This is a genomic window from Phyllobacterium bourgognense (genome assembly GCF_003337575.1).
In the GTDB taxonomy this organism is placed as follows: domain Bacteria; phylum Pseudomonadota; class Alphaproteobacteria; order Rhizobiales; family Rhizobiaceae; genus Phyllobacterium; species Phyllobacterium bourgognense.
Genome location: NZ_QPJM01000015.1, coordinates 1 through 114305 on the forward strand (window position 1 = coordinate 1; position 114305 = coordinate 114305).

General features: G+C 55.1%; 113 protein-coding genes and 8 pseudogenes (1 of these 121 running past the window's edge). 67 read left to right on the forward strand and 54 right to left on the reverse strand.

Annotated elements, in window-relative coordinates; all coding sequences use genetic code 11:
* Nucleotides 1–121 precede the first annotated feature (121 nt).
* The 6 genes from C7476_RS20895 to C7476_RS20920 all read right to left on the reverse strand — a co-directional run bounded on the left by C7476_RS20895 (nucleotide 122) and on the right by C7476_RS20920 (nucleotide 5013).
* On the reverse strand, nucleotides 122–433 hold the full coding sequence (locus C7476_RS20895) for a DUF982 domain-containing protein (protein ID WP_114431795.1): 312 nt from the start codon (nucleotides 431–433) through the stop codon (nucleotides 122–124).
* A 150-nt stretch (nucleotides 434–583) separates the two neighbouring features.
* Nucleotides 584–1924 carry a Do family serine endopeptidase gene (locus C7476_RS20900; protein WP_114431796.1) on the reverse strand — a complete coding sequence of 447 codons (1341 nt, stop codon included), beginning with the start codon at nucleotides 1922–1924 and terminating at the stop codon, nucleotides 584–586.
* A 184-nt stretch (nucleotides 1925–2108) separates the two neighbouring features.
* A complete protein-coding gene (groL, locus tag C7476_RS20905; protein ID WP_114431797.1) occupies nucleotides 2109–3737 on the reverse strand; it encodes a chaperonin GroEL in 1629 nt (542 codons plus the stop codon).
* A 58-nt stretch (nucleotides 3738–3795) separates the two neighbouring features.
* On the reverse strand, nucleotides 3796–4110 hold the full coding sequence (locus C7476_RS20910) for a co-chaperone GroES (protein WP_114431798.1): 315 nt from the start codon (nucleotides 4108–4110) through the stop codon (nucleotides 3796–3798).
* Nucleotides 4111–4406: 296 nt separating this feature from the next.
* The gene (locus tag C7476_RS27880) at nucleotides 4407–4613 is read right to left on the reverse strand and encodes a hypothetical protein (RefSeq protein ID WP_147274696.1); all 207 of its coding nucleotides are present in this window, start codon (nucleotides 4611–4613) and stop codon (nucleotides 4407–4409) included.
* 166 nt (nucleotides 4614–4779) lie between these two features.
* On the reverse strand, nucleotides 4780–5013 hold the full coding sequence (locus tag C7476_RS20920) for a hypothetical protein (protein ID WP_114431800.1): 234 nt from the start codon (nucleotides 5011–5013) through the stop codon (nucleotides 4780–4782).
* Between the two features lie 430 nt (nucleotides 5014–5443).
* Between C7476_RS20920 and C7476_RS20925 the strand changes: the two genes are divergently transcribed.
* Nucleotides 5444–5953 (forward strand): ferritin-like domain-containing protein, encoded by a 510-nt coding sequence (locus tag C7476_RS20925; protein WP_114431801.1) that lies wholly within the window; start codon nucleotides 5444–5446, stop codon nucleotides 5951–5953.
* Between the two features lie 211 nt (nucleotides 5954–6164).
* Here C7476_RS20925 and C7476_RS28535 read toward each other — a convergent pair.
* A pseudogene (locus C7476_RS28535) lies at nucleotides 6165–6286 on the reverse strand (cytochrome ubiquinol oxidase subunit I); the annotation flags it as partial.
* A gap of 493 nt (nucleotides 6287–6779) precedes the next feature.
* On the opposite strand from C7476_RS28535, the gene C7476_RS28285 reads away from it, so the two are divergent.
* Entirely contained in the window at nucleotides 6780–6950 is a 171-nt protein-coding gene (locus C7476_RS28285) for a hypothetical protein (protein ID WP_181872540.1), read from the forward strand.
* Between the two features lie 373 nt (nucleotides 6951–7323).
* Nucleotides 7324–9669 carry a UDP-galactopyranose mutase gene (glf, locus tag C7476_RS20930; RefSeq protein WP_425374016.1) on the forward strand — a complete coding sequence of 782 codons (2346 nt, stop codon included), beginning with the start codon at nucleotides 7324–7326 and terminating at the stop codon, nucleotides 9667–9669.
* 74 nt (nucleotides 9670–9743) lie between these two features.
* Here glf and C7476_RS20935 read toward each other — a convergent pair whose 3' ends face one another.
* Nucleotides 9744–10679 carry an IS110 family RNA-guided transposase gene (locus tag C7476_RS20935; protein WP_114431802.1) on the reverse strand — a complete coding sequence of 312 codons (936 nt, stop codon included), beginning with the start codon at nucleotides 10677–10679 and terminating at the stop codon, nucleotides 9744–9746.
* A gap of 340 nt (nucleotides 10680–11019) precedes the next feature.
* Here C7476_RS20935 and C7476_RS20940 point away from each other — a divergent pair, with 340 nt between their 5' ends.
* On the forward strand, nucleotides 11020–12081 hold the full coding sequence (locus C7476_RS20940; protein WP_147274697.1) for a glycoside hydrolase family protein: 1062 nt from the start codon (nucleotides 11020–11022) through the stop codon (nucleotides 12079–12081).
* A gap of 124 nt (nucleotides 12082–12205) precedes the next feature.
* On the opposite strand, the gene C7476_RS20945 is transcribed toward C7476_RS20940, so the two are convergent.
* Complete coding sequence (locus C7476_RS20945; protein WP_114431804.1) at nucleotides 12206–12808, reverse strand: DUF4142 domain-containing protein; 603 nt, start codon at nucleotides 12806–12808, stop codon at nucleotides 12206–12208.
* 29 nt (nucleotides 12809–12837) lie between these two features.
* On the reverse strand, nucleotides 12838–14235 hold the full coding sequence (locus C7476_RS20950; RefSeq protein WP_114431805.1) for a cytochrome B6: 1398 nt from the start codon (nucleotides 14233–14235) through the stop codon (nucleotides 12838–12840).
* 215 nt (nucleotides 14236–14450) lie between these two features.
* Here C7476_RS20950 and C7476_RS29520 point away from each other — a divergent pair, with 215 nt between their 5' ends.
* From C7476_RS29520 to katE, 3 genes are all read left to right on the forward strand, one after another.
* The gene (locus C7476_RS29520) at nucleotides 14451–14705 is read left to right on the forward strand and encodes a DUF982 domain-containing protein (protein ID WP_181872541.1); all 255 of its coding nucleotides are present in this window, start codon (nucleotides 14451–14453) and stop codon (nucleotides 14703–14705) included.
* A gap of 171 nt (nucleotides 14706–14876) precedes the next feature.
* Nucleotides 14877–15371, forward strand: a complete 495-nt coding sequence (locus tag C7476_RS20960; protein ID WP_114431807.1) for a YciE/YciF ferroxidase family protein — start codon at nucleotides 14877–14879, stop codon at nucleotides 15369–15371.
* Between the two features lie 47 nt (nucleotides 15372–15418).
* Nucleotides 15419–17530 carry a catalase gene (katE, locus tag C7476_RS20965; protein WP_114431808.1) on the forward strand — a complete coding sequence of 704 codons (2112 nt, stop codon included), beginning with the start codon at nucleotides 15419–15421 and terminating at the stop codon, nucleotides 17528–17530.
* Nucleotides 17531–18048: 518 nt separating this feature from the next.
* On the opposite strand, the gene C7476_RS20975 is transcribed toward katE, so the two are convergent.
* The 3 genes and pseudogenes from C7476_RS20975 to C7476_RS20985 all read right to left on the reverse strand — a co-directional run bounded on the left by C7476_RS20975 (nucleotide 18049) and on the right by C7476_RS20985 (nucleotide 19337).
* On the reverse strand, nucleotides 18049–18285 hold the full coding sequence (locus C7476_RS20975; protein WP_114431810.1) for a DUF7662 domain-containing protein: 237 nt from the start codon (nucleotides 18283–18285) through the stop codon (nucleotides 18049–18051).
* 326 nt (nucleotides 18286–18611) lie between these two features.
* Nucleotides 18612–18728: pseudogene (locus tag C7476_RS29525) on the reverse strand (IS630 family transposase); the annotation flags it as partial.
* Between the two features lie 27 nt (nucleotides 18729–18755).
* On the reverse strand, nucleotides 18756–19337 hold the full coding sequence (locus tag C7476_RS20985) for a helix-turn-helix domain-containing protein (RefSeq protein WP_114431811.1): 582 nt from the start codon (nucleotides 19335–19337) through the stop codon (nucleotides 18756–18758).
* A gap of 176 nt (nucleotides 19338–19513) precedes the next feature.
* Between C7476_RS20985 and C7476_RS20990 the strand changes: the two genes are divergently transcribed.
* From C7476_RS20990 to C7476_RS21010, 5 genes are all read left to right on the forward strand, one after another.
* Nucleotides 19514–19996: a fasciclin domain-containing protein gene (locus tag C7476_RS20990; RefSeq protein WP_425374017.1), complete on the forward strand. Its 483-nt coding sequence runs from the start codon at nucleotides 19514–19516 to the stop codon at nucleotides 19994–19996.
* Between the two features lie 68 nt (nucleotides 19997–20064).
* Entirely contained in the window at nucleotides 20065–20289 is a 225-nt protein-coding gene (locus C7476_RS20995) for a DUF378 domain-containing protein (RefSeq protein WP_114431813.1), read from the forward strand.
* 66 nt (nucleotides 20290–20355) lie between these two features.
* Nucleotides 20356–20838 (forward strand): TspO/MBR family protein, encoded by a 483-nt coding sequence (locus C7476_RS21000; RefSeq protein ID WP_114431814.1) that lies wholly within the window; start codon nucleotides 20356–20358, stop codon nucleotides 20836–20838.
* Nucleotides 20839–20888: 50 nt separating this feature from the next.
* Nucleotides 20889–21365, forward strand: a complete 477-nt coding sequence (locus C7476_RS21005; protein WP_425374018.1) for a hypothetical protein — start codon at nucleotides 20889–20891, stop codon at nucleotides 21363–21365.
* Between the two features lie 572 nt (nucleotides 21366–21937).
* Nucleotides 21938–22540 (forward strand): general stress protein, encoded by a 603-nt coding sequence (locus C7476_RS21010; protein ID WP_114431816.1) that lies wholly within the window; start codon nucleotides 21938–21940, stop codon nucleotides 22538–22540.
* A 234-nt stretch (nucleotides 22541–22774) separates the two neighbouring features.
* Here C7476_RS21010 and C7476_RS21015 read toward each other — a convergent pair whose 3' ends face one another.
* Complete coding sequence (locus C7476_RS21015) at nucleotides 22775–23398, reverse strand: DUF6766 family protein (protein WP_114431817.1); 624 nt, start codon at nucleotides 23396–23398, stop codon at nucleotides 22775–22777.
* Nucleotides 23399–23612: 214 nt separating this feature from the next.
* On the opposite strand from C7476_RS21015, the gene C7476_RS29530 reads away from it, so the two are divergent.
* The 5 genes from C7476_RS29530 to C7476_RS21040 all read left to right on the forward strand — a co-directional run bounded on the left by C7476_RS29530 (nucleotide 23613) and on the right by C7476_RS21040 (nucleotide 27631).
* Complete coding sequence (locus C7476_RS29530) at nucleotides 23613–23942, forward strand: PLP-dependent transferase (RefSeq protein ID WP_210207808.1); 330 nt, start codon at nucleotides 23613–23615, stop codon at nucleotides 23940–23942.
* 507 nt (nucleotides 23943–24449) lie between these two features.
* A complete protein-coding gene (locus C7476_RS21025; RefSeq protein WP_114431818.1) occupies nucleotides 24450–25241 on the forward strand; it encodes an alpha/beta fold hydrolase in 792 nt (263 codons plus the stop codon).
* On the forward strand, nucleotides 25234–26418 hold the full coding sequence (locus C7476_RS21030; RefSeq protein WP_245426447.1) for a PAS domain-containing sensor histidine kinase: 1185 nt from the start codon (nucleotides 25234–25236) through the stop codon (nucleotides 26416–26418). The genes C7476_RS21025 and C7476_RS21030 overlap by 8 nt, the downstream gene beginning before the upstream one ends.
* A gap of 203 nt (nucleotides 26419–26621) precedes the next feature.
* Nucleotides 26622–26858 carry a non-homologous end-joining DNA ligase LigD gene (gene ligD, locus C7476_RS27890; protein ID WP_147274698.1) on the forward strand — a complete coding sequence of 79 codons (237 nt, stop codon included), beginning with the start codon at nucleotides 26622–26624 and terminating at the stop codon, nucleotides 26856–26858.
* A 236-nt stretch (nucleotides 26859–27094) separates the two neighbouring features.
* Complete coding sequence (locus tag C7476_RS21040; protein WP_114431820.1) at nucleotides 27095–27631, forward strand: DUF2243 domain-containing protein; 537 nt, start codon at nucleotides 27095–27097, stop codon at nucleotides 27629–27631.
* Nucleotides 27632–27948: 317 nt separating this feature from the next.
* Here the strand turns inward: C7476_RS21040 and C7476_RS21045 are convergent, their stop codons facing one another.
* From C7476_RS21045 to C7476_RS21070, 6 genes and pseudogenes are all read right to left on the reverse strand, one after another.
* The gene (locus C7476_RS21045) at nucleotides 27949–28851 is read right to left on the reverse strand and encodes a DUF72 domain-containing protein (RefSeq protein WP_114431821.1); all 903 of its coding nucleotides are present in this window, start codon (nucleotides 28849–28851) and stop codon (nucleotides 27949–27951) included.
* A gap of 99 nt (nucleotides 28852–28950) precedes the next feature.
* Nucleotides 28951–29124, reverse strand: coding sequence for a hypothetical protein (locus tag C7476_RS28290; protein ID WP_181872542.1), 174 nt, complete (start codon nucleotides 29122–29124; stop codon nucleotides 28951–28953).
* A 6-nt stretch (nucleotides 29125–29130) separates the two neighbouring features.
* A pseudogene (locus C7476_RS21050) lies at nucleotides 29131–29879 on the reverse strand (SDR family NAD(P)-dependent oxidoreductase).
* Nucleotides 29880–29893: 14 nt separating this feature from the next.
* Complete coding sequence (locus tag C7476_RS21055) at nucleotides 29894–31063, reverse strand: zinc-dependent alcohol dehydrogenase (RefSeq protein WP_114431822.1); 1170 nt, start codon at nucleotides 31061–31063, stop codon at nucleotides 29894–29896.
* Between the two features lie 326 nt (nucleotides 31064–31389).
* The gene (gene lov / locus C7476_RS21060; RefSeq protein WP_114431823.1) at nucleotides 31390–32439 is read right to left on the reverse strand and encodes a blue-light-activated histidine kinase; all 1050 of its coding nucleotides are present in this window, start codon (nucleotides 32437–32439) and stop codon (nucleotides 31390–31392) included.
* Between the two features lie 559 nt (nucleotides 32440–32998).
* A complete protein-coding gene (locus C7476_RS21070) occupies nucleotides 32999–33334 on the reverse strand; it encodes a hypothetical protein (protein WP_245426451.1) in 336 nt (111 codons plus the stop codon).
* 437 nt (nucleotides 33335–33771) lie between these two features.
* Here C7476_RS21070 and C7476_RS21075 point away from each other — a divergent pair.
* The 3 genes and pseudogenes from C7476_RS21075 (at nucleotide 33772) to C7476_RS21085 (ending at nucleotide 34612) form a co-directional block, all read left to right on the forward strand.
* Nucleotides 33772–34064, forward strand: a pseudogene (locus C7476_RS21075) (DUF4142 domain-containing protein).
* Nucleotides 34065–34101: 37 nt separating this feature from the next.
* Nucleotides 34102–34308 carry a hypothetical protein gene (locus C7476_RS21080; RefSeq protein ID WP_114431825.1) on the forward strand — a complete coding sequence of 69 codons (207 nt, stop codon included), beginning with the start codon at nucleotides 34102–34104 and terminating at the stop codon, nucleotides 34306–34308.
* Nucleotides 34309–34345: 37 nt separating this feature from the next.
* Complete coding sequence (locus tag C7476_RS21085) at nucleotides 34346–34612, forward strand: hypothetical protein (protein ID WP_114431826.1); 267 nt, start codon at nucleotides 34346–34348, stop codon at nucleotides 34610–34612.
* Between the two features lie 99 nt (nucleotides 34613–34711).
* Here C7476_RS21085 and C7476_RS21090 read toward each other — a convergent pair whose 3' ends face one another.
* Nucleotides 34712–35098, reverse strand: coding sequence for a hypothetical protein (locus tag C7476_RS21090; protein ID WP_147274699.1), 387 nt, complete (start codon nucleotides 35096–35098; stop codon nucleotides 34712–34714).
* A gap of 302 nt (nucleotides 35099–35400) precedes the next feature.
* Between C7476_RS21090 and C7476_RS21095 the strand changes: the two genes are divergently transcribed.
* The 6 genes and pseudogenes from C7476_RS21095 (at nucleotide 35401) to C7476_RS21120 (ending at nucleotide 38664) form a co-directional block, all read left to right on the forward strand.
* Nucleotides 35401–35970, forward strand: a complete 570-nt coding sequence (locus tag C7476_RS21095; RefSeq protein WP_114431828.1) for a nutrient deprivation-induced protein — start codon at nucleotides 35401–35403, stop codon at nucleotides 35968–35970.
* Nucleotides 35963–36382, forward strand: coding sequence for a phage holin family protein (locus tag C7476_RS21100; protein ID WP_114431829.1), 420 nt, complete (start codon nucleotides 35963–35965; stop codon nucleotides 36380–36382). Before C7476_RS21095 ends, C7476_RS21100 begins: the two co-directional genes overlap by 8 nt.
* Nucleotides 36379–37359, forward strand: coding sequence for a DUF3618 domain-containing protein (locus C7476_RS21105; RefSeq protein ID WP_114431830.1), 981 nt, complete (start codon nucleotides 36379–36381; stop codon nucleotides 37357–37359). The genes C7476_RS21100 and C7476_RS21105 overlap by 4 nt, the downstream gene beginning before the upstream one ends.
* A 14-nt stretch (nucleotides 37360–37373) precedes the next feature.
* Nucleotides 37374–37541: pseudogene (locus C7476_RS28805) on the forward strand (NAD(P)-dependent oxidoreductase); the annotation flags it as partial.
* Nucleotides 37542–37786: 245 nt separating this feature from the next.
* Nucleotides 37787–37978, forward strand: a complete 192-nt coding sequence (locus C7476_RS21115; protein WP_114431831.1) for a hypothetical protein — start codon at nucleotides 37787–37789, stop codon at nucleotides 37976–37978.
* A 479-nt stretch (nucleotides 37979–38457) separates the two neighbouring features.
* A complete protein-coding gene (locus C7476_RS21120; RefSeq protein WP_114431832.1) occupies nucleotides 38458–38664 on the forward strand; it encodes a CsbD family protein in 207 nt (68 codons plus the stop codon).
* A 197-nt stretch (nucleotides 38665–38861) separates the two neighbouring features.
* Here C7476_RS21120 and C7476_RS21125 read toward each other — a convergent pair whose 3' ends face one another.
* Together C7476_RS21125 and C7476_RS21130 are read right to left on the reverse strand one after the other, a co-directional pair.
* Complete coding sequence (locus C7476_RS21125; RefSeq protein ID WP_425374019.1) at nucleotides 38862–39587, reverse strand: ribonuclease activity regulator RraA; 726 nt, start codon at nucleotides 39585–39587, stop codon at nucleotides 38862–38864.
* Between the two features lie 26 nt (nucleotides 39588–39613).
* The gene (locus C7476_RS21130; RefSeq protein WP_114431834.1) at nucleotides 39614–40861 is read right to left on the reverse strand and encodes a glucarate dehydratase family protein; all 1248 of its coding nucleotides are present in this window, start codon (nucleotides 40859–40861) and stop codon (nucleotides 39614–39616) included.
* An 88-nt stretch (nucleotides 40862–40949) separates the two neighbouring features.
* Between C7476_RS21130 and C7476_RS21135 the strand changes: the two genes are divergently transcribed.
* From C7476_RS21135 to C7476_RS21175, 9 genes are all read left to right on the forward strand, one after another.
* Complete coding sequence (locus C7476_RS21135; protein WP_114431835.1) at nucleotides 40950–41711, forward strand: GntR family transcriptional regulator; 762 nt, start codon at nucleotides 40950–40952, stop codon at nucleotides 41709–41711.
* Nucleotides 41712–41737: 26 nt separating this feature from the next.
* Nucleotides 41738–42484: an SDR family NAD(P)-dependent oxidoreductase gene (locus C7476_RS21140; protein WP_210207809.1), complete on the forward strand. Its 747-nt coding sequence runs from the start codon at nucleotides 41738–41740 to the stop codon at nucleotides 42482–42484.
* 26 nt (nucleotides 42485–42510) lie between these two features.
* Complete coding sequence (locus C7476_RS21145; protein WP_181872544.1) at nucleotides 42511–44112, forward strand: ABC transporter substrate-binding protein; 1602 nt, start codon at nucleotides 42511–42513, stop codon at nucleotides 44110–44112.
* 13 nt (nucleotides 44113–44125) lie between these two features.
* Entirely contained in the window at nucleotides 44126–45187 is a 1062-nt protein-coding gene (locus C7476_RS21150) for an ABC transporter permease (protein ID WP_210207810.1), read from the forward strand.
* On the forward strand, nucleotides 45184–46077 hold the full coding sequence (locus C7476_RS21155; protein ID WP_114431838.1) for an ABC transporter permease: 894 nt from the start codon (nucleotides 45184–45186) through the stop codon (nucleotides 46075–46077). The genes C7476_RS21150 and C7476_RS21155 overlap by 4 nt, the downstream gene beginning before the upstream one ends.
* A 2-nt stretch (nucleotides 46078–46079) precedes the next feature.
* Nucleotides 46080–46961 carry an ABC transporter ATP-binding protein gene (locus tag C7476_RS21160; protein ID WP_114431839.1) on the forward strand — a complete coding sequence of 294 codons (882 nt, stop codon included), beginning with the start codon at nucleotides 46080–46082 and terminating at the stop codon, nucleotides 46959–46961.
* Entirely contained in the window at nucleotides 46958–47710 is a 753-nt protein-coding gene (locus C7476_RS21165) for an ABC transporter ATP-binding protein (RefSeq protein ID WP_114431840.1), read from the forward strand. Before C7476_RS21160 ends, C7476_RS21165 begins: the two co-directional genes overlap by 4 nt.
* 204 nt (nucleotides 47711–47914) lie before the next feature.
* The gene (locus tag C7476_RS21170) at nucleotides 47915–48595 is read left to right on the forward strand and encodes a winged helix-turn-helix transcriptional regulator (protein ID WP_114431841.1); all 681 of its coding nucleotides are present in this window, start codon (nucleotides 47915–47917) and stop codon (nucleotides 48593–48595) included.
* 231 nt (nucleotides 48596–48826) lie between these two features.
* The gene (locus tag C7476_RS21175; RefSeq protein WP_114431842.1) at nucleotides 48827–50251 is read left to right on the forward strand and encodes an FAD-binding oxidoreductase; all 1425 of its coding nucleotides are present in this window, start codon (nucleotides 48827–48829) and stop codon (nucleotides 50249–50251) included.
* A 592-nt stretch (nucleotides 50252–50843) separates the two neighbouring features.
* Here the strand turns inward: C7476_RS21175 and C7476_RS29535 are convergent.
* Nucleotides 50844–51176, reverse strand: a complete 333-nt coding sequence (locus C7476_RS29535) for a con-10 family general stress protein (protein WP_114431843.1) — start codon at nucleotides 51174–51176, stop codon at nucleotides 50844–50846.
* 245 nt (nucleotides 51177–51421) lie between these two features.
* Between C7476_RS29535 and C7476_RS27895 the strand changes: the two genes are divergently transcribed.
* Nucleotides 51422–51826, forward strand: coding sequence for a hypothetical protein (locus C7476_RS27895; RefSeq protein ID WP_147274700.1), 405 nt, complete (start codon nucleotides 51422–51424; stop codon nucleotides 51824–51826).
* Between the two features lie 279 nt (nucleotides 51827–52105).
* Here C7476_RS27895 and C7476_RS21185 read toward each other — a convergent pair whose 3' ends face one another.
* Together C7476_RS21185 and C7476_RS21190 are read right to left on the reverse strand one after the other, a co-directional pair.
* Complete coding sequence (locus tag C7476_RS21185; RefSeq protein WP_114431844.1) at nucleotides 52106–52624, reverse strand: cupin domain-containing protein; 519 nt, start codon at nucleotides 52622–52624, stop codon at nucleotides 52106–52108.
* Between the two features lie 25 nt (nucleotides 52625–52649).
* Nucleotides 52650–52963 (reverse strand): annotated as a pseudogene (locus C7476_RS21190) (plasmid stabilization protein).
* A gap of 434 nt (nucleotides 52964–53397) precedes the next feature.
* Here C7476_RS21190 and C7476_RS21200 point away from each other — a divergent pair.
* The 6 genes and pseudogenes from C7476_RS21200 to C7476_RS21230 all read left to right on the forward strand — a co-directional run bounded on the left by C7476_RS21200 (nucleotide 53398) and on the right by C7476_RS21230 (nucleotide 58131).
* Nucleotides 53398–54117 carry a Crp/Fnr family transcriptional regulator gene (locus tag C7476_RS21200; RefSeq protein ID WP_114431846.1) on the forward strand — a complete coding sequence of 240 codons (720 nt, stop codon included), beginning with the start codon at nucleotides 53398–53400 and terminating at the stop codon, nucleotides 54115–54117.
* 301 nt (nucleotides 54118–54418) lie between these two features.
* Complete coding sequence (locus C7476_RS21210) at nucleotides 54419–54916, forward strand: YciE/YciF ferroxidase family protein (RefSeq protein ID WP_114431848.1); 498 nt, start codon at nucleotides 54419–54421, stop codon at nucleotides 54914–54916.
* 59 nt (nucleotides 54917–54975) lie between these two features.
* Nucleotides 54976–55230, forward strand: a complete 255-nt coding sequence (locus tag C7476_RS21215) for a DUF6894 family protein (RefSeq protein WP_114431849.1) — start codon at nucleotides 54976–54978, stop codon at nucleotides 55228–55230.
* A gap of 520 nt (nucleotides 55231–55750) precedes the next feature.
* The gene (locus C7476_RS21220; protein ID WP_114431850.1) at nucleotides 55751–56338 is read left to right on the forward strand and encodes a sigma-70 family RNA polymerase sigma factor; all 588 of its coding nucleotides are present in this window, start codon (nucleotides 55751–55753) and stop codon (nucleotides 56336–56338) included.
* A gap of 105 nt (nucleotides 56339–56443) precedes the next feature.
* Nucleotides 56444–57397, forward strand: a complete 954-nt coding sequence (locus C7476_RS21225) for a YihY/virulence factor BrkB family protein (protein ID WP_281032738.1) — start codon at nucleotides 56444–56446, stop codon at nucleotides 57395–57397.
* Nucleotides 57398–57929: 532 nt separating this feature from the next.
* Nucleotides 57930–58131 (forward strand): annotated as a pseudogene (locus C7476_RS21230) (cold-shock protein).
* Nucleotides 58132–58345: 214 nt separating this feature from the next.
* Here the strand turns inward: C7476_RS21230 and C7476_RS21235 are convergent.
* From C7476_RS21235 to C7476_RS21255, 5 genes are all read right to left on the reverse strand, one after another.
* Entirely contained in the window at nucleotides 58346–59560 is a 1215-nt protein-coding gene (locus tag C7476_RS21235; RefSeq protein WP_342633356.1) for a cation:proton antiporter, read from the reverse strand.
* A 105-nt stretch (nucleotides 59561–59665) separates the two neighbouring features.
* Nucleotides 59666–60610, reverse strand: coding sequence for an adenylate/guanylate cyclase domain-containing protein (locus C7476_RS21240; RefSeq protein WP_114431852.1), 945 nt, complete (start codon nucleotides 60608–60610; stop codon nucleotides 59666–59668).
* A gap of 4 nt (nucleotides 60611–60614) precedes the next feature.
* A complete protein-coding gene (locus C7476_RS21245; protein WP_114431853.1) occupies nucleotides 60615–60965 on the reverse strand; it encodes a hypothetical protein in 351 nt (116 codons plus the stop codon).
* Nucleotides 60966–61065: 100 nt separating this feature from the next.
* Nucleotides 61066–61329, reverse strand: a complete 264-nt coding sequence (locus C7476_RS21250; protein WP_114431854.1) for a GlsB/YeaQ/YmgE family stress response membrane protein — start codon at nucleotides 61327–61329, stop codon at nucleotides 61066–61068.
* Between the two features lie 340 nt (nucleotides 61330–61669).
* Complete coding sequence (locus tag C7476_RS21255; RefSeq protein ID WP_114431855.1) at nucleotides 61670–62752, reverse strand: zinc-binding metallopeptidase family protein; 1083 nt, start codon at nucleotides 62750–62752, stop codon at nucleotides 61670–61672.
* A gap of 276 nt (nucleotides 62753–63028) precedes the next feature.
* On the opposite strand from C7476_RS21255, the gene C7476_RS21260 reads away from it, so the two are divergent.
* From C7476_RS21260 to C7476_RS21280, 5 genes are all read left to right on the forward strand, one after another.
* Nucleotides 63029–63349, forward strand: a complete 321-nt coding sequence (locus C7476_RS21260) for a PepSY domain-containing protein (RefSeq protein ID WP_114431856.1) — start codon at nucleotides 63029–63031, stop codon at nucleotides 63347–63349.
* Nucleotides 63350–63377: 28 nt separating this feature from the next.
* Entirely contained in the window at nucleotides 63378–63977 is a 600-nt protein-coding gene (locus C7476_RS21265) for a general stress protein (RefSeq protein WP_114431857.1), read from the forward strand.
* 547 nt (nucleotides 63978–64524) lie between these two features.
* Nucleotides 64525–65610, forward strand: coding sequence for an extracellular catalytic domain type 1 short-chain-length polyhydroxyalkanoate depolymerase (locus C7476_RS21270; protein WP_114431858.1), 1086 nt, complete (start codon nucleotides 64525–64527; stop codon nucleotides 65608–65610).
* Between the two features lie 1344 nt (nucleotides 65611–66954).
* Nucleotides 66955–67875, forward strand: a complete 921-nt coding sequence (locus C7476_RS21275) for a DUF3991 and toprim domain-containing protein (RefSeq protein ID WP_114431908.1) — start codon at nucleotides 66955–66957, stop codon at nucleotides 67873–67875.
* Nucleotides 67823–68215: a hypothetical protein gene (locus tag C7476_RS21280; RefSeq protein WP_147274701.1), complete on the forward strand. Its 393-nt coding sequence runs from the start codon at nucleotides 67823–67825 to the stop codon at nucleotides 68213–68215. The genes C7476_RS21275 and C7476_RS21280 overlap by 53 nt, the downstream gene beginning before the upstream one ends.
* On the opposite strand, the gene C7476_RS21285 is transcribed toward C7476_RS21280, so the two are convergent.
* On the reverse strand, nucleotides 68201–68410 hold the full coding sequence (locus C7476_RS21285; protein WP_147274702.1) for a hypothetical protein: 210 nt from the start codon (nucleotides 68408–68410) through the stop codon (nucleotides 68201–68203). The genes C7476_RS21280 and C7476_RS21285 overlap by 15 nt on opposite strands.
* A gap of 70 nt (nucleotides 68411–68480) precedes the next feature.
* Here C7476_RS21285 and C7476_RS27900 point away from each other — a divergent pair, with 70 nt between their 5' ends.
* The 5 genes from C7476_RS27900 (at nucleotide 68481) to C7476_RS21305 (ending at nucleotide 71633) form a co-directional block, all read left to right on the forward strand.
* Complete coding sequence (locus tag C7476_RS27900; RefSeq protein WP_147274703.1) at nucleotides 68481–68798, forward strand: hypothetical protein; 318 nt, start codon at nucleotides 68481–68483, stop codon at nucleotides 68796–68798.
* Nucleotides 68795–69376 (forward strand): hypothetical protein, encoded by a 582-nt coding sequence (locus C7476_RS21290; RefSeq protein WP_114431861.1) that lies wholly within the window; start codon nucleotides 68795–68797, stop codon nucleotides 69374–69376. Before C7476_RS27900 ends, C7476_RS21290 begins: the two co-directional genes overlap by 4 nt.
* Nucleotides 69377–69669: 293 nt before the next feature.
* Nucleotides 69670–70599: an ArdC family protein gene (locus tag C7476_RS21295; protein WP_114431862.1), complete on the forward strand. Its 930-nt coding sequence runs from the start codon at nucleotides 69670–69672 to the stop codon at nucleotides 70597–70599.
* A gap of 44 nt (nucleotides 70600–70643) precedes the next feature.
* Complete coding sequence (locus C7476_RS21300) at nucleotides 70644–70919, forward strand: hypothetical protein (RefSeq protein ID WP_245426455.1); 276 nt, start codon at nucleotides 70644–70646, stop codon at nucleotides 70917–70919.
* A 402-nt stretch (nucleotides 70920–71321) separates the two neighbouring features.
* A complete protein-coding gene (locus tag C7476_RS21305; RefSeq protein ID WP_114431863.1) occupies nucleotides 71322–71633 on the forward strand; it encodes a DUF736 domain-containing protein in 312 nt (103 codons plus the stop codon).
* A gap of 38 nt (nucleotides 71634–71671) precedes the next feature.
* Here C7476_RS21305 and C7476_RS28825 read toward each other — a convergent pair.
* From C7476_RS28825 to C7476_RS21330, 4 genes and pseudogenes are all read right to left on the reverse strand, one after another.
* Nucleotides 71672–71838, reverse strand: a pseudogene (locus tag C7476_RS28825) (HU family DNA-binding protein); the annotation flags it as partial.
* 14 nt (nucleotides 71839–71852) lie between these two features.
* Nucleotides 71853–73055, reverse strand: a complete 1203-nt coding sequence (locus C7476_RS21315; RefSeq protein ID WP_181872545.1) for a DUF1173 domain-containing protein — start codon at nucleotides 73053–73055, stop codon at nucleotides 71853–71855.
* A gap of 444 nt (nucleotides 73056–73499) precedes the next feature.
* A complete protein-coding gene (locus C7476_RS28830; protein WP_245426456.1) occupies nucleotides 73500–73880 on the reverse strand; it encodes a hypothetical protein in 381 nt (126 codons plus the stop codon).
* The gene (locus C7476_RS21330; protein ID WP_114431911.1) at nucleotides 73877–74587 is read right to left on the reverse strand and encodes a ParA family protein; all 711 of its coding nucleotides are present in this window, start codon (nucleotides 74585–74587) and stop codon (nucleotides 73877–73879) included. The genes C7476_RS28830 and C7476_RS21330 overlap by 4 nt, the downstream gene beginning before the upstream one ends.
* Nucleotides 74588–75076: 489 nt before the next feature.
* Between C7476_RS21330 and C7476_RS21335 the strand changes: the two genes are divergently transcribed.
* The 3 genes from C7476_RS21335 to C7476_RS28300 are packed head-to-tail and all read left to right on the forward strand — an operon-like array spanning nucleotide 75077 to nucleotide 78020.
* Nucleotides 75077–75475 (forward strand): plasmid mobilization protein, encoded by a 399-nt coding sequence (locus C7476_RS21335; RefSeq protein ID WP_114431865.1) that lies wholly within the window; start codon nucleotides 75077–75079, stop codon nucleotides 75473–75475.
* Entirely contained in the window at nucleotides 75475–77847 is a 2373-nt protein-coding gene (locus tag C7476_RS21340) for a relaxase/mobilization nuclease domain-containing protein (RefSeq protein WP_114431866.1), read from the forward strand. The genes C7476_RS21335 and C7476_RS21340 overlap by 1 nt, the downstream gene beginning before the upstream one ends.
* A gap of 11 nt (nucleotides 77848–77858) precedes the next feature.
* Entirely contained in the window at nucleotides 77859–78020 is a 162-nt protein-coding gene (locus C7476_RS28300; RefSeq protein ID WP_181872546.1) for a hypothetical protein, read from the forward strand.
* 547 nt (nucleotides 78021–78567) lie between these two features.
* Here C7476_RS28300 and C7476_RS21345 read toward each other — a convergent pair.
* The 13 genes from C7476_RS21345 to C7476_RS28840 are packed head-to-tail and all read right to left on the reverse strand — an operon-like array spanning nucleotide 78568 to nucleotide 90970.
* Nucleotides 78568–80586 carry a type IV secretory system conjugative DNA transfer family protein gene (locus tag C7476_RS21345; RefSeq protein ID WP_114431867.1) on the reverse strand — a complete coding sequence of 673 codons (2019 nt, stop codon included), beginning with the start codon at nucleotides 80584–80586 and terminating at the stop codon, nucleotides 78568–78570.
* Nucleotides 80583–81611, reverse strand: coding sequence for a P-type DNA transfer ATPase VirB11 (gene virB11, locus C7476_RS21350; RefSeq protein WP_114431868.1), 1029 nt, complete (start codon nucleotides 81609–81611; stop codon nucleotides 80583–80585). The genes C7476_RS21345 and virB11 overlap by 4 nt, the downstream gene beginning before the upstream one ends.
* Nucleotides 81577–82833 carry a type IV secretion system protein VirB10 gene (gene virB10, locus C7476_RS21355; RefSeq protein ID WP_114431869.1) on the reverse strand — a complete coding sequence of 419 codons (1257 nt, stop codon included), beginning with the start codon at nucleotides 82831–82833 and terminating at the stop codon, nucleotides 81577–81579. Before virB10 ends, virB11 begins: the two co-directional genes overlap by 35 nt.
* Nucleotides 82833–83645, reverse strand: a complete 813-nt coding sequence (locus C7476_RS21360) for a TrbG/VirB9 family P-type conjugative transfer protein (RefSeq protein ID WP_114431870.1) — start codon at nucleotides 83643–83645, stop codon at nucleotides 82833–82835. Before C7476_RS21360 ends, virB10 begins: the two co-directional genes overlap by 1 nt.
* On the reverse strand, nucleotides 83645–84337 hold the full coding sequence (locus tag C7476_RS21365; protein WP_114431871.1) for a VirB8 family type IV secretion system protein: 693 nt from the start codon (nucleotides 84335–84337) through the stop codon (nucleotides 83645–83647). The genes C7476_RS21360 and C7476_RS21365 overlap by 1 nt, the downstream gene beginning before the upstream one ends.
* Nucleotides 84338–84367: 30 nt before the next feature.
* Nucleotides 84368–85381: a TrbL/VirB6 family protein gene (locus C7476_RS21370; RefSeq protein WP_114431872.1), complete on the reverse strand. Its 1014-nt coding sequence runs from the start codon at nucleotides 85379–85381 to the stop codon at nucleotides 84368–84370.
* A 9-nt stretch (nucleotides 85382–85390) separates the two neighbouring features.
* The gene (locus C7476_RS28835; RefSeq protein WP_114431873.1) at nucleotides 85391–85603 is read right to left on the reverse strand and encodes a hypothetical protein; all 213 of its coding nucleotides are present in this window, start codon (nucleotides 85601–85603) and stop codon (nucleotides 85391–85393) included.
* Nucleotides 85590–86294, reverse strand: a complete 705-nt coding sequence (locus tag C7476_RS21380; protein WP_114431874.1) for a type IV secretion system protein — start codon at nucleotides 86292–86294, stop codon at nucleotides 85590–85592. Before C7476_RS21380 ends, C7476_RS28835 begins: the two co-directional genes overlap by 14 nt.
* 9 nt (nucleotides 86295–86303) lie before the next feature.
* Nucleotides 86304–87383 (reverse strand): lytic transglycosylase domain-containing protein, encoded by a 1080-nt coding sequence (locus C7476_RS21385; RefSeq protein ID WP_245426457.1) that lies wholly within the window; start codon nucleotides 87381–87383, stop codon nucleotides 86304–86306.
* The gene (locus C7476_RS21390; protein ID WP_114431912.1) at nucleotides 87380–89794 is read right to left on the reverse strand and encodes a VirB4 family type IV secretion/conjugal transfer ATPase; all 2415 of its coding nucleotides are present in this window, start codon (nucleotides 89792–89794) and stop codon (nucleotides 87380–87382) included. The genes C7476_RS21385 and C7476_RS21390 overlap by 4 nt, the downstream gene beginning before the upstream one ends.
* 5 nt (nucleotides 89795–89799) lie before the next feature.
* Nucleotides 89800–90099 carry a VirB3 family type IV secretion system protein gene (locus C7476_RS21395; RefSeq protein WP_114431876.1) on the reverse strand — a complete coding sequence of 100 codons (300 nt, stop codon included), beginning with the start codon at nucleotides 90097–90099 and terminating at the stop codon, nucleotides 89800–89802.
* 3 nt (nucleotides 90100–90102) lie between these two features.
* Nucleotides 90103–90441, reverse strand: coding sequence for a TrbC/VirB2 family type IV secretion system protein (locus tag C7476_RS21400; RefSeq protein ID WP_114431877.1), 339 nt, complete (start codon nucleotides 90439–90441; stop codon nucleotides 90103–90105).
* Nucleotides 90442–90457: 16 nt separating this feature from the next.
* Nucleotides 90458–90970 (reverse strand): lytic transglycosylase domain-containing protein, encoded by a 513-nt coding sequence (locus C7476_RS28840; protein ID WP_245426458.1) that lies wholly within the window; start codon nucleotides 90968–90970, stop codon nucleotides 90458–90460.
* A 564-nt stretch (nucleotides 90971–91534) separates the two neighbouring features.
* Here C7476_RS28840 and C7476_RS21410 point away from each other — a divergent pair.
* From C7476_RS21410 to C7476_RS21425, 3 genes are all read left to right on the forward strand, one after another.
* Complete coding sequence (locus tag C7476_RS21410; RefSeq protein ID WP_114431913.1) at nucleotides 91535–92134, forward strand: hypothetical protein; 600 nt, start codon at nucleotides 91535–91537, stop codon at nucleotides 92132–92134.
* A gap of 247 nt (nucleotides 92135–92381) precedes the next feature.
* Complete coding sequence (locus tag C7476_RS21415) at nucleotides 92382–93044, forward strand: thermonuclease family protein (protein ID WP_245426460.1); 663 nt, start codon at nucleotides 92382–92384, stop codon at nucleotides 93042–93044.
* Between the two features lie 707 nt (nucleotides 93045–93751).
* Nucleotides 93752–94225: a helix-turn-helix domain-containing protein gene (locus C7476_RS21425; protein ID WP_114431879.1), complete on the forward strand. Its 474-nt coding sequence runs from the start codon at nucleotides 93752–93754 to the stop codon at nucleotides 94223–94225.
* A 431-nt stretch (nucleotides 94226–94656) separates the two neighbouring features.
* On the opposite strand, the gene C7476_RS21435 is transcribed toward C7476_RS21425, so the two are convergent.
* A complete protein-coding gene (locus tag C7476_RS21435; RefSeq protein WP_114431881.1) occupies nucleotides 94657–95640 on the reverse strand; it encodes a class I SAM-dependent methyltransferase in 984 nt (327 codons plus the stop codon).
* Between the two features lie 261 nt (nucleotides 95641–95901).
* Between C7476_RS21435 and C7476_RS21440 the strand changes: the two genes are divergently transcribed.
* The 4 genes from C7476_RS21440 (at nucleotide 95902) to C7476_RS21455 (ending at nucleotide 101503) form a co-directional block, all read left to right on the forward strand.
* Nucleotides 95902–96783: an AraC family transcriptional regulator gene (locus C7476_RS21440; RefSeq protein WP_245426464.1), complete on the forward strand. Its 882-nt coding sequence runs from the start codon at nucleotides 95902–95904 to the stop codon at nucleotides 96781–96783.
* Between the two features lie 110 nt (nucleotides 96784–96893).
* Nucleotides 96894–98081 (forward strand): MFS transporter, encoded by a 1188-nt coding sequence (locus C7476_RS21445; protein WP_114431882.1) that lies wholly within the window; start codon nucleotides 96894–96896, stop codon nucleotides 98079–98081.
* A 309-nt stretch (nucleotides 98082–98390) separates the two neighbouring features.
* Nucleotides 98391–100502 (forward strand): sulfatase-like hydrolase/transferase, encoded by a 2112-nt coding sequence (locus tag C7476_RS21450; RefSeq protein ID WP_114431883.1) that lies wholly within the window; start codon nucleotides 98391–98393, stop codon nucleotides 100500–100502.
* Nucleotides 100503–100576: 74 nt separating this feature from the next.
* Entirely contained in the window at nucleotides 100577–101503 is a 927-nt protein-coding gene (locus tag C7476_RS21455) for a class I SAM-dependent methyltransferase (RefSeq protein ID WP_245426466.1), read from the forward strand.
* Nucleotides 101504–101748: 245 nt separating this feature from the next.
* On the opposite strand, the gene C7476_RS21460 is transcribed toward C7476_RS21455, so the two are convergent.
* From C7476_RS21460 to C7476_RS21470, 3 genes are read right to left on the reverse strand one after another with little or no spacing between them, the layout of a single operon-like run.
* Nucleotides 101749–103647 carry a methyltransferase domain-containing protein gene (locus C7476_RS21460; RefSeq protein WP_114431884.1) on the reverse strand — a complete coding sequence of 633 codons (1899 nt, stop codon included), beginning with the start codon at nucleotides 103645–103647 and terminating at the stop codon, nucleotides 101749–101751.
* Nucleotides 103644–104534, reverse strand: a complete 891-nt coding sequence (locus C7476_RS21465; protein WP_114431885.1) for a glycosyltransferase family protein — start codon at nucleotides 104532–104534, stop codon at nucleotides 103644–103646. Before C7476_RS21465 ends, C7476_RS21460 begins: the two co-directional genes overlap by 4 nt.
* A gap of 47 nt (nucleotides 104535–104581) precedes the next feature.
* Nucleotides 104582–105673, reverse strand: a complete 1092-nt coding sequence (locus C7476_RS21470) for an acyltransferase family protein (RefSeq protein WP_114431886.1) — start codon at nucleotides 105671–105673, stop codon at nucleotides 104582–104584.
* A 212-nt stretch (nucleotides 105674–105885) separates the two neighbouring features.
* Here C7476_RS21470 and C7476_RS21475 point away from each other — a divergent pair, with 212 nt between their 5' ends.
* The 5 genes from C7476_RS21475 (at nucleotide 105886) to C7476_RS21500 (ending at nucleotide 113590) form a co-directional block, all read left to right on the forward strand.
* Nucleotides 105886–106113 (forward strand): hypothetical protein, encoded by a 228-nt coding sequence (locus C7476_RS21475; protein WP_114431887.1) that lies wholly within the window; start codon nucleotides 105886–105888, stop codon nucleotides 106111–106113.
* Nucleotide 106114: 1 nt separating this feature from the next.
* Nucleotides 106115–107515: a 50S ribosomal protein L11 methyltransferase gene (locus tag C7476_RS21480; protein ID WP_114431888.1), complete on the forward strand. Its 1401-nt coding sequence runs from the start codon at nucleotides 106115–106117 to the stop codon at nucleotides 107513–107515.
* Between the two features lie 15 nt (nucleotides 107516–107530).
* Complete coding sequence (locus C7476_RS21485; protein ID WP_114431889.1) at nucleotides 107531–109369, forward strand: sulfatase-like hydrolase/transferase; 1839 nt, start codon at nucleotides 107531–107533, stop codon at nucleotides 109367–109369.
* A 166-nt stretch (nucleotides 109370–109535) separates the two neighbouring features.
* Nucleotides 109536–110387 carry an NAD-dependent epimerase/dehydratase family protein gene (locus tag C7476_RS21490; RefSeq protein WP_181872547.1) on the forward strand — a complete coding sequence of 284 codons (852 nt, stop codon included), beginning with the start codon at nucleotides 109536–109538 and terminating at the stop codon, nucleotides 110385–110387.
* Nucleotides 110388–111343: 956 nt separating this feature from the next.
* Entirely contained in the window at nucleotides 111344–113590 is a 2247-nt protein-coding gene (locus tag C7476_RS21500) for a rhamnosyltransferase WsaF family glycosyltransferase (RefSeq protein ID WP_114431892.1), read from the forward strand.
* On the opposite strand, the gene C7476_RS21505 is transcribed toward C7476_RS21500, so the two are convergent.
* A protein-coding gene (locus C7476_RS21505; protein WP_147274704.1) for a class I SAM-dependent methyltransferase crosses the window boundary here: on the reverse strand, nucleotides 113587–114305 show its 3' portion. Its footprint extends 49 nt past the window's final position; only the last 719 of its 768 coding nucleotides appear in the window; its start codon lies beyond the right edge, outside the window — the gene reads right to left on this strand; it ends in the stop codon at nucleotides 113587–113589. The genes C7476_RS21500 and C7476_RS21505 overlap by 4 nt on opposite strands.

A 114305-nucleotide genomic window follows, 5' to 3' on the forward strand; every position in this document is an offset into this window, starting at 1 on the left:
TGCAGTTTTCACGCGCTTCGTCGGCGACAGCGCAGCGCTCAGTGCCACCTTTGCGAAAAGCATTGGCCGACCATGATCAATGCGGCGATAAAGGCAATCAGCTCGGTCATTTGTAAATCCATTATATCGGCCTCCTGTCATTCACGACTGGTGCTGGCGTCAACTCAGCTGGACCAGGGACGTGTGCGAAGTCAGGCGCCAAGGCATCGTGCTTGCGAGCAAAAGCAACCAACAAGCCTCGGGCGGTCTCCGCTTCTACATCACCGCATAGCGCTGCCTTGCACGCCTTGAGCGCCATCGCATGAGCCGGATCCTTTTTTGACAGAGGCCATTCGTTAAGCAATGCATAGGCTTCTGCTACCGTCCTGACCTCGGTTGGAAAACCAAGTCCGACAATGATCGTGACGGGGGTGTTGAACATATTGTATTGCATAGGCTCCTCCTTGCTTCGTCTATAGTTGACCAGCTGGTGTTGATGGTGCGCGCAATCGCCGCTGTGATCGTCGTCCGGCGGCTCCTCTCCTTCGATCTGCTTTCCTCATCGTTTTCTCCCAGTTGCTTTTCTTACAATCGACACGGTGTCCTAGCGGATCACGAGAAAAAGCTTCGTCCCGCCGCGAATGAGATCGAGCGCAATTGTGCGCGTTGCATCTCGCAATGCCGTCGTCAGATCTGAAAGCGACGAGACCGGGCGGCGGTTGACGGCGACAATTACATCGCCGACGCGCAAGCCTGACCGCGCCGCAGTGCTGCCTTCCCCGATATGTTTGACGACAACGGTACCTCCCGCATCCCGAAACTCCGCGCCCTCGAGGCGATCGACCTGCGCTTCGGTTTCATCGATCGCGCCGGCAACTTCGATGCGTATAGTGACGGATTTGCGCGTTCCGTTGCGCATATAGTCGATTTCAATTTCCGAGCCGGCCGGGGCGAGTCCGACCCGGTTGCGCAGGTCAGCCGAGCTGGAGATGCGATGTTTATCGACGCTCATGATGACATCTCCAGCCTGAAGGCCGGCGCCTGCGGCGGGAGAACCTTGTTCGACGCTGCTGACCACCACGCCGGAACTTTCGGTAAGACCGAGCGCCTGCGCCAGATCGGGGGTCACATCCTGAATAACGACGCCAATACGGCCACGGCGCACCTCGCCATGTTCGATGAGCTGCTGCATCACGGTGGACGCCATGGCGATCGGCACCGCAAACCCGATACCGACATTGCCGCCGGCCGGGGCGATAATCGCCGTGTTGATACCGACCAACTTGCCGTCTGCCGTCACCAGGGCGCCGCCGGAATTGCCGGGATTGATTGAGGCATCGGTCTGGATGAAGTCTTCATAGCCTTCGATATTGATGCCGCTGCGGCCGAGCGCACTGACAATGCCCGAGGTTACCGTCTGGCCGAGGCCGAATGGATTGCCGATCGCCACGACCGTGTCACCAACCCGAAGCGCATCGGAGTCGCCAAACGGCAAGGCCTGCAATTGTGGAGCTTTGATCTTGACGAGCGCGATATCGGTTGCCTTGTCGCTGCCGACGAGCGCGGCAACAAAGCGGCGGCGATCCTTCAGGGTTACCGAGATTTCACCCGCCTCGGCCACAACATGGTGATTGGTGAGGATATAGCCTTTGCCGGCATCGACGATAACGCCGGACCCGGCGCTCATTTTCTGCTGCGTTTCCGGCAGATCGAAATAGCGCCGGAAGAACGGATCATTGTAGAGAGGATTGGTTTCAGAGGGCGAGGCAGATTTGACCGCGATGTTGACGACAGCGGGCGTCACCTCCTCCAGCACATCGGCGAGCGGGCGCGTGACCGCACCAATGGCAAGCTGTTGTGGCTGTGCACTAGCCACAGACAACGGTTCAGGACACAGTATGAGAACAAGTGCGGCGCAAAGACATCCGGATGAACGCGTCTTCATATTGCCCTCCAATCTTTTCAATCCTCCTCCTGGGCCCGCTGGCCATCGGGTGAAGCGGGCTCGATTCCCTTGCGTCAATGGGCTCCGCTACATCGGTTGAATGTTCGCAGCGCCCAACAGCGTTCCTGGCGTCAGCTCGCGACAAGCGGCTGTGCCCCCCCGGGCACGGGCACAGCCTTGCGCATCAGAAGTCCATGCCGCCTGCCGGCATGGCAGGTACAGCGGCCTCCTTCTTCGGCTTCTCGGCAACCATCGCCTCGGTGGTCACCAGCAGGCCGGCAACCGAAGCCGCGTCCTGCAGGGCGGTGCGCACCACTTTGGCCGGGTCGATCACACCCTGGCTGTAGAGATCACCGAACTCGTTGGTCTGGGCGTTCCAGCCGAAGCCGAATTCGCTGTTCTCACGCAGCTTGCCGACGATGATGGATCCTTCGGCACCCGCGTTCTCGGCGATCTGGCGCACCGGCGCCTCGATGGCGCGGCGCACAATCTCTATCCCGGTTCTCTGGTCGGTGTTGTCGGTCACCAGCTTGTCGAGCGCTTTGGCTGCGCGCAGCAGGGCCACGCCGCCGCCCGGCAACACACCTTCCTCGACGGCAGCCCGGGTTGCGTGCATGGCGTCGTCGACCCGGTCCTTGCGCTCCTTGACCTCGACCTCGGTCGAGCCGCCGACGCGAATGACAGCAACGCCGCCAGCAAGCTTCGCCAGGCGTTCCTGCAGTTTTTCGCGGTCGTAATCCGAAGTTGTTTCCTCGATCTGCATCTTGATCTGGGCGATGCGGCCGTCAATCTCGTTCTTCGAACCAGCGCCGTCGACGATCGTGGTGGTCTCTTTCTCGATCACCACTTTCTTGGCACGGCCGAGCATCGCAAGCGCGACATTTTCGAGCTTGATGCCGAGGTCTTCCGAGACAGCTGTGCCACCGGTGAGAATGGCTATGTCTTCCAGCATCGCCTTGCGGCGGTCGCCGAAACCGGGCGCCTTGACGGCTGCGACCCTCAAACCGCCGCGCAGTTTGTTGACGACCAGCGTCGCGAGCGCCTCGCCTTCAACGTCCTCAGCGATGATGAGCAAGGGCTTGCCCGACTGCACCACGGCTTCGAGCACCGGGAGTAACGCCTGCAGGTTAGAGAGCTTCTTTTCGTGGATGAGCACATAGGGCTCTTCGAACTCGACGCGCATCTTTTCCTGGTTGGTCACAAAGTAAGGGGAAAGATAACCGCGATCGAACTGCATGCCTTCCACCACTTCGAGCTCGGTCTCGGCCGTCTTGGCCTCTTCCACGGTGATGACGCCTTCATTGCCGACCTTCTCCATTGCTTCGGCGAGGAAGCGTCCGATCTCGGCATCGCCATTGGCAGAAATGGTACCAACCTGGGCGATCTCGCCGTTCTGCGTCACCTTGCGTGCATTGTTCTTCAGTTCCTCGACGACCGCTTCAACTGCCTTGTCGATACCGCGCTTCAGGTCCATCGGGTTCATGCCCGAAGCGACAGCCTTGGCACCTTCCTTGACGATCGCCTGGGCAAGTACCGTCGCCGTCGTGGTGCCGTCGCCGGCGATATCGCTGGTCTTGGAGGCCACTTCCCGCACCATCTGCGCGCCCATGTTCTCGAACTTGTCTTCAAGCTCGATTTCCTTGGCAACGGTGACACCGTCCTTGGTTATGCGTGGTGCGCCGAACGATTTATCGATGACGACATTGCGGCCCTTGGGACCGAGTGTGACTTTCACCGCGTTTGCGAGAATATCGACGCCGCGCAGCATCTTTTCGCGGGCGTCGGCATGGAATTTCACTTCTTTCGCAGCCATTTTTTTCTACTCCTTCAGATCGGCGGCGTTGCATTGTTCGTGTTTTAAATCGGCATCGTCAGGCTGCCCTTTTCGCCACGTTCTCGGCCTCAATTACCCCCATGACATCGGATTCCTTCATGATCAGGAGCTCCTCGCTCTTGAGCCTGATCTCGGTGCCGGACCATTTGCCGAACAAAATGCGGTCGCCAACCTTGACGTCGAGCGGCTGCAATTGGCCGCTTTCGTCGCGCGCGCCGGGCCCGGTGGCAATGACCTCGCCCTCCTGCGGCTTTTCCTTGGCGGTATCGGGGATGATGATGCCGCCGGCTGTTTTTTCGTCAGCCTCGATCCGGCGCACCAGAATACGGTCATGCAATGGACGGAACGTCATGTCGTTCTCCTCTTAAGACAAACAAATTTTTGAAGTTCCTCCGCGCCGCATCCGGACCGGCGCGGATCGCGCGATCCTTTGAAGGCATCGCGCGCACAACGAATTGGTTTCACACATTTAGCATTTCAAGAGGGTGATGAAAAAAATTTAGCACTCGCCCCTATAGAGTGCTAATGCCATGGATTCATACAACGAATCCTTTCTTCCGCGATTGCCGGGCTGTGGGATTGTGATCGAATTGGGCCTGAGAACGAACCGTCGCCTGACGTTTATCACGCCGAAAAGATGAGGCCTCTTCAGATCTTTTGACCTATATGGCCGTACGGGAGGCCGCGTCTTTCGGCTTCTTTGACAATCGTCGCAACAATGTCATTGAACGGAATGCGGACAAACCGTCCAGCATAGAACCTAGCGACGGCCTCGACGTCGATACGTCCACAGCCTTTCGGCAATGCTTCCATGTCAGCCGCCACCTGTTGCTCTAGTTTGCCTCTGTCATCCAATGGCCGCATCTCCCACGAGATATGGTGCAACACCCTCTTGCAAGCAGCATGTAGCGTCCGGCGCACATCGATTCCGGGACCGCTGTCTTCGCTTAGTTCGATGCGGTGATCAATGACCCCAACACCATTGCGTGCTGCCAACACACGAGACCGCAGGCGGCGCCGTTCATTCAACCGGTGGGATCTCGCTTATTTCCTCAGCCTCAAGAAGATCGATCAGGGCCGCGATCCGGCTTCCAGGGAGAGGGCGACTTTCTCCCATCAACACTTCGTCGTTGTTCAGCCATATCAGGGCTTGTCGCAATTCATCAAGCGATGCCCCCGTCGAAATGATTTCCGCAATTGTCATCTCGTCTGCCGGACCTAGCACCGAAGTCACGTCCTTACGCGTCATAACCATCGTTCCTTCTCCCCGGTTACTCTATCGCATCATGCTTGCCGTCGCCGGCTTTACCGACGAGGAGCTGACGATCACGTATGAACGCAATCTCTCGTGATCAATGCGCAAAGGCGAAAGACGAGGAGATGCAAACCCCGACGGAAAATCGGCGGTGAAAAAAGCAACTTGCCGTTGCTGCCGGACTGCGGGTCCATACCGACCGTGCGCTTAAGTTACGATAGCCCGCATCAACGATCGTCTTGCCCCGGTTCACTTGCCCGCCTCCAACACGCCGGGATTGCACCCAGAGTCTAAAGCTCCGCGCCTGCCAATCCCGCGGATCTGTCCAAAAATCGAAAAAGTTGGGAGAAATTCGTTCAAGCGACGCGGTGCTGGAACGATTCGCTCGCAAGGTTGTTGGGAGGGCAAAAATTACCAGGAGGAACTAAAGATGGCCACCGCCGATACTACATTGAACGACTGGCTTCGGGACGCTCATGCGATGGAACAACAAGCGCTCACCATGCTGAAAGGCCAAGAGAGCCGGCTGAACAGCTATCCCGATCTGCGCCAACGCATTTCGCAGCATATCCGCGAGACCGAACGACACGCGGAATTGATTCGGGCTTGCCTTGAACGGCGCAACACGGACACTTCTGGACTTAAAGATGCTGGCGCGAAGCTCACGGCACTTGGGCAATCGCTCAGTGGAATTTTTGTCAGCGACGAAGTGGTGAAATGCTCGCTTGCCAACTACACATTTGAGCATATGGAGATCGCAAGCTATAAAATGCTGATGGAAGCTGCCAACGTCGTCGGCGACTCCGAGACCGAGCGCGTGTGTGAAGAAATTTTAGCAGAAGAGGAGGCCATGGCTAGCTGGCTCGCAGATCATGCTGGAGACGTGATACGTACATTCCTGCAGCGTTCGGCAACTGACGCAGAGTCAGCCAAACGCTAGCGGGAGGCAAACGCAACGACTTTGCAATTGCTTGGACCCTCGACTTTGAACGTTGGGAAACCGACCAACGTAATTTGATGGGTTACGACCAATCGAACAGCCGTTTCGGAACATTCTTTTTCTGACGTGAAACAAAAGGAAATTCCGACGTAGGTCTCGTGCGTTGCGGGGCTAACCAATCTGCCGAACAGCCTCCGACTACCGCGTGCCCCAGACCTTCAAGAACGGCGAGGTAGCTCGCAAGACGATCGTGATTGCAGGAAAAATAATGTGAAAGGAAATCGTAAAACCAAACTGAATTCGGGCCAGCTCTAGCGCAGAGAATCCGAGCATGGAATTCGTCCCTGTGTTTGTATCAATCCGTCCCGATCGCGAATGCCAGCGGCTAAGGCGATGCAGCCGTTTACAAACCGTCCCAGTGGGTGTGCCTTTTCAGGCTTATCAATGTAATTTGCCAGCTTCTTCCTTGGCCGCCTCGATAAGTCCAAACCGTGCGGCACCGGATGAAAGGATTCCCCTTCAAGGCAGGATTGCAAAGCGTGTTGGCGGCAGTTGAGACTTGGCCAATCCGTTAAAATCGCTCTCGGGCTGGGAGCGTAGATGTGACAACGCGCATCCGCCCGGATGGCTGGTCATGACGGGCATTTCTTAGAAATAGCGTTCTCCTATCAGAAAGATTCAGTTGCCGAAACGGGCGGGAGTGCGTCGCTCTCAAGCACCGGCAGCCAATTTGATCTCTGGTGACCTCGCAATTGTTCTCCAACGCGTGAGAGCAGTTTCGGAACAATGGATGTAGCACTTGTTAAGCTCCTAATCGACGAACAGTATGAGCGACGATGAAAAGCCAAAGCGTAATAATGTAGTGCACTGGCAACTTAGACGGCCGGAATATGGAGATGCGCTTCGCTCGCGTCACCTTCCTCTACCAAATGATGCGACTTTCGTGGAATTGCTGCGGCGCTTGGATGAGGCGGAAACCAACCAGACAAAAAAATGATTGTTGGCCTAGGCACGTCGCCAAGCCTTAGCCTTACCGGGTTTGGTCATATCCTGGTTTACTTAAACGGTGCCTCTTCCATCGCGATCGTGCTCGCGACTTCGAGCAAAAACGGGCCCATTAGAGCGCGAGATAGCGCGCCAATCGGGTGGCGTCTTCAGCGGTTTCGAACTGATCGGATCGCAAGCAGGAACAAGCTTTCCATTGTCCGCTCGGCTCGTCGGCCGCATCACGGGCCAGATGGAACGCGGCTCGACACCATATCCAAATCGTGAGGGCAAAATTATTGTGCGGTATCGCACACTTAGCCGTGTTTAAGGAACCTAGTTGGCAGCCAGCGGTTCGAAGGACAAACCTACCATTAGGAGTCCTGATGAACATACGCGAAAACTCCACGATATTTCAGCACAACAACGTCGACGAGCACGGCCCACTTATATGTTTTTCTCACCTCAGATGGGATTTTGTCTATCAGCGCCCCCAGCATCTCATGGAGCGGTTTGCAATCAATAGGCGCGTATTCTTCTTTGAAGAAATGATTCGTACCGATCACCACGCGGCCTACCTCGAATTCCACGCGTTTAAGGGGTCCGGTGTCAAATGCATCCGCCCCCGCATTCCCCACAGCTTTTCCGATACCCGCACCCGGGATGCGTTGAAGGACCTGGTGCGTCAATTGATTGACTTGAGCGGGGGCCGAAAGCCAACCTTCTGGTTTTACACGCCGATGATGTACGATTTCGCAGGGGGGATCGACGCTGAACTCGTGATTTATGACTGCATGGACGAATTGGCGAATTTTCTAGGCGCGCCGGCGCGTCTTGATTCATTGGAAACTGAATTAATAAGAAGGGCAGATGTCGTATTCACAGGTGGATACAGTTTGTTCGAAGCAAAGCGGCTGCTTCACGATAACATCCATCCTTTTCCTTCGGGCGTTGACATCGAGCACTTTCGCATTGCCCGCAGCGGACTTTGTGAACCTGTTGGCGCGACAACCATAGGCCGTCCTACATTGGGCTACTATGGAGTTATCGACGAACGCCTGGATTTGGCGTTGATCGCGGCGACGGCGGCGGCTCGGCCGGAATGGTCTATTGTATTGATTGGGCCAGTTGTGAAAATCTCCCTAAGTGATCTGCCGCGTGCCCCCAATATCCACTACGTCGGCCAGGTCCCCTATGCGGACCTTCCCGCCCATCTCGCCGGGTGGGACGTGGCGATTATGCCTTTTGCATTGAACGACGCGACGCGTTTTATAAGCCCAACAAAAACGCCTGAGTACCTTGCCTCGGGGCGACCCGTAGTCTCGACGCCAGTTAAGGACGTGGTTCGTCATTATGGCGGAGTCAAAGGGGTATTCATCGCCGACGATAGTCAGGAATTTATCGAGCTCTGTGAGAGGGCGCTTTCACTCAAAAAATCGGATGGTTCTTGGTTGGCAGGCGTTGATGAAATCCTCGCGTCCTGCACTTGGGATGAAACCTTCAACCGTATGAACGGCCATCTCGACGCTGCGATGGTTCGCAGAGCGGAATCTGCACGAAATCTTTCGCATCCACCACTCCGTCGGCAAACTCACACAGGCCAGAGGTATGATTATCTCATCGTCGGCGCTGGCTTTGCCGGCTCAGTGCTGGCGGAGCGACTGGCCTCCGATGGTGGTAAACGCGTGCTCCTGTGCGATCGTCGCCCCCACGTAGGCGGCAATGCTTACGATTTCCACGATGCGAGTGGCATCCTTGTCCACAAATACGGTCCGCACATCTTTCATACGAACAGCGACGCAATTTTTTCTTATCTATCCAGGTTCACCGCTTGGCGGGCTTACGAACACCGCGTCCTGGCTGGTGTGGCGGGAGCGCTGCTGCCGATCCCAATCAATCGCACAACGCTCAACGGACTTTATGGGCTCGACCTTCGAAATGACGGACAAGCCGCGGCTTTTCTGACCAGCCGTGCGGAAAACTTAGAGGCGATCGTTTCTTCAAAGGATGTGGTTGTCGCGGCCGTCGGTCGTGATCTTTACCGCACTTTTTTCGAGGGTTACACACGCAAGCAATGGGGCCTCGACCCCTCCGAGCTCGATAAGTCCGTCACTGCCCGGATTCCCACTCGCACAAACACGGACGATCGCTATTTTCAGGACAGTATCCAGGCCATGCCCCTAAATGGCTATTCTCACATGTTTGAGAATATGCTTGACCATGACAATATAGATATCCTGCTGGAAGCAGATTTTTCTGATGTGCGCAAGGACTATGAGGCAGCTCATACGATTTTTACCGGGCCAATCGATGAATATTACGGTCATAGGTTTGGAGCGCTGCCCTATCGAAGCTTGCAGTTTAAGCATGAAACGCACGATAGACGACGCGTCCAACCTGTGGGCGTGATAAACTATCCATCAGAAGAAATTCCTTATACCCGCATTACAGAGTATAAACACCTCACCGGGCAGGTTCACCCGAAAACCAGCGTGAGCTATGAATTTGCTTGCGCACAGGGAGACCCGTACTATCCGATCCCACGTGCGGAAAATCAGGCTCTTTTCAAGCGGTACGAGCAACTTGCCAAGGCAAGTCGTAATGTCACTTTCGTCGGCCGTCTGGCCACATATAAATACTACAATATGGATCAGGTTGTCGGCCAGGCCTTGGCTGCCTATAGGCGCTTGCGTACCTTGACGAGTGGTGAAAAGTTGGCTTCGCGATCATGAGCAAGCATCTCAAACTTATTCTCCAGGCGCTGAGTAGCTCGCATTGTCGCTTGGGAGAGCGACTGTCTTGCCGGTCAAGCTTTTTTTTCGTTCCATGGTTGGTTATCCCTGATGATTGCGTTGAGGATGGTGATGAGTTTACGGGCAACGGCGACGATGGCGACGAGCTTGGGCTTTCCCGCTTTGACGAGCTTGTCGAAGAATGCCTTGAGCACCGGATTATGCTTTTTGGCAACCATGGCCCCGACAAACAGGCAAGCCCGGACCGCGGCTCTTCCACCGCCGATGAAGCTTTTGCCGCGCCACTTTCCCGATTGGCGAGTGAAGGGGGCCAGCCCGGCGAGCGCGGCGATCTGCTTGCCGGAAAGCCTGCCAAGTTCGGGCAACTCGGCCAGCAGGGTGCGCGAAATCACCGGCCCGACGCCTGGAACCGATTGCAGCAGATCCTCCTGCAACCGCCATGCCGGGGAGCCGCGCACGGCCCCGTCAATATCCGCATCCACGCTGTTCAGTTCCTTCTCCAGGGCCTTGAGCAAGCGGCGGATGCTTTTGGCAATGCTCGCCGGCACGCGTTTTTCCCTTTGCCGTTCGGCACCGATCATGGCGACGATCTGGCGGCGTCTTGCCACCATATCGGCCAGCAATTGCGTGGTTTCATCCGGCATAGGGCGCACATCCGGCTGCGTTGCCTCGGCGAAATGCGCAATCACCATGGCATCGACGGGGTCGGTCTTGGCCCGTTTGCCAAGCGCATTGGCAAACGAACGCACCTGGGCCGGATTGACGACAACCACAGGCAAGCCTTGCGCCGTCAGGCTGGCGGCGACGACCGTTTCAAAACCACCCGTGGCTTCAAGCGCAATCAGAGCGACGCAAAGGCTTTTCAACTTTGCTGCCAGTTCGGAGAGCCCTTCCGCGTTGCGGGCAACGGCAAAAGCTTCACCAGTCGGGCGTATATGCACGTCCAGACGATCCTTCGATACATCGATACCAATGATTTTCGCGTTCATCCTGTCCCATCCTTGCACAATCGGGCTTCGTTCGTGGCGGCCCAAGCGACTGTTCGGGTTCGATGAAACGGCAGGCAAAGGTCCATGCTCTCTTGCGGGCTTATGCGCCCAAGGGGATTGCGGACTCTCGCCTGCCTCCGCAAGCGCCAATCTGGCACAAAACGGCAAATCAAAGTTACAAGGGGATTGTTTCTTGCCAATACCCGAGCCTCATGCAGCAGCGGATATGATGGCGGCAGCAGGTCTATTCCAGTCCTTCTTTCAAGGCGGGTTTGAATGCTCCACCCATCAATTGGCCTCTGGACGCCGCCTCGACATAATCGCCTCAACGAAACACGATATGTCTACAGCAGCCGATTATTCGCAATTGAGCGAGCATTCCATATCGACGGTTCGCGATGGTATTCGCTGGCACTTGATCGACCGTGGTACCGGGAACTACCACTGGGATAGTTTCGTCCCGATGCTGCAAGCCGCCCGGGAGACTGGAACCCAGGTCATTTGGGACTTGTTGCATTACGGTTGGCCCTGCGGCCTCGATATCTGGACACCGGAATTCGTTACCCGGTTTGCCTCTTTCGCCGCTGCGGCTGCCAGAACAGTCAAAGAGCATAGTGACGACATCCCTTTTTACGCTCCGATAAACGAAATTTCCTTCATGGCGTGGGGCGGCGGCGACGTTGGCTATTTAAATCCTTTTGCCCACGGCCGAGGTTTTGAACTGAAGGTCCAACTGGTGCGATCGTCGATTGCGGCCATGCATGCCATTCTCGACGTTGATCCGCGCGCCCGTTTTGTCCATTGCGATCCAATCATCAACGTTGTGGTGGATCCCGCTCGGCCATGGCAACGCGATGCTGCCGAAGGCCACCGTCGGGCACAGTTCGAAGCCTGGGACATGATATGTGGGACCTCTTGGCCCCAACTTGGCGGCCAGCAAAACCTTCTCGATATTATTGGGGTGAATTACTATCGCCACAATCAGTGGGTTTTCGAAGGCGATCCTCTCACCTCGGATGACCCACGATACAGACCCTTGAGCGCAATGTTGATGGATACATTCACTCGGTATGGAAAGCCGATTTTTATCGCAGAAACCGGCATCGAGGACGAAGCGCGTCCGGCGTGGTTGCGTTATGTCTGCTCGGAAGCCCGCATTGCTATGTCAGCTGGTGTGCCTCTGGAAGGTATTTGCCTTTATCCGATCCTTGAACACCTCGGCTGGGATGATAATCGCCTGTGCCGAAACGGTCTTCTGTCAGCAGTTCCGGATGAAGGCCGCCGCGGGGAGCATGTTCCCCTCGCGCAGGAGTTGAGACGTCAAAAGCGTCTGTTCGGTATCAGAGACATTGGCGATGATCGCGATGAACGTCATCCCGTTTTGATCGCCCGAACGAAATAATGCGATGGGAACAAAGAGAGAATGGCGGCGTTCGCCGGCCAGCAGGTCAGAGAAAACACTGGCAACATTATTCCATGAAACCCGATGGGCTCGGGCAAGGATCGCTGAAAAACATTTGATACCGTCAATTATGCTTTGCAGCAACGATTTCGCGGGACGCTTGTCCAGTGAGCGCGGACGCGATATTTTGCGCCATCCGCAGATGTTTCATAACAGTCGGCAAGCTTGCTGCCGAATATTGTTGCAATTGCGCGTCCTCGCCGGACCCGATCTCCCATGCCAGCAATTGCGCGGTTTTTTGGTGATCGATGATCTGCGAACGGATATAGGCAACGTCAAATGCTCGTCCCTTGGCCGCGTCCAGCTTCTGCCTTAGTGCCTTATGGTCGGCGTCCAACGTCTCGGGCAAAGATATCTTGGCCGCATCGGCCAACGCCTTCAATTTGGCGTTGGCATCGGAATGATCATGAACCATTGCCTGAGCGAATTCCCGAACGCTGGCATCGGCTGCCTTTGTTGCGGCAAGCTTTCCGAGATCAATTTCGGCCAGTCCACCCGCCGCCGCAAGCTGAGCGAAAAGCCGATCCTGATTGTTCGTTTGATGCGCTGCGGGTACGCCCGGTTCCTGCATCCGTGTGTCCGGTGCAAACCCCGCGGGATTGCCCATCTGGGCGACTGCCGGCGTGGTAATGATCGTCATAAGAACAATCGGCAGAAAATCGCGCATATCACGTCTCCTTATAGTGTCGGTAGCAATCAGAGCGTCAGCATGTAGGCAACCAGTGAATCCTTCTCGTCCTGGGTCAGCTTCACACCGAGGACAAGATTGAAGTATTCCACCGTGTCGGCCAAGGTGAGCAGGCGTCCATCGTGCAGATAGGGCGGCGAATCCTTGATGCCACGTAAGGTAAATGTCTTGATCGGACCGTCCGGAATGGCGACCTGATCATTGGCGGTGTAACCGATGTTATAAAAACGTTCGAGCTTAAGATCATGCATATTGTTGTCGAGGAATGCGGTTTGCGGCAGGTGGCATTCGCCGCAGCGGCCCTTGCCCATGAAGACACGCTCGCCCGCCAATTCCTGCTCGCTCGCTTTCGCGGGGTCGAGTTTACCCATCGGATCGAGTTTGGGCGCGGGGGGGAAATCAATGATATTCTGCATTTGTGCCATCATGGCAACTTGATTGGGTCTGTCGGGCAGGTTGACCCCCTTGCGGGTGGCGCTGACATGGTCGCCATTAAAATAAGCCGTGCGCTGTTCGAATTCGGTGAAATCCTCGATTGAACGCAGCGAGCGTTTCGATCCATGGATTTGTTGGTTGAACATGCCGCGCAGGCTGGTGCTGTCGAGGCGGAAACGTGAGGCTTGCGGCCGGACATCCGGTGTGAGGTGGAAGGCTCCGTTGGTGTGAAAATTGGAGTGACAGTCGAGGCAGGCAACGCCCATGCTCTGCTGCGCAACCTTGCGGTCTTCTGTCTGGTTGAATTCCTCTTGGGGAAATGGTGTCAGGAGAAGTCTTAGCCCCTCCATCTGGACCGGCGTAATGATGCCGTTCATATATTCATGGAAATTTTTGATCGTCAGAAGTTCTCCCCGCGACACGTCGCCCAGTTCGGGATGAGTGGTCAAAAAAATCGGAGGGGGAAACTCTGGCGTCAAATGATCGGGAAGATCAAAATCGACATCAAAGCGTTTGAGGTCGCGGCTTTCCTGTTTGCCGATCTCGTCAATTTCCTTTTGCGGGAAGACCTGTCCGCCAGTTGCCTGCTTCACATGTGGCAAAGGCCTGAAGCCCTCGGGAAGCAGGTTTTTCTCGCGGATCTCGTCCGGGCTCAATTTTGCCAAAGCCTCCCAGGTCATCCCGTCGGAAAGCTTGACCCGCACACCCTCCTGCACTTTTTTGAGGCCACCGGACATGCTGATGTCAGGCATGGGTTTATTCACGAGGTCATACCGCTTGTTGAGCAGGCTTTGCTGGCGTTGCATGACTTTTGGTTTCTGCGCCTCGTCATTGGCCCTGACACTTGAGAGAGGCTGCGTCGGTAGCGGACGGTAGGTCAAATCCGGGGGCAGGGGATCCGAAAACGCAGCAAGGCTTGCCGCGCTCGCACTTATAACACAGGCAAGAGCAAGCAATCTTAATGGTGACATGGCCCATCTCCGGAACGCTCGTGAACAACGTACCGAACTTGCAAGGACAGGATTGGTTCCCCAGTTGCGGCACTTGCCGCTGGAGGTGGGAAAACCTCGTCTGCAGCTGAGATTGCTTTCTGCCGCCGTTGTATCATCCACGGAACAAAGTAAGGCGCCGGTGGTTGGAGTGGCCACCCACAAGGAGGAAAGGATGGCACAGGGCGGCGACGACATTGGTCAACAAAGCGAATAATTTATTCTGGCAAATCCCAGTAACTGTTCGCACGTCGGGCGGCGTTGGCTGCAATATTGACGGCCCTCTGGAAGCATTGTTCTGGATGCTTAACCACTGGCCCGACAAAGGTGGGCGGGAGTACGAAGATGCCATGGCTATTTGTTATGCGTCACTTGAACGGCCTTCAATGCTCGAACATTCGCGCGCCGCATTCTGTGCTGCGGCTCAAGAGGCAATGATACTGCTACATTAGATGACATCCGCCGCGAGCTGAACGGGCAAACTCTGTCCCGGCCAGATTCATCTTACCGCAATTAAGCGGCCCGGGGAGCTCATCACTTGAAAATCACGCTAAATCAGGACGACAGGGGAACATCTTCGGCGGCGGCAAGTTAAGGTTGCACTTTTGACAAGGAGCATCCTCATGCAGATCAGAACTGTTGAAGACCTCTTCTATGACGGTCTGAAAGATATTTACTACGGTGAGAACAAGATCGTTGCCGCTTTGCCAAAAATGACGGCGGTTGCGAAGGCGGCAAGTCTAAAGGGCGCTTTCGAAAAGCATCTCGAACAGACTAAGACACACATTCAACGTTTGGAACAAGTGTTCGATGCCTTGGGGAAACCGGCAAAGGGCAAGACGTGCCCCGCCATAGATGCCATCATCGAAGAGGGTGAGCAAATCATCGCGGAGTACGCGGATAGTCCGGCACTTGACCTTGGTCTGATCGCCGGTGCCCAGGCGGTCGAGCATTACGAGATCGTCAAATACAGAGCACTCAAGAAGCTGGCAACGTCGCTGGGGCTAACTGACGCCGTCGGCTTGCTCGATGCCACCTTGCAGGAAGAAATGCAGACCGATGCTGATCTCGACGGCATCTCCGATTCCGCTGGAGGGGCTAAGAACAAGAAGAGATAACCCGCTTGGATCACCCGTATATGCACGCTTCCTTAGAGGACCAGACCATGTCTAAAACACCAAGAAAACTTGCTGATGAAGCAACAATGCACGATCAGAAGTTGCGCCGCGGCAATGGTGGCGAACTGCATCAGGTTGCTGAAGGCACCACACCGATATTAACGACCGCTCAGGGCGGGCCCGTTGCCGATGATCAAAACTCGTTGAAGATCGGCGAAAGGGGGCCCACGGTTCTTGAAGATTTCCATTTCCGCGAAAAGATATTCCACTTCGACCACGAAAGAATTCCGGAACGGGTGGTGCATGCCCGCGGCTACGGAGCCCATGGCTTTTTCGAGACATACGAATCCCTGGCCAAATATACGAGGGCCGACCTGTTCCAAAAAGCGGGTCAGCGCACCCCGGCATTTGTGCGGTTTTCAACAGTTGCCGGAAACAAAGGATCGTTCGATCTGGCACGCGACGTCAGAGGATTCGCTGTCAAGCTCTACACTCAGGAGGGGAACTGGGACCTCGTCGGCAACAATATCCCGGTGTTCTTCATTCAGGACGCCATAAAGTTTCCAGACATAATCCATGCTGTCAAACAGGAGCCGGACCGGGCTTTTCCGCAGGCGCAATCGGCACATGACAACTTTTGGGACTTCATCAGCCTGACCCCGGAAAGCATGCACATGATCATGTGGGTCATGTCGGATCGGGCAATCCCGCGCTCGTTTCGCTTCATGGAAGGTTTCGGCGTTCACACGTTTCGCTTCGTCAATGAACAGGATCAATCCACTTTTGTAAAATTCCACTGGAAGCCCAAACTCGGACTCCAGTCAGTCGTGTGGAACGAAGCGGTCAAGATCAATGGCGCTGATCCGGATTTCCATCGCCGCGACCTGTGGGACTCGATCAAATCCGGCGCATTTCCCGAATGGGAGTTGCAGGTCCAATTGTTCGATCAAGAATTTGCCGACAATTTCGACTTCGACATCCTGGACGCAACAAAGATCATCCCCGAAGAAATCTTGCCGCCGATCCCTGTCGGACGGCTTGTCCTCGACCGCATGCCTGACAATTTCTTCGCCGAGACGGAGCAGGTCGCGTTCATGACCCAGAACGTGCCGCCGGGCATCGATTTTTCCAACGACCCGCTGCTTCAGGGCCGTAATTTCTCGTATCTCGACACGCAGCTGAAACGGCTCGGAGGGCCGAATTTCACCCATATCCCCATCAATGCGCCCAAATGCCCCTTCGCCAATTTCCAGCAGGATGGACATATGGCCATGCGCAACCCTATCGGCCGGGTGAACTACCAGCCCAATTCATGGGGAGAAGGACCGAGGGAATCGCCGGACCAGGGCTTCCGAGCATTTGCCGATGCAGAATCTGGTCAAAAAGTTCGGCTGCGGGCTGAATCCTTTGCAGATCATTACAGCCAGGCCCGCCAGTTTTACATCTCCCAGACGTTGCCGGAACAAAAGCATATCGCCGCAGCACTGACGTTTGAGCTGAGTAAAGTCAAAACGCCGGTAATTCGCGAACGCATGGTTTCGCATCTTTTGAACATTGACGATACCTTGGCGGCGAAAGTTGCGCGCGGTCTGGGCCTGAAAGTCTTGCCGTCGCCGGCTGACGCCGCTGTTTCTGCAAGGCATGACCTTGCTCCATCACCCGCACTCAGCATAATCAAGAAAGGTCCGCAGCGCTTTGAGGGCAGGAAGCTTGGCATTTTGTTGACGGATGGGTTTGATGCCAAACTGGTCATGGCACTTCAAAAGGCCTTGCTCGCAGAAGAAGCGATTTTCGAGATTATTACCCCGACGGTCGGCGGTGCTCAAGCGTCAGACGGCTCGTTCATCGAAGGGCACCAGATGATCGATGGTGGTCCTTCTGTGCTTTATGATGCAGTTGCCGTTCTACCCTCGGAAAGCGGCATGATAGACCTGCTGAAAGAGTCGACGGCACGGGATTTTGTGGCGGACGCTTTTGCTCACTGCAAGTACATCGGGTACACCGCAGCTGCCCTGCCGTTATTTGAAAAGGCGGGCATTTCCAAAGGCCTCGATGATGGGGTTATCCTGCTTGCCGGGCCAAAGGATGTTGCTACGTTTATCGAGCTTCTCGGAAATTTGCGAATTTGGTCGCGTGAGCCTAACGTCAAAATGAAATGAGGAAAGGGCCCCCGTCGATCGGGCCCTTCTTCTTGGTCCCACGACGAGAAGCCATATGGGGGCTGAGAAATCGGCCGCCATCTTCTATGAGGCACCGATTTCGTCATGGCTGGCGTCAAGTCCTTTAGACTCGAGCGAACCCGCCTAACGCGGCCGGCGCTTGGTCGTTCCCGACGTCAGCGATCCCCCTTCGACCAGCCTGCAGAACTGCTTTTGTGTCCTCAAGTGCCAAACCGTGGTTTCGTCCACGATATGTCTGGCCCAACACAAAGTGTTTGCCGAGCTTCTTCGTTTTTTGCACGTTGATCTCCAATTGCCCGCCCGGATCAGCCGTGCAATCCATTTAGGGCTCTCCCAACGTTTTGCTGGCAGGAGAGCGGAACTTTCGCACCTCAGTACAGAACTTTGCTCTCCTAACACCACACTCATGACTGCTACCCGGAAGAATTGGACGGCGATATGCTCTCGACAGAGACAAGTATGTTTTTTGTCGACCCTCATGGGCGCTCGCAAAAAACTTAACTGCGAATGAAGCGCACCTTGTCGTTCCCATGTACGAGATATGTCTTATAACCAGCTCTTTGTGATGCTTTGTGCCCCGCGCACATCTTCGCCGCGTCTTCCCAATATTGGGACTGCTCTGCCGATTTCGGAAGGTATCCGTTGATGATGGCAGCAATCTCATCGAATGTCAGAGTAAGTTCACCTTCCGTCCTACGTTTAAGATAGTCGGTGAGGCCCGCGTATTTGGTCATATTCGGCATCCCCTCAAAGCCCGTCGATATGCGACACAATCTGGCAGGACGCAACTACCCAATAGAGATGCAGACGTGGATTAACTCGGGTACCTCGAATTTAGAGGGGCTCCCTGGTTTATTGCGCGACCAGTTCGCAGTTTGAAGTATGAATGTCGATGGGCGGCCGAGCCTGACGCGAAACAATCGTCGTGCTCCCCGGCTTACAGGCTTCAGCCATTAGAATATACGCTAGTGGATTGATTCCAACACTTGGTGCCCACGTGTGACGGCGGCAATGATTTCGTCGGGATCTGCCTTCCAGACGAATGGACGCGGTTCTTGGTTGTGCTCTTTGATGCGCGGCCCTTATTTAACGGGAGTCCCGGCTGTGTCCGGTCCAGAGCCTGGATCTGGCTCTTTTCGTCGACGGACAGGACAATGGCATGGGCGGGAGGCGAGACTGTCTTCAGGCGCCGGAATAAGATGGTCTATTCAGGGATCGTCACCACGATTGCCGTGCAGGCGCTCTCGCCCTCCCGGCGATAGCTGTGCGGCAGACTTGAATCGAAATGCATGGCATCCCCTTCGTTCAGGGATGTCTCTTCGCCGTCGACATTCACGGTCAGCCTGCCGCTGATGACGTAGATGAACTCCGCGCTGCCATGCCGGTGCGGTTGCGAAGACTGCGTGTTGGCGGGAAACTCCGCGAAGTAGGCGTCCATGCGGCGTTCGGCGATCGGATAGTTCAAGCTTTCGAAAAGATAGAAGGGGGTCGCCTCGTCTGGCGGGCTTGGAAGCCGCAGACGCTCATCCCTTCTGGTCACGGCAACCAGCGGCCCTTCCTTGTTGAAGAAGTAATCGAGATCGACGCCGAAGACCATCGCGATCCGCAACAGGGTGGGCAAGGTCGGAAACAGCTGACCGCGCTCGATCTTCGACAGCATGCCGGGCGACAGGTCCGTATGGGCGCCAAGTTGCACCAAGCCCATCTTCTTCTTAAGCCGCAGCGTCTTTATGCGCGGCCCAATCCTGTAGCGCTCGAGTTCGCTAGCGAGCGTGTCGGACAGCATTTTATCAACTCCTTTTCGTGGGGCGACAAGATCTCACGCCGAATTTTCGTGTCAATAGAAAATATATTCCCGTCACGAAAAAATTACTGGCGAGAAAAGACTTTTTCCTCGCATGATAGTTCATTCGTCTCGGCTTGAGGCGCGTTTTTGTTAAACAGAGGAGCATGACCATGAGGATGAACCGCGTATTGGCAGCCGCTGTGGCTGCCATTGCAGCCGTCGGCTTCCAGGCGCAAGCTGCCGAAAAGGACATCGTCGATACGGCAGTGGAGGCGGGCCAGTTCAGGACGCTTGCCACGGCGCTCGATGCTGCCGGGCTCGTATCCACCCTGAAGGAACCCGGACCTTTCACCGTTTTTGCGCCGACCGATGCCGCCTTTGCCAAGCTGCCCGCCGGCACGGTGGAGGATTTGCTGAAGCCCGAGAACAAGGAGCAGCTCATCGATATCCTCACCTACCACGTCATTCGCGGAAAGGTGATGGCCGCCGACGTCGTCGGCGTCGACGAAGCGAAAGCGGTCAACGGCAAGATGATCGACGTCGAGGTGGAAGGCAGTTCGGTCAAGGTCAATGACGCGAACGTCACCGGGACCGACATCGCTGCTTCCAACGGCGTCATTCACGTCATCGACCGGGTGATCCTGCCGCCGAAGCGCTGATCGCCTTTTCCCTTGGCGCCCGGCCAGAGGCGCCATCGCTCACCCGACAGACAACCATGGAGAATGACATGAAGTTCTTGAATATTCTGACGCTCGCCCTCGTAATTGTCGGCGGTCTCAACTGGGGCCTTGTTGGCCTGTTCGGCTTCGACCTGGTCGCCGCAATCTTTGGGGCCGGTTCGGCTCTTGCCCGCATCGTCTACACGCTGGTCGGGCTGTCGGCGGCATGGCAGCTCATGCCGTTGGTCTCCGCAATCGGCGCGGGGGAAGCTGCTGCGCAACGTGGCCGGTAGATCTGAAACGAGAGACCGCTCGATATGACGAGCGGCCTCTCGACATCGTACTGCGATACGGTTCCAATGGATATGATTTCCCTCCTCATGCTTCTGGGTTTCGCGCTAGCCACGTTCGGCGCCGGTGCCACCGGCGCGATCTTTCGTCCGGGAGAATGGTATAAGCGGTTGGATAAGCCGGCGTGGCGCCCGCCGGATCGGCTCTTCGCGCCCGTGTGGGCGCTTATTTACGCGACAATCGCCCTGTCCGGATGGCTGGTCTGGCGCGAAGGCGGATTGTCCGACGCCGCTTTGCCACTCACCGTCTACACGCTTCAACTGATGCTGAACGCAGCTTGGTCGCCGATCTTCTTTGGTCTTCATCGGGCGGACCTGGCCTTCTTCGAGATCATTCTGGTCTGGCTCTCGATCGCGGCGACCATCTTGCTGTTCTACCCGATCAGCGCTGGGGCAGCAGTGCTGCTCCTGCCCTATCTGGCATGGGTAAGCTTCGCCTCGGTGCTCAACTTCGCGATCTGGCGGCGTAACCCATCGCCGGTGCGTGTTTAGGAGGGGGAGTGCATTCATTGGGCGTCAGATGGATCGAGGTGAACGACCGCATGCAGCAGGGCTACCGCTACGCCCTTACGGCACCCATGGGAGGCAAGTTCCATGCGGAATTCCGGCCGGGCCTTACGCCGCCGGACCTGCTGACGCTTGGGGTCTTCGCAGGCAAATACATGACCGACTGCCGGCACGAATTCCCTGAAAGTTGGTTCGAGGAAGCTCGCCTGGCGCCGGCTGCGCGCGATCCCTTGCTCAACTACTTCGGTGTTGACGCCAGTCAGCCGCTCAGCGTCTGGCGAGCAAGGGGATGGATCCATCCGGACGATCCGCGAGGCTGGTTTCAGTGGTATTGCCGCTATTTCCTCGGCCGCAGGATGCCCGGCGAGGACGAGCGTCAAGTCGTCCGCTGGAAGGCCATGCGGCGACACATCGCCCAGATCAGGCACCATTGCGAGCCCTGCGACCCTTGGTGCCGCCGGCGCCAGCGGCAGGCGCTGCTTCACTGGGCCTATGACAGCCGGATACTGTAATGGGAGCGTCACTCTCCGCATCAAGGTTTCCATGTCGTCCGCCGGGCCTGGGACGGCATTATTGGCATGGCGCTGTCCCATTTGTTCGCAATCATTTAACTGGCATCGGCTCAAGCAACCGCCCTCCCTCCCAGGAGTTTCGAGGTATCGTTCACAGAGCGTCTATCGAGCGGACAATCCAGTGGCGTAGCAGTTAGAATCCATCACGAGGAGACATTGATATGGGTGATCCAATACCTACCGCAGAGCCAGAACCGAGCCCGCCCCTGCCGGACGATCCGCCTATCCCAATCCTGAGCCAGGACCAGTTCCACCGTTAAGGTAGGAGCGACCAATTCAATATGAGATGCGTAGTCGTTCGATTTATGGTGTCGCGAAGACTATCTTTCCCCTTTCTCCGCGGCGTCCTTTTTGTCCATTCGATTAAGAGTTTAGCCAAAGGGCGCCCCAATGCAGTCCGCCGTTCCTCGGACAACGGCAAATGCTCCAGTACTGGTTGGCTGGAACCTTCACCTGAGCAAACGGTTATCTACTTCCAAATAGTTGGGTGAGAAAATTAAGGGAGATGGAAAATGCAAACAGTAACAGGGCTTTACGATAATCATGCCGATGCCCGCGCCGTCGTTCGCGCACTCGAAGATGCCGGCATTTCTTCAGACAGCATTAGTATTGTTGGTCGCGACGGCGACGAGCGCGAGAGCAAGGCCGGGGAGGGTGCTGCGGCCGGTGCTGGAATCGGTGCTGCGGTTGGCGGCACCGGAGGGCTCCTTGCCGGACTCGGGTTGCTCGCCATTCCGGGTATCGGTCCCGTGGTGGCCGCAGGTTGGCTCGCCGCCACCGCGGCAGGTGCGGTAGCTGGCGCAGTCGCCGGTGGCGCAGCAGGCGGCATTATAGGGTCTCTGACAGATGAGGGCGTTGATGAAGAAGACGCACACGTTTATGCCGAGGGCGTTCGCCGTGGCAGCACCCTGGTTTCTGCACGAGTTGAAGACAGTGAGGCCGAAGTTGCTCAGGCCATCATTAAGGACCATGCACCTGTTGATCTTGACGCACGCCGCGCCTCGTATCGTGAAGCCGGGTGGGAGAGGTTCGATGCATCCTTGCCCGAATACACAGAAGAAGATGTGCTAAAAGAACGCGATCGTTTGCGTCAGACCAGTCAGATGATGCCATAAGTCTCAGCTTGGCCACTCGGGACGAGGCTCCCGGGTGGTTATTTTCAGCCGCGAAACAACGTCCTTCGCGTCAGAGAGTTTAGATCCCGCGTTGTGAAGCGAGAAGAAAAAAGTTAGTCGAGATTGTCGTCCAGGGTGTGTGGCGATGTCCCTTTGCGCGACGTATTCTCAATATGCCGAATGGTTCTTCGGCTGCCTTTCGGTCGTGACGGCCGAGATCTTTATAAGGCCAAGTTAATTTCCGGTCTGATTATCGGGTGCTTCAACCGGCTTTGATTCAGGCGATCCGCGATAGCGCAGAAAGATGGAGAACACGATGAGCGTGGCCGTCGAAAAAAATTCCGATTGCCAGTTTTGGAAGGATTCAAACCAGAACCGTGCATTGCCAAGATAAGCAAGCGCGGATTGCACAGTCTCACCATGGGCGGCTGCATCGGAGTTGTACGCAGAATGGCTCGCAAAGAAATGGCCCAGAAACGACAAAACGAAAAGCAAACCTAACGCCAGTCCGAGAGAATGCTCGTAAATCCAGCTGTGGGATCGCGGCGGTGGCTCCTTGTCCGTGGAGCCCGTGGAGTTATCGTCGGGGTCGTGCGACTCCGACGATCCTCTTTGAAAAAGATATGCGGTGAGGACCACATAAGTCGCCATCTGCAGCCACTCACTTTCCCAGTTTTCAAATAACGCCGAAAAGAAATTTTCGCTTGTGATGTATGCAACAAATCCGATGGCAGGGAGATGATGCCTGGTCAATTCATGATTTTCGTGGCCCCACCCTGAGTAAGCCATACCGGTCATACTTGCGAAGAAGGCGAGCAATAGGGCAATGGTTAGACCGTTGTCTCGGAGGAAACGCATCGGAGAATGCTCTCTTTTTTGGTGGACACTTTCGCCGGGCAGCAAATTTAGAAGCGTGGGTTGAAAACGAATAAGCCTTCTCTTCACCGAGTTGGCGCGCGCCATAGGAAACAGCGGACTTGGAACATCGTTCCGCTTCGGAACATTTCTGGTCCAAAAATGATTTGGGATGGGTCAAGTGGTTCACAGCAGCATCATCTCCTGAGGATACCGAATGCATTGGCGAACCAGGCTCTTGAACCCGCAACAGAAAGCAGTCGGCGAATTTCAGGCGCTTGCCACTCCGACCTATTCGGGGTCGACAGTGGTCTTTGACAGGGTGGGAACTGCTCACAACGATTGGCGTCAGATCGAGGTCGGTTACAATTATGGACTTTATGGAACGCCTACTGTTCTGAATTTGGGTGCACGGATTGCTGAACTGGAGGGTGCTCGTGCACACGTTCGTGCTCCCAGGGGGCAGTACGCAATCGCCTCGGTTACCTCGCCGTCTACAAGGCCGGCAGCCATGCACCGGTACCGCCAACGCGAGTTGGCTTGCTGAACAATCGGCCATTCAACGTGCTTCATCCGGCTCTGCCATCGTCGCCAGGTCACGAGACATGGAAACGGACTTCACTGGGTCGGCGAGTGTCCTCGATTGTGTTTGAGGAAATATTTGCCCCCCACGACGTCGACAACTTCGTCGATCGACTAACACTGTTTAGAGCTGGTTACAGTTAGGGAAGGGTCGCCTCCCACGCCATGACTCATCCCCAACTTGCGCAAGGTGGCGAAGATTTCAGCGGGGGAACCGTGAGGTGAATATCGGATTGGAAGAACCCGACGATCTTATAGCTGATCTTCACCAACCACTCCGGATAATGGTAGATCAAATCAAAAAAACGAGATCTGTTGTGACGTGAAGACAATCTGGGGCGAACGAAGCATTGCGCAAGCGAGAAGACCTCACGAAAAAAACGGCGATCTGTTCTGATCGGCACTTATGTTGGATCAAGCGGTTGATCTCATCAAGGTATCTCGCCGCACAAATTGGTGGTAGCTAACGTCCATGACATCAATTCTAAGGCGCAACAACGTTAAAATCTCAGGCACCGGGGAGCGGACAATCGTGTTCGCCCACGGTTTTGGCTGCGATCAAAACATGTGGCGTTTCGTGTCGCCCGCATTTGAAGATGAGTTCAGGACAGTTCTATTTGATCATGTTGGTGCTGGCGGATCAGACCTGGCCGCATATGATACGACCAAGTATTCCACGCTTGCAGGCTACGCCGACGATCTGGCGGAGATCGGAATTGAGCTCGGCTTGAAGGATGCTGTATTTGTCGGGCATTCAGTGAGTTCGATGATCGGGGTGATGGCTTCCATCAAGGTTCCCGAGATGTTTGAGAGCCTTGTTTTGGTGGGACCCTCCGCGCGATACCTCGATGAGGGCGAGTACATCGGCGGCTTCAGTCATGCACAAATTGAAGAATTGCTCGAATCCCTTGCCGACAATCACCTTGGATGGTCCGCAGCCATGGCTCCCGCCATAATGGGCAATCCGGATCGGCCCGAGCTCGGAGAGGAACTGACCAACAGTTTCTGCAGGACCGATCCCGACATCGCCAAGGCATTTGCCCGCGTGACCTTCATGTCGGACAATCGCGATGACCTCAGCAAAGTCACCGCCCGGACACTGATTCTCCAATGTCGGGAGGATATCATTGCTTCGGAGCAGGTAGGCGCATATGTTCAACAGCATATTCCAAAGAGCGAGATGGTAATATTGGACGCGACGGGCCATTGCCCCAATCTGAGTGCGCCGAACGAAGTCGTTGCGGCGATAAAAGCCTTTGTCTGAGACCGTGCCGGGCGATCCGCACGGCACTCCCACCGAGGATTTTGAAGACCTCTACGAAAATGCTCCGTGCGGGTATCTGTCGCTGCGTCCCGACGGTCGGATTTTCAAATCCAATGCCACGTTATCAGGTTGGATTGGCTTCTCGCAGGCGGAATTGCTTGGAAAGAAGCTTCATGAGCTTCTGACGATCGCCGGACGCGTGTTTTATGAAACGCATTTTTCGCCCCTGTTGCGGATGCAAGGCTTCTTCAACGAGGTCGCACTCGACCTCGTCACCAAAGACGGCAAGAAACTGCCGGTACTTGCCAATGCCATGGAACGGCGTGACGACGCAGGCAATTTGCTGTTCACCCGCGTCACCATTTTCCAGGCGGCCCAGCGCCGCCGCTACGAACGAAATTTGGTCGACCTGCGAACTGCGGCGGAAGCTGCCAAAGGCGAGGCCATCGCTGCAAAAGTGCTCGCCGAAGCTGGTCTGACCGAGGAACAGGCAGTGGCAGAACTGCGGGAGCAATTCATTGCCGTGCTGGGGCACGATCTTCGCAATCCGCTCGCCTCGATAAACGCTGGCACCCGTATGCTCCTGCAGGAAGAGTTGAGCGACCGGGCGCAAAAGATTGTCGCGCTCATGCAAGGCAGTGTTTCGCGCATGTCCGATCTGATCGACAATGTGCTCGACTTCGCGCAAGGAAGACTAGGTGGCGGTATTACTGTGGCGCTTGATGCGCGCGAACCGCTCGAGCCGGTTTTGCAGCAGGTTGTGGACGAACTTCGCGTGGGATCGCCCTCCAGGCTCATTGAGACGCATTTTAAGATTACACATAAGGTCTACTGTGACCGGGGCCGTATTGGTCAGCTGGCGTCAAATCTTCTGGGCAACGCGTTAACACACGGTGCTGCTGACACACCCATCCAATTTTTGGCGAGCACGACGGGTGAAAAGCTGGAAATAAGCGTCGTCAATGGAGGAGATCCTATTCCCCCGGAGGCGATGAACAGACTGTTCCATCCGTTTTTCCGCGGAGATGGTCGAGACAGTCCGCAAGGACTTGGGCTTGGCCTGCACATCGCATCGGAGATTGCCAAAGCTCATGATGGAACGTTGGTGGTTGCCTCCTCTCCTGTCGAAACGCGCTTTACGTTCCAAATGCCCCTGGAGCCAGATGGCGAGGGATGATCGTGTTGGCGTGTTGCCATAAAAGAATGTCCACCGGATGGGTGCTAATGAGACCATCCAATCGAATAAAACGGGTTCGAAGGGACGATTCCCCAAGGGGAATATGGTGGGGCCCAGTCATCATTTGGGACCGCGGAACATGGGCCCCATGGAGGATAGCCAAGAGCATAGCCAAGGGGCTCTCGAAGCTCCATGGGGAAAGCTTGACGGTCGATGGCATCTCGCGCGCCTGCACGGCAAGCCCCACCCGCGCTCGTGTCGGTGCTGCGGTCTCCATGCCTCTTGCGTGGGACGAACTCAGCCCCTTGATCGGACCCGACGACTTCACCGTCGACAACGCCCAAACGCGCATAGCTGCACCCATGGTTGATCCTTGGGAAGATTTCCGCTCCACAGCAGGACTGTCAAGAGCGAGGAACATCCCCCGCAGGAAAATCTAGCGTTCATTGAACGCGGATCCCGATGGAAACCTTACAACGGCGCGACCAGCGTCTCGAAATCGCACTGAAACCCAACGCGATGGGCAACGGGATGCGACATCCTCTGCCCGCATGCATCCACAAAGTTATGTTGGCTGCAGTTCCCTCCATCCTGCTGCGCACCGTCTAACATTGTCGCCTGCAGGGAACGTCCGCGCTGTGGAACAGTTACTGACGGACAAAGGGGATTGGATCAAATGAACACAAATTTGTCCCGAGCTGAGGACCAGGCCTTTGGACAAGAGCACAAAGGATTTCCGGTGTTGGGAGGCATACTCCTCGGCCTCGGCCTTGGAGGGTTTTTCGACGGGATTGTCCTGCACCAGATATTGCAATGGCACCACATGGCAACGAGCGCGGGATATCCTGCCGACAGCGTTGAAAATCTGGAGTTTAATACGATGCTCGACGGCTTTTTCCACGCCGGAACGTATGTGTTCACTGCCTCGGGATTGGTCGTCTTGTGGAATACCGCGCGCAAACGACATTGTCAGTGGTCGGCAGTTGTACTCTTGGCAACTATGCTGATTGGCTTTGGTTTGTTCAACTTGATCGAGGGTGTCGTTGGCCATCATCTGCTCGGCCTTCACCATGTCAACGAAACCGTACGGCATGAGCTTTGGGTTTATTGGGATATTGGCTTCCTTGTTTGGGGAGCCGGCATGCTGCTTACAGGATTGGCACTTTTACGAAGAGGCCGAGCTCCTCAATTCAAGCAGCCCCCTCAATCCTAGCGGCTGATGAGCGGCATGGGCAAGGTTCTTTACATTCAAGCATTGATCCTGTTCGGTTGCACTAGGCCTAAAGTCGAGGGCACCTTGGCAAATCCCTGAGCGGGGCCGAATGTTTTGACAGTGCTCAGACAGCCTCGATTTGCAAACCGTGGGCCGACCGACCGCGACGAGAAAATATGCGCCGACAATTCCGGATCAAATACCCAGCCAGCCTGTCAGCGCCGAACAGCCACCGACGCATTGGCTATGAACGGCCCGATCAATAACGACGCCAATATTACTCGGCGAACCACCTGCCAGGTTTTTCATCACGTTCTCTACGTGCGCAAACCAGCATTTTTTTCAGTCAGGAGTTCTACAAGCGCTTTTGCGTTTTTGATCGAATGACCGTCTCGGTCATTGTTGAAATACACCCAAACATTTTTAGCGCGGCACTTCCGGATTCGCTCAGCCCAAATCACTAATTCGTCGTCGCTGTAGTCATGACGGTACCAATTCTTGGTTCCGTGGAACCGGACGTAGATGTCGTCAGCGGTTTTGACCAGTTCATCTGGAAGTCGCGGTCCGCTGCAGGAGCAGAAGATCGCTCCGGCCGCGCGAAAAGCGGCATAGACATCCTCGTTCCACCAGCTTTTGTGACGAAATTCGACGACGTTGCGGTGACGTGGATCTAGTTGCTGCAAGATCGTTTTAAGAAATATCGGGTCGTATCGAACACTTGGCGGTAGCTGAAACAGAAAACAGCCCATTCGTTCCCCGAGTAAATCTGCGATGTATCCGAAATCGCGTATCAAAGGTTCGGTACCGTCAAAACGCTTAATATGAGTGATCAGTTCGCATACTTTGATCGTGTAGATGAAGTCGCCAGTCGCCTGGCGTAGCCATGACTTGACTGTCGCAACCGTTGGCCAAGCATAAAACGGTGCATTGAGCTCCACGGTTTCAAAACTTTGTTCGTAAATCGAAAACCATTGACTTGATGGAACTTCATCTGGATAAATTTTGCCCTTCCAATGCCAATAGTACCAGCCGGAACACCCGACATGGACGCCATCCCGGAGACGATTGGACGGGGCCACGGGCTCAAGCACGTCTTCCTTCGAAATACGAACTGCGTGCATCTTTGCCGCGCGTTGTAGATTTGTCAGCCGTTGCTTTTGCCGGCGCTCGGCTCGCCGTTCGCGTCTTTGTTGGATCTCTTCGGGGGAACGATCTTTCACGGCAGCAATTTTCCTACGCGTAACCACTGCAGACTAGCTTTAGTCGAGAATCCAAAATGCGACTGAGAGGCGCGATGCGAACTGAGCCAACCAAGTCTCTTACGCCAACGAAGGACGGTCGCCCGGCTTCCGCGTTTTGCTAGCTGTGGTGTCGAGGACGTTTTTGCCAGGTAGCCGCCCGGACAGTCCAAACTCGCGGACGTTTCCCAACCCATCGCTGGGGCCGTCATCGTTGTTGGCGACATCGAGATCGGTCGTCGTGATGACGGGCATCGTTGGCTATTCCTTCGCCGATCCTGGTGCTGCTGTTTTGGCATGCTTCCCGGCAAGCATTCCCGACGGTGTGATGTTCGCAATTGCCGACTGGAACTTGTTCTTTCAGCCACTGACGACATCGCCCTCGTTGCCCATCATGGCGTCGAATCCGGCCCGTGCCACATCTGCGCGCACTCGAAGAAGCGGGTGTCCGTCGCACCCGGCATCAAGCAGCTTACCGTCACGCCTGTGTCCTCAAGCTCTTCACGCAGGGCGAAGGAAAAACTGTTGAGAAAGGCCTTGGTACCGTTATAAACCGCCTGATAGGTGCCCGGAATAAAGCCCGCGATCGATCCGGTAATGAGAATGCGTCCTTCGTCCCGGGCGCGCATCTCGTTGCCGATCTTATGGATCAAAGCGATTGTGCCGGTGATGCTGGTGTCGACAACATGCAGCGCTTCGTTGAGATCCTGGTCGAGAAAGCCCTTGCCAAGTCCGCGGCCCGCATTGGCGAGGAGAATGTCAACGGGTTTGCCCTTGTCGGCTATGAACTTGCAGAACTTCTCGGCCCCCTCGACGTCGGACAGGTCGACCGTTATGGCATCGACCGTCGCGCCCTTTAACCGCAATTTTTCCGCGGCCCCTTCGATGTCCGGTTCGTCGGCGGCAATGACAAGATCATAGCCTTCGCCGGCCGCGACCTTCGCAAGTTCAAGTCCGATGCCGGACGAAGCGCCGGTCACGACGGCAAGGGGACGCGCTGTATCTGCCATATCATGGTCTCCGATCAGGGCCTGAGGACGACCTTGATGCAGCCGTCCTTTTTGTCTCGAAATGTCTTGTAAAGTTCGGGACCTTCTTCGAGGGTTGCCCGGTGGGTGATGACGAAAGATGGGTCGATCTCCCCCTTTTCAATGCGCTCCATGAGCATCGGCAGGTAATGCTGAACCGGGGTCTGCGCCATGCGAAAGGTCAGTCCGCGATTGATTGCCGAGCCCATCGGTATTTTATCGACAAAGCCGCCATAGACGCCAACAATGGAAACCGTGCCGAAGTTGCGGCAGCAGTGGATCGCCTGACGCAGCACATGCGGCCGGTCGGTGCCCATGAAGGTTGCAACCTTGATGCGGTCGACGACGGAATCGAAGCTTGCCATCGTATCCGGCTCGGTGCCGACCGCGTCGATACAAGCGTCAGCGCCTCTGCCGTTCGTCAATTCCATGATGCGGTCGTAAATATCCTCGTGCCGGAAATCGAGGGTTTCCGCTCCGCTTGAACGCGCCAGGGTCAGGCGTTCGGGGATGGTGTCGATGGCGAGAACCCGATCGGCACCAAGCAAGAAAGCGCTGCGGATCGCCATTTGTCCGACTGGTCCGCAACCCCAGATGGCGATGGTGTCTCCCTCCTGGATATTGCAGAACTCCGCGGCCATGTATCCCGTCGGGAAGATGTCGGAAAGAAACAGCACCTGTTCGTCCGATAGTCCGTCCGGCACTTTCATCGGCCCGACATCGGCGTAGGGCACGCGCAAATACTCTGCCTGACCGCCGCTGTAGCCGCCAAGCAGGTGCGAATAACCAAAAAGCCCGGCCGGCGAACTTCCCCAAAGCTTCGCGGCCTTTGCCTTGTTGGGGTTGGATCGCTCGCAGCCGGAAAAATATCCCTTCTTGCAAAAGAAGCATTCCCCGCAGGCGATGGTGAACGGCACCACGACGCGGTCGCCCACTTTCAACGCCTTGTTGTCCGCACCAACGTCGACGACTTCGCCCATCGTTTCGTGACCGATGATGTCGCCGTGTTCCATCGAGGGAATGACGCCGTCGAAAATGTGAAGATCCGAACCGCATATGGCGCAGGCGGTCACCTTGATGATAGCGTCGCGGCCATGTTCAATCTTGGGATCCGGCACGCTCTCGCAGCGCATGTCGCCCTTGCCGTGCCAGGTCAGTGCTTTCATCGGACTTCTCCAAAGAGGAACTTGTGACGAGTGCTCTAAGCCCGACGAAGAGTGATTTGTTCCCAAGAAAATGGGCACCGCCTTCAAACCGTCCAGTGAATGACAAATGGCGCTCAATGCGAAGCGTTCGGGAACGCTGCTGCTTCGCTAGAGTTTTCAGCTGACAATTTCGCGAGTGGATTTTATGACGCAAGCCTCGATGCGCGATCGTGCTGCAGTCTTCTATGATAGCAACCTGCAACGTCGCTCGGCATACCGTCGTCAACGAACTGTGCTTGGTTGCTCGAGGCCATCTCAATGACAGCTCCGGTTGGTGCTGCCGACAATCAGCTGTCCATGGGTACGACGATATCAACGACAACGCCGTCATCGGACCATTCTCGGTCTACCTTGCCAAGAAGCTGCTTTTCTATCATCGCTCCGACCATCGCCGTACCAAAACCGGGCTGACGATGGGACGATGGGGGACGCCCCCCCGTTTCTTGCCAACGAAGTTTGAAGCCCCCTTGTCCCGGTACTTTTTGCCAGTGGATGTTCAACTGGCCCGACGGGGCACTCAGTGACCCATGTACTGCCGCGTTGATAAGCAATTCGTGCACGACAAGTGCCAAAGGTTGGACGATAGCCGCCGGAACGAGAATCTCCGGGCCTTCCATTGAGACCCGCTCACTCGCAAAGGTTTCCACTTGTCGCTTGATGATCTCACCGAGCTCGATCTCCTGCCAGCCGCGCTCGGCGAGCAGCGCATGGGCATGCGACAAAGCCTGAATCCGTTGCTGAATGGATGCTGCGTACAAGGCAGCGTCGTCGGATCGGCTCAACCTGACGATCCCTTCCACCACCGCCAGCACGTTCTTGGCGCGATGATCGACTTCCTTGAGCAGGCGGTGTTCCGTTGCCTCAAGGTACTGGACCTTGCGATATTCAGTGACGTCGATCTGCGAGCCGAAGTAGTAGAACAATCGGCCGTCGTCGTCGCGGATAGGGCTAAGATGGAGTTGATTCCAAAACGCTGAACCGTCCTTTCGATAGTTCAGCAGTTCCACGTTTGCTTCACGTTCATGGGCGAGCGCAAATCTGATCTCTGCGATGGCGGCGGGCGATGTTCCCTGTCCCTGAAGAAAGCGGCAGTTTCGCCCGACGACCTCTTCGGCACTGTAGCCGGTGAGGTTCAGGAAGGCCTGATTGGCCAGAACGATGGGAAAATCCGGCTGCTGGGCATCCGTCACCAGCATTGGCATGCGGGTGCGTTCGAATGCGCTTGCGGCGAGCTCCTTCCGGTCCAGGTATCCTCTTTCAGAGGATGCAGCTGGGCGGTCACCATGCAGTTTCGCCGATCGATGCTTGCTATCGGACAATCTACGAACACCTTCCATTAAAAGCCAGAGCCAGAACGTTTTCCACTCCAGAATGGTTTCAGACGGCGTGCATTTTTGCGGAAGACCCGTCGCTGAAGTTTGCCGCCGGCGACTTTGGCCGTTCCATGGCCCGTGCCGCGATGATTTTGTTGCTCACGGGGAACGATTCGGCGGTCTCGAAGTTGGTGGTGGAATTCTCTTGGGACCGTTCTGATGACAGACGAATATGATGAGTTGAACAAAATGAAGCGGCTCCATAATGTTAAGGAACAGGTGAGTATGCGCGCGTTTAGAGAAGCGCTACGATCGCGATACAAGCTTCCGGTCGCATCGGATCGCATGTTCGAAGATCTATTGAGAAAATTGGACGAGGCGGATAGGCACAGGGATCAGGAACGTCGCTTTTATCGACGATCACAGTTTGCTTGGAAGTATCACACGACTGGTTCACACTTAAGCTAAGACAACGAAGCTCTGCCGGCGAAATCGAAATTTTCGCCACCATCGCGCCTGCTTTCACGGCGAAACAGAGCAAAGGGACGTATCGGACATTATCATTGATGCTCCGCCCCCTCCCTTATTGCACCGTGCCTGCCGGGTTTTTTGTCTGGCTATCGCCGCCAGTCCCTGTTTGCGGCGTGGGATCCTTGTCTAGCGGAGGATTCACCTTCGGCAGGTCCGGGGAAGGACTTGTAACATCGTTAGGCTGGGCATTTTGACTACCCGCGTTATTCTCGTGATTTGTTTGTGTGGCACTATCATCGGTGCTCTCGCCATAAATTTCGGCAACGCCCCAGGCTATTGCGGCTAAGAATAGACCACCGATCAACACCATCAGTATCGGTTTGCCGAGAAGACCCTGACGCGCCTCTTTGGCCGTTTCCCGGACCGGAAGTTGTGAATTTTTGTCCATCGCGTTCATCCTTTTTGTATTGAAGGCGAACATGCTGGACGCTCGATAGTTCCAACCGGACCTACAACATCTTCTCAATTTTGTGCCTAACGCATCTTGGCACGAAGAAGGGGCCTCATATTGTAGCAGTCCAGGATGATAGGTGTGTTCTTCGGGCCGGCAACAACCGAAACAGAACCCTGGCGAACAGCGATATCACTCTCGTCAAGCCGGGAGAGGGCAATGCAAGACGGTCTTGCAAGCGGATCGGGTCCCGGTCGCAAGAGCCAACGATAAAGCGATATTGATCGGCACCGTGTTTTTTCGGCGGTCCGCTCCGAAACCCATCCGGGGAATGGAAACGACGAACCCATCAATATGTCCTCATACCTGTAGTCGCACGAGGAACATTGCGGCAAGCGGGACGTTGGATGGAACAGAGGAACAGGAGAATTGCCATGAAACCATTCGCTCTGACTGCGCTTGCCATCCTGCTGGCCGGCCCCGCCTTTGCACAAGTCGGCTACCGAAAAAAACGGGAGTTCACTCTTTGATAGGCGCTGCACCTACGACACAGGATTTCGTACTGAAGGCTGCCGCGAGTGACATGTTCGGGATCGAGTCGAGCAAGCTCGATCTCTTTGAACGGTATGGCGACGGGGGCGAAAACGCTGATCTAAAGGCTCGGGCCGCAAAAACTCGCCCGGATTTGGAACACCATTTGATGATGGCGGAGGATTTAAACAAGTAGTCAGTTCGATCACGAGCTGTCCTGCAAAGGAGATAACATGGCCAAAATACCCGGAAAAGACAACCTAACGAGTTCACCGCAGAGGGATGCCAAGGGGCAGTATGCCCGCACACGGCACGGCTCGACCAATGACGGTATTGCAAGTGCAAACCCTCGAGTGCTGTCGGGCAAATCTGACGGCGATGCCACCTTCAAGAACGATGCGAAGGAAAATGAACGCGATAGGCGAGCACCCGCCAAGTAGCTGCACGGCGCAATGTCAACGGAGCGAGGAAAAGAGGATGACAGACAGCAAAACGACAACGGATCACAAGACCATCCAGCGCTGGGCAGAAGAGCGTAACGGCGTTCCATCTAAAGTCGCGGAAAGCGGAGAAGGCGGTGTCCTGCGTATTGATTTCGGTGAGCCGGAAGAAGGCCTTGAGAAGATTTCGTGGAAAGACTTTTTCCAGGTTTTTGACCAACGAAAGCTGGCTTTCCTTTATCAGGACAAGACTGCAGATGGTAAAATGAGCCGCTTTAACAAATTTGTCTCAAAGGACAAGTGACGGACCTTTGGCCTCTCGGATCGCTATTCGGAACTATTGGAAGAACGCGGTTGATCTTCGCCTGACATCTTGGCCCGCCGGCCCAATGCGCCTGCACGTCTAAGGCTTGATAATGCCTTCGCCCTCGAGCCCCACAATGTTGGCGTCGTCGTCCTGCTCCTCAAGGAGGGGGTCTTTTGCGGCAACCGGCCCCTCCGGTTGATCAGGAGTAGTCGAAAAATCCGTTCCCGAGGAGCTCGCCGTTTGCGCACCTGGCGCGTTCCGTCCTTCTGCGGCATCATGCGGAGGCAAATCCCCTCGCACCCCGCTTTCGTCTATTTGGTCGAGCAAGCGCGCTGCCTGCCGAATAAGCTCGTCTTGGCCGAGGCCGACAGAATTCGCAGCGGACAGATCAACCAAAACCCGTTTTCCATCCTCGTAGACAAACGCGACGGTATATCCGTCACCGCCTTCTCGAGCATTAATATGTCTTTTTATGATCCTCATGAAAAGGCCTCCTTTGTGATCTGCAATCAACCATCGCTCAGGGCTTTTGTTCCGGCGATTGTTAAGCGCGGCGGCAGTCCTCGAAAATGTGAAGACAGTCGTCCATCCACTGTTTGAACAGAAGGTCTCGCATACCTCATCCACGGATCCCGAAAACCGTGCTGCGATGACGATCATTCGAAACGGCTATGACCAACGCTGTCATTTTCAAATTCATACGAAGACCGGGAACTTTTACCTCCGCCTAAAGTTCGTGACGCAATTCAACACCGCGTACCAACCGCGACGACTGGGAGGAAACGATGCAAGACCATTCTCAAAAAGAGACGAGATCTCGATCTGGTTCGTCTGTTCGGGGCGATCAGCCGGATGCCATTTCTGGGACCATAGAGACTAAGCGATCATTTGATGATCTCACGCGCAAAGCCTCCGATGATTTTGGCACCGTAAAAGACAAGGCCAAAGAGCAGCTGCAGGAGGCTTCCGGTAAAGTCGAACAAGTCGCATCCAAGCAAAAGAATATCGCGGCCCGCTATGCTGCCTCGATCGGGGCAGCCTTGGAAAAGGTCGGCGCAGAGATGCAATCTGGAGAAGACGCACAGGTAGGCAGGTATGCCAAGGAACTCGGCTCGACGGTAAAATCCTATGCGAAGGATATTGAGGACCGTGATCTCAGAGAAGTTGCTGGCATGGCGGAAGATTTCGGTCGACGGCAACCGTTGGCATTTCTTGGCGTCGCTGCACTTGCCGGGCTTGCAGCAAGCCGCTTTCTGACAGCTTCTGCCCACAGAGGCCCGACCGGGGAATCGACGGCCAATCCCACCGATGCGCATAGCCAGAGTGATCAATGGAGGAGCAACGTAAATGACTGACGTTAACGAGAGCAGGCCGTTGCCTGAGCTGGTCCGTGGGCTGATCACAGACGTCACTGGACTGGTCCGCAAGGAACTTGATCTTGCCAAGACGGAGGCATCCGAAAGTTTCACCAGGGCACTGGGTGGGATCGAGGTGCTGGCCATTGGACTGGTATTTGCCATTGGCGCGCTGGGCGTGCTGCTGAGTGCGCTCGTAACCGGACTGACCGCCATCTTCGTCTCGCAAGGTTTCACAGAACCAGGTGCGAACGCCCTCGCGGCGCTCATTGTCGCCGCCGTAGTCGGACTCATTGCATGGGCGTTGATGTCCAAAGGCATTTCGGCTCTGCGTGGCAGCAACTTGAAAATGGAGCGCACCACTACCTCACTCGGCAAGGACGCCAACGTCATCAAGGAGAAAATGTCATGACCCTGACCGCCGATAAACCCAATGCAGCCGAGATCCAGCGGGACATCGAAAGCGATCGTCGTCGCATTGAAGAACGAATTGACGCCATCCAGGAAAAGATGTCTCCGGGGCAATTGATCGATGAAGTTATTGGCTACGTAAAGAGCAGCGGGGGCGGGGAATACGCTGCCAACTTGGGTAGCGCTGTGAAGGCAAACCCGATCCCCATGGCTCTCATGGGAGTGAGTTTGGCTTGGCTAATGACTGGACAAAGGAATCAGTGGACAAACGCCGATAAGGCTAGGGACGCGGATCTATATCCTTTGGCAACAATCACCGGCGAAATCCGTCGCACCGGACCGATGCAGGAGGAAGGAGGTATGACTTACAGCCACTTTGCCGACGCGGCTGGCAACCGTTTCAAAGCTCTGACCGATACAGCAGGGAAACGCGCCGGCTATTTCATTGACGAGAGCGGCAGAAGCTACCGGGGTTTTGCAGATGCCAGCGGAAATCGTGTTACAAGCATCATGGATGAAGCTGGCGCAATGCTGGATGATGCGTCCGGTTGGATTTCCGACACGTGGCAGCAGGTGAGTGACACGGCGCACGATCTATCCGACAAGGTTGCCGATAAAGCCCGTCAGCTTAATGATACGTCTGCTTCCGCCGGTCGTGTGTTCCGGGATCAAACGACAAGGCTGAACGAGTCGATCCTGACGCATTTCAGAGACCAGCCCTTGGTAGGTGGCGCTCTCGCGTTCGCCGTTGGAGCAGCGATCGGAGCGGCTCTCCCACCTACACAAGTTGAGGATTCTGTCGCGGGAGAGGCCGCGGAAAGTGTCAAAGACAGTATTTCCGATAAGGCAGAAGGCATTCTCGACAAGGGCAAGGAGGTTGCGTCAGACATCTATGATCAGACTGCAGCCGTGGTCGACGACGCTTATGAAGCAGCAAGCCGGCGTATAAAGGATGCGACGTCAACCGACCATACTTGAAATGAGGTACTGAGGTGTCTGACTGTCTCGGCCACACAGGTTCGATGCGGCCTATTCCTGATCACGGGGAGTTATCCTGTAAAGGTAGCAACCGTCTTGAGGACATGCGCGCTGTCATTGCCGGCGGCGACAGTGGTATCGGCCGCGCTGTCACTATCGCGTATGCTCGCGAGGGCGCCGAGGATGACGCAACCGACAAGGATTGCTAAAGCTGACGCGTGGTATTCGTTCGACACGTAGACCATCACGGGTCGAACGTGAAGATCCATAAAATTTTGCTTTGCGGTGGAGCCTCGTTTTACGATGTGAGCCGCCGGCAGCAGACAAGAAAAGCACCTTCACATCCATTCCGCGACTGACGACAGATAGCGGAACGAACACACAATCCAACCGTTGAACTCAGGGAAGTTAGCCAGGAGGAAATGCGATGGGTATCGAGCAAGCTCCAACAGCAAAAGGCAAGGAAGCAGCGCGCGGATTGAGAAAGAGCGCAGCAGCGGATGAGAAGAAGGTCGAGTCCCAAAAAGGTTCGGACCTTGCCAAGGGTGCAGATCGCTTTGAGGAACGTTCGAAAAGCTCCGACGGCAAGAGCGCGGGCAAAAAACAGCGCCTTCGATAGGCGAGCCCGATCTTACGAACTATTTGCGTGATGTTTCAATCTCACCGGAATAGATAAGTTTCCTGAGTTGACCGGTCATAATCTTTGTCCCGCACTTGGTGAGGGCGGAAGCGCTTGAGATCTCTCATTCGCCTTGAGGCCGAAGTCTCAAGACTCTGGTGGAGATGGACGATGTTGAAGGCTGTTGGTGCGATTCTGGTGATAGCCGGCGTGCTCGATTCAGCTTGGGCGGCGCTAAGTCGTCGCAAGCTGAGTCGGCCGCCTAAATCGCCAGGCAGTCAAAACTCACCCTCTTTATGCTGAATGCTGCCGATCGTTCCTTAATATCTACCGCTGGATATTATTGACCCGAGGGAAAGTCTCTCGGGGGCTCATCGTTCAGCGGTGAGCCTTTTTACCGGAGGCTCCAGCATTGTTGTTGGCGGAACTTTTTCTCCCAAATAAGCGTTGGAATGACATCAGCTAAAAGGAGATACGCCATGGACTGGAACCGAGTTGAAGGCAATTGGAAGCAGACCAAAGGCAAGGTAAAAGAGCAGTGGGGCAAGCTTACCGATGACGACCTTGACGTAATTGCGGGTAAGCGGGACCAACTTGAGGGTAAAATCCAGGAACGCTACGGCAAAGCCAAGGACGAGGCCAAGAAAGACGTGGACGCTTGGTACAACAGCCAAACCTGGCAATAGTCGGTGAGCTGCGTGCAGGAACCGGTCGTTGTCCAAATGATGATGCTTTGGCGATGACCGGTATTGCATTGTCGACATTGGATTTTCAATGAATTACAGCAGAGCATTCAACCAGCCACCGACCCGTTAATTTTCATGGGTGTACTTTTGACAACCTTTTCTTGATTTGGACCAACGGCAGTACCCTGGGAAGACCCTTATCGTTTATTGGTTCTGCGCCATTGATCGAAAACTTTCAAATTGTTGAGGTCTGTCGGCGGGTAAAGGCCGATGATGGATTTTCCGGCTTGGACGAGTTCCAGAACGAAGTCCTCGTACGCTGTCATCTCCACCGCCTCCTCTGCGAGCTCGGTGGCTAGATGTGCGGGGATAATCACAGCGCCCTCACCATCGCCAACGACGATATCGCCGGGCCAGACTGCCACATCTCCACAGCCAATGGGAACATTGATATCGATCGCTTGATGGAGTGTGAGATTCGTCGGTGCGGAGGGACGGTGATGATATGCCGAAAAGGCAAGGGTGGCTATTTCCGGAGAATCCCGAAATCCGCCATCGGTTACTATGCCTTCGACACCTCGTTGCATCAGGCGAGTGATCAGTATTGACCCAGCCGATGCGGCTCTCGCATCCTTGCGGCTGTCGATAACAAGCACAGCTCCCGGCGGGCATTCCTCGATGGCCCTGCGCTGGGGATGCGCGGGGTCGCGGAAAACAGACAACTGGTTGAGGTCTTCACGAGCAGGTATATAGCGAAGCGTAAATGCCTCGCCCACCATATTGTGCTCCGATCGTCCAACGGGCCTTACGTCCTGGATAAACTGATTGCGCAAGCCTCGTTTGAACAGTGCAGTGCAAAGTGTGGCGGTGCTCACGCGGCGCAATTTCTCACGCATTTCAGATGTTAGGGCAGGGGTCATGATGATGCTCTCTTGATTAAATACATTGATTACCAACGTGGAACGCGGCGCTCATATGTGGGATCGAATTGCTGCATATAGAGGGTGTCGTTGCGGTCGATCATCCCCGCACTGTCATAAAGATCAGCCAGTTTACGGAGTTTCCGGCGATCGATCGACACACCAAGTCCAGGCTTGCCAGACACCTCAAGATTGCCGTCGGCAAAACGGAATGGATCGCCCTCAATGATGTCAGTGTCGGTCCATGGATAATGTGTATCGCAGGCGAAATTCAGGTTGGGCGTTGCTGCCGCCAAATGCGTCATCGCTGCCAGGGTAATGCCGAGGTGAGAATTTGAATGCATGGAGACCTGCATCCCAAAGGCTTCGCACAGTTTCGCCAAATGCGTGGACGCACGCAGGCCACCCCAATAATGGTGGTCCGACAAGACAATCTTCACTGCATCTCGGCGTACCGCCTCGGCCAGATGGTCGAATTCCAGGACAACCATGTTCGTTGCCAGTGGAATATTGCAGGAGCGCGCTACCTCCGCCATCGCCTCCATACCAAGAACCGGATCTTCGAGATATTCGAGGACACCTTCGAGTTTTCGAGCGACATGAATCGCGGTAGCGACCGTCCATCCGCCATTTGGGTCGATGCGAAGAGGATGGCTCGGAAACGCCGCACGCAGATGCAGCATCGTTTCAATCTCGACGTCCGGCTCGAGAACACCACCCTTTAGCTTCAAGGACTTGAATCCATACTGGTCGACAAAGCGTCTTGCCTCCCCGACCATGGCCGCAGGGGTCATCACTTCACCCCAATCGTCGGGTTCCTCGCCGATGTGAGCCGCGAACTTATAAAAGAGATAGGCGCTGAAGGGCACGCTCGCCCGAACCGGTCCCCCCAGAAGATCGACCACGGGACGACCGAGGATTTTACCTTGGATGTCCAGGCAGGCGACCTCATAAGCGCTGGCCACAACATCCGTCAGCTTGTGGTCCGCAACGGCGGTCTTCGCATTAATGCCTCCGCCGTTTGGAAGAGCGTTCCAAACCCGCTTCTTCAAATCGTGCAGATGAAAGGGGTCAAGACCGACCAAGTTTGCGGCGGCTTCACGAAGCCCGGTAAGCGCTTTGATGCTACCGTAACTCTCGCCAAGGCCCACGGTGCCGTCATCACAAACGAGCTCGATGATCGTTCTCAGCGCATATGGCTGATGCACCCCTTTGCAATTGAGAAGCGGTTTGTCCGGTATGGCCACAGGGGTCAGTTGAATATTTTCGATACGCATTGAATCCACCTAGATTGATATGGCAGATTATTACACTTGCATATTACAATTGCAATGTGATATCTCAGATTCATAACGGAGATACCAGATGACTGCCGACGATAGATTGGATGACATTCTCAATCCTGCTTTGTTGATGGGGGAGGGCAATCTTGTCACGCAGGTCCACCGCACCTTACGGACAGCAATCGTCCAAGTTCGGTTGCGTCCTGGAGCCGCACTTTCGGAAAAGGACATTGCGCGTTGCCTTAACGTCAGCAAGACCCCAATCCGCGAAGCCTTGATACGGCTGGTAGAGGAGCGCCTTGTCACCGTGGTGCCCAAAAGCGGAACCAGGGTGGCCCCTATCAATATTGAACGGTTCCGGGAGGGCTGTTTTGCCCGCCTGCATATCGAAGTGGCTGCGGTCGCCCAAGCGGCAGCTCTTCGGTCAGACGAAGACATCATACGCATGAAGGCAAACCTGTCACGGCAGCGCGAGGCCTTGGACAATGAGGCCTATTGGGAGTTCTTTTTATGTGACGAGCAGTTTCACGCGCTTATTCTCAAAGCTGCAGGACTGAAAGGGCTGGTCCCGATCATGGAAGTCGCCAAGGTTGAAGTCGACCGCATTCGTAGCTTGAAGAACCGCCTCGGCGTTCGGCGTACCGAAACGGTCATTGGTCAGCACGAGGAAATAGTCGACGCCATTGCTGCACGTGATCCGGGCCGCGCCTCGGCCGCGATCCGCAATCATCTGGGTGAAGTCGACAAGCGCATCTGGGAGCTTGGTGAGGACCATGCGCTATGGAGCTACATTGAATCGGTGAGCCGTCCTCAACCAAAAACGCAAATCGGTATCGTTGGATAAGAAATCTCTCCGAAGGAATGAAAATAATGTGCAAGAACAAGACCGCAATCGTCGCCGGTGGCGCTCGTGATATTGGCCGCGCCTGTGCCGTGAGGATGGCAGCAAGTGGCGCCAAAGTCGCCATTCTTTATAATTCCAGTGAGAAAGCTGCCTTTGATACGATCGACGAAATAACGGGGTTTGGCGGCTTGGCAGTCGCTATTCGCGCCGACCTGACCAAGCAGTCCGAAGTCGATCATGCAGTTGAGGAGACCCAAAAAAACTTCGGTCCCCGCATCGACATCCTCCAGTTTGTCACCGGCGGTCTCGTCGCACGCAAGAGCGTGCCTGAAATGGACGCGGAATTCTGGCATCAGGTGCTGGACCTCAACCTCACCTCATTATTTCTTATGGTAAAGGCAGTCCTTCCGCATATGGGTGAGGGGGGCTCCATCGTAACATTCGCGTCGCAGGCCGGGCGCGACGGAGGCGGGCCGGGAGCGCTTGCCTACGCGACCTCGAAGGGCGGGGTGATGAGCTTTACCCGAGGACTGGCCAAAGAGATCGGTCCGAATATCCGTGTCAACGCACTCTGTCCCGGAATGATCGACACCACCTTTCACGACAAGTTCACCAAATCTCAAGTGCGCGGCCGCGTCGCCGGAGCGACGGCTTTGAAGCGTGAGGGGACATCTGCGGAGGTGGCGGAATTCGCCGCGTGGCTTTCGTCCGATGCTGCCAGCTACGTCACGGGAGGATGTTTCGACATCAATGGCGGCGTGCTCTTTTCCTAACAAACGACGATCGGGAGGATCGAACAATGAATATCAAACTGAAACTTGCGTCGGTGGCAATTGCCTCGCTACTTGCTGCAACACCCATTGCGGTGAACGCCGAGACACCCAAGGACCAATTGATCATAGGGCTGTCAATGACAAACCTTTTGACGATGGACCCGGCGGAGGCAGTCGAAACCGAATCCTTTGACGTTCTCAACAATCTCTATGACCGGCTAATCGAGATGGATCCGCTAACGCCGAGCAAAATCGTTCCGGGTCTCGCAGAGAAATGGACAATCGCGGAAGACGGAACAATCACGTTCAACCTCCGGTCAGACGCAAAGTTTCATTCCGGAAATCCGGTTACATCTGCAGATGTATTGTGGTCGCTGAAGCGCGTGATGAAGCTGAATCGCGGGCCGGCGTCATTCTTGCGTGAGATAGGCTACTCAGCTGAAGTGTTGGACGCCTCCCTTTCCGCACCCGATGCGCACACCGTCGTGCTCAAGCCGTCTGCCAAAATCAATCCCGAGATCATTCTGTTTACACTCGCGCGAACGGTAGGCAATATTATCGACAGCAAGACTGTGCTGGAAAACCAATCCAACGGCGACCTGGGAAAAGCTTGGTTGACCAACAACTCCGCCGGATCGGGCCCTTTCGTGCTCAAGCGCTGGAACGCCAACGATTCCGTGATCCTCGACCGCAACGCCTCATACTGGCGCGGAGAGCCCGAACTGAAGCGGGTCGTCATCCGCCATATGCCTGAATCGCAAAGCCAGCGCCTTCAAATTGAAAACGGAGACCTTGATGTGGCGCGCTCGCTTTCTGCAACGGACCTCAAGGCGCTTGCAACCAATGAAACTGTGAAGATCCAGAAAGTTGCAAGCGGTGGGTTTTACTATCTTGCTGTCAGCACCGCTGATCCGGTTTTCTCCAAACCCGAAATACGGGCAATCTTGCCGTATCTCATCGACTATGAGGGGATGCAAACAGCGGTTATCGGCGATTATGGATCCGCGCGGCAGGTCCCCGTTCCCGCCGACTATCCAGGCGCGATTGCTGATCCAGGCTATAAACCCGACATTGCCAAGGCCAAGGCGCTTTTGACGAAAGCTGGATACCCTGACGGCTTCAGCACAAGCATGCTCGTTTTGTCGGACTCTCCGTTCGTAGAGATTGCAACGGCGCTCCAGGGCACCCTCGGACAGGCGGGTATCAAGGTGGACATCAACCAAGGCAACGGTACACAGGTCTACGGGAAGATGAGAGATCGCCAGTTCTCCATGATCGTGGGGAGAAGCGGCGGACAAATGCCTAACGTGCTAGGGGCAATTCAGGCCTATACCAGTAATTTCGATAATGGACCGAAAAGCACACAGACGGCCAGTCTGGCTTGGCGCACCTCGTGGGACATTCCTGAATTGACCGCCCTTACTGCACAGGCAAGGGCTGAGCTCAACGAAACCAAGCGCCTCGAGCTTTATCAGCAAATACAGGAAAAATTCCTGAGTTCAACGCCGCCGCTCTTGGCGATCGCTGCAGCAACACAGCCCAGCGCCATACGCGCCAACGTCGAGGGCCTTGTTGATCAGCAGGCCCGTTCGCCAAGCTGGTATTACGTCAAAAAGACCTCAGAATAGTTCGGGACAAATCATGTTATTAAAAGCCGCCATGGCTCCGGAAGGGGTGGGCTACCGGGCCGCCAGCCTTGTCAAGACAATGCTGGGGCCGCTGGTCAGTGTCCTTGCAGCTTTCCTTGGTTTGATGATCATTATCTTCTTTATTGGTCGTGTGCTTCCCATTGATCCCGTTCTGACGATTGTCGGCGACCAAGCGGACGCGCAGACCTATCAACAAGTCTCCCACGAACTTGGACTCGACCGCCCGCTGATCCAGCAATTTTCGATTTTCGTATCGAACGCCGTAGCGGGCGATTTCGGACGGGCGCGGCTTACGGGAAACCTGGTCCTGTCAGATCTGATCAAAGTCTTTCCTGCAACGATAGAGCTTGCAACAACAGGTATTGTGATAGGAGCTTTGCTGGGCATACCCCTGGGCGTCATCGCTGCCGTGAACAGAGGCCGGGCGACGGATAGCATTTTGCGGATCGTCATGCTGATGGGGCATTCCACCCCGATCTTCTGGCTGGGGTTGATGGGGCTCTTGCTTTTCTATGCCGCTCTGCACTGGGTCGGCGGTTCCGGGCAATTGAGCCTTTACAATCTGGATATTGTACCGCGAACAACCGGATTCATAACGGTCGATGCGTTGCTGGCCGGAGATATGGAGGTCTTCTGGGATGCAGTGAACCATCTGATCCTGCCCGCCAGCATTTTGGGATATAGCTCCACCGCATTTATAGCCCGCATGACGCGCAGTTTCATGCTTGAACAGCTGCCGCAGGAATATATCATTGCAGCGCGCGTCAAGGGGCTTTCCGCGCGACAGGTCATTTGGGGACATGCATTCCGCAATATCCGCGTCCAGTTGCTCACAGTTCTGGCGCTGGCCTATGGCGGATTGCTTGAAGGAACCGTCCTTGTCGAGTCCGTGTTCGCCTGGCCGGGGCTTGGGCAGTATTTTACCAATGCCCTGCTCATCGGCGACATGAACGCCGTCATGGCTGCGACGTTGCTTATCGGGGTCATCTTCCTCGGATTGAACCTTCTCAGCGACATTCTCTATCGCCTGCTCGATCCAAGGACCCGCCAATGACGATTGCCACAAATGCTATTGCGTCCGCAGGTTCCTCCAAGCTCGCGCGTTCGATGCAGCTGCTTCTCAATTTCTGGAAAATGTTCCGAACCGACCTGCCAGGGGTCGTTGGTCTGGCGGTTATTCTTGTGCTCATCCTTCTGGCCACCGCCGCACCCATCCTTGCTCCTTTCGATCCTTATCTGCAGTCGCTTGGTTCCGTCTTGCAACCGCCGAGTTGGGAGCATTGGGCAGGCACTGACGAGCTTGGGCGCGACATTCTCAGCAGGCTGCTCTTCGGTGCCCGAACCACCTTGCTCATTGTCATTTCGGTGTCTCTCCTCATCGCGCCAATAGGATTGTGCATAGGGGTGTGTTCCGGTTATTTCGGCGGCTGGGTGGACAAGGTCCTTATGCGAACAGTCGATATTTTCCTTGCGTTGCCATCTTTAGTGCTGGCGCTGGCTTTTGTTGCAGCGCTCGGCGCGGGCGCGGAAAACGCAGTCCTTGCCATGGCGTTCACCGCCTGGCCGCCCATCGCCAGGCTTGCCCGGGCAGAGACACTCAGTATCCGTTCATCCGATTTCATATCGGCAGCCCGGATGTACGGTGCTTCGCCGCTCCGTATCATTTTCCGGCATATCGTTCCACTTTGCCTTCCGTCCATTGTCGTGCGGGTGACTCTGAGCATGGCCGGATTCATCTTGACGGCGGCCGGCCTCGGGTTTCTGGGATTGGGCGCACAACCGCCAAGTGCCGAATGGGGTACGATGATTTCAACAGGCCGAAAAGTCATGATTGATCATTGGTGGGTCGCGGCTTTCCCCGGCATCGCAATCCTTATCACGAGCCTCTCATTCAATATGGTCGGCGATGCATTGCGCGACGCCATGGACCCAAGGACAAATTGACCATGACAGGGCATCAAAAGCATGACGCTGTGCCACTGCTTTCCGTAAGGGGGCTATGTGTCCGGTTTGGAAACGGTAACGAGGCGGTAGCCGCACTCAGAAATCTCTCGTTCGATCTTGGCAAGGAAAAGCTCGGCATCGTGGGAGAGTCGGGCTCCGGCAAGTCGACGCTCGGGAGGGCAATTTTGAAGTTGTTGCCTCGTATGGCCACCATATCCGCGGACAGACTTGATTTTTGCGGTTCTGATATCGGCAAGGCAAGTGAAAGGCAAATGCTGCAAATACGCGGTTCCCAGATTGGTATGATCCTTCAAGATCCCAAATATGCTCTCGACCCCACAATGAAGATCGGTCATCAAATTGGCGAAGCCGTCACATTGCACCTGGGAAAACGTGGCAAAGACAAGAAAACCCATATCCTGAAAATGCTCGACAGCGTAAAGATCAGGGATCCACAACGCGTCTATGAATTGTATCCCCACCAGATTTCGGGCGGCATGGGGCAGCGCATAATGATCGCAATGACACTTGTCGCTCAACCCAAGATCATTATTGCTGATGAGCCAACGTCGGCTTTGGATGTAACAGTCCGCCGGCAGTTGCTTGAATTGCTTGATGAACTTGTAACCGCGCGTGGTATCGGGTTGATCTTCATTACGCATGATCTCGATTTGGCAGAAGGCTTTTGTGACCGCCTTTTGATCATGTATTCCGGACAAATTCTCGAGGAGCTTCCGGCCAGTTCGCTTAGCAACGCCAAACATCCCTATACAAGGGGACTGCTTGAGAGCATGCCCCGCCTTGAAGCACCGACAGAACGGCTGCCCGTTCTTGTCCGTGACCCCGCGTGGCAACGCGATGTGAATGGGAGCCTTTCGCAATGATCGAAATCGAAAACATCAGTCTAACCTATGGTCATGGGAAATCGGCCGTAAGACCATTGAACGGCGTCTCATGCAAGATCGAGAAGGGCGAGGCTTTCGGGATCGTCGGTGAGAGCGGTTGCGGAAAGTCCAGTCTTCTAAGGTGTATCGGTGGTCTCGAACGGGGCTGGGAGGGACGTATATCTATTGGTGGGTCTGAGATTTCACATTCCCGCAAGGCGCACGAAATGCGGGTTGTTCAAATGGTCTTCCAAGATCCATACGGGACTCTGCATCCACGCCACACGGTCGGAACCGCCTTGTTCGAACCATTGCGGGCACAAGGCATGCCTCGCTCTGTCGAGATAGTCGAAAAGGCGCTGTCCGACGTCGGACTCAGCCCATCGTTCCGCACACGCTACCCTCACCAATTATCTGGTGGTCAGCGCCAACGGGTTGCAATCGCCAGAGCACTGATAGTAGGGCCAGACGTTGTTTTGCTCGATGAACCCACTTCCGCGCTGGATGTTTCCGTCCAGGCCGAAATTCTCAATCTACTTTCCGAACTGCGCAAGTTGAAGAACCTGACATATATCCTTGTGAGTCACGATCTGGCTGTTACCGCCCACATGTGCAACCGCCTTGTGGTGATGAACAGTGGCAAGATCGTCGAGGAATTAACGGGGAATGATTTGCGCAACAACAACAACCATCATCCCTATACACGGGAACTTATCGAAAGCAGTCAGCGATACAAGAGAGCCGCCTGATCGCATTGAGAATTCGGGGCCCCTCTACGCTTGGCGCAAACCAACGGCCGCTTCTGGCGGATATCGTTGAGCGGACATTCAGCCGTTCATCCGAGAGCCAGAAGCAGCTCACCAATGGCAAACGGCGCATCTTAGCAGCTACACTTTCTGCACTGGACGAGCGGAGCCTTTGATCGCATAATTTTCGACTTGGGAGATCGTCCGATGTCGAGCGACGGCTACAACCAATATTGCCCGGTGGCAAAAGCGTGCGAGGTACTGGAACCGCGTTGGACGCTTCTGCTGCTTTGCGAAATGTGGTCCGGGTCAACCCGCTTCAACGAAATTCGCCGAGGGGTTCCAGGCATGTCACCGTCCCTCATGTCAAAGCGGCTCAGGGAGATGGAGGCAAAGGGTCTCGTTGCCCGCACGGAAAATCCCTCGACCGGTGACATCAACTACACCACAACGACGGTTGCTGATGAGCTTGAACCGATCGTTTTGGAACTTGGCAAATGGGCGCACCGCAATGTCGATGCGGAGGTGACACTGGAAAACCTCGATGCGAAACTGTTGATGTGGAACATGCGTCGCAAGATCAATATCAACGCCTTGCCAGCCAGACGCAGCGTCATCGAATTCACTTATCCGGAACTGCCAAAAGACGAGCAAAATTTCTGGTTGATAGCGAAACCTGGAACGCCCGTTGACCTGTGCTCGCTCGATCCTGGTCACGATGTCGATCTCTTTGTCTCCGCCGATCTGAAAGCCATGACGTCGGCCTGGATCGGCTGTTCCACTTTGAGAGCAGAGATATCGCGAGGCAAGATTTCATTGATCGGCGATATGTCGATCGCTGCATCCATCGACAGTTGGTTGGGGCGCAGCACATTTGCCGAGTGCTGACCGTGGGCCTTCCGCTTTGACCGCTTCATAATCTGTACCTGTATCGCTACAGTTTCTGCACTGGCCTTAAGGCTCGTTTTGGCGAAGACTCCTCCATGCCCAAACCCTTGATGCCACTGCAGCATCTATGGACCGCTTCCGGTCTGGTTTCGGCACAGGATCAACAGAAAGAGATGATGCCGGACGCCGCTGAGCTTCCGCACAGCATCCGGCTATGAAGGAGGAGATAGCATGAGTGACATTCAGTTCAGGAAACGAGAAGGCGGGTCAATCTCCATTTCCAGCGACTTTTTGACGGTATTGCGGACCGAGCTTCGCGGAAGCTTGTGTTTGCCGGACGAAGCCGGCTACGACGATGCACGGACGATCTGGAACGCCATGATCGATCGGCGACCGGCAGCTGTCGTGCGCTGCCATGGCGCAAGCGACGTCATGCGCGCTGTTAACCTTGCTCGCAACAACGGGCTGCTCGTGTCAGTACGCGGTGGCGGTCACAACATTTCTGGCAACGCCGTCTGTGAGGGTGGCTTGCTGATCGATCTTTCACCGATGAGGTCGGTACGGGTCGATCCAAAGATGCGCACGGCACGGGTGGAGCCGGGCGTGACGCTCGGAGAGTTCGACAAGGAAGCGCAAACGTTTGGCCTTGCTACTCCGCTCGGCATCAACTCGACCACGGGGGTGGCCGGTCTCGCACTCGGCGGCGGTTTCGGATGGCTCAGCCGCAAATTCGGTTTCACGGTGGACAACTTAATCTCGGCCGATGTGGTTACCGCGGCCGGCGAACTTGTCCAAGCAAGCGCATCGGCGAACCCGGACCTGTTTTGGGCCATTCGCGGCGGCGGCGGAAATTTCGGCGTGATCACATCCTTCGAGTTCCAATTGCATTCGGTCGGTCCCGATCTGGTATCCGGACTGATCATTCACTCGTTTGCCAATGCCCGTGAGCTTCTTGCGCGGTATCGCGAGGTAGCGGCTGCCACACCCGATGACCTCACCATCTGGGTGGTATTGCGCAAGGCACCGCCGCTGCCGTTCCTTCCTGAGGATGTGCACGGCAAGGAAATCCTGGTGTTTGCCGTCTGTTATGCAGGGGCGCCGAGTAAAGCGGAAGAGGCACTTGGCCCGCTTCGCGCACTTGGCGAACCGATCGCCGAGGCGATCGACCTGCAACCCTATGCCGCCTGGCAGACGGCGTTCGACCCGCTGCTGACGCCGGGTGCGTTCAACTATTGGAAATCCCATAATTTTACAACTCTGAGCGACGGCCTGTTTGACACGCTGATCGACTATGTTGGCACATTGCCAACTGCGCAATGCGAGATATTCATTGGCCAGCTCGGCGGTGCCAGCAGCCGCGTCGCTTCCAACGCAACCGCATATCCGCATCGCGAGGCCCAATTCGTGATGAACGTTCATACGAGGTGGCTCGATCGAGCCGAAGAGCAGATGTCCATCGATTGGGCTCGGGGGCTTTTTGCAGCAACCGCGCCGTACGCGACGGGGGGTGTCTACGTCAATTTTATGCCGGAGGATGAGACTGGCAGAGTGGCGCAAGCCTATGGCGGCAATCTTGCACGGCTGGCGACGCTCAAGGCCAAATACGACCCGGACAACCTCTTTCGGGTGAACCAGAACGTCAGGCCCAAGGCGTAGGAAGGTGGGGTGACGACGGCTATAGCGGTCCGATAGTCGTCGTCACGCAAAACGAAGGAATGAGGTCGCTACCAAAGCGGCTTGAAATGAATATAAACCAACTCTGACTTCGGAGTGGGGCGGGCGTGAATGTCCGCAGGTGAGCAAAGCTGCCGCTCACTCCATTCTCTCCAGATCGTCGGAGGTCCTCCTCCAGTCTTCCAAAGAGCGAGAACCAGGATCGTTCAGGCTGGCGTGGAGGGTGCTTCAATCCACTCTCTTCCAATAGGCGTCTTTGCGCACCACGGATCCATCAGCGTGGACAATATCAATCCAGTGCAGATCTGATTACATCAACCTGTTGTTGTTCGACGCATGAGTTAAAGACGTGTCCAAGTCTCCCTGGCTATCGCGAATATCTGGTACGAGGCGCGTGGGTGACACGAAACGTGCTGCTGGAAAGCTTGCCACGTGGGGAAGAAGAGCCGTTGCTCTCTAACCGGTCGATTGAGCGATGCCATGGAAGGTGAGTTCCGAGATCAGGATCTCATTGGAAAGGCGGGCTGTGCCAGCGGCCGGGTTGCGTCCCGGCCGCTGTCCCAGAGTTCAGCGTTTAGCTTTGTCCACCCTTGCGACCCGCTTCGCGAGCGCGTTCGGGATCGTCCGCGAAGTTTTCTCCCCGCTGCCCGTCGTTTTGACCTTCTTCGGCCGTTTGTTGCCCACCTTCGCGGTTTCCACCGGACTGTTGATTGGATTCCCGATCCCCGCTTGCTTGCTGTCCGCCTTCTCGACCTGCCTCCGCTGCGCGTTGCGGATCATTCTTGAAGTTGCCACCGGACTGCTTTCCACCCTCGCTTGCGATCTCCCGCTGCTTGTCATCATCCATAGATGCAAAACCGCGATTTGCGGTATCGCCCTGTTGGTTACGTCCATTGTTATTCGGCATAGTTTCCTCCTGTTGCTGTTAAATCCCCGTGCTGCCCAACCAAAAGCCAAAGCAAATGTTCCTGATTTGTGTTGGACTGTGCGTTAGCGGACAAAACTTTTGATGTACCTGAGTGCGCACGCAATTGTGGTGTTCCAGAAAAGGCGCGGCTTGAACTGGTCGCCGACGCAACTGAAATTGCGAACGTGAATTCGGATTGTATTGTCGCGAGGTATTGACCACTCGGCCACACAGGCGCGGTATTGTTGGTAGACCTCAACGCCGGCTCCCAACACGCGGATGCCCACTTCTCTTCGGCGCAACGTTGGCAAGGCCATTGGCGCGAAAATCTATGCAATGTGCGCTCGATGCGGCAAAGTTTTTCCCGATACATGTTCGAAAGTTTTAAAAAAGCCATAGACCTTTCTCGACAGCGACCCGGCACAGGAGATGGCAATCATGGATGTGCAAAAGACGGAGCGATGAGCGGACAGACACGATTACCTTCATTGAAGGCAGAAGGCATGGTCGATGAAACCCGATCGACCTCTATCGAGGGTATGCGCGACACCATGTTTCTGGAACGACTGTTGCAGCTTATGAACAACGGGCAGCCGCCTGAAAACCAGGATCAGGAAAGTCGTCCGAACTCAGGACTTCCTCGGCCATGATAACGGTCAGGTTGGTCCTCGTGCGACAAATACCGCACGATGTGCTCCCTTGGGATCGTCATTCCTGGTCACCTGTCCACGGTTCGTGTGTTTTGCGGCGCTTACGAACGCCTGGCGCATTCGGCGGCACTTGGATGGGAACGGCACCTGCGCCGCGGTCTAAGGCGAAGTCGCGGCACGCGCTGCCCACTTTGCGCTCCCCATGCCAACTCGCCCGGGGACCGTGTCGCGAAAGCGCCCATCCAGTCCGGAGGCGTCGTCGCCGTAAACGACCGATCATCACCATAATTTTTCAAGCCATCCTTCGCGCCCCGTAACCGGATCGGAGAGGGGAGATACCAGCTTATTCATCTGCGCAAGCATGGCGGCCGTTGGAGCTTCTTGGCACAAATCGGCTGTCTGATTGGGAGGATACGCGCCGACAACAAGAAAATCGGGGTTTGCCTCCAAGCAGCAGTGGCCCGTGCCCACCGGAAGCACAAGCACGTCACCCGCTGTCACACTGACCTCTTGCCCAGCGGGTCCGCCGAGCATGAGCCGCGCCTTGCCGTTGGCGATGCCCAGGACTTCGTGTGCCGTCGAATGATAGTGATGAAAAAAATAGACACCATCGTGCCACCGCGGCGGCCAATCATTGCGCCGAAACATGGACTCTAGCGCTGCCGCAGCCTCTTTCCCCTCTGCGACCATCACGTTGTGGTAGATCAATACCGGGAACCGCTGGTGGTTGGGCACCCAGCCGTTTCGGTCAAGGTGCAAGGTTTCGGGCTTGCCGATGGTCGGCCGCAGGTCGGTCATGGTGAACTCTCCAGTGACGGAAACATCAGTGATGCGCGTGTTCAGCGTTTCGCTTGCGCGTTGCTGCAGCCTTCTTTGCTGACGCCGAACGCTGCTCGGCCGATCGATGCGCGGAGGCCGCGACGCCGATGCGTCCACCCTTCGTCGAGGATTCGTGCGTGTCCTTCTTTCCGCGCCCTGACCCCGACGTGTTGCCGCCGCTGCTGTCCTTATTGACCGTCGCCCATGCCCGGCGTTGCGCTTCACCCTCGGACATGCCGCGTTTTCATAGCCTTCGGCAACGTGATCCGCCTTGCGTTCCTGTTTGTCCGTGTATTCGGATTTGTCACCTCGTGGCATCATCAACCTCCTGCTCGATTTCGCCCTATCGCTTTTGAAAGCAGAAGAAATCAATTTGTTCCGCCGCAAGCCGCACAGTGACCATTTTGATCAAAGTTCGCGCATGGCGGAACCTTGCAGGTGAACTGTCGTTGTCCGGTAGATCAATAGTTTACGGATTGGGCGAGAGGGAAACTGAATGCAATGCAATGGGCGATTACTTCTTGATGCGGTAACCGGTGACGCCATCGACATGCTCAATGCCAGCGCTAGCGAGCACCCGAATTTTTCACGTTCAAACAGCTATCATCAGAATTTGCCCGACGGTGCTGGCAAGGACATACCCCGGCCGTTGAGCCATATGCAAATGCGCTCGCAAAAAGTTTCCGAAGTGATGCTCCAAAGTTCGTAACTTGCAGGTCACGACCTGTACGTCGTTCTTGGAAGGAAAGACCATGGCAAGCGATCAATTGCCGCCGATACGCAATCATTTGCTATCGAGGTTGTCCGGAGAGGACAAAGCCCTGCTTTTGCCTAAAATGCGCATCGTGCCGTTGAAGCTCGGACAGGAGATCGAGATCCCCGCACAAAAGCTTGAACGCGTCTATTTTCTTGAAAGCGGTATCGCCTCGATGATGGCGAGCTTGCCACGCGGTCGCGATCTGGAAGTCGGTCTTTTCGGCAGAGATGGCATGTCCGGCTCGGCGCTTCTTCAATATGACGACCGCAGTGCATACCGCACGGTCGTACAAATGAATGGAAGCGCCCTTCGGATCGACGCAGCCGATTTGTTGGATGCAGTGCGCGCCAGAGAATCCATAAGAATATTGCTGACAAGATTTGCGCGGGCGCTTTCAATCCAAGTGGGGTCTACAGCGATAGCCAACGGACATTCAAAGCTGGAGGATCGACTGGCCCGATGGGTTTTGCTCGCGCACGACAGGGTGGACGGCGATAGCATGATCTTCACGCATGAACATCTTGCCCGCATGTTAGGCGTGCGGCGATCGGGCGTTACTGTTGCTCTACACATTCTGGAGGGAAAGGGGCTCATCCGTTCCAGGAGATCGCAGATCATAGTTTTGGACCGCGGCGGCTTAATGGAGCTTGCCGACGGGGCATACGGCCTGGCCGAAGAAGAATCCGTTCGTCTGACCGGATGGTCGTTGCGCTAGAAAAGTTTGCCAGGCGGATGCGTGACGCACAGAGGCAGAAAATCGGGCATTACACCAAGCAAAGAGGTCAGCTCATGGCCGTTCGGCAGGTTATCGGATGAGAAGGGCGTGATGTTTGAAGGGCCGCTCGGGTTGAAGAAATTCGCAAGGGTGGTCATTGCCACCTTCGCCCTCGCGGATTTCTCCGCCGTTACAAAAATCCCCACTAATTTGTTATCGCCAGGCGGAACAATCGTCGTCTGGCGTGGTTCGTTGCTCACGCGCCACATGGGGTGGCGAATACCAACTTGAGGACAAAAGCATGCTAACCAAAACATTGGACAATTTATTTCACGAGACCCTGAAGGACGTCTACTACGCCGAACGGAAAATTCTCAAAGCGTTACCGAAGATGGCCAGAGGCGCAGAATCGCCGGAGTTGAAGGCGGCTTTCGAGAAGCACCGTGATGAAACGGAAGTGCATGTTGAGCGCCTGCAGCAGATTTTCGCGATATTCGGCAAGCGCGCGCAAGGCAAAACCTGTGATGCGATTGAAGGCATTATCGCTGAAGGTGAAGAAGTCCTGGAGGATTTCAAAGGCCAGCCGGCTCTTGATGCAGGATTGATTTCCTCAGCTCAGGCAGTCGAGCACTATGAAATGGCCCGGTACGGTACGTTGGCCCGTTGGGCGGAGGAACTCGGCATAAAGGACGCGACGGCACTTCTGCTGCAAACCCTCGAGGAAGAAATCGCCACCGATGCCGCGCTGACCAAGCTCGCCGAAACCGGCGTAAACAGCAAAGCCCAAAACGCAGCTTGATGGCAGGCGTGCTCACTCTGCGGGAATGAGCGCCTCCTCATCAGAGCGGGGGGACTCCCATGCCATTATTTCGTTTTGTTTTTCAGGAGGACGTCGTTCTTGAAGACGTGAAAGGGATTGAGCTGCCGGACTACCAACACGCGCTGGCGCAGGCAAAACAAGCGGCACAGGAAACCGTTGTTCATGGTGGTCCCAAAGGACGCGACCCAACCAGCTGGGTCGTTCGCGTCTATAATGAGCCAGGTGATCTGATCGGAACGATATTTTTGGCGGATCTGTTCAAAGCGGATCCGCAGGCGCGACGTGGGAACTGATGACGATCGTGTCCTAAGCGAGAGTTTGGTGCGATATCGCACCAACGGTCGGCGAGCCGGAACAGTTTTCCTCAGCCGGGGTTCATGGGCTACTGGGACTTTTCCAGTGAACATGGAGGAAAGAAATGCCAAACAGTCAGGACCGCAAATCAAGCAGCAGCAAGGGTGGCTCAAAAAGCTCGAGCGACAAGCAGGACAAGAGCGGGTCATCGAGCAGCGCATCCGACAAGCAATCGAAAGCTAGCGAGAGCAGCAAGAATCGCTAGCCTCATCATTCAAGCAAGGTGGCCCCTGGGCCACTTTGCGTGGTGCTGGAGATCAACGCTGGCCCCACGAAGCTGCAAGCACCGCTCTCAATTGCACTCCGAGAGCCGACGATGCTGTTCTCACCACAAATGACCCAGTAATGTCTTTGTTCACCACTCAAGAAAGCTGAAATGTTCGATAGCGTACAGTTCAGTCGACGGAGGAACGAGTTACATCCTCGACGCATTGTCCTCCCATCCACAGAGGACAAGACATGGTTGCAATCGATCGCGTTTATGAAGATTTCCAGTTGGAAACGAACTGCAGGGCGGAAATCATTGCGCTTGTGCCGGCGTTAAGAGCATTTGCAAGATCATTCTATCGGAAACCTGATGAGGCAGACGATCTTGTCCAGGAAACGCTCAAACGCGCTTTAGGGTCATTGCATCAGTTTACTCCCGGGACGAGCATGAAGTCATGGTTGTTCACCATCATGAGAAATACTTTCAATACGGCGATGAAGCACCGACTGAGGGAGGTTACAGGCGGCGAAAATGATATCGCTGAAAACGGACCCTCGCGGCCGGCATCGCAGGAATGGACTATTCGCGGCCATGAACTTGAAACGGCTCTGCATCAACTCGATCCGGATTTCCGGCAAGCCATCATGCTGGTTTGTGTCATGGGGGCCAGCTACGACGAAGCTGCGGACATTTGTGATTGCCCCGTTGGAACCATCAAAAGCCGAATAAGCCGGGCCAAGACCCATCTCTTGGAAATGTTGGGTGAAAAGTCGCGTGAGGGAATTCTGGAAGCGCCCCAATACGCGGGGTGGCAGCACGCCTCACATCGACGGCATTAGTGGCCAACGTCAATGCGTCACGCCGCAACACGAATTTAAGGGTCCAGTACGATGGTATCCAGCTCCAGGGCCAAAAAGGCAACAGGCAACTCGGAAATGCCCGATATGGAAGCTGGACGGGGCCGTGCCGCCGCGGGTCCGTCGGAAATTCCACCACGAGGATGGAAGGATGTTCTTTTCAGAGTCTACCGTTCGTTGGAGCAAGATCGGGTCATGCTGATAGCGGCAGGCTCCACATTTTATTTGCTTCTTGCTTTGTTTCCTGCACTCACCGCTTTCGCATCGTTGTACGGTTTTTTGGCAGACCGCAGCACGATTGCAAACAACCTATCAGTTCTCGCTGGCATTCTACCCAATGACGCAATTGATCTGATCCGAGCGCAGCTGGAAGCTCTTGCCACACAGGATGTCAAATTACTCAGTCTCGGATTCTTCCTCGGGCTTTCGCTGGCCTTGTGGAGCGCGAACAATGGCGTCAAAGCCATATTCGAAGCATTGAACGTCGCGTATGGACAAAAGGAAACCCGCAGCTTCCTGAGACTGAATCTGATTGCGTTCGTTTTTACATTCGCCAGCATATTTTGTGGAATTATCTTAAGTATCACCTTTAGCGTCATTTCGCGTATGTCGGCAGGGGTCGGGCAGGATGGCTGGAGTGGCGTTTCAGTCGGTATCATACGGTGGCCTTTGATCGCCGTGGTTGTCGTCATCGCGATTTCGGTCATTTATCGCTTTGGTCCGGACCGGGAACAGGCAAAGTGGCGCTGGCTTTCGTGGGGAGCCGTTCTTTCGGCGTTGGTCTGGATTGTTGCCTCGGCGGCTTTCACCTTCTATCTTGCCAACTTTGCCGACTATAACGCTACGTACGGCGCATTGGGCGCAGTAGCCGGCCTGATGATGTGGACGTGGATTTCGTTAATCATCCTCATCCTTGGCGCAGAACTGAACGCCGAATTGGAGCATCAGACTTCAATCGACAGCACCACAGGAAAGCCGGTTCCCATGGGCGAGCGAGGCGCAGTGGTCGCCGATACCCTCGGTGAATCTGCCCCTGACTGATGAGCACTCCATTCTCGGCGGCATCCCTATGAAGATAATCTGCGGAAATAGGGCCAGGGACCCCATGAAGTTGGCAATACCCAGGATTGTCAGGCGGTTGCGGACACTTTTTTGCGGACTGGTTCATTTTCGCTAACGGCAAGCTGAACTTGCCCCTGGATTTCCCTTCGAACGCCAGTCACCGAGTTTAACATTTACATTCAATACAGTTTTTAAGTACCGGATATCGCGTGGAAAGTGTCAATTCATCCCTTCGGGATTTGGTGTGTGCGATGCAGCGTTTCCCTTGCCGCACGGACGCGGAGACGATTTCCATCGCGCAGTTTTGCTCCCGACCCGCGCTCAATGCCACAGCCAATGAGGGCGCGAGATTTCTCTGAACCCTATGGCCCGTCGATACGATCAAAGTGCAGACGCGCGGTTTCAAAGGAGAGATGGGATCGCAAGATCGTACTTATCTGGCGCAAAGACTTGATAGAGGATGCCTCGAACGATAGCGAAACGGTTCAATATGCTACCGGGAGGATCTATCGTGGCAACAGGTACTGTGAAATGGTTCAATGCAACCAAGGGTTTCGGTTTTATCCAGCCCGATGACGGCGGCGCTGATCCATATTTCTGCCGTCGAGCGCGCCGGAATGCGCAGTCTGAACGATGGACAGAAGATTAGCTACGAGACGGTGCGTGATAACAAGTCGGGCAAAATATCGGCCGATCAATTGAGCGCTGGTTAATCGTCCGAGCCGAACACCAAAACAGCAACAAGGCGGGATCTCAGTGCCGCCTTGTTGCGCTTCTGTAGGCAGTGGCCGTTCTTAGGTATGATCCGTTCCGTTTACTGGGCAAGCCAGCCGCCACCTGGCCAGCCGGCAATACCTTGTTGGACGGTGCCTGTACAGCATCGCGACCTTTTTGCCGGCTTCTCAGCGGCAACGAACGAAGCCTGGATCACAAAGCATTCGCAACTGACTTTTGCCTGCGATCAAGACGTCGCATGACGGGTGTCGCGACGATGCCGTGCAGGATGATGGACACCAGAACAACGAGCGAAACGGTCACCCACATTATATCCGTCTTATCGAACGCTGCATGGCCCGTTGCATAGGCCATGTAGTAGAATGATCCCAGGCCCCGAATGCCGAAGATTGCAATCACCGCCTTTTCCCTACCCGAAATCTCGCTTCCAATCAGGCCGAGCCAACCCATGGCTGGACGAACGAGAAAGATGATTGTGAGTGCGACGGCACCTACTTTCCAATCGAACGCTCGAAAAACTGTTCCCTCTGCGATCGCTGCTCCAAAACACACGAGCACGACCATCATCAGAAGCCGTTCAATCTGCTCGGCAAAATCATGAAGGTTTGTGTGATAGTCGCTTCCCCGTTCAGCCGATCTCAGCGTCAGGGCTGTGACAAACACCCCAACAAAACCGTAGCCATGGGCCATCTCTATCAGACCGTAGCTCAGGCAGGTGATACCCAGTGCAACCAATCCATCGCCACTGCGCGCAAGCTTTGCCCGCTTTGGCAGGCGAAACGTCAAGATGCCCAGAAGCTTGCCGACCAGCCACCCCAACCCGACACCAGCGCCGAGCCTCCAAAATACATCGACCAGCAGCCAGTCTTGAAACCACGGTTTGCCAGGCTGCATTGCCAGTGCCAAAGCGATGGCCAAATGCACAAATGGAAAGCTCAGGCCGTCATTGAGGCCGGCTTCCGACGTGAGCGAGAACCGGACTTCTCCATCTTCGCCGGATTGCGGCGGTCCGACCTGAATGTCACTGGCAAGAACCGGGTCTGTCGGGGCGAGTGCAGATCCAAGCAAAAGGGCTGATGCCAATCCAAGCCCAAGAATGCTCCAGCCAAGAGCCGCGATGGCAGCGATCGTTAGTGGCATTGAGATGGCGAGAAGCCGCCATGTTGTCATCCAGCTCCGCCATGCCAAAGGTCTATCGATCTTCAGGCCTGCCCCCATCAGCGAAATGATAACGGCGAATTCCGTTACCTTCTCGGTCACGTAGCGACTGTCGAGGGGGTTGGAACCGACGATTGTCGAAAGGGGTGTCCACACAAACAACGTGCCGAAGGCAATGCATATCATAGGCAATGACAGCGGAAAGTTCTTGAGCAGCATCGGCAGCCAAGCGGTGAACAGAACGACCACGCCAAACAGTGCGAGTAGGATGACATAGGTGTTGATGGGTGCCTGCTCCCTTGTGAATATCGGCGGTCCAATAACGCTTGCGGGGATGATCCAGTTCGAAAAAAACTATTTATTCTCCCGTTCATTTTGCAATCCAGACAACTCGGCCAACCGGATTTCCGCGAGGGCCTTAAACTCTCCCTCGGGGTACTTGTCCAAATAGGCCGCAAAACTGGCTGCGACGTCGCCATCTTTGATTGAAGTCCAGAATTCGAGCTCAACCTTCCTGTCAACCGTCATATCTGGTTTGGCGGCAGTCGGCTTTGCCAATCGCGCTTTGGCAAGAGCAGTGAAGTCGCCATCCGGATATTGTTCCAGATACGCCCGGTACTCTGCGTGATCGCCGCTCGATTCCACCGACTTCCAAAATTCAAGTTCGACTGGATCGGCACCGCGGCCTTCTGAAACGGCGTCCATACCCGTCAATTGAATGCTGGACTTTGCATCAGCAGGCTCCGATACAGGCAGCGGCGAAGTGGCGTTCGGATCGAACTTGACACGGAATACCCGGACGGGCCGAGCAATATTCTTGACTGTGTGCTCGCCAAGGTCTTCGAATTCATAGTCCATCCTATCGCGCAGATGATCACGCACGCCTCTGGTCACGGAGATGCTACCAGGCTGCGCCATTGCCTCGAGTCGAGCGGCAACATTGACACCATCTCCAAATATCCCGTCATCCTTCACCATCACATCGCCAACGTTGATGCCGATGCGCAACATCATTCTGCGATCCGGGGGTAAGCTGGCGTTGGCTTTGGTCAGGGCTTGCTGGATTGAAACGGCGCAATGAACGGCATCGACGACGCTGGCGAACTCTGCCAGAACGCTGTCGCCCGCCGTACCTGAGATTTCTCCACGGCCCTGAACGATGATAGCGTCGATGATTGAACGGTGCGACGATAGTGTTGCAAGGGCGGCCTCTTCATCCCGATGCATCAATCGCGAATAGCCTTCGACATCGGCTGCGAGAATTGCAACAAGCTTTCGCTCAAGCGGGGGTGCCTCCATGGTCTCATCGCATCCTGCGAGACCTGCCAAAGAGCGCCTGTGCAAGATGGAAGCTCAAAATGCCAATTGCGAGCAGCGCGATGACAGGGCGCTTATGAAATTGTCGTTCTCCTTCAAAACGTAGCCGTGCTGGCGCTTGAGCCACGATTGCGGTTGCTTCTCCAGCGATAAGACTTGCCGACTCCGCCAGACGGCCGATCTCCGCCCGCAGTGCGGCGAGTTGCTCTGATATCGGTAGATCTTGCGATATTGCGTCACTCGGGGCTTTTTTGCGCTGTTCCAGAACCTGGTCAACCAGGTAGGTGTCGCTTCCAATTTCGGCTTCAGATGCATTGCGCGTGGGTTCGATTTGCATTGATATATCCTGTATTGTTCTAAAAAGACTCCTGGCCTCATCGAGCCCGCTGAATAGCACCGGCGAAATCCCCAACACCGCGGCGAGTGCCAGGCTAGTCTCATACGGCCCTGGTTCCTCGAAACATCCGACCTACTGCGATGAGAATGCATGCTCCGATAAATCCGGCGAGCAGATAGCCGAGCCAGCCCGTCAGGATAACGCCAAAAAACGAAAGCAACGCGTTGGCTAAGATGGCCCCGACGATTCCCAAAATGATGTTCATGATCACGCCTGTGTTGCTTTTCATAAACATCTCAGCAAGCCAGCCTGCCAATCCACCTATGATGATCGCGGCAATCCAACCAATTCCGGTATTTTCCATTTCGAATTCTCCATTTGATACGATGTAAAAAATGCAACCCTGAAAGGAAGAATTTGTTCCGGAAAAGGATGCGGTATGAAACGCCAATCGGGTGGATCGCCAGCCTTTTCGTTCGCAGGCATGAATTTGACAAGTGGCTGCTATCCCTCAATCCCTCACGGAGCGATCGTCCTGAACGTCGACGTTCGGACGATCACCTCCGTCACAGATGCTGCCGCGAAACATCCTCAGCTAACTTGCAACTGATCCGGGATGTCCTCACCCGCTTGCGTGACCGAAAGGATTTTGGCCAGCCGCCCCGTGCACATCAAGCGGGTCAGCACGGTGTATCGGAATTCTCCTATTTGCTGAATCGTCGTTGCTCCTCGAACGTCTGAACAAGGCGATGCAGGTATTCGAGTTTGACGATAACCGGCGAGGACAAGACGAATGGATACGAATCGGATTGACCCATGCTGCGCTGGATGGAATTGATTGCGATACTCAGGGGGACCCAGGTGCGCACAAGCTGTTCGGCGCTATCCGCCTGATAAGGATCAAATTCGATTGATGCTGCCATCGCCAGACGCTTCGGCGGTCTTGCTGCGATGCCAAATTCACGTGCGGTCTCAAGGCTGTCAACGATATGGATATAGTGGGCAAAACACTCGGCAAAGTCCTCCCACGGATGGGAGCTCGCGTAAGCCGAGACGAAGCTTTCCTGCCATCCCGGCCGGGGACCATTGGCATAATAGTGCTGGAGAGCTTGTTCATAATTTGCCCGCTCATCGCCAAACACTGAACGGTAGTTCTCCAGCTCATTGCCGTCGCGGACAAGTTTGTTCCATAGGAAATGACCGCTTTCGTGACGAAGGTGACCAAGCAGCGTCCGGTACAGTTCATACACCGATTGCCTCGCCTCTTCACGCGTCGCATCATCAGCCTCGGCGGCACGAATGGTGATCAGCCCTTCATCGTGGCCACTCATTGCGGGCACAAGCATGCCACCGGGAAGACGTTGATCTTCGAGAAAATCGAAAACCAGCCCGCCAGTGGGATCCTCAGTGCGATCGGGGTGGGGAAGATTCCAGCGCAAAATGGAATAGAAGAGGTGCTGCTGCGCCCGACTGATTTTTCGCCAATGGTTCAGGCCCTCTGGTGTCTGGACGGACGGCACAAGGCGATTATGACGGCAGGACAGGCAGAAATCCCGCTTCTCAGAGGGATCGACCAGCCAATTGCAAACGTCAAAGGTTGCGTTTGCGCACATGCGCACTTTCGACCTTTCGCCTGTCACAAATCGCCACGAACCGTCAGCCTCTGAGCTGATGGCGCTCATTTTCATACCGACAGGTTCGTAGGCCAGCCTGCATTTGCATTGAACGCATTGGCGATTATCAAAAAAGACAACATTTTTGCAATTGTCGCAGGTGAAGAGGCGCATTGAAGACTGCTTTTCATCTCAGTGGGTTTGGAATGGACGGGTGCGATCCCGAAACGGTAAATCGAGTGGATAGTTCCGAGATGTATCGGGTTTGGTTTGAAAGCAGTGCGGCGTTGGCTCCGCTGCTCGCCGTGGGGGGAACTTTTCCAACCGCATCCTTGGTTCCATGCACGCATCAAAATAAATTCGGAGCGAACTGCGCATCCTGCGGGAACATTGGCACTAGCGGGGGGTTGTCACTCCACTGATCGATCATCGGTCACACAAGGAGGCACCATGAAACCTATAGCAATCGCGCTCGGCGCTCTGTCGATCCTGTCTGCGGCCCATGCCCAGGATGCAGCAAAGCCTGCAACTGATCCGCAAACGCCTGCGGTCGCGACTCCAGAGACAAAAAATCCGGCAGCCCCAGTTGCAGGGGCCAACAGTTTCACCGAGGGCCAGGCCAAGGAACGCATCGAGGCCAGGGGCTATTCTGATGTCGGCTCTTTGATGAAGGGTGAAGATGGCATTTGGACTGGCACGGCGATGAAAGACGGCAAGTCTGTCGAGGTAAAACTCGATTTCCAAGGCAATATTGTCGAAGCCACCAAATAGCTTTTTCAGCAACTAACCAGGAGGAACCATGCAAACTGTCACAGGACTATACGACAATCACGAAGACGCCAAAACCGCTGTCAACGCGCTTGAGGACGCAGGGATTGCATCGTCCAATATCAGCATCGTCAGCCGCAGTGGCACAACTGATGAATCCAAGGCAGGCGAGGGTGCTGCAACCGGGGCCGGTGTCGGCGCCGTCGTCGGCGGCGCAGGCGGGCTCCTGGCGGGCCTTGGCATGTTGGCCATCCCGGGTGTCGGTCCCGTTGTTGCCGCGGGCTGGCTTGTCGCTACCGCGACCGGAGCGGTTGCTGGCGCTGTCGCCGGCGGTGCTGCCGGCGGCATCATCGGCTCCATGACGCGGGCAGGCGTCGATGAAAACGACGCTCACGTTTATGCAGAAGGCGTCCGGCGCGGCGGCACGCTGGTGTCTGCGCGAGTGGACGATGACCAGGTCGATATTGCCCGTTCCGTCATCGATGCCAGTGCTCCCGTGGATCTCAATACACGACGCGCCATGTATCGCGAGGAAGGTTGGCAGGGTTTTGACGAAACCAGCGCTGATTTCACCGAAGAAGAACTGGTGCGGGAGCGGGAGCGAGCCCGAGACTACCGTCCGATGGCTTAAAATGCGATCGCAAGCAAAAGGGAGCGCTTTTGCGCTCTCTAAGCTCCTCGAGGCGCTTTGAGAGGGCGTCGTTGATCACACACCAACACGAAAAACCGAACGCATAAATGGTGTGGAGGGCACATGCGCGGTCCTTAGGCGCACCAGAGGCGTCAGAGCGGCTAGCAATGGATATAAGTGGGAACAGTTGCGTATCCAGGCAGGAACTATGCCGAACTCCCGTACTGTTACCAAAGACTTCTCGCTTTTCTCGCTCCCCTCGGGGAGGGATGCCGGGCGCTACAGGCCGTCGGGGTGGGGAGGAGACGCGTCACCACGGCCGGGGTTCAAAATTGGATCGCCAAGCTGCAATTTGCCTGTTTCCAGTGGCATTAAATTGGGCCAAAAACGCGCAATGCGCATGTTAGCGCTCGTGATGGCGTTGTGGCCGCCAACAGCTTGCGGTTGTTCATTAAAAGTTTAATTTGTGCAGTGCAGCAACGATTTCGCAGTTGCAGCATTATCTCTTTTGGGAGGGAATTGTGGACGTTGTCTGAAAGGTAACACGATGCGGAACATTGCCGACACGATAAAAAGACTCAACGCCAGAAACACACTTGCCGACCCGTTGCACGCGGCTACCAGCGCCGTTCTCAATCCACTGCAGGATTTTGGCTCCAATCCCGGCAACCTTCGTGCTTGGCTCTACCTTCCGGGCGGCTTGCCGGCCGATGCGCCTTTGGTGGTCGTGCTGCACGGCTGCACGCAAACGGCGGCGGAATACGACATCGGCTCCGGATGGTCTCAACTTGCCAAAAAGCACGGATTCGCCGTGCTTTATCCCGAACAGCAGCGCTCCAACAACCCGAACCTGTGTTTTAACTGGTTTGCCACCGCGGACACCACACGCGGGCATGGAGAGGTCCTGTCGATCAGCCAGATGGTGTCAACCATGTTGACAAGGTATTCTCTGGACCGAACGAGAACCTTCATAACGGGCCTATCGGCCGGCGGCGCAATGACCGGCGCAATGTTGGCAACATACCCTGAGCTGTTCAAAGGCGGTGCAATCATCGCTGGCCTCCCCTATGCCACGGCCACAAACATCCCTGAAGCGTTCGATCGAATGCGCGGGCACGGGCTGCAGGAGAGTGAGGTACTTGCAGATCTCGTTCGCCGTGCGTCCGATTACAAAGGGCCCTGGCCGTCCCTTTCCATCTGGCATGGAACAGCTGACATGACAGTCGATCCGATGAACATGGAAGCCATTATCGCTCAATGGCATTGCCTGCATGAGATCGAAAGAGACCCGACCACGACCACTGTCGATGGACATACAGTGCGCAGATGGCGCAATGCTGACGGTGTCGCTGTCATAAAAGCCTATGCCATTAGGGGGATGGGACACGGCACTCCAATCAAGGCCACAGGAGGCACAAGCGCTGGTACCGCCCGGCCCTTTATGCTGGATGTCGGCATTTCATCGACATGGCATATCGCCCAATCATGGGAGCTTATCCGAGAAGACGCCGAGAACCAGGAAGTCGTTCCGTATGCGCCAGCGCCGCAAAAAACTCTTGTTGAGGAGAACGGCAGCCGTTCTGTTGGCATGGTGATCGAAAAGGCTCTGCGGGCAGCAGGTCTGATCAAATAATACCAGGTGAACGATCGAACAGAAGTCCCTCCAGTTGGCGCCAACGATGCGCTGCGTTTTTGAGACCGCACCCGCATCCAATGCGGGAAATGTGAGACCCGGCACCATGGAACTGAAGAGACCGTTGACGCCGAGTCTCCGCTGGTCGAAGGACTAACCAGCATGCGAAGGACTAACCAGCATGCCAATAACCAACCAACCAGAGCAACGTTCCATTGATCGGTGAGGCACGACGCGGGCCCCGGCCAGTACGTGTCTTGATAGCGTCACAACCAAAGCCCGCGGTCCGGAACGCAATCACCGGCGGCGGAGCCTGTCTGGCCTGACGTGAAGCTGCGGAAGTTGCTTGTCTGCCGGTTGGACCCAAGGCAAAGCCTCTGCTGAGGGAACAACATTGCCTTCACGCAGGAAACATATCCGACTCTGGCCAGCACGAATGATGAATGCATCATGGACGCTATTGCCGCTGTCGTGCGATCGGTGGTTGGTTTTTAGCAGGCCGACAGGATTTTGTAGACTCTGTGCCAAGGGGGGAGTGCGGGAACGCGATCATACCCTCATATTATCGCATCCGGTGCCGGACTATAAAAAATAAACAAACCATAACCATGACGGCAATGGCGGCTAATGCATACATAATCCCACTAGCGGAAAACATATCAGCTGAAATGGTCGTCATTCTCCAGTCTCCGCTCATTGGCTCGTAAAAAGGTGAGGCCCGCCGCTACGGGTGGGCTAATTGCGACGAGCCTCTGTCAGGAGAGGCTTTACTCCGACGAAACCTAAACCGTCTCGCGGCGCCATTGTTCCGGCTGTGTGCGATACTGCACAGAGCTCTATGCAGAAGGGCGAGGCGTGGCCATGAGATGCACCGCAACGCTGAATCGGGATGGATAAGATTTGGCATCGCCGAACTTGCCGAGCTTGATGAAATTGGCGCCGATCCTTGCAGGAATAACCATCTTGGCTTGCGCAGAACCACGCGTTCCAACCCGCCCGCACTCTTATAGTTCCGGTCCCGCTGTTCAGATCCGGCGAAGAGTTCGGCATCCTTCCGCGTCGCGAACGCGACCATGAAGACGATCTGAAGATCGTCTACGAATTCGATCCCTGGCCGGCTCATTGAGCCGGCATTTTCCTTTTCGGGTGCCGCTTGCGAGCGGCAGGCGGCAAGGGAAGCTTCGCCGCGGCTGGAGCGGCCGATTGGCACAAGATGCAGATCTGCAGCTTGTCAGCCGCGCCCTTGCCGCCTTTGCTCTTCGCGGGCCGCCGGAAACCGTGCCGCAAACTGCGGGAAAAGAGAAATCTGTAAAGAAAGGCGGACGCGAGAGCGCCGGTAGAAGCATGGAGAGACAAGAACTGGAAGAACTGCGCGACCGCGTCTCGTGCGCCGTCGTGCTGGAGCAGGCCGACTTTGCTGTCGATATGAGGGAGAGCACCCGCAAGGCGGTGAAATACCGGCGCGGGGCGGAAATCATTATCGTCATTCACGAGGGGAGGGGTTGGTTCGATCCGCTGTCCGACGCGAAAGGCGACGTTTTCCGTCTCGCCGAACATCTTGACGGTGTGTCCTTCGTTACAGCCATTGACCGTGTCGCCTCGTTGGTCGGTGTCATATCCAAAGAGCCGGTCTGGCGCCGCCCGCCCCGCGGTTCAGCGCCCACCAGTTCCATCCCGCAACGGTGGGATAATCGGCGCAAGCCATCTAGGGGGTCGATGACGTGGCGCTATCTGCTCGCCGAACGACGCCTTCCGGAGGCCATCATCTGCGAAGCCATCCGTCGTAATATGCTGCGGGAAGGCCCATACGGCAGCATGTGGGCGGCCCACGTCGACGATGAAGGTATGGTCACCGGTTGGGAGGAGCGCGGTCCGGGTTGGCGTGGCTTCTCGAGCGGGGGGTCGAAGGTACTGTTTCGGTTTGGCTCCGCCAGCGCACTTCGTCTGTGTGTCACGGAAGCTGCGATCGACGCCATGAGCCTCGCCGCCTTCGAAGGGTTGCGGGACGGTAGTCTTTATCTCAGCACCGGCGGGGGATGGTCGCCGACGACGGAAGCGGCGGTTCGCGTGCTCGCCGCGCGTCCCTGTGCCCGGATCGTCGCCGCCACCGATGCCAACAGCCAGGGAGAGACCTTTGCCACTCGCCTGCGCGGCATCGCCGATGAAGCCGGCTGCGACTGGTTGCGCCTCGCGCCGTGGGCTGAAGATTGGAATGAAGCATTGCGCGCTACCGATATACCACCATGTCGTTACGCACCGGGCTGATTATGAAATCGATCTGTCGGTGGCGGTGACGCCGCTCCCGAGACGGGGGGCCTATAGCGGATTGGTTGCCCGCATCGCCGGCGACGCCATCGGCGCTGACCAGTTCCTGCCCGTCTGCCCAGAGGCCTGGGAGGCAAGACATGGTCGGGTTCTGCAGCCCGGTCAGTCCCGCGTCAAGGACCGCAGCCGCTTCGACCGCGTCAACGCCGATCGGTGGTCGTCCCGGCCATCCAGTCCAAGCAACATCCAGCTTTCGTCGAATGCATCGCCGTGCTCGGCGGCAGGCGATCGACCGGTTTTGCGCGCCGGCCGGCGAACAACGGCGCTATGTGGTCGATGAGGCGCTCGACACGCCAGGACCGGCCACGCGCTGAGGCCGGCGCAGAGGCAAGCCGACGACCGTCGCAACCGTCGGCTCAAGACCATGCTGGTGCAGGGCCGATTTGTCTTCCGAAGATCCCCACGCGTTGCGGCGGCGATTGCCAAGAGAGTGAAGCATTTTGTGCAGGACGAGCCGGCCGAACCGCACTGACATCTCGACCTGCGCGTAAGGCTGGGCCGGCGGACCGGCCGCGCGCCGCGACGGACATGAAGGATGCCGTCCGGTGACCGGCAAAGACGTCGAGCAGCTTCCGGCTCAGTCCTCAGGTGTGCTGGGGTCTGAACCGGACGACGACCTGGTCAAAGGCCGCGTGCCGCGCCGCGTGGCGGCAGGATCGACGCGCGCTTCGCAAGGGCGGGCCGCGTTTGCTGCAGACCGCGATGCGGTCCGCATCCCCCGCAACCCCACCCCCGCTCGATCGCATCGCCCTGACCTTGGGCCAGGCCGCTTGCCCGGTTCGTGTCGACCGCACCCGAGGGATAGTGCCGGACAACGGCAGACCCGGGCTTTGCTCAACCACGCACAAGGACATCGATCATGACATTGCTCAACCGCTCCTCCAAGGCCCGCCAAGCCGCACAACGCCCCACCACACTCGAAATGGTCCGCCTTGCATGCCCCGACGCGCCCCAGGCAAGCCGCATCTGCGAAAGCTTCGGCCTTGCCATCGTCGACAGCGACGGCATCCGCGAGCTTCACCGCAACCAGCTCATCGGCAGCGCCGAAGCGCTGAAGGAGGGCCTCGCCGAAAGGGCCATGCAGATTCACATGCAGCGCATCGTCGGCTCCTTCGTCGGCTCCGCCTACGGCGCCGGGCAATTCTACAGCCGGGCGGTCACCGAGGCGCGTGACCTGACCATGAAGCTCTCCAACGACGATCGCAACGAAGATCTCGACGGCCCGGTCGGCTTCGACAGCCGCGCCCAGCGCAAACGCGAATTCGCCGCCGACATGGGCCTCCAGGCCCACGTGCTGCGCATGGCTGCCGAAGGCGCCGTATCAGCCTATGAGGACATCACCGGCGAGGCCTGGAAGCCCTATGAACGCGCTGGCTCGGCGGTAGCGGCTCCATCGATCGACCAGAAGGCCGCGTCGCTGCAGATGTCGGCCTTCGATTGAACCGAAGGGGCGAAACCCCCTTCCTTCGTCCTGGTGAAGCCGGCGCGTTACGCGCCGGCTCTTCTTGTCTTGAAGGCCATGCGCCGATCACGGTTCGTCCCGGTGAGCGGTCTAGCGTCGCCGGAGATGGACGGTCGCAACGGCCAAGCCGTCCTCCACTTCGTTTCGGCCCGTCCGCCAAGGTTCCAACATTCAATTCTGTCTTTCAGCGGGTGCGCCGCCTCCGGCCGCCGCTTCAACGACCGCCGTGACGATTCGCGATCGGCGCGGTTTGCAAGAGTGAGGACAGAACGATGAAGAAGGAAAAAAGAACCAGCGAGCAGCGCGTGGACGTCTATACGCGCATCACCGATAAGATGATTGCAGCATTGGACCAGGGCGTGCGGCCGTGGGTGCAGCCCTGGAACAACAGACATCTCGCCGGCCGCGTGTCCCGGCCATTACGCCACAATGGCGAGCCGTATTCGGGCATCAATGTGCTGCTTCTTTGGTCTGAAGCGATGGCACGCGGCTATGCCTCGTCGACGTGGATGACGTTTCGTCAGGCGCAGGAACTCGGAGCCTGCGTCAGAAAGGGCGAGACAAGCTCGATGGTCGTCTATGCAAACCGCATCAGCAAAACCGAGACCGATGCGGCGGGAAATGAGATCGAGCGCGATATCCCTTTTTTGAAAGCTTACAGCGTTTTCAACGTTGAACAGATCGACGGTCTCGGTGACCGATACGCGGACGTGCCTGACAGCGGAATTGCGCAACGGATCGACAGGATCGAACATGCGGATGTCTTCTTTGCGCAGACCGGTGCAATTGTCCGCCACGGCGGCGACAAGGCTTTTTATGCGCCGGGCCCGGATATTATCCAGATGCCGCCGATTGAGACCTTCCGAGACATCGAGAGCTATTATGCAACGCTGGCGCATGAAAGCGTGCATTGGGCCGGAGCGAGCCACCGGCTGAACCGCGATCTGTCTAGATATGCAAAGGATCGCACGGAGCGCGCCCGCGAAGAACTGATTGCCGAATTGGGCGCGGCGTTCCTCGCCGCCGATCTCGGCATCGTGCCGGAACTGGAGCCGCGCCCCGACCATGCAAGCTATCTCGCGTCGTGGCTCTCGGTGCTGAAGAATGACAAGCGCTTCATCGTCCAGGCCGCGGCTCAGGCACAGCGATCTGTCGCTTTTCTTCATGATCCCCGGACCGTGCCACGACGGGATGCGGCCTAGCGATCGTTTCAACACCGTGTGCCGACTTCGGCGGAAATCGTCGCGTGCCCCTTGGGGCCGCGGGGCGGCGCGGTCTCCCTCCGCTTGCAAGCCGCTTCGCGGTCCTTGACCCCTACTTTGCCAAGGAGTTGGCGCCGGGCTGGATTTTCCCTGCTGGATCATTCTCGACGAGTATAATCGGGTTTCAACTGGACAAGGCATTCGACTTTGAGACGACCACGCCGATAGGCAGCTTCAGCCCTGCCTTTCTCAAGGCCATCGCCAGCACTGTCAAACAGGCGGCTGCGGCCCGAAAACTCGCAGGCGTCGCGCTTTCGTGACGTCGATCGGCTTGCTTCAAGGGGTAGGGGATCGATGGACGGTATTGTCGTTGGCGGAGTAATGCCGCTGCCCGCCATTTCCTATCCATTCAATGTCGGCATGGCACGTCCCCTGCGGTCTCGATGGGGCATGTCTGACCGAAGGCCGCCTCACGCTGTTCAGCTCGATCGGCATCCGCAACGGCCGGCTCGTTTTCTTCCCCTGGCCACAACCACCCCACATGACAGGTCATGCGGGGCCCCGGTTCGCGTCCATTCCTCGCGAAACAAGAAAGCCTCGGCCCGTGGCCGTCCTCCACTTCGTTTCGGCCTTTTCAGGTGCGGGCCGATCGCCCCCGGTCTGATCGACAGCCATCGAGGCCGCGATGGGCGCGGCCCGAGCAACTGAAAAGGATCAAGACAATGGCAACCATCGGCTCTTTCACCGCTTCGGAAAACGGCTTTTCCGGCACCATTAAGACCCTCAACCTCAACGTCAAGGCAAAGATCGTCCGGGTCGAACGCACCTCCGAAGACGCTCCCGACTTCCGGGTCCTGGCCGGCAATGTCGAGTTCGGCGCAGGCTGGCAGAAACAGGCCCGGGAAACCGAGCGTGACTACATCTCGGTCAAGCTCGACGACCCGAGCTTTCCTGCCCCGATCTACGCGACGCTCACTGAAGTCCAGGGCCAGGAAGGTCTGCAACTCATCTGGTCGCGCAACACCCGCCGCTGAATAACAACAAAGCCCCGCTCGATCCGAGCGGGGCTTTCATCCTTCAGCGCCTTGGCTGGTGTGAACGCCAGCTTTCTGGCAGCGGCGACCTTGATGGTCGCCCGTGTCGCCGGATTGCGCGCCTCCCGCTTGGGCATGTCCTTCACCTTGAACTTTCCGAAGCCGGAAGGCTCGTTTCATTGCCGGCAATCGCTGCCTCGGTGATGGGCCGCGATCACGCTACCCGATAGGAAAGGGAGGCATCTCACCTTCGGCCACACGCCATATCCAGGGTTCGACATCGGCCCGCGCCGCGATCATATCCGCCAGCGCGGCCTCGAATTCTTCGTCGGCATCCGGCGGCACGATATAGAGCGCTGCCGGCGCCGGCCGACCATGGGGAAGGGTGGCCGCTGCAATTGGCTGGGTGCAGGACAAGTTGAACCGCAAGCCCTTGACGCTTTTCAGACTGAGCCGTGACAAGCGTTCGACCAGTCGTTGCTCGTAGACATTCTCGATCGGGAGCCATTGTTCACTTGTCGACATCAGGGCGATCTCGTCGATGCTGGCAAGACCTGACTGCGTCATGCCGAACGTCGCGATGACGACGAGATGGAACGTGTCATTCGCCTGCCAAAGTTCCAGCTCCGCAACATAGCGTGACTGCAGCCGGCGCCAGGCGGTCTCCTCAATCGTCAACGGAAAGCCCGGCATATGCTTGACGACGATCTTCTGGCCACTGCGGGCTGACGCAAACTCCTTCACCTCGCCTATCAGCAACATGAGTTTCGTCGGCCCAGCCGCCGGCGCGCGAATACCTGCAAGGGCAAGAGCCCTTCTTTTTTCGATAGCCGCCTTGTCATCCAGTCGAAAGTTCTCCGGGACGAACAAGCGTTCCTTCAGCGCCCCACCTTTGACAGTCATCGTCGCTGCCGCGTCGATGAGATGGCTTCGAACTTGAAACCAGTGGCGCTTGCCGGCCCAATGCGCTGTCCACTCGGTCAAGCCTCCCTGATGCCAGAGATAATGCAGCAGCGCGCGTAGCGACAGCTTCCTGATCTCATTCTTGACCGGCCCTTCATTTTGCGCTGCGCCACCCGTGCTCTTCAGCGCGCCACGCTTCGACAGGGAGAAATCCAGTTTGAGCGCCGCCATGCCGTTTTCCGGATCAAGCTGGATGGCTCCGCCGATCAGTGGGCCAAGGCCTGAGAGCTCATAGGGCGCTTCATAGGATTGGCACTGCGGGTCGTGGTCAGAGCCCGATAGAGGCATACGCTTGACGAAAAACTGCTCGCCTATGCGCGCGATATACATCGCCGCACCGTTTTTGCAGCAAAGGCAGAGCGGTCTTTGCCGGGCCCGATATGCTTCGGCAAGGATGGCACCAAAGGCGGCATCCTCCTCTGCCACGATGGCCAAGCCTATTCGATAGCGTCTGCTCACGGTGCCTGCGCCTCCAACCGATCTTTCGCCTGCCGCGCCGTCCGGGAGGGTGCCGCACGAGAGAATATCCCTGTGTCCTGAGATCTGCGAGTGTGGCGCAAGGTCAATGCCGCCTCAAGGTCGCGCGGCCCCTCCAATTTTGCCTGCGCTTCGCTCCGACAAAATCGGCTTCTCCGCGCGCTGGCTCCGCCGGTCGCTGGCGCGAACCTTGATCCGTCATTCTCCTTGCGCCACGTCGGTTCCATCTTTCACAAACGTCAAGGAGACGAAGATGACGATCGAACACCACATCGAAGAACTGCGGCAGATCGTGGCGGAACTGGCCGCCGCGATCGCGGAACTCGACACCTTGCTCGAGAACATGGCCCCTGACTAGGCTCCAGATTTCCGCCGTGGGTGCGATCCCAGCGCCGGATCGACCGGCGCCGGTATAATCGGGCGCCCTCAATACCCATTCTCCGTCAGGTAATAGTCGAGCGCTGCCTTCACCACAGCGGTCATTTTGAGATCATTCTCTGCAGCGGCCCGCTGCAACCGCGCCTTCAATTCGTAATCGAGAGCAATGTTGATGAAAAATTTGACATTGCGCTGCTTGGAGCGTTTTAGATTTTTGAGGCTGTAGCGCGCATCCTCCTGCGCGATGGCGCGCGCCTCAGCCGTTTCACGACGTTGCGTCTCAGTCGGGTTCGGCAACATCTGTGCGGCGACTTTGTCTGCCGCTGGAGGCGTGACGGACGCGACCGCGCTGGACGCAACCCCCGTTTGCCGCTCCGCCTTACGGGGCGCGATCGACAGGTCCGATAGTTCAAGCCCTGCCTTTCTCATGCTGCTCCCTCTACGCGCCCGGAGCTCCTATGTTGCTCGATTTCGTCGACCAGCGCATGGACCTCAATTCTTGCCTTTCGCACCGGATCTGTCAGTTCCTGCATTTGCAACGTGCCAAGCCCGTTTTGAATCTCCCGATAGACATTCCGCTCGAAAAGCTCGGTAGTGAGCAGTCGCGTTCGATAGTCGCCCTCGACCATGCCCGCAACAAAGGGTCGGATATAGCGATAGGCTTCCAGATTGCGCGCCGGCACGGAAATACGTGTCCGGACGTTGATATGATCAATGAAGAGACCGAACCGGTCGTTGATCTCGTTCACGGCCGCGACCGCCTGGCCCGCGGCTTCCAGTTCCTTGATTGCCGGCTGGATCGGAGAGATCACCAGTTCAACGGAGCGGATAATGGTGGTTTGAAGCGAACTGTCGACCCCGGGGGCGTCGATGATAACGAGATCGAATCCGCGCCCGAGATTGTCAATTGCCTGTTCAATGGATCTTTGCGTCGACGCGACAGTGACTTCGATATTGTCAGGCACATTGTTCTTCTCGGCACAGAGACGCCACCAGCCTGACAGGTTCTGCCGGTTGTCCGCGTCGATCAAAAGAACGCGCTCCCCACGAAGGGCATACTCACCGCCAAGCAACGTCACCAGCGTCGTTTTTCCAGCACCGCCTTTATTGCTTACTGCCGCGTAGGTTCGGGTCATGCGATGGTTTCCGCGTCCTGCTTCGAGATGGACATTGTGCTTCGAACCTAGCCGCCGATGCAAGCAAAAAATGAACACAAAATGTTCATTCAAATTCATTGCGGTCTGAAGGCATGGATCTCGAGACTAGAGTGTGGAATATATTCCACATCCCACAAATCCATCCTGTTTCTAAATTTTACGAATGTAGCGATTGGTCGTAGGGACACACTCAACATTGATACAAAGCAATTGCTTGTCACGCGTGTTGTGTTATCTGATGTCGCGGGTGAACGGAGTGCGCCCAGTATCGCGCGCCTTTGATGGCAGTGCATTGAGGGAGTGTTCGAACCCTTTTCATATCATGCGATGAAAGTTTGCCGGTTGAAAAATGTTACCGAATCGGTACAGATTGGTTTGGCAGGATACGCAAATTTGTGATACAAATTTGCTGACGATCGACGGACAGGCCGTCGATGAGGCCTGCGGCTGGCTTCAAGGGAAGGTTCGATGCGCGCGTTTACGAGCAATGACCGCAGGCGGGAGCGCAGAGACCAAGTCGTCCATGCGCGTTTCAGCAAGACCGAAATCGAGCGGATCGAGCATGCTGCCGAGGCTGCCGGGATGACCGTCTCGGGGTTTTTGCGCTCTCTCATCCTGGAGGGTGCAGGGGTGCGTCCGTTCTTGACCGATGCAGACAGGGCGGTGTTTTCCCTGCTTCTGTCTGACATCAAAGCCGTCGGCGTCAATCTCAATCAACTGGCGCGGGCGCGCAACAGGGGTGAAACGGGCCAGTTGCAAGACGAGAAAAAGATGATTGATGACGTTCAACGCGTCGTTGCCATCGTGCTGTTTGAACTGCTGACCTTTGCCGAGCGCGGCGCCCGCAGGCGGGTCGGGAGCGTGTGATGGAAATTTTTCTCGGCGCATTCACGGCTGAATGGGAGCAGCGCAAGGCAGCCTTCCTCCATGATCTGACGCTCGGGCGCCGCACCTTGCCGGAAGAGGATGAGCGCCGGCGCCGGGGAGGGGTTGTTCCGCTGGCGGTGTCAACTGGGATGTCAAAGCCGTCGGGCTTTCGGTTGCGGACGGGAGGCGAGGGTCGTCCGGGCAGCGTCCGGCGGCGCGCCGACCGGCCCATGCGCGCACGCTTCGCTGGTCTTGCCTCGGGGAGCCAACCGGCCGTCGTCAAAATGGCATCGTTTGGTGGCGGATCGAGGCTCGGCGCGATGGTCAACTATGTCTCTCGCAATGGCGCCGTTGTCGTCGAGAACGAACGGGGCGACCACCTTCGTGGCCGTGATCAGCTTTCTGCCGTCGGTGACGAGTGGGATCACCTGATGAAGAACCGGGCTGAGAGCCGGGATATTGGCCTGTTCAAGATCGCCGTTGCCGAGGGCGGATGGCGCGCTGACGACGACCTCTTTGGCCGAGCCCGGGAGATTGTGAAGCGCGGCCTGGGTGACCGCGCCTTTGTGTTCACGGTGACCGCACGGGCTGATGGAAGCGGCTACGACGTCGATGGCGTGACGGCACTGAGAAACTCCAGTGGTGAGCGATTGACGGCGGACGACAAGGCTGCGGTGATCGTGCAGAGGCGCATGGCGAGCGCTGGGGCCGACGCGGCGTTTCGGTTTACCGGCTACGGTAACGGCACGGACTACGGCACCAGTCACGTGCGATCGCTGGTGGCTGTGCATAAGGGCAAGGTTCAGGACGAGCAGGGACGGACGATCGCAGATGCCAAGCAGGCTGGCGACCTCGTTCAACTCGAATGGCGGAACCAACTCCACAGCCGCAAGCCGCGTGATGTCATGCATCTGATCTTGTCGGCCCGCGCAGGTACCGACACGGCGGCGTTCCAAAGTGCCGCCCGGGACTTCCTGGGCCAGCAGTTCGCGGGCCACCGTTACGTCTTCTCTCTCCACGATGCACACAGCGATCCGAAGGCGGAGGCGGAAGGGGGAAAGCGTCCGCACGTACATATCCATGTCATCATCGCGATGCGATCCGATGCCGGCGATCGGTTCGAGACGACCATTGCCGCATTTCGCCAGTGGCGGCTTGGCATGGCAGAGAAGGCGCGTGCGCATGGCATCAACATGGAGATGACCGATCGCCGAGATCGAGCGAGCGCGCCGTCTTATTCGAGGAATCAGGTGCGTCCGGTGAACACAATCGGTCGTACGCAGCACGAAGGGACCAGTGCTGCCGCAGAGCAGCGTTACGGCGCCAAACGAGAGGATCTACCCAATTATTCGGCAACGGCGCGCAGTCAGGCCTATATGCAGAAGGCATACGGAGAGTGGCTGAATGTGCGGCAATCTCAGGGTCCTCGGACGCAACAGAACTTTATCCGTTCGCAGATGGTCCGGCTGGAGGATCTCAGAACCACGGTCGGAAGCCGTGATACCGCTCATCAGGAAGCTGGAAATTCCCCCTCGCAATTGCGAACATATTTGGTAAAGTTGACTGAGCTTGTTTCTGAGGGTGACGATATGCGCCACATGACGCGACCGGAATTCGAGGCCTATGAAAGACGGGTCGAGATCGCACTCTTTCGGGCGGAGCAAACCATGCCACCCGAGGCGCGCAAGGATTTCGACGAGATTGCGCAGGCGGCACGCGAGCATGTCAATGTTCGCCGTGAGATCGTGGAACTGTTTGAGGAGCGATCGGCAGCGGGCAAGGCAGACAACCGATTTCAGGACCAGGGCAGAGGCGATCCGCAGGATGGCAAGCAACGTTGGAACGACGCGGTCGAGAGGCATGGATTCGAGGCGGCAAACGTCGCGAACAAGGCGCTTCTTGATATCGAGCGTACGAGAGAAGCGATCGAGCGCGTTGCCGCGGAACGGCGTGACGAAGTCCCGGCTTTGAAGAAGGAGCTGGACCTACATATCGCCGAGGCTGCGGAGCTCGGTGCGTCCGGGAACGGCATCATTCGCGAGGTGGCGGAAATCGATGATGACCTGAAGGCCGCGCTGCAATTAATCGAACGTGATCGTCAGAAGCGTGAGAATGAAAAGAACACTTCGACGCGACAATTAGAGGAAACCGCCGATACCGGTCGTGGTACGCCGCACAGTGAGCAGGTGCTGAACCGTGATGATGGCCGCGACGAACGAGCTAAGGAAAGCGCGAGGGAAACTACCTCGCATCCCGAAACGGGCGACACCACCAAAAGCGATCCCGCGAAACAGCATGTTCCTCGTTTGGAAGAACTACAACGCGAGTCAGATGGGCGGAATGAACGCGACCACGATGATCGCGAACGATAGGAGACAATGTCATGCGTGACGAAAGACGGATCATCGTGGTCGAGGAGGACCGCAAGAGCAGCGATGGCGTGGCCGGAGTGTGCGGCATTCTATTTTTTGTCATCATGATATTTGCACTGGTCGATCGCGGTCTTACGGTGGCGTGGGCAACCATGTCGACATGGCTCAATTGAGTTTCGCTTTGTTGGGTGTCGGGAATGACTTCACGGCACATTCGTAGAAACCTTCTGCGCTGGCCGCAATGTTCGGTATTGGCGCATCAGCGCCATGACACCAGTCGGACCGCCGTCACTCGCTGCTGCGCCAATCCGTCGACACACTATTTCTGCGACAAAGCTTCGCGGCCCAATTACCCGAACGCTTCAGAGATAACCCTAGTGTCCCAGGAACTGGAACACCTTAAGAGCGCCGTTGCGCGTAGCGCTCCAATAAGGCGCCGCCTAGTGCAGGTAAGCATCCAAACAGCACCAATTGAGGTGTTCCAATAAGGCTAAATAGGCCCGATAGGAGAATTGCTAGCAGCGCTCCGACAAGGGCACCGATGATATACGGAAAGTAGCTCTTCATCCGACGTCTCCGTTCAGCGCTGACTTGCGCGATGCTGCCTCTCCTGTGGAAAGAGATAGCCCGCGCACAGAGCAATCTAGAATGAATGGTGCTGCCTGTGAACCTCCATGACCGTGGGTGGGCGCCCATTATACCCAACAAGCTTCGCGTTGCTCACACGAGCCCGACGTCGGCGGGATCCGGGACTGTCTGCTTCAAAATCTCGGCGATGCTTTGTCTGCTTCGCGGTGAAACGCCTTCAGCCTTCGTTAGCTTTGCATCGATCGTCGCGCGCAGCCGTTCTGCGGTAGGCTTTAGTCGTGCTCCTATTTTTGTGGCTTCCTTATCTGCAGCATCGCCTAGCCCTTCAGTGAACCCTGAGTCCAGCTTGTTGCCGCCTTTCGCAATAGGCGCCAACTGCATTGCCTTGGCGACAACGGTCGGCGCATTTCCACTAGCAGCCTCGTTCCGTCCATTTTCCTCTTCTGTCGACGGCGAGACACCTCCATACTCTTTATCGACTGCCGGAACCTGCAAGGGGATGACAAAATCCGCTTCCGGGATGGCCGGCTCGTTCTCGGCAGCAAATCGTGCGGCACTTTCAAATGCAGCCAGATCATGAAAGCGAAGCTTTTGTCCAAATATAGCTCTCTGCCCTTCGACGAGCAGGAGCATCCGATCCTCCGGCATCTGACGAACTTCCTGCGGCATCATCAGATCCCGTTCGCGGATCTGTTCGACCTTCGTCCGGCGCGGCAGTCCCATCAATTCCAAGGTTCGAGACTCCGACTTATACCTGATGGTCTTCTTGCCAAGCGCGCGCGAGGCGTACTCGGCTGTAGCCTGGTCGTTGGCGCCGAGAATGAGCTGCAGCCCGCAATTGCCGAGGAGGGAATGGCGGGACGTTTCTCCGTAGATCTCATCCAGGCTTTTGAGATCCTGGATGATGAAGGCCATCTTGATATTGTAGCCAGCCACATAAGGCAGCTTGTTCATGATCTCGTCCATCCTCTTCAGCTGCCTGAACTCGTCAAGCAGGAAGTAAGCGGGCAGGGCGCCGGGATCGAACTTGCGGGTGAGCAGGTCCATGCTTTGCTGGACGAACAAGGTCAGGAGAGGCCGCAGAATGGTGACATCGCTGACGTTCGGAGCAAGATAGATCGAGACCGGCCGCCGGCGCATGGAAGCAAGGTCAATGTCGGTCGCGTTGGTGGCCGCGATCACCCGTTCGTTGCGGAAGGGTTGCATCGCCTTCTGGATATCGAGGAGCGCAGAGCGGGCCGCCCGCTCATTGAGGGAAATGTAGGCGTTGAAGCTGTCCGTGGTAAACCGTGAAAGATTCGGCTCCTTCTCCTTGATCAGCTTCATCAAGACCTGCAGATCGACGCCCGCGTTGAAGATACTGTTGACCTCGCCGAGATTGCGACGGTTCCGGTAGTGGCTGCTTTCGAGCACATAGCTGATAACGCCGGCAATAACTTGTTGGGCGGTTCCTTGCCAGACCGCATTGTCCGATCCTAGCGTTTCCGGAATCAGGATGCTTGCCATATTCTGTATGTCGATGGTGCGGTTGCCGCGATCCTGCCGGACAAAATCCATCGGGTTCCATCGATGGGTCTTTGAAGCCCCCGGCGAGAACAGAAAAACCTGGTGTCCGTTTGCCTTCCGATAACCTGCCGTTTGTTGGAAAATCTCTCCTTTCAGATCGGTGACGATCATTGATCCTGGAAACATCAAAGCATTCGGGATGACATATCCGACGCCCTTTCCCGACCGAGTCGGGCCAATGACAAGATGGTGCCGATCGTCGAGCCGCCGCAGGATCTTGCGGCCAATCTTCCCAAAGATGTGGCCATCCCTGCGAAACCATTTTCCGCGCCGGACCGAGGCAATGTCCTGGAACGCCGCGTCTCCCAGTGGATTGGTAGGAACCCGCAAGCCGAAAATTCCCGCTCCCGTAGCAACGGCAATTGCGGGAACGAGTGCCCCCACAGCGGCGATCTGGAGTGCTCGATTATTCGAATAGAGCCAAAATTGCTGTAGCGGTGCCAACGGGTTGGCCGTGACGATCAGTTGGAGAATGCGGCTGTCCTTGTAGACGAACTGTAGGATCAAGGCATAGCCGATGATCCAGACCGCAACAGCGATTACCCCACAAAACAGCAGATACGCTGCAAGGTATGTCCTGCTCATGCCCTATGCCTTGCGTAGTAGATTTCGGAAACGCCCCTGCGGCCGCCCTCGCGTCTCAACTGGATGACAACCGGGATCACCATCTGGATGTAGGACATCAGATCCTGCTTGGAGTACCCTGCAGACATTCCGCCTTGCTGCACCATCATTGCGAGTTGTTCGTATGCGCCGAGAGGAGTGTCCGCATGAACTGTCGACATGCTTCCGGGGTGACCAGTATTAATGGCGCGCAAAAAGGCAAAGGCCTCGGATCCCCTGATTTCGCCGACGAACAAACGATCGGGTCGCATTCGGAGCGACGCCTCGAGGAGCGACTGGATCGTGACTTGCGCAGTGCCCTGATCGCCGCGCGAAGCCAGCAGATGGACGGCGTTCTTTTGAGGTGGAAACAGCTCCCGCGTGTCCTCCAGAGTAAGTATTCGCTCGAACGGGTCGATCGTCTTGAGGCAGGCATTGAGAAATGTCGTTTTTCCGGTCGAAGTCCCGCCGCTGATCAGGATCGATACCCGCTGCCGGATGGCGGACCTGATAAACTCGTAGATTCGTTCCGCTTTAAGATGCTCGATGAGGGTCTGCTCAACGTCGCTGAGGCCGCCCACTGCGACAGAGACCTTCTCCAGCGAGCCATTGTCTCGATACTCTTCGAGGGTGAAGTCACTTGTGACCTGCTTGCGGATCGAGATGGCGCCACCATCGGCTGCTGCGGGCGGCAGCACAATCTGGATTCGTTCTCCCGTAGGCAAGGCCGCGGAAAGGATCGGGCTTGCGCGGCTGATGAATTGATGCGTCGTGCCGGCGACGCGTTCGCCGATGTTTTCAATCTCCGCCATGGTCAGGGCCGGTATCTCATGATGCTCCATTACATCGGCGCCGAGGCGTTCAACATAGACGTGACCTGGTCGATTGACCGAGATCTCGACGACGGTCGGGTCGGACAAGAAGATCGAGAGCGGGTCGAGGGCCCGCTGCAGGAAGTAATAGGGCCTGTTGTCAGCGGCTTTGCTTTTGACGGATGCCTCGCTCATGCTTGATTTCCTTCAGCGCTTCCTCGACCGGGTCCGGATACATCGCGGAGAAGTCGAGGTCCTGGCGGACGTAGACGAAGATGCGCTCGCCCTGGTGAACACTTATCGTCGGGGGAATTTTCAGGTTCTCCGCCAGCGCCTGGTTGGCCATGTCGGAAAAGGTCTGCGCGATCGTCTCGCGCGCGAGTTCCGCAGCGCGGTCGGAGTCCGAAGATTCATTGTTGCCGCTTCCCGAACTATATTGGTTGCTGCCATAGCCTGTCAGATAGGAGGAGCCTGCCCCAATGATCGAGAGCAGGATTGCCGAGCCAAAACGCTCCCGCCATTTGTTATCGACAAGACCCGTGAGGCCGGACCGTCCCAGGCTGTCCGTGCCGATGCTGTTGAGCCGAACCGTTACGCCATCATCTCGCAGTAACCGTGTCCAGATGACAAATATGCGTTTCTGCCCGCGGGTGACCTCGGACTGGTATTCCCCGATCAGTCGTGTTCCCGTCGGGATCAGGATGCGGCGACCGTCGAAGGAATAGACATCCTGTGAGGTGATGGCGCGGATCTGCCCAGGCAGGTCGCTATTGATGGCTGCTTCGAGTATCCCGGGGATCAAGGTGCCCTCCGGGATCATGGCATCGATGCGTTCGATCTGCCGGGCTTTGGCTGACCGGTCGCCGATTGCTGAGGCGGAAGCCAGAAACTTGCTGTTTCGATCTTCGCCCGCCACGGTCGGTCCGCCCTCGGTACTGCTTGCACCCAGGGCGTCGCGACCGTTGTCGCCCTTGGTCGAGTCGATCACCACCTGCTTTGACAAGAACCGTTTTGGGAACTCCTCAACCTTTTCAGGCTCGATCGATGGCTCGCCATTCGTCTCTATGACACCAGGGGGAGGGGGGACCTCGAACTTCGTCGTGTCCGAAGGTTGTTCCTTCTCCTCCTCGGCAGGGGGGTCGGGCAGCTTGATGATCGGCTCAGGTTCCTTTTCAGGCTCTTTCTCACCATCGCGAAGAAACGATGGTGGACGGAAAGTCGTTGTGGTGAACTCCTCGTCGCCTCCGACGCTCTCCGGCCTGCGCTGCTCAGGAGCAAACACGACGACATACGCCAGCACCGCGCCGCCCAAAAGGAGGACAGTCCTTCCCAGCAGTTGCTTTCGACGGGCGCGCTTGTCTCTGATGTCAACCTCGTCACCGGCGAGCATCGCTTCGAGTTCTGGAGACCGCTGCATCAGTTTCCGCTCCTTCGGCGTGTTTTAGCCTTCTCGTCCAGGCTCGGCGCCATGATGTCGGGGTCGGGTGCCCCAAAGTCCGGCTTTCGCAAATTGAAGATGCAGGTCCATTGGTTGCCGTCACGCAGCGTGTATTGGGTCGCCGTTCCGTCAACGACGATGTATTCACCCTCACGGCGGAAGTTTCGCAGGGTCTCAGAGAAATCGGCATTTACAGCAAAGATCGCCGGAACGGTTGCGCCAAACTTAAAAAATGTCTTCTTGCCGTCGTCGAACACCATTGATGGCTTCAGCTTTCCATCGCCGGAAAAAGAATAGTCGATATTGACGTTGGCCTTGTCGATGCCCGCCATGTTTGGATTGGCGGCCCGTGCCTCGGCGTCTTTGCGGAGGGAGGCGTTGAGATCCTTTTCGGGGTAGACGAAGCGGATGCCAAAGACCTTTTTCCCGTCTTCCGGCGCATAGTCGTTGAGCTCGAGATAATAGATCCGCTTTGTGGTCACCACATTCATATTGGTGGTGACGTGCCTGGCTTTCGGTTTCACGAACAGGATGTTGCCCTTATCGGTCGGCACGACATCCCAACTTTCGGTGTCGCCGAGCGCGACGGTCTCGAACTTTTCATCCTCATCAAAAATGATCATCGTCGAAATGCCATAGGTGGCGAAGACGCGCACAACGTTGTTTGGCTGATAGACGACACTTGTGACCCTCGGATCGAGCCGGCCAGAGACTGGTGTCTGCGCAGCGAGGGCAGTTGCCAAAGATCCGATTGCTGTCAGAGCGGCAGCGAGAAGGATGCGAGGAATCATCAGCGAGCGCCCTCGGTCACAGTCTCCTGATCGCGGCGGTAGTCGTAGACCTGGAATCCAAGCGGGTTTTCGAAGCGCCATTCGTTGGTCGCTGGTGTATCGGTGTAGCGATAACGCACGACAGCGATCCAATGCCGCGGTATGGACTCGGTCTCGGATTGTTCGACAGTCGTGAAGCGGACGATCCCGGTGCTCGTGTTGGGAAAGGTGACCGACGCGATTTCCGTCGTCACCCGCTTGTTGCGCCCGTATATTCTTGCAGGGTTCTGTGGATTGGCAGCGCTGTAGAGGTCCTGCAACTGGCGTGCCGCGTTGCCAGTCGACAGCAGTGCCGCAATGCCGAAATTCTGCTCGATGGCAAAAGGATCGTAGCCTTCGCGCGAGCGGATATAGCGAACGATATTGGCCTGGGTGATCGCTTGCTGCTCGGTCAGGTTGGTCGGTCTTGTGAGCCCGGTCTTCACCTCGACATAGCCGGTGTTCTTGTCGACTTCGACGATATAGGGTTCGAAGCTCTTCAACGGCACAAGCATGGCAAGGGTCGCAAGGCTCACCAGAGTGATCGCACCAAAGATGGTGGTGACAAACCATGCCAGCGCTCGTGATCGTTTGGCTTTCTTGACGACTTCCTGTTCCCAGATGTCACCGCTCTGGTAGTAGGTTCGCAATCGTTCGTCATTCGTTTCCGCCATTGCCCCTCATGCCTCGATTTTCTTCCCTGCTTATGCAGGCGTGCTGTTCTGGGTGATCTTCGTTTGCATCGCAGCCCTGGCGCCGGAACTGTCGCTGTCCCGACCTGATCTGTACCGGTCGCGAAGCGCACGGCCGCCGCGGTAGGCCGAGCGCCCTGCGGTTGCTCCTCCCCGTATTGCTCCAAGCCCCAAGGTTTTTGTTGCCCGTCTTGCGCTTGTCCCGATTGCTGCGCTAACGCCGCCCGCGATCCCCTGGCCGATCGACTGGACGTAAAGCATGACAAAAGCACCGGCGGCGCACAGGAGGAGGAACCCGGCAATATCAGCGAGCGTGAGGGTCCTTGAGCCGCTCGCCGCATGGATCTTCGTCAACTCCGGGTTCATCGCAGCAATCAGGAACGAGGCGACGACATAGATGAACAGGGGGATCAGTGCGTAGGTGAGAACCTGGTTGAACCATCCGACGCCATAACCACGGGTTCTTTCGAACAGCATGCTGGCGATGAAAATCGGCGCTGTGCCGATCAGGACCCACAACATCACCTTGGCCAGGATGAGGATCGCCAGTGCTATGGCGATGAAGATCCCGGCGCCAACCATGATCAACACGCCAATCATGCTAGGGAGGATCGAGAAATAACCCGATTGCTCTGCGAAAGCAGAAGCCGCCTGATTGGCGGTTTGCCAGATCTGCGAAAGGCCGTTGGTCGGCTCGGTTATTCCTGTTCCGGAGGCGGCCAGGATTGCCCGGCCAACGTCTTCGGGCGTGTTATTGATCCACTGATAGAGCAGATTGTTGAAATTCGCCCATGAACTGACGAGAGCAAGAATGATCATCATGCGGACGATGCGACCGACAACCTCCGACACGCCAATACGCGCGGTCCCGAGGAAGAGCTGGAGGCCGTAATAGGCGACATAGGCAACGAGCATGAGTTGCAGGAGGGGCATGATCTCTTGTCCGACGACGGTGTAGGCTTGTTCGGAAAACGACGTTCCCGAATCCTCGATGCGCTGAAGCAGATCTCCAAGAAAGTCTTCCATCGCCGCCCTCTATTCCAACCTGATCGCAGCAAAGGCGATGGCTGGGTCGTTGACGCTGCGCATCGGCCCACAGTTTTGCCGGCGATCTTCTGCATAGGACGTAAGCTCCGCCGGCCGCTTGCACGGGGCCGTCTTTTCCTTGACGGTCCCGCAGCCTGTCAGAAGTGCCGCTGTAACCAGCAAGCCGAGAGGGAACAATCGCGACAGGCTATTTGTCGCCATAGGTAAGCGCTTTTTTGCTGTTGGAAATGTCGGTCAGTCGCCGTTGATTATCCGCCTGCAGCGATGACACCGCCCCGCTCATCACGCCAATCATTTCGTTGAGGGTCAAGCCGGATTGCACCTGCAACTGCGTATTCTGGTCGATAGAGCCTTTGATGTCTTCGGCCGTGCCGATCTTCTGTCCGGCCGCCTCGAACGCACTGCGCCGCGTTTGCGTGGCCTTTTGCGATCCGTTGATCAGGGCGGAAACACCAAGGACAGTATTGACCAGTTGCTCGTAGGATTTGTCGCCAGAAAAATCGCTGTTTTCCTTGCCGGACAGCGACTTCACCAACTGCAGGCCGTTGATGAAAGTCGTTGCGACTTTGGAGATGTCACCACTCATATTACCGAAGTCGGGAACGCCACCTTTGATGAGGCTGTCGAGGGAAGGCATCGAAGCGACGCTGAAACCCTGTCCGATGGCGAGGTTCTGCAGGGGTTGAGATGTACTGCCTCTGTCACCCGTCACGGCCTTTAGGGTATCCTCGACAGTTTTCAGAATGTTCGAGTTGGTGTCGAGGATCTTCGTGGTTGTGTCCGCCGTCTTTTTGGCGATCTCGTAGTTTTTCTTGTCTATCACCGGGACATCGGCATGGGCGACGCCAAGCGGCAAAAAGGCGAGCGCGGCAGTCACTTTCAACAGTTTCATCATTGGCTCCTATTGTGGTTGCAGCATCAACTGCACGTTCGAAGCAGTTTCCCGTTTCTCGATGCAGGCTCCTTTGTCGGGATCCCAGATGAGGTTTCGTTTTGGATCGCACAGACCTGTGGTGTCCCCGGGCGTGTCCTCATCCTTGTCATTCGATGCCGATTGCGACGAACTCGACAGGTTGGCCATCGTGACGGCGTTGCGCGAATTGATGAGGTCGGCCATGGCGGCGCCAAGCTTGATGACGTTGTTCATCATTTCCAGATTGGCGTTGCGCGCCGTGGAATTGTGGTCCCAACTGTCCTGAATGGTTCCGGTCTGGAGCCCCGCCAACTGCTGGTACCAGCTTCCAACGTTCGAGAGACTTTCCGTGGTGGCTGTGGTCGTGCCCATGGCGTTCAGCGTGGAGTTTCGCATGCCGGTATAAGCAGTCTCGCCACCACCAAAATTCAGTGGAATGCCGGATTTGTCGGATCCCCCGAAGGCGGGCAGCCAATCCTGCATGATGCTGCGCACGTAGCCCTGCGTTTCCTTGAAGGGCGGGATGCCGCCATATTTATTGACAGTGCCAGCGCCGGAATTGTAGGCGGCAAGCGCCAGTGCCACGCTGTTGTAACGCCGCAGCTGCAGATTGTAATAACGTGCACCGCCGCGAAGGTTCTCCTCGATATTGTACTCGTTCACGCCAAGTTCGGTCGCAGTCCCCGGCATCAACTGCGCCAGGCCGGTGGCGCCGACGCCGGATTTGGCGCAAGGGTTGAACCGGCTTTCCTGATAAACCAGCGCCAGGAACTCGTTTTCATTGACGCCCTCTTCTCGGGCCACTCGGCGTACCAGGCCGGAGATTTCGGCGTTCTGCTCCGCTGCGCCAACCGGATCGTTGCGGCGGGATGGCCGGTACATGGCGCAGGTGACCGAGGTGTTGATCGTGTGGCGATCCTTGTCGGTCGTTTCGATTTTGCGCGTCGTCTCGTCGCGCGCAGTGTCTTGTTGCAGAACCGTCTTATCGATGACGGGGACGTCGGCCCAGGCATGAACGGGAATTTCGAACACAGCGACAGCCAATAAGGGGAGGGCGCAACACTTCATGGCCATGCCTCCCAACCGCAAAATTGAGGAAGCCAAACGAGAGGGTCATCACCCAGCGCATCTCTCAGGCGCGCGCATTCTTCGATGCTTTCCTTGCGGCCGGACAAGACCTTGACCATGTCCGGCATGGCATTGAGATCAAGCCTTGCAATGACGCTGTCATTGCCGTGCTTGATCAGGAACGTCCGCTTTTCCGGGGGTGTCGTCCGGATGAAGTTGAATTCCTTCACCGTCAGACCGAAGCGCCTGATGTAACTTTCCTCATCCGCGCGCGGATTGGGAAAATGGATGTTGGTCGAGGATTGCTCGATCAATGTGTGTGATGCCGGCGCGCGGGCAATATCGGCGGCCGATTGCGTGCCAAAGCCGACGATGCCGTTCAGTTTGCGGATCGTTTTCATCTTGTCGACGATAAAGTCGCTGAACGTCGTATCCCGCAAAAGGCGCCAGCCTTCGTCCATGAAGATCATCACAGGTCTGCCGTCGAGAAGCTCATCCAGACGATGGAAAATATACATGAGCGCGGGCGTCCTGAGCTCCTCATTGTCGAGGATGCTGGTCATGTCGAACCCGAATATCTGTCGCTCAGAGAAGGTGAGCACGTCGTGCTGGGCATTGAACAGCCAAGCCTTCTCGCCATCGATCCATGGCCTTAGCCGGGCGCTCAGGTCGTTCGGGCCGGCGCGGGCGCGACCGATCAACAGACCGGAGAGGTTTGCAAGATTTCTCTGGGCTGCCGGCTCCAGCATCAGCCGGAGCAGCGCTCTTTCGAGGATGTCTTCCTCTTCCTGGTCGAAATCCCCGCCATTGCCATGTCTAAGCATGGCCTTAAGCAAGCGAAGGAGGAATTCGCGGTTGGGTCCGCTGTTTTCAAGCTGCAGGGGATTGAACCCGGACGATGTGCCGGGCATCAGCACCTCATAGGCACCGTTCATGGCCCGCACGAAGATCTCGCCGCCCCGGTCCTTGTCGAAGAAAACGGCTTTAGGGGCTGGTCGAATACGAAATGCCTGGGCGAGGAGGAAGGTCAAGACGACGGTCTTGCCGGAGCCCGTCGGTCCCGTCACCAGGAAATGGCCGATGTCCCTGCGGTGGAAATTGAACCAGTAGGGTGTCTGGCTGGTCGTCTCCAGGACGGTGATGGGCGTGTGCCAATGCGTGCCTTCGGTCTGGCCGGTGGCAAAGTTGTGCATGGACGACAAACCGGCATAATTGGCACTGGAGAGAAGCGCCTTTCGGGCAATGTAGCTATGATTGCCGGGAAGCTGGGCCCAGAACCCGGCCTCCAGGTTGAGGTCCTCCCGCAGCCAGTTGACGTTCATATCCGTCAGGCAGGCGCCGAGGTCGGAGACAGACTTGTTGATGCCATCCAGATCGCGCGACAGGCATAACAGGGTCATGTGATGGAGGCCGAAGACCGCCTCCTGGTTCATCAAGCTGTTCAGGGCAAAGTCGATGTCGTTTTCGACATCGCTACCGGCCTCATCTGAGGCCGCAATCTGGCGTTTCAGACGCGCAATGCGCTCCTGGGCGATCGGCTTGTCGGTGATGGTGAAGGACTGGGTGAGAATGAATTCGTGATTGACCTGCAGCAATCCATCCAGCATGCCCGGACCGGTGAAAGGAGGGTACTCCTTGATCGACAGCATCGCGCCAAAGCGATCCTCGCCCTTCGTCGGCCCCTGAGCCTGCATCGTGCGTCTGGAAAAGTGCAGCCGCGAGCTTCCGATGTAGTTGGAAATGCTCATGCGGGGCAGGCGCATCCGGCGGGGAATGCCGCAACTGAGGATCGTCTGGAAGAACTCGCACGGCTCTGAATAAGGTTCTTGCCTGCGATGGACAATTCCGAGCGGGCGGGCGGCATATTTCTGGAGATCCTTGCAGATGTTGCCGACAAGCTCTTCAAGTTCACTGACCGATTCCCGCAGTTGGTCGTCCGCTGCATCGCGTGACCCCGCCTTGTCGATGAGACGTCGAGCCTTGTCCCCGACAGCCAGTGCACCACGCATTCGAGACTGTATGACGCTCAGATAGAGTTCGTTGGTGAACATGCGCTTTTCGCTCAATTGCGCCATGTAACGACGATTGAGCAGGTCGCAGAACGGGTCAGCGAAATCGCCGTCCAGATCGCTCTCGACCTGACGTCTGATGACGGTCGACCATAGGGAAAAGCGGCTGGATCCGAGCGCTCTGATCATCGTGTTTTGCACTGCGGATCGCATGTTGAGCTCGGCCTGATCCTCGGTCTGAAAAAACAGCCCATTGAGGCGAATGACCGAGAGCAGTGCACCACTCTCCAGCTTTACGACCGTGTCGGCGACATGTCGCAGGTAGGGTATATGCTTCGCCATTGGTTTTTCGCCGCTGAGTCTGTTGCCAAACCCTAGTTCTTCTCGAATGTGCTTCAGCATGACGGTCACGGTCCGTAAGAATTGGCACCCCAAAATGATTTGTTCGGGGTCTTGGGTGTCAGGCGTGTTGCGACCTGCAGCACGTCGAGGATCCGGCTGTCCCAGGTGCACAGCGTGAAAAGGATCACGTAGGCGACAGGTGCCGTCAGCAGCGCCCAGAGCGTATTTGTGGTGAGCCAGGCGATGATCGTCAGGCCGATGACCATGACGACGGCCATGTAGGGGACGCCCCACAGGGTCGGCGACCGGGTCAAGCCGATGACGAGGGGTGTCAGGACCGGCTTGTCGTCTTCAAATTCGGCCATCGCTCAGTTCCCGACCGTCGACATCAACTGGTCAACAATTGCAGGAGCTCCAAAGACCAGGCCGATGCCAAGCACGACCGCGCCTGCCGTGAACCAGCTCAACCGGCCCGCAAAAGCCAGAAAGCCCAGGCCGATAACCGCGATGATGGCGACCAGGCGCCCGAACGGGCCGGTGATGAAATCCACGACCGCCTGGACCACCGTCTGGAGCGGCGCAAAGGCCTGGTTGGTTGCCTGTGCCATGGCGATGTCGCTGGCAAGAAGTTGTGACACGGCGAGCATCAACAAGATCACCGTTATCTGTCTCGTCCTTTTTTGCCGGTCGAAAAGGATGGTTCTCATTCACGTCTCCTTGACTTTAGAAATGCATGACGCCTTTGACGAACCGACCGCCTCGGCTGCTCGAGTCACCGCTTGCCTGCGCGTTGGAACCGCCTCCATCCCTCATCGCAATTGCCCTCCGGGAGGAAGCTTTACCCTGCACACGTTCGATCCCCAGCTGGTGATTGATGACCGTCGCAACGTAGCGAATGGTTTCGCCGTAGGGCGGAATCCCGCCATTGTCGTGCACAGCCCGGCTTCCTGCGTTGTAAGCTGCAGCCGCAAGCAACGGGTTTTGAAACTCGTCGATCAGCGCTTTGAGATAACGAACGCCGGCGTCGACATTGGATTTCGGCTCACACGGGTCCTGCACACCGAGAGCCGTTGCGGTGGAAGGCATAAGCTGCATCGGACCGCGCGCACCTTTCGGACTGTTGCGAACCTGATCATACCGGCTTTCCGCCCAGGCAATGGCCTTGGCAAAATGAGGGTCGATCGCGTAGGCCGCTGCCGTCGCGCCGACCAAAGCTTCGATTTCTGTTGGGCTCAACGGCGAGGGGCCGCATTCCGGCACCACCGAATGTGACGTTTGGCTTGAATATACGATATTCGCTGTTTTAGGCGGTTCCTGCGGGGTGGACTTCACTCGGGTCAGCGCAGAAAAGGACGACATGCTGGCTGATATGTCACCTGTTATGTTCACAATGTTGCGCCCACTGGATTTCGCCAACTCGCCTGATGATCGCAACACAAACTCGTCCTGAGAAATCGCGCCCCTTGTCGAAATTACGATCTCGGTAGGCCACGCGGCGGCAAGCTCGTCAGATGACAAACGTGAGATATCAATGGCATAAGCTTTACTTATGCAGCAGGTTATTAAGAGGCTGATGCCTGCGAAAGCGGCGATCTCCTTCGATCTCATATACACCTCGCTTTTGCTTTCCGGTGCTGGCCACGCTAGATTTTGCAGGCCGAGCTATCGACAAGAACTTGCTATCATGCTTTATGTTGGTTACCGATTGTATTCATACCTACACGCGAAAGTTCGGATTGAAAAGTACATAATTGACCTAGGAGACAAAAAAATATGAGAATAGGATCGGTAAATATTTATGTGAAGTCGACGGCGGCTTTGGCGGTTTGCGTGCTCGCAGGTCAAACATGGGCAGGCGGTACGATCGATCCCGCCTACGTCAAATCACTGGCGGCCCCAGGAAAGACAGTGGCCGTGGTCGAGTATTACGATCCGGCGGGGAAGGTGGTCGACCGCCAGGGTTTTGCCTCACCTGTCGGTTTCCTGGCTGTGTCGCCTGTTGATATCGAAATAAACCAGAAAACCAGGCTTCATCTTTACGGGCTGGAAACCTGTAGCGGCGAGATGGCCAACCGCAAAGAGGGTTTTGCCGGCACATGCGCAGACTTTGCCCGGCAAGAGCTTGAAGTCATGGTTAAGGAAGCAAAAGTGCTGTTTTGCCGTGCCTTCCTGACGGAGCGGGAGGCCCCCCGGCAAGATGTGACCTGTTTCGGTTACTACTACTATCCAGGGTCACTCGACACCGTCGACAATGTCGAAGAACAACTCGTTTCGGTGGGTGCGCTCCGCCTGGCAAAAAAGCCGGATGGCGCTCTGATGCGGCCCGATCTTGCGGAGGCGGAAAAAATTGGTCGCGGTGGCTTTGGCATGTGGGGGGACCCAAGGGTGCGAGGTCAATGATAGGTTCATTCATCATTGTTCAGCACCTGCCAAGTATTTCGGGCTCATTGCCGGAACCCTCCTGGGGACCACCACGGCCCCGGCGGCACTTGGCAGGGGCAAAGCGCGTTTTCTTCAGCTTGCGGCTCGATTGTCTCGCGGTGCATACGCCTTATGCTATTACGCAGCAGGGCGCCCGGCAGTTCGAGGGCATCCAGCACACAGCACTGCTCCTCAGCAGGGTGACAAACGATTGTAGGAGCATCCGATGATCCGGCCCCTCGCACTTGCTTTGGCTTTGATTTTCGGATCGCGCAACGGCGGAGCAGCTGACTTGCCCACTGGGTTAGCCCAGGTCCAAACGGTCGCTAACACAATTACCGGCCGCGTGGCAGTCGTCGACGGACGAACATTGTGGTTCGCCAACCGGCGTATTCTCGTAAGATTGAACCAAATCGACAGTTGCGATCTGCCGCAATGGGGCTTTGATCCGGAGCCGAACCACAATGGCAGATTTCTGTCTCCGGTGCCTTGCGGTGCTCTCGCCAAAGCTTGGCTGAAGCGGAGCATTGGTAGCAGCGCGGTTACCTGTCGAATAGTGCCCGTTCCCGACCCTAATGACCTGAGCGGAATTTGTCATGCCGGTGACATGGATCTCGCCGATGAAATGCTGCGGGTTGGCTTGGCGCGATTGACCACAGCTTTTCCAAGCAACCCTCGCTATTTCGCAACGCAGCGGCGCGCAATCGGCGCGCGTTATGGGATGTGGGCGACGTACCTCCTCGACATGACGGAGTGGCGTCAAAAGGCAGTGGACAGGACGCTCGGACGCAAACCATTTGCCGACATCAACCTGCTTTCCGAGCGCCAAAGCGAGATCACGCCTCCGTTCGCCGATGCACGCCGTCGACCAAGCCGCCGAGACCGGTAGGCTTTTCAACAACAGGTTCAGGAGGGACATTTTCCGTGAAATTTATCCTTGCATCGATGCTCACAATTCCATTCGCCCTTTGCTTTACATCGCCCTCGCAAGCCAGCGATTGGGGTTGTGAGGTCCTTTTGTGCGCTGCGTCTTCCAACCCGTCCTGGCAGGACGTCGCAAGCTGCCGCCCACCGATGGAGAAACTCATCGCGGCCATGAAGAGGCCGGGGTTCTCCTGGCCGATCTGCCAGGGAGCCGGCACCGGTAAGCCTGGATATGAACGATACGCAGAGTGCCCGGAAGGCTGGCAGCCGATTGCCGGTGACAGTGTCGGCGATGAAGCCTCCGGGAAACTGCCCCAGTGCATGCGCCGCCAAACGACGTGCCGGCCCGGCTATCGTTCGTCGCGATACTCGGGTAGCCGAACGATGGCCTCCGACGACGGTGTGACGCGGGTCTTCTCAGATGGTCGTTCCTGCGCCTCCACTGAATTCATACAGAGGCCATTGCGGCGCGATCCGTATTATTTCGATATGAAGGAGGACATCTCAGGTCAACTCACCCGGTTCTGGTTCAACTTGCGAAAATGACAGATGATCCCGACCGCTAAACGTATCCACTACCGTGATCGATAGCGCCTATTTGAATGAAATGCATAGCATTTGGGCGGCGTCGTGATGTATGACATCAGCGCAACGTTTTGGTGATTGGGGGATATGACTAAGGATTTGAAAGAGCACATCGCGGAATTGGAACTGGTGCAAACCACTGATCCCGACAATGAAAAACCGGTTTACAGAAGTCCAGGTTTCGACGGTATCGCGACATTTGGAGAACTGGATGACAGGCTCGGCGAAGCACTGCGGCGCTGTCGTCAAAAACAAGGTCTTAGCAGGGCGGACATAGCGATACTCGTCGGACTGAGCGAGCAGGTGTACGGACGCTATGAACGAAACTCATCTAAAATGACCGTCAGTCGACTGATCCACCTCAGCGAAGTCCTCGGCGCATCACCACTTTCCATGCTGTTCAGCACGGCACCTCACTTGTGGGGTAAGTCGGAAGTGGAAGCTGAACGCAGATTCCGGATAATGAAATTGCTGGAGGATCTTCCTGCAGAAACTATGGCTTCCGTCACAACGCTGCTTGAGACTGTTGCAGTTCTCCAGGCAAAGGTGGACGAGACTTAGGCGAGGCGGTTCGCAACGTTGCCGTTAAAGAAAACGTTCCACCGATCTCATGACTCGCGCAACGGTACTTTCATTCATGGAGGTTCGGGTCTTTGCCAGCATTAGACTAAGATATATCAATTTGGATTGGGCTCCGTGGTTTGTACACGGGCGGATGTCAATCAGATGCTTGCGGAGGAACTGTTCTTCAAGGATTTTTATCGCGAGGATGTGTCTGGCCTCGCTTGCTGCGGGCACTTTCGTTTGAAGCGCTTGGATAGATGTCGATATTCGAGCATGCCGATCCAAAATTGCCCAAAGCGCCTGATCCATGCACTTTTCCGATGTTCCTGCTGACGCTTTGCGGGAGTTCGACTGCATGCCTGTTTTCTCAAGCGTGTGACTGCTACTGACCAGAATGATGGATAGGGTTCAAACCAGGGGCCTGATCATCAGGTTACCCACCTCGCAAGGTCGGTGTAAGGCTCCGGCTCATAGACGTATTCGAGAGGTATCGCAGGATAAACCATCAATGATAGATAACGCCGAAGATTCTCCCTGCTGTTGCTGGCCGCCAGACCATAGAAGTTTCCGCTGTTCCATGTAACGATGCAGTGGCTAAATTGTGCGTATATGGCGCTCGCCATCTCTGCCAAGGTAACTTGGCCGTCGTGCATTGTTGTGAGCACGAGTTTCGTCTTCCTCGCTATTTCCTTGGAGCCGAAGTAATGCGTCTTGAAGCCAAAGTCCTTTTGAGATTCACGTCCCTGGTAGTCTCCGGGATCAACGGCCCGGAACTTCTCCAAGAGCAAGAGGATGCCGTCAGCCTTGAGATGTTGAGCGACAAACTCGATCTGCTTTTGCCGATTGGGTGAGTACATCTGAAACGTGGTGTCTTCCAAGATGAAGTCGAACCCTTCCGAAAACGGTTCAAGCCTTTTGTCGGAATGAAGATGCTCCTTGGTCAACCGATGAAAGGGACCAAGGAAAAAGCTGGCGTAAGTGGGCTCGCCAAAAGCCATAAAGCACTTGTAGTTCTCCTCGTTCGGGCTGCAAGACAAGGATCGAATACTCCCCCGGCTCATTTCGGATAGAGTGCGAGCCATGGTGCCTTCGGCAGTGCCAAGACTGTAGAGCAACACGTCATTCGTGTTCAATTGGCTGTATCGCAGGAGTGCATGCGCCATGCGGCATTCCTCCTCCAGGCGGTACGGAATGCTACTGTGATAGTGTTGGTCGAAGAAACCTTGGCGGCGCGAATGTAATTCGACAAACCGATGAAGGAGTGTGTCATATGGCAAAAGCCGCGTATCGACGGCGGGTTTGCGAATAGGCATTCCACCCTTGCCGGCAGCGGTCTCGGCAAAGAATCCGGCGAGTTTGTTCAAACGCGGGCCGCGATCGCATTCGGCGATAAAGTCCGTGAAAGCTTGCATCGTGGTACACCTCCATGATTGCACCCCAAGGTACGATGCCGCCGGACTGTAAGAGGGTATTCTGCAGTCTAGTCCCGATCTGCCGCCAGCGCGTCGTCCGATAGTTGGTAGACGGCTGTTCGATGACGCGCTTTCACCGCCATGCCGTTTTTGCATGAAAGTGCCATCATCGACCAACCGTGGGTTGATCGCGGATTGTTTGACAACCCAAGATTCATCTATAACTCGTTGTGACTAGTTAACTTGGAAGGGATTGCCTCTTTGACGGAGACATATGACTTTCAACCTGATGAGGTTCGTCGATCGGATCACAGCACCCTCGTCCATCAACATATTAACTGGGGTGTGGTTCGAGCGCACATCGTTAAAAGAACAGGGTTGGCACGTCAGGAGACGCGCATTGCGCCTGACCAGCACTCGTTTCTGATTAACCTGAAAGGCGGGGCACGGTCTGGTGAGGATTTCGTTGAAGGCCGTTCCGTTGGTTTCACCCCCCGCCGTCCGGGCTCCGTCGTTTTTGTACCTGCTCACCGTGAATGGAGCGGATGGGACGAGGGAGACGCCACCGGGTCGTATTTATTCGTCTCTGTCGATACCAAATTCATTGAGGAAGTCCTCGGTTCCAAGCACCTGGCAGGGTTGAAGCCAGCCATCGGGTTTCGCGACAACATGATCGAGGACTCACTTCAAAGGATCGCGGCGGAGCTCAATAATCCCGATCCAATCAGTGTTACCATGGCTGAAAGCCAAGCCGTCCAACTGTTCGTACAGTTACTCAGACTCAATGGCGTTGGTCTGGAGCCAGCCAAAGGTGGTCTCTCACCGCTCAATCTCAAGCGTATAAACGCCATCATCGAGAGCCGACCGGCGAACCCGCCGAGCCTGGAGGAGCTTGTTCGAGAAATTGGCGTAAGTCGACGGCACTTTTTTCGCGCGTTCAAGCAATCTACAGGCAAGACGCCTCATTCATACGTTGCAGAACATCGGTTGAAACGCGCAGTCGACCTCCTTCGCACTACTGATCTTTCGGCGACCGACATTGCACTGGGATGCGGATTTGCGAGTTCAAGTCACTTTACCGTTGCCTTCAAACAAGCCTTAGGCACCGGCCCGTCGGAGTTCCGCCGCCGGTGGCGCAGTTGATGCGCATGTCCAGATTTTTTGGCACGATTTTGAAAGTCCGGCACAAATGAGAAAGCATGACGGTCGGAAATTGCCGTTGATACTTGCATAGCCATTTCCGAAAGTGCCAAATGCCCCGATCCTGTTCCGTCGCAGACTATGGATCGCGTTCGTTCAACTGGTACCTCGCGAGCACGTTTGCTTCGGCCGTAGGGCGCAACGCGTACAACTTTGCTTGCGCCTGGATTCTCGTTGTTTCGGGATACGGCGTATCAGCCGTGGCGGTGTTGTTCGCATCTTTGAGCATGGCAGAACTGATCGCGAGCCCGCTCGCAGGATGGATGTCTGATCGCTACGATCGACGCGCGCTCTGTTTGATAGCCGACTTCGTTCGCTTCCTAGCCGCATTGGCTCTGGGGGCAATCATGATTGCGCCAAATTTGCATTGGGCGATCTGGTTGTCGACAATTCCGTTCGCAGCGTTCGACCGGATTGCACTTACGGCGTCTCAGTCAATGATACCATCCGTTGGCGCTGGTTTTCCGCTATCTACAGCAAACTGCATGGCGAGTTTCCTGACGCAATCAGGAAGTTTGGTGGCAGCAGCGCTCACTGGTGTCTTGCTCTACGTCTGCACCCCGACGTTTACGCTCGCAGCAATAGCCGCGGCTTTTGCGATATCTGTATGCTGCATGTCTCTCGTCCGGCGAGTACCGCTCTCCCTTCGCGATGCACGAAATACAACCGAATCGGAACTGCTTATCGACCGCCATCTGCTTCGACTCGGCGCCATTTACGCACTTCTGTACGTCGGCGGCATGTTGGTAAGCGTTATTGGCCCGAGCTTCGTGTTTGAAGAACTTAAAGGCAGCGCAATAGATTTTGGACAGCTTGAAGGCGCTTGGTCCGCTGGTTCCATTCTGGGAGCCATACTTCTTATACCGCTGGTCCGGATCATCGAGGTTCCGATCTTGCAATTGATCATCCTCGGCCTTACCGCTTTCTCGTTTGCGGCTTTGAAAATGGTGGATCTGCCGTGGGCGCTACTCGCGTTTGCTGTGCTTGGCGTACTTTACAATCTGGGCAGGGTTGCCGTTGAGGTCACGCTTCAATCAAGCGTTCCACGATCGACCTTGGGGCGGGCAAAAGGCGCTTTGCATTGTACCGGGATGTTGCTCGGTTTGGTCCTTTTCGGAATCGGGGCGGTGTTTTCCGATAAGGTGAGCCCCTCTACGATATTCCTGGTATTCGCCGGGATTCTCGCTGTGATTACAATCGCCCTGATCATTTTGCGGATCTATTGGAACCCCAAGGGCTGAACGCGAATGATGGCTTGATGATCGGCGGCACTGCGCTTGGTGTTAGCCTGGCCAACGCCTTCGAATGGCTCACCCGCTTCATTCATAAATAAGACCATCCAGTTGCCGACGAGCCAATCCGGAAAGGCGGGTTGTTCAACCAAGAATTTGAAACGGGCCTAACGCCCTTCCTTGCTGAAATATCTGGCCTCGATGTTCCTTGTGGATACCGGCGCTCTTTTTCTAGCGCCGGCCGACGTCCCGCTCTAGCTTCTCAGGCTATATTCTTGTACGCCTCGCAGACAACTCTACGAAGCATGGACAGCCCTGATGAAAATACCCGAAAAAGCTGATATGCTCTATGTTTTAATGCTACCGATTTTTGTATTTTACACAGTGCCGGTCTATATAATCTTCAACAATCCTAACGATTTTCAGGATATTAGTGCGTCGTTTACCTTAGTGACACTTGCTGCTACAGCGGCGGTGATCGTCATTGCTGCGCTGATTCTGGTGCTGTTCGTTCCTGGGAACAGAATCGGTAAGGGCGTCTTCGTCGCTCTTCGTTTCGTTTTTTTCTTTTTGCTCCTGTCAGGGTTGGTGTTGCCCTTGACCAAAGTTGCCGGCCAAATCGAGGTTGGGTTGATTCCAATCAACGCCGTCAACTTCTTCTTCGCGTTCATAGGCGCGCTGCTGCTCACCTTCTTCTCAATGGGCATTCATGCAGGAAAATTGCTGATAGCTTCGTTGGTATTCGTCGCCCTCAACACCATCGTGGGTACGGCAATTATTTTGATTAATATCGCCCCAAAGTCTGTCGACAGTATCCATATGGCATCGAGCATGAAAAACGTATTTGTTCTTAGCTTCGATGGTCTGTCTCGCGATATTTCATTGGAGGTCCTGCGCGAAAATCCCGAGTATTTGGCGGCATTCAAGGATTTCACCTTCTTCCAGAACGCGCTTAGCAGCGCACCGGCTACCATCCCTTCAATCGCTTCCGAGTTAAGCGGTATCGCCAACGTCAAAGTATTCGATACCGAAAAGAACATGAAAGACGCGATCGATCCTAATATTCTCATGACGAATCGCCTCGATCAGGGAGGCTTCGTAGTTTCGACCTACGGTCCCTATAATGAGGGATTTGAAGAAAACGAGCGGAAATATTCATATCGCACGCTGGACACCAACTTCACGCCTAGGCAGCGGATCGACCGGGTTGTGGAAATACAACAATATGCGATGGCAAGAATGCTATCGAGCTACCTTGTGTTCGAGCGCGAGAATGTGGATCCCATCATTGCCGCCATCGGATATGAAAAGACTAAGCCTCGCAGAGACAATCTCCGTTCACTGGTAGAGTATCATAAAGGTGTGGATTGGGACCGTGGCAGTCTGCTGACCATGCTCGATGTTGAGGATTATATCACCAATATCCATGTAGGCACCCAAGAGCCGGTCGCGCATTTTGTGCACTTTTTGCAAACGCATTTTCCCGTCGATTTCGATGAGACCTGCGCTTACCGAAGTGATGATGCGGAGTGGTTTCGAAATAATCAAAATCGCGTCGGTGCCACGAACGAAACGAAGTGTGCATTCTCTCAGTTTGCCCGCTTTGTCGGACGGCTTCGCGAGCTCGGCATTTATGACATGTCAATGATCATTATAAAGAGCGATCACGGACAGCCAGTCGCATACAACGATCCAGACAAGCTTGAATCGTTCAAGGTCAAGGAGCATCCCTATTGGGGTTTTGCTCGATACACCCCGCTTCTGGGGATAAAAAATTTCGCTGCCATCTCTCCCGCGCCGACGTTCGATGAACGGGTGGCAGTGCTTACTGATCTGGCGAAAACCCTGTGCTTGAACGCATTGAAGCCCACGAGCGGTTGCGACGCGTACAGCGGGTTTGATCTTCTCGACAAGGCCGTGATGCCCGCTGATTCAGGAACATATCTCTATCTCGTGAAGGACGCTTCATCGACATTCTATCTCGATTCTCAAGAAGCCATTGATTGGCCGCGGCAGCCTGATTTTTATCGCCGCCTTAATGACAAACTATCGTCATCCCTGCTCACCGCTCCATTATCGTGCAGCACTGAGATCGATCTTTCGCGGGGTAAGCCTTATAGTAACGGTCTGACCGATGGTTCGACCTGGGTTCAATGGTATGAGGGGACGTCGACATTCGTCAAGACGCGCATCCCGCATTGCGATGCCATTGGTGCATCGATAACGCTGGTCGGAACAAGCGTTGAAGGGTATTCGATTGAGATCAATGGATCGGATCGGACGCCGAGTGCCCGCATCGAAACAAACGGCAAGGTGATCACCATGAATGTCCCAATCTCTGATATCTCTGGAAAGGACCTGCTCCTATCGGTGCGGGGCCCTGTCAGGCTCGTGCCATCATCCATACAATTTGCCGGGAACACGCCTTGATGACAAGTATGTTGAAGCGGCTCTCTTCTAGGATTCCAGCAATCGCCCGACTGAGGTCCGAGAATACGGTAGCGTTGGCCGAAAACGCCCGGCTGCATGGCGTCGTCGATCAACTCCGAGCCGAAATCTCAAGAAACCAGGCCGCGCTGCAACATCTAGAAGAGTTCAAGTCCTACTATACCGAGCGCATCAAAAGCCGTTTCATTGTGGAGCTGGATTATCCCTATTCTCCGCGCGCTATGGATTTTTCCAGTCGGGCAGGGAACCCTTGGGAGCACATACTCTTTGCCAGACAGAAAGAATTCAAAGATCTGCTTGCTTCATTCTGCGATCTGACAAGCTCGCTGCATGTTATTCCCCGAGATGAGACCGATGATCCCCAACAGCCATATTGGTCAAACAGCTGGTTACCTATACTGGACGGGATTAGCATTTATGGCCTGTTGGCCAAAAATAATCCACGACTGTATCTCGAAGTGGGGTCAGGCAATTCGACCAAATTTGCCCGCAGAGCAATTCGCGATCTGCGGCTACAGACCAAGATTATTTCGATCGACCCGATGCCGAGGGCGGAGATCGACAAGATTTGCGATGAAGTCGTGCGTTCCGGCCTTCAAGATGCGGACTTATCATTGTTTGACCGGTTGGAGCCTAACGATGTTGTCTTCATCGACAATTCACATCGCAGTTTCCAAAATTCCGATGTCACTGTGTTTTTCACCCAAGTGTTACCGACGCTTTGCTCCGGTTGCATTTATGGTCTACATGACATCTTTCTCCCGAAAGACTACCCCGCGCAGTGGGCTGACCGATATTACAACGAGCAATATCTGCTCATGATGTATCTGCTTGGCGGGGGCATGAAAGACGATATCGTGCTACCGGTAGCCTATATTGCTGACCACAAAGACTTGTTATCCGCCATTGATCCAATTCTGAAGAGTGGGCCGCTAACAGGCATTCGACCTATAGGGGGAGCTTTCTGGATGAAAAAATGCTGACCAAGCTAGGCGCTCTGGTTTGCTTATATGCCACCGTTGAAGCTGGCCGGTAGATGCAGGACTTTCTGGCTCAATAAATACGAGCAGAGATGCGTGAGAGGTATTTCTTCAAAAATCGTGCACCATTGTTGTCATTCGAAAGCTTGAGAAGGCCAGCAGCCACCTCCGTCCATCGTCCGCTTTATGATTGGATTTGATGTGATTTGGAATCGCCGCTATTTCGCGGTCAAAGGGGTTCGAGTCACTCATGATACCTTTTGTTGCCCACCCTTTAGTATTTGCCCGATACGCCTCAACGTTCTTGTGAGCCGCCATGACGTTGAATTCCGCAGTTGACGTATTGCTTCTTCCAATTGTTCGGAGGAAAAGTTCAAGCAATCGGTGAATTTAAGACCAGCTCCGCGACCCAGTAACCTCTGTGACATTCGCAGAGGCTTCGTAACCTTCCATGAAGTTGAATTCATAATAGCATAGATTTCGCGGACATTCTGTCGCGTAATATCGTGATCGAAGGACAAAGACGGATGGGCTGCGATTCCATGTTTAAGACTATCACGCTCGTCGATCAGTCTGAGGATTCTCCGCAGCGAGCCGGAAGGCATGAGAAGAGGTCCAGTATCAAGCTTTTGTTCAATTCGGAGATGATTGACCCTCCACTCATGTTCGGCGTGTTCGCTCTTTGAATTAGTCAAATCAAACCATTGATAAATTCCGGTAACCACGGGGTTTGATCCAACGCCAACAACTGCCGCCACGCGCAAGATATAGTCCCAATCTTCTGTGGTGGTTAACTCCTCATCGAACCTCATATTCAATTCGTGGAACACGCCCCGGGGGAATGCCAGTGTGTTGTTCGGTGATTGATTCTGCTTGAGATGGTCAATGAAATCGAAGCTTGAAGGGAATATTTTTTGGAAGGAACTGATCGCTCGGATGCCAACGCGCCTGCCGATCGTCACCGTCTTCACCGTTTGCAGAACAGAGACGCAACGAAGCAGACAACCGTCATGTTTCTTCGATATCTTTTCAAATTCCTCTACCCAATTGCCCAATGGGATATCGTCATCGTCTTGAATCGCAATGTAGCGACCGTGAGCATTCTCGAAACCAACGTTTAGCGGATGAGTTCGATTACCTTTATAAACACGAATGAGGCGAGTTTTTTCGCGCAGCCAAATTGGAAGATCCTCTATTATGCGTTCAACTGCGATCTGTTGTTCGATTGAGAGCTTGTGGCCGACAATAATGACCTCAAAATCGCGACATGTTTGCGCCGCCAAACACGTAAAGTATTCCGTGAGGCAATGTATTCTATTGCCTTGCGTCCTGGTGACGATGGTCAAAAAGGGGCGGGATGTCTCCCGTTCTGTAACAAATGGTAGTTTCTTTATTTTCTCGCCCGGTAGACATGCCACTACGATCTGATTGACCAAATCTTGGTCGTCAACTTTCCCTCGTATGTTCTTAAAGAACGACCTTAGCATCGTGGCGTCTTGCAGAACGGGATGTTCCGGCGGAAAAAACTGATCGCTATGGTTCATTCGAACATCTTTGCGATCAATGATGTGAAGGCCCGAGTGTCGTAGTGTGTCCGTCAAAAGCTTTTCGTCGAACATGCGCACGTGGGTGTGGTCTAATAGTCCGGATTCTGTGTAGTTCAATCGACCAAGTGCTAACTTAAATCCGATGTCGCGGTGCAGCATATTCGGCACACTTACTACGACGAGGGAATTGTGGGTCTTCGCAATTTCGTATAGCGCAGAAAGTATCGCTCCGCTGTTCGTCAGATGCTCCAAAGTGTCTAACAGCGTGATAGAGCCGACGGTTCTATCGCCGATTACACTACGCAAAAAATCGGCATTTTCCTCTTCTTCGTTGGTGAGGAGAAACCGATGGGTTTCAAAGCCACGCGAATTTAATGACGCTAAGCTTCGATTGTTCGCATCGACACCAACATACGTACGCCCCAATTGAAAAGAAACTTGCTCTGCGATGCTTCCATAACCGCATCCGACGTCAAGGTGGATTGTAGTATCGCTGGGCGGCGATCTATCTACGTTTCTCTTTAGGAGTTCCAACGAATGGCCATAAACATTGTCAAAGGCGAATTCGTTTTCATATTCATGGAATGGATTGGTGATCACAGGAAGTACCTATGTTTTGCGTAGTTGCCATTTATAAACTGCGCGATTTTATGATTTGGATCTCTTTGAGCCGGCAAGGTATTCGCACTCTTGCGGTGCTCGAATTCGGTCACCGCTTTTTTTTGAAACTCATCTCCAGTAAGCAAAAAGTCTTTCACAATGTGCTCGGTCAAATCGGATCGCGACCATTTGTGTGTCAACAGCAGTGCGGCTTCTGCTGAATAATATCGCTCTGTGGATGTCGTTTGCCAGGCACCCTCGCTCGAAAGGCGTTTATCATGAAACACAACAGCGGATGGCTGGAAGATGACGCGTAGACCAAACTCGCGCACTCGCCACGAAAAGTCGACATCGTCGCAATACAGAAAAAATGTGTCTGCGTCGAAACCGCTGAGTCTTTCAAATGTGTCCCGGTGCACCATTGCACTTGCTGTGCTTGCCCATGAGGTATCTCCGGTCGCCTCGTCATAGTCTTTTGGGTGTTCGATGGGAAGCTGCTTCGCTTCTACAAAGCCAATGCTTTTGTTTGCAAAAGGAGCGATCAGATTTTCTAATAATCTCGGAGATGGGACGATGTCGGGGTTCTGCACCAGAATAAAATCTGATGTCCCGGCGACGGCCAACCTGTTGTGACCAGCAGCCGACCCAAGATTAGCTCCGAAGAAATCATAACTTATCGTGATGTTCTGAAATTTCTCCCTCAGTGCAGCGAGCTGCTCCTCGGATAAGCAGGGGTGTGGTGACGAGTCGCCATATGCAACTGACGTTTCGGTGATGCCGAATTCACGGCCGAGTTGGGCTGCTCTGTCGATACTATCAAGCGATCTAGATATCGAGTCGAATTCGTTGTTGAAGAGCACTGATTGCTGCTGGACGGATACGGGCATCTATTTTTTACCGGGTTCTACGATCAGGCGCGATATGGTTTGGCTCGCTAGCCTGCTACTCGATTGACGTTTTGGTTGGCGATGGAAGTCGCAGCATCATCCATCGGTTGGACCGATAATCGACGTTTTGGCTTCAGCTTTAGAAACTGGCTTTCGACAAGGTGCCATGAACCGATCGCGCACAGCAGAGAAAGTAAAAATGACACCACTATGAGCCAGTGGGCGGAAATCTTTCCATCAGTGAACCAATAAATTGTCTGCTGTATCGGGAAAGCATAGAGGTAAATACCGTAGGAGAAGTCTCCCGGTTTACCCCAGTTGTTAAGAATTGGGGTTGACAGCATGCCCAATGAAAGAACGAAGTAGCTGAGCACGATCCAGTTCAGTGATAGGGTCAAATGATATGAAATCGTCTTTGGCACAAAAAAATAGACGACCAGCAATGCAACGGCGACGAAAAAATTCAGCGGTATCCGAAACAAACGAATAACGGCACCGATCATGAAAAAGATCATGACCGCGGAAGCTTGAAATACATCCGTTGCATAATAGACAATTTGCGTGCCTTTGTAGCTTGGATAGTAGAAATTAAGTCCCACAAGGAGCAGCAAAAGCGTGACAAACGCATACGGTCGCAATCTGGCGCTGGCAAGTCCAATAGCAGCCACAATCATGTAACAAAGAAATTCCGGCGCAAGGCTCCACAGGGAGCCGTTGACTGCGAAAGGGATCGGATTGTGTTCGAACAAACCTGGCAAAAAATAGGTGGAGTAGAGCCAGATGTTTCGAAAGAAGTAGAGGAAATTGGGATTGCTAAAATAATCTCGTGTCGAGACGGATGTAACCATTGGACCTAGGATTACAGCCGTGAGGATGGTTACAACGACGAGCGCCGGGAAGATACGAAGACAGCGATTGGCAAAGAAAACCCACAGGGAAGGGTTTCGCTCCCAACTGTCGGTGATCAGATAGCCACTGATGGTAAAGAACGTCATCACACCTATGACAGCGACAGAACCGCCGAAAATTTGAGTTTGAAGCAGACCGGATATTGCCTGTCCGTGGCCAAATACTACTATGGTTGCTGCTACAAATCGAACAAAGTTGAGGTTGTTCTCTCGATTATGGATTGCTTCCATATTTGGTCAATGTCCAGTTTCTGAGCCCCCATATCACGCTATGGTGAAGCCAACAACCTGAATTAAACGGACGACGCCTAATACAATCGCTGACGCGGTTTGTGACATATTTGTGACAAGTAATGACGATATTGGGCGTTCAGGCAGTTAGTGAATGCATCTTCACTAATTGAAGGTTAAGGGGGCTTATCGGTTATGGAAGGACACTTGGCATGAGAAAGATCGCAAGCTTTACGGGTCTATCTTCAGCATATTTTTTGTTGATGAATGGCAGTGCATTCGCCTATTTGGATCCAGGCACCGGGAGCATGATACTTCAAGGAATCATTGGTGGTGCATTAACAGTCTCCGTGGTCGTTTCAGGATACTACTACCGATTGAAGGGTTGGCTATCGGGTCGAAAGAACGCTGGACAAGATTCGAAGGACGGCGGAGAATAAAGTGCAGCGTATAGCCGGTTCGTTTCGAGACCCGTCGGGTCATGTTTTCAATTCGAATGATAGTATTTTTCGAACCATCAATCCAACCGCCAGCAAAAATTATGAGGCCTTTCGCTCCAGTTCGGTGGTGAGCCTGCTTCAGGAAAGAGGCGATCTCATCGAATTCGAGGAAGTGCCCTCAACGGATTGGCCGGAACAGGCTGCAGGAGCGAGCTATCTTCTGCGTCACCCCAAGTTGCCATACATATCGTATCCATATGAGTGGTCTTTCAGCCAATTAAAATCCGCAGCGCTCCTGCACCTATCGATTCAGCTCAGACTTCTAAAGGATAATCTGGTCTTATCGGACGCATCAGCCTACAACGTACAATTTATCGGTCATTCCCCAATATTCATCGATATTCTCTCCATCAGAATGTACCAGGATGGAGAATATTGGGGTGCGCATCGTCAATTTTGCGAGCAATTTTTAAACCCTCTGCTATTGAGATCGTTACTAGGGGTCGCGCATAATTCTTGGTTTAGAGGTGCGCTAGAGGGTATTCCTACCGCAGATTTGGCCAAGCTGATCCCTACGCGAAAGAAGCTTTCTATCAAGCTTTTTATGCATGTTCTCATGCAGGCCAAGTTTGAACAGAGGGCAATCCAAAACCCTGATACGGCACTAGCAGAAGTTAAAAGCGGGCGAAAATTGAATAAAGCTGGTTACCAAGGCCTACTCCAGCAAATGCACAATTGGATATCGCGCCTTGAGCCAGCAGGGAGCAAAAATACTGTATGGGGAACATACGCCAACGCTAATACTTATTCGAGCGACGAATCTCAAAAAAAACGGGAAATTATTGCCGAGTTTGCAGAAAAGCATCGACCAAACATGCTGGTCGATGTTGGGTGTAATTCTGGCGATTTCTCTATTGCTGCGATTAAAGGTGGCGCTAAGTATGTTGTTGGTTTTGATTTTGATCAAACCGCTTTGGAAGTTGCGTTTGCGCGTTCGCGTTCCGATGCACTTCCATATTTGCCCCTTTGGTTAGACGCATCGAATCCTAGTCCTTCCCAAGGTTGGCTGCAAACTGAGCGTCAGGGTTTTGGTAAACGCACTCGTGCTGACGCGATGATCGCTTTGGCGTTTGAACATCATTTGGCCATAGCAAAGAATGTGCCTCTGGATCAAGTTTTGTCGTGGCTCACGAGTATGGCTCCGGTAGGGATTATTGAATTTGTTCCCAAGGAAGACCCTACGGTTAGGAAGATGCTCAGTCTAAGAGAAGATATTTTTCCGGACTACACGGTTGATGAGTTCGATAACCAGCTTAGCAGAGTTAGTAAAATTACAGATAGGAAAGTCATATCGTCTTCTGGGCGCACCCTGTTTTTCTATGATAGAACAGTATTGCAGTAATATCAGGCGATTGAATTGTTATCTCAAAAAACCAGACTAAGTTACAGCCTGAATTATGAAGAGTTCTGGCTGGTCTTCGTGAGTTCAAGCCTATTTATAATTTATTGCTTAGTATTTGAGCTTACGAAACTCTCCCCTCTGGCGAGTTCTAGTATAGGCGATATCTTATACTCCGGCATCATATCATTTGGGATCGCATCCTTCGCGTCCCTTGCCGTGCTAGTTTTAACAACCATTGCATCTACGGAAAAGAAATTGCTAGGGGTCATACAGTGGCTGCCAAAGGCGATGTCATTTGCAATAGTTTTTGTCTCATCAATGGTAGTTATCGAGAATTTTTCCTACAATATGTTCGGGATCGGTTTAAAGTCTGGGGAAGAAGTTTGGCTTAAGGTTCTAACAGTTGTACTTTGTTCGTTTATAGCTATCGCAGTTTTTCCAATGGTTTCATCGTTGGCATCACGTGCTGCGCACTTGGGTGTTGTAACGCTGGTTATCGCTGTTGGATTGATCGTCCCATTGGTCGCGCATCAGGCAAGCAATGTGGACCCAGCATTGTCTCCTTCGAAGGACGCAACACCCATTAACGTATTGGTGTTGTCCTCAGACGGCATTAATGCTTCCCAAATGGGCGTGTATGGATATCGATCTGATACGACGCCTTTCTTAACCAAACATAGATCGGAATTTTCTGTTTACCAAAACGCTTATACGAACAATGGTAATACTACGGGTTCCATAGTCGCATTGCTCAATGGAATTTCCCCGGTCACAACCGGAGTTGTGTATCCTCCTGATGTATTGCCAGAGGAGTATGCTAGGAAAACTTTGCCTTATCTTTTGGGGAAGGTCGGTTTCTATCGTGTAAATCTTGCGGTGCCACATTTCGCGGACGCGGAAGACCAAAATTTGTCTAACGCGTTCGAAGAAAATAATGGCAGCAACCAACTGTTTGTTAACCTGGTAAATTCGGTTCTGGGAGACGGCGTGCAATCATGGTTTATTTCGCATTCCCTCGACAACGCAATTCAGCTTCTGAAAGACGCTTTTTTCGTTGAAGAATATCAGAATCCCATGGCCCAGATAGAGGGCCGTGGGGACACCCTCACGGATGAAAAACGGTTGCAATCTGTCCTCGATACTATTGCGACTCGTAAGTTGTTTTTTATTAATACCCATTTCATGAATACTCATGGACCAATGTTTTCACCGAAGCATCGAGTTGCATCTGCCGGGAAGACTCAAGAGATTCCGTTTCAGGCAGAATTCTACGACGATGCGATCCGCGATTTCGATTCGACCATAGAAAGAATTTATCTTGAACTCACTGACCGTAACATACTGGAGCACACTATAGTCATTGTGACCTCAGATCATGGTCAGCAGTACAACCCTCGTCGACGCGTCCCTCTATTGATTCGCTTTCCCAACAAGAAGCATGTCGGTGACGAATTTGGTACGGCCGAACGTATTGACATTGCGCCCACAATTTTGGCGTCCATGGGTTATCAGAAACCAATCTGGATGGAGGGCGCAGACCTAACAGATCCCACAACATTCAATGCACGCAAGATCGTTTTAGCCCCTAGTGTATCGCAGTCAGAGCACACTGAGGATGGTTGGGTAAGAGCAAATAGTCTGCCCGATAGCGTTGGTAGAAATTATGTGACTGGCTTGGTGTGTAATCGATACGTCGTGTTTGGAGCTCAAAAAAGCTTGGGGGCGCGTATGGGAATACTGAAAAATCCGCGGCCGGCTTGCACCATTTCTGAACAGGAGGCAGACGAGCTAGTTTCCGCTGCTTTGAGACGTGCCTTGGCGCGCGGTAAGAACAGAATTGATGTGCGATGGTGAATTTTTGTCACCGAATAGAGCGCTTTGAGATCTTTTGGTTATTCCAGGGGGTGAGCAGCTAGGCGCGAGCCCGCTCCATCCGGACGTCTCATAACTGGATCGATTGACACGACATCCTGAAAGTGTGAAACCGAGCCAGGCGTCTTAGCTTAGTGGGATCAAATTTGTGAAATACCTTGTTACTGGTGGTGCCGGCTATGTTGGTCAACATGTAGTGCAGGCTTTAATTGACAGAGGCAACGAGGTTGTCGTCGTAAGTCGTAGTGCCGGAGCCTTACCAGATGGGGCGACATTCTTGAAATTAGATGTTCTAGAGTCTGACGAAGCGATTTACGAGCTATCAGGGCGTCCAGATGTTTTGATACATCTCGCATGGGAAGATGGGTTCAACCATGCGAGCTATAAGCATCTTGAGAACCTTCCAAAGCACGTCACGTTTTTGAGAAATATGCTCTCGGCGGGGCTAAAGCATATCGTGGGCGTAGGTACGATGCATGAGATTGGATACCACGTTGGACCAGTCTTCGAAACGACCCCGACCTTTCCACAACATGCTTACGGTATCGCGAAAAACCACCTGAGGCTAGTGCAATCCCTTCTCTGCCGCGAATTTCATGCCATCGATCACTGGATACGTTGTTATTATATTTATGGCGATGACGTCTTGAATAATTCAATTTTCACAAAATTGTTGAAGGCGGAAGCTGAAGGCAAAACGGAGTTTCCGCTCAATACAGGGGAATTGCTCTACGACTTTACTCCCGTGGATGAACTTGGGGCAATGATAGCCGACGTGGCGCAACAGCGTGAGATTTCGGGGATCATCAATTGCTGTTCCGGCGAACCGATCTCCCTAAAGACTATGGTTCTTCGATTCATAGCAGAAAACAAACTCAAGATAGAACCCGTTTGGGGAGCGTTCCCTTTGAGACCATACGATTCTCGTGCAATATGGGGTGATACTTCAAAGCTCAACTCCCTCAGAGCCCGGGGTTCGACCAGCAACATTTTGCGATGAAGATTGCGCTACTCATTCCCCTGAATAGGATCTGAATATTATTTGTAGGGTTTGCAAAAAGCTTCAATCAAGCCGGGGCTTTTTTTGTTTGGTTCGGCTCCGTGCATAACTACCCAAAAAGCGAGCCTTGCTCTCGTTTGACACCTAAAATCGCGGAAAAATATTGTCGGTCTTTCATCGTTTTACGAGCCACTAGGATGGCAGCGACTGTGAAACCAGCAAAAGGGGCAGATGCCCCCCAGTTGCCGATAGAGGTATGGTAAAATGCTACTACGAAATTTGCTACCACCGCAAATGCCAGAACGATGATCCACCAGATTTTTAACTACCGAGCCATGCTGTGCCCGCCGCCGCGGCTTGGCGGCTTGCTCTTGTGCCACCGGAAGGACTTGCCCGTCGGCGGCCCACGTTCCGGCTCGTCAACTTAGTTTCCAGCCTCCTTGGCCGCCTAGATGAATGTAAAGCGCGCCGATCCTGGGGAGAAGTTCTCTTCAAGGCACTTCAGCGGCGCACGCTTGGTGGCCGTCAGTATCTCGCTTTCTCGATCGGCCAATCGGTGATAATCATTTCTGCGGCTTGAAGTGTCGAGGTTACGACGCGCATCCGGCCGAGATGGCTTGTCATGTGCGAACAAACATCCACGTTGTGGCGCGCGACGGCTCCAATTTCGTATGATTGTGGGCTATTCCGCAGGAACAGAAAGCAAGCCAAACTTCGACGGAGCAGCTGCAGATCGTGCCTACGGTGCTCAGGCTAGAGGTAACTCCGATTATACAATCCGAAGAAGTCGCCGTGAATGAAAGGCAGACAAATGCAGCAGCCATGATGAGAGCGCTCAATTTCCTCTATCTTTTTTTCAGACGGTTTTGGATCGTTCCTGGTGCCTAACGCGCTTTACACGATAGCTCCATTGGTCTAGCTGCTAAGGAATATTTTTCCGATTTGGCGGGAGCGGGATGGGTACGAACTACGCAGTTAAGGCTTTTCGAGTTTATAGAGACAGGGGAGCACAGGGCCTAGTTGCTCATTCCCTGCGATATGTCGCCTTCCGGATTGAAACGTTCAAGTTTCCAGTTCCCGATTGGCTCAAATCGGTACCAAGTGTAGCGTCGCAAGTTCGACAAGCTGGATCACTGAATGAGATTGGCGCTGTGCTTGCAAGGACGATACCAGACAATGTCAATCGGTCCGTTGCAATCCCCCTTAGTTCTATAAATGCTTCAGTTTTTGACCGCGTAGCCGTGGTAATTCACATCTTTTATCCTGAAATAACGGCGGACATTGCGAGACACTTGGCAAATCTACCAGTCCCGTATGGCCTGTTCATCACGACAGACAGTGAAGAAAAGAAATCGGCTATTCTCGATCGACTTGCTGGCCTTGACCTATCTCCGCTGGAAACCGAGATAAGAATTGCGCCCAATAGGGGCCGCGACGTTGCCCCTAAATACATAGCCTACAGAGATGTCTATGACCGCTATCCAGCGTACTTGCACCTCCATTCAAAACAATCCCTCCACGCTGCAGGCAAATACGCATCTTGGCGGGATTATTTGATCTCGTCGTTGATCGGGAGCAGAGAAATCGCTGCGAGCAACCTGTCTCTCCTATCGAGAGAGAATGTAGGGGTGGTGTACCCCGAACATGCTGATTTCATAAAGGGCGTGATTAATTGGGGTTATGATTTTCCGATCGCTCGGGAGTTGCTGGCACGTATCGGGGTCAATCTTGATGCTTATAGCACGCTCGAGTTCCCTTCTGGTTCTATGTACTGGGGTAGATCGGCGGCGATAAAAAAACTACTGGACCTTAACTTGGACTACCATGATTTCCCGGAGGAAGCTGGTCAAGTCGATGGCACCTTGGCTCACGCAATCGAAAGGTCGCTCTTGTATTTCGTGGAGAAGTCCGGTCACACTTGGATCCGGGTCAATGCGTTTGGAAAACGGACCAAATCAAAAAGTGAACCCGACAGTAAGCTTGGCTTATTCGAACCATTGATCACATCCAACCAGGAATATGTGACATTGGTGCAGAAGACGAATTACGAGACGGTCAGAATTACGGCTGCTCCAAAGTATGAGGGTAGGCGACGCTTGAACCTGATAGTACCGACCATTGAATCTGCGCACATCTTCGGTGGGATCGATACCGCTTTGAAGATTTTTTGCCAAATTGCGGATGCTTCAAAGGAGGACACAGACTTCAGAATTATCGTGAGCGACATATCCGTGAGCGAGGCCGTTCCGGATGCATTGCAGAGCTATGAAATTCAAAACATTGGGGATGAGACCCGTAAACAATACGCCATCGTTGATGCTACTGACAGATTGCTCAATCATTTGGAAGTGACGAAGAACGACATATTCTTAGCGACGGCGTGGTGGACCGCCTTAAACGCTTATAGACTCCAAGATGCGCAGAAAATGTTGTTCGGGCAAGCTCCGAAGGTGATCTATCTTATCCAGGACTATGAGCCTGGATTTTATGGCTGGTCTACAAAATATGCCCTCGCAGACTCAACGTATCACCGACACGACGACACGTTTGCCATATTCAATTCCGAAGAGTTGGATAATTTCTTCGCGAAATATTACAATCACATTAATAAGCGCGTACTGAAGTATGAGGTAAACAAAAAAATTGATAACGCGCTTTCGTTAATTACCCGGGAAAAGATAATCCTATTTTATTCTCGACCGTCTGCCATCCGGAATTGCTTCGAAGCCGGTATCGATGGCCTTGGGCTGTGGGCTAGGCGAAATCCAATCAAAGCTGCGGAGTGGAAAATTTACTGCATTGGAGAGCATTTTTATGTGCACCAGTTGGGGAATTTGAATAATGCCATCATCACGGGAAAGATGCCTCTGCCGATGTATGCCGAGCTCCTAAGCAAAGCTTCCGTTGGCTTATCTTTGATGATCTCCCCACACCCTAGTTATCCACCCCTCGAAATGGCTTACGCGGGCATTCACACGATAACAAACCTTTATGAGTGCAAAGACCTATCGAAACGAAGCCCTCTCCTTGAAAGTTTGGACGAGGTAACGCCGGAAAGCATTGCAATTGCCCTCGAACGCGCTGTCGACAAGGCCGAACAGAACATTGGCAATATCGGTTCTATACGCTGCCCGATTGCGGATATTGAGTCGAAAACCGAAGCATTCTCTCCGACCGCGATCTGGCAGCACGTAGAGAATTAAGAAAACGCCATGACCGCCGTGAACTGCATATCATTTTCTGGCGTGTCGTTAAGCGTGATGATCTTTAGCGCCACTTCGTTGGCAGCGTTGAGGCCCAGGACTATCTCCTCATAGCTCTTGGGAGTGAACTGCCAACGATGCACGTCGACGTACCCGCCGCGTGCCATATCGTATTCGTGGATTGCACCCAAAGCTCTGCCGGCTATTGACTCCTTCCAGCCGCTATCGACGTGGTCGCCAGCCCAGTGCCGATAGGCTTCATTATGCGTTGTCAGTGCGCGATGCTCAATAACCTTGAGAAGAGGATGTCTGGTGTGCCCTTTACTCTCTAGGACCGCCTGAAGGCTAGACGGATCAATGAAATGGTCAAAGCAATAGCGCTTGTCCGGGATTACAAGGTAGTATTTCCCGCCCGGCTCCAAGAGCCGCTCCACCTGATTAAAATGGCGAATGAGATCGGGTTGATGTTCAATACAATGGCAACTTATAACAGCAGAGAACTTCGCATCGATGACGCTCAAATCTCCGTCGTTTGCGACATAGTTGATCGTCGGAATCGTGTCAGGATCGTAACCAACACGTTTGGCGCGTTCTCGGAGTTCATCTGTCGTCATCACGTCAAAATAAGATACATTTTCCCCGCGAACGCACGGGTTGTTGAAAGGCCCAATCTCTAGAACTGATCGTTCCAGTTGTGGGATAGTCGCAAAGGACT

Coding starts and splice junctions, on each gene's coding strand:
- C7476_RS28285 (WP_181872540.1), top strand. CDS start 6,780: ATGAGCGACGATGAAAAGCCAAAGCGTAATAATGTAGTGCACTGGCAA.
- C7476_RS28835 (WP_114431873.1), bottom strand. CDS start 85,603: ATGGCGACAAATAGCCTGTCGCGATTGTTCCCTCTCGGCTTGCTGGTT.
- C7476_RS21435 (WP_114431881.1), bottom strand. CDS start 95,640: ATGCAAGCTTTCACGGACTTTATCGCCGAATGCGATCGCGGCCCGCGT.
- C7476_RS21145 (WP_181872544.1), top strand. CDS start 42,511: ATGAATATCAAACTGAAACTTGCGTCGGTGGCAATTGCCTCGCTACTT.
- C7476_RS21240 (WP_114431852.1), bottom strand. CDS start 60,610: ATGGAGGCACCCCCGCTTGAGCGAAAGCTTGTTGCAATTCTCGCAGCC.
- C7476_RS21085 (WP_114431826.1), top strand. CDS start 34,346: ATGACAGACAGCAAAACGACAACGGATCACAAGACCATCCAGCGCTGG.
- C7476_RS21380 (WP_114431874.1), bottom strand. CDS start 86,294: ATGAAACTGTTGAAAGTGACTGCCGCGCTCGCCTTTTTGCCGCTTGGC.
- C7476_RS21175 (WP_114431842.1), top strand. CDS start 48,827: ATGAGTGACATTCAGTTCAGGAAACGAGAAGGCGGGTCAATCTCCATT.
- C7476_RS21365 (WP_114431871.1), bottom strand. CDS start 84,337: ATGGCGGAAACGAATGACGAACGATTGCGAACCTACTACCAGAGCGGT.
- C7476_RS21000 (WP_114431814.1), top strand. CDS start 20,356: ATGGATATGATTTCCCTCCTCATGCTTCTGGGTTTCGCGCTAGCCACG.
- C7476_RS21255 (WP_114431855.1), bottom strand. CDS start 62,752: ATGCGCCTCTTCACCTGCGACAATTGCAAAAATGTTGTCTTTTTTGAT.
- C7476_RS21155 (WP_114431838.1), top strand. CDS start 45,184: ATGACGATTGCCACAAATGCTATTGCGTCCGCAGGTTCCTCCAAGCTC.
- C7476_RS21425 (WP_114431879.1), top strand. CDS start 93,752: ATGACTAAGGATTTGAAAGAGCACATCGCGGAATTGGAACTGGTGCAA.
- C7476_RS21115 (WP_114431831.1), top strand. CDS start 37,787: ATGGGTATCGAGCAAGCTCCAACAGCAAAAGGCAAGGAAGCAGCGCGC.
- C7476_RS21200 (WP_114431846.1), top strand. CDS start 53,398: ATGGCAAGCGATCAATTGCCGCCGATACGCAATCATTTGCTATCGAGG.
- C7476_RS20960 (WP_114431807.1), top strand. CDS start 14,877: ATGCAGATCAGAACTGTTGAAGACCTCTTCTATGACGGTCTGAAAGAT.
- C7476_RS21280 (WP_147274701.1), top strand. CDS start 67,823: ATGAAGCATTGCGCGCTACCGATATACCACCATGTCGTTACGCACCGG.
- groL (WP_114431797.1), bottom strand. CDS start 3,737: ATGGCTGCGAAAGAAGTGAAATTCCATGCCGACGCCCGCGAAAAGATG.
- C7476_RS21070 (WP_245426451.1), bottom strand. CDS start 33,334: ATGGACAAAAATTCACAACTTCCGGTCCGGGAAACGGCCAAAGAGGCG.
- C7476_RS21150 (WP_210207810.1), top strand. CDS start 44,126: ATGTTATTAAAAGCCGCCATGGCTCCGGAAGGGGTGGGCTACCGGGCC.
- C7476_RS21285 (WP_147274702.1), bottom strand. CDS start 68,410: ATGTCAGTGCGGTTCGGCCGGCTCGTCCTGCACAAAATGCTTCACTCT.
- C7476_RS21105 (WP_114431830.1), top strand. CDS start 36,379: ATGACCCTGACCGCCGATAAACCCAATGCAGCCGAGATCCAGCGGGAC.
- C7476_RS21390 (WP_114431912.1), bottom strand. CDS start 89,794: ATGCTGAAGCACATTCGAGAAGAACTAGGGTTTGGCAACAGACTCAGC.
- C7476_RS21370 (WP_114431872.1), bottom strand. CDS start 85,381: ATGGAAGACTTTCTTGGAGATCTGCTTCAGCGCATCGAGGATTCGGGA.
- C7476_RS21340 (WP_114431866.1), top strand. CDS start 75,475: ATGGAAATTTTTCTCGGCGCATTCACGGCTGAATGGGAGCAGCGCAAG.
- C7476_RS20945 (WP_114431804.1), bottom strand. CDS start 12,808: ATGCGCGATTTTCTGCCGATTGTTCTTATGACGATCATTACCACGCCG.
- C7476_RS21275 (WP_114431908.1), top strand. CDS start 66,955: ATGGAGAGACAAGAACTGGAAGAACTGCGCGACCGCGTCTCGTGCGCC.
- C7476_RS21025 (WP_114431818.1), top strand. CDS start 24,450: ATGACATCAATTCTAAGGCGCAACAACGTTAAAATCTCAGGCACCGGG.
- C7476_RS21305 (WP_114431863.1), top strand. CDS start 71,322: ATGGCAACCATCGGCTCTTTCACCGCTTCGGAAAACGGCTTTTCCGGC.
- C7476_RS21450 (WP_114431883.1), top strand. CDS start 98,391: ATGAAAATACCCGAAAAAGCTGATATGCTCTATGTTTTAATGCTACCG.
- C7476_RS21475 (WP_114431887.1), top strand. CDS start 105,886: ATGAGAAAGATCGCAAGCTTTACGGGTCTATCTTCAGCATATTTTTTG.
- virB10 (WP_114431869.1), bottom strand. CDS start 82,833: ATGCAGCGGTCTCCAGAACTCGAAGCGATGCTCGCCGGTGACGAGGTT.
- C7476_RS21270 (WP_114431858.1), top strand. CDS start 64,525: ATGCGGAACATTGCCGACACGATAAAAAGACTCAACGCCAGAAACACA.
- C7476_RS21170 (WP_114431841.1), top strand. CDS start 47,915: ATGTCGAGCGACGGCTACAACCAATATTGCCCGGTGGCAAAAGCGTGC.
- C7476_RS20895 (WP_114431795.1), bottom strand. CDS start 433: ATGCAATACAATATGTTCAACACCCCCGTCACGATCATTGTCGGACTT.
- virB11 (WP_114431868.1), bottom strand. CDS start 81,611: ATGAGCGAGGCATCCGTCAAAAGCAAAGCCGCTGACAACAGGCCCTAT.
- C7476_RS21140 (WP_210207809.1), top strand. CDS start 41,738: ATGTGCAAGAACAAGACCGCAATCGTCGCCGGTGGCGCTCGTGATATT.
- lov (WP_114431823.1), bottom strand. CDS start 32,439: ATGGAAGGTGTTCGTAGATTGTCCGATAGCAAGCATCGATCGGCGAAA.
- C7476_RS21330 (WP_114431911.1), bottom strand. CDS start 74,587: ATGACCCGAACCTACGCGGCAGTAAGCAATAAAGGCGGTGCTGGAAAA.
- C7476_RS21470 (WP_114431886.1), bottom strand. CDS start 105,673: ATGGAAGCAATCCATAATCGAGAGAACAACCTCAACTTTGTTCGATTT.
- C7476_RS20935 (WP_114431802.1), bottom strand. CDS start 10,679: ATGAACGCGAAAATCATTGGTATCGATGTATCGAAGGATCGTCTGGAC.
- C7476_RS21015 (WP_114431817.1), bottom strand. CDS start 23,398: ATGCGTTTCCTCCGAGACAACGGTCTAACCATTGCCCTATTGCTCGCC.
- C7476_RS20920 (WP_114431800.1), bottom strand. CDS start 5,013: ATGGTTATGACGCGTAAGGACGTGACTTCGGTGCTAGGTCCGGCAGAC.
- C7476_RS21100 (WP_114431829.1), top strand. CDS start 35,963: ATGACTGACGTTAACGAGAGCAGGCCGTTGCCTGAGCTGGTCCGTGGG.
- C7476_RS21385 (WP_245426457.1), bottom strand. CDS start 87,383: ATGAAGTGTTGCGCCCTCCCCTTATTGGCTGTCGCTGTGTTCGAAATT.
- C7476_RS21095 (WP_114431828.1), top strand. CDS start 35,401: ATGCAAGACCATTCTCAAAAAGAGACGAGATCTCGATCTGGTTCGTCT.
- C7476_RS21360 (WP_114431870.1), bottom strand. CDS start 83,645: ATGATTCCTCGCATCCTTCTCGCTGCCGCTCTGACAGCAATCGGATCT.
- C7476_RS21090 (WP_147274699.1), bottom strand. CDS start 35,098: ATGAGGATCATAAAAAGACATATTAATGCTCGAGAAGGCGGTGACGGA.
- katE (WP_114431808.1), top strand. CDS start 15,419: ATGTCTAAAACACCAAGAAAACTTGCTGATGAAGCAACAATGCACGAT.
- C7476_RS21210 (WP_114431848.1), top strand. CDS start 54,419: ATGCTAACCAAAACATTGGACAATTTATTTCACGAGACCCTGAAGGAC.
- C7476_RS28830 (WP_245426456.1), bottom strand. CDS start 73,880: ATGAGAAAGGCAGGGCTTGAACTATCGGACCTGTCGATCGCGCCCCGT.
- C7476_RS21345 (WP_114431867.1), bottom strand. CDS start 80,586: ATGAGCAGGACATACCTTGCAGCGTATCTGCTGTTTTGTGGGGTAATC.
- C7476_RS20910 (WP_114431798.1), bottom strand. CDS start 4,110: ATGACGTTCCGTCCATTGCATGACCGTATTCTGGTGCGCCGGATCGAG.
- C7476_RS20950 (WP_114431805.1), bottom strand. CDS start 14,235: ATGTCACCATTAAGATTGCTTGCTCTTGCCTGTGTTATAAGTGCGAGC.
- C7476_RS28300 (WP_181872546.1), top strand. CDS start 77,859: ATGCGTGACGAAAGACGGATCATCGTGGTCGAGGAGGACCGCAAGAGC.
- C7476_RS29535 (WP_114431843.1), bottom strand. CDS start 51,176: ATGCCGAATAACAATGGACGTAACCAACAGGGCGATACCGCAAATCGC.
- C7476_RS21465 (WP_114431885.1), bottom strand. CDS start 104,534: ATGCCCGTATCCGTCCAGCAGCAATCAGTGCTCTTCAACAACGAATTC.
- C7476_RS20925 (WP_114431801.1), top strand. CDS start 5,444: ATGGCCACCGCCGATACTACATTGAACGACTGGCTTCGGGACGCTCAT.
- C7476_RS21290 (WP_114431861.1), top strand. CDS start 68,795: ATGACATTGCTCAACCGCTCCTCCAAGGCCCGCCAAGCCGCACAACGC.
- C7476_RS21160 (WP_114431839.1), top strand. CDS start 46,080: ATGACAGGGCATCAAAAGCATGACGCTGTGCCACTGCTTTCCGTAAGG.
- C7476_RS20985 (WP_114431811.1), bottom strand. CDS start 19,337: ATGCTGTCCGACACGCTCGCTAGCGAACTCGAGCGCTACAGGATTGGG.
- C7476_RS20940 (WP_147274697.1), top strand. CDS start 11,020: ATGTCTACAGCAGCCGATTATTCGCAATTGAGCGAGCATTCCATATCG.
- C7476_RS21005 (WP_425374018.1), top strand. CDS start 20,889: ATGCAGCAGGGCTACCGCTACGCCCTTACGGCACCCATGGGAGGCAAG.
- C7476_RS21335 (WP_114431865.1), top strand. CDS start 75,077: ATGCGCGCGTTTACGAGCAATGACCGCAGGCGGGAGCGCAGAGACCAA.
- C7476_RS20995 (WP_114431813.1), top strand. CDS start 20,065: ATGAAGTTCTTGAATATTCTGACGCTCGCCCTCGTAATTGTCGGCGGT.
- C7476_RS21225 (WP_281032738.1), top strand. CDS start 56,444: ATGGAAGCTGGACGGGGCCGTGCCGCCGCGGGTCCGTCGGAAATTCCA.
- C7476_RS21245 (WP_114431853.1), bottom strand. CDS start 60,965: ATGCAAATCGAACCCACGCGCAATGCATCTGAAGCCGAAATTGGAAGC.
- C7476_RS21265 (WP_114431857.1), top strand. CDS start 63,378: ATGCAAACTGTCACAGGACTATACGACAATCACGAAGACGCCAAAACC.
- C7476_RS21400 (WP_114431877.1), bottom strand. CDS start 90,441: ATGAGAACCATCCTTTTCGACCGGCAAAAAAGGACGAGACAGATAACG.
- C7476_RS21295 (WP_114431862.1), top strand. CDS start 69,670: ATGAAGAAGGAAAAAAGAACCAGCGAGCAGCGCGTGGACGTCTATACG.
- C7476_RS21250 (WP_114431854.1), bottom strand. CDS start 61,329: ATGGAAAATACCGGAATTGGTTGGATTGCCGCGATCATCATAGGTGGA.
- C7476_RS21130 (WP_114431834.1), bottom strand. CDS start 40,861: ATGCGTATCGAAAATATTCAACTGACCCCTGTGGCCATACCGGACAAA.
- C7476_RS21415 (WP_245426460.1), top strand. CDS start 92,382: ATGATCCGGCCCCTCGCACTTGCTTTGGCTTTGATTTTCGGATCGCGC.
- C7476_RS21165 (WP_114431840.1), top strand. CDS start 46,958: ATGATCGAAATCGAAAACATCAGTCTAACCTATGGTCATGGGAAATCG.
- C7476_RS21220 (WP_114431850.1), top strand. CDS start 55,751: ATGGTTGCAATCGATCGCGTTTATGAAGATTTCCAGTTGGAAACGAAC.
- C7476_RS20975 (WP_114431810.1), bottom strand. CDS start 18,285: ATGACCAAATACGCGGGCCTCACCGACTATCTTAAACGTAGGACGGAA.
- C7476_RS21185 (WP_114431844.1), bottom strand. CDS start 52,624: ATGACCGACCTGCGGCCGACCATCGGCAAGCCCGAAACCTTGCACCTT.
- glf (WP_425374016.1), top strand. CDS start 7,324: ATGAACATACGCGAAAACTCCACGATATTTCAGCACAACAACGTCGAC.
- C7476_RS21120 (WP_114431832.1), top strand. CDS start 38,458: ATGGACTGGAACCGAGTTGAAGGCAATTGGAAGCAGACCAAAGGCAAG.
- C7476_RS20900 (WP_114431796.1), bottom strand. CDS start 1,924: ATGAAGACGCGTTCATCCGGATGTCTTTGCGCCGCACTTGTTCTCATA.
- C7476_RS21500 (WP_114431892.1), top strand. CDS start 111,344: ATGGGTACGAACTACGCAGTTAAGGCTTTTCGAGTTTATAGAGACAGG.
- C7476_RS21445 (WP_114431882.1), top strand. CDS start 96,894: ATGCCCCGATCCTGTTCCGTCGCAGACTATGGATCGCGTTCGTTCAAC.
- C7476_RS20990 (WP_425374017.1), top strand. CDS start 19,514: ATGAACCGCGTATTGGCAGCCGCTGTGGCTGCCATTGCAGCCGTCGGC.
- C7476_RS21055 (WP_114431822.1), bottom strand. CDS start 31,063: ATGAAAGCACTGACCTGGCACGGCAAGGGCGACATGCGCTGCGAGAGC.
- C7476_RS29530 (WP_210207808.1), top strand. CDS start 23,613: ATGCATTGGCGAACCAGGCTCTTGAACCCGCAACAGAAAGCAGTCGGC.
- C7476_RS28290 (WP_181872542.1), bottom strand. CDS start 29,124: ATGCCCGTCATCACGACGACCGATCTCGATGTCGCCAACAACGATGAC.
- C7476_RS21040 (WP_114431820.1), top strand. CDS start 27,095: ATGAACACAAATTTGTCCCGAGCTGAGGACCAGGCCTTTGGACAAGAG.
- C7476_RS21260 (WP_114431856.1), top strand. CDS start 63,029: ATGAAACCTATAGCAATCGCGCTCGGCGCTCTGTCGATCCTGTCTGCG.
- C7476_RS21395 (WP_114431876.1), bottom strand. CDS start 90,099: ATGGCCGAATTTGAAGACGACAAGCCGGTCCTGACACCCCTCGTCATC.
- C7476_RS21215 (WP_114431849.1), top strand. CDS start 54,976: ATGCCATTATTTCGTTTTGTTTTTCAGGAGGACGTCGTTCTTGAAGAC.
- C7476_RS21080 (WP_114431825.1), top strand. CDS start 34,102: ATGGCCAAAATACCCGGAAAAGACAACCTAACGAGTTCACCGCAGAGG.
- C7476_RS21010 (WP_114431816.1), top strand. CDS start 21,938: ATGCAAACAGTAACAGGGCTTTACGATAATCATGCCGATGCCCGCGCC.
- C7476_RS21135 (WP_114431835.1), top strand. CDS start 40,950: ATGACTGCCGACGATAGATTGGATGACATTCTCAATCCTGCTTTGTTG.